The organism is Candidatus Roseilinea sp. NK_OTU-006 (genome assembly GCF_012931985.1).
GTDB lineage: Bacteria > Chloroflexota > Anaerolineae > J036 > Brachytrichaceae > JAAFGM01.
On the sequence record NZ_JAAFGM010000010.1, the window covers coordinates 1 to 95088 of the forward strand.

The 95088-nt window shown below is 63.2% G+C and carries 81 protein-coding genes, 2 tRNA genes and 1 pseudogene; 48 read left to right on the top strand and 36 right to left on the bottom strand.

Annotated elements, in window-relative coordinates; translation table 11 throughout:
- The 8 genes from GXH28_RS07420 to GXH28_RS07455 form a co-directional block, all read left to right on the top strand.
- Positions 1–206 (top strand): transposase (locus GXH28_RS07420; RefSeq protein WP_169237924.1); only part of this gene is annotated, 206 nt, incomplete at its 5' end.
- Between the two features lie 55 nt (positions 207–261).
- Entirely contained in the window at positions 262–2235 is a 1974-nt protein-coding gene (locus GXH28_RS07425; protein ID WP_169238389.1) for an ArnT family glycosyltransferase, read from the top strand.
- Positions 2236–2274: 39 nt separating this feature from the next.
- On the top strand, positions 2275–4593 hold the full coding sequence (locus GXH28_RS07430) for a hypothetical protein (protein ID WP_169238390.1): 2319 nt from the start codon (positions 2275–2277) through the stop codon (positions 4591–4593).
- Positions 4594–4712: 119 nt separating this feature from the next.
- Entirely contained in the window at positions 4713–5123 is a 411-nt protein-coding gene (locus tag GXH28_RS07435; protein WP_169238391.1) for a hypothetical protein, read from the top strand.
- Positions 5124–5193: 70 nt separating this feature from the next.
- The gene (locus GXH28_RS07440) at positions 5194–5658 is read left to right on the top strand and encodes a hypothetical protein (protein WP_169238392.1); all 465 of its coding nucleotides are present in this window, start codon (positions 5194–5196) and stop codon (positions 5656–5658) included.
- Positions 5659–5695: 37 nt separating this feature from the next.
- A complete protein-coding gene (locus GXH28_RS07445; RefSeq protein WP_169238393.1) occupies positions 5696–7804 on the top strand; it encodes a hypothetical protein in 2109 nt (702 codons plus the stop codon).
- A 40-nt stretch (positions 7805–7844) separates the two neighbouring features.
- Complete coding sequence (sdhA, locus tag GXH28_RS07450) at positions 7845–9620, top strand: succinate dehydrogenase flavoprotein subunit (RefSeq protein ID WP_169238394.1); 1776 nt, start codon at positions 7845–7847, stop codon at positions 9618–9620.
- Positions 9621–9648: 28 nt separating this feature from the next.
- Positions 9649–10365, top strand: a complete 717-nt coding sequence (locus tag GXH28_RS07455) for a succinate dehydrogenase iron-sulfur subunit (protein WP_169238395.1) — start codon at positions 9649–9651, stop codon at positions 10363–10365.
- A 77-nt stretch (positions 10366–10442) separates the two neighbouring features.
- Here the strand turns inward: GXH28_RS07455 and GXH28_RS07460 are convergent, their stop codons facing one another.
- Positions 10443–10871, bottom strand: coding sequence for a CBS domain-containing protein (locus GXH28_RS07460; RefSeq protein WP_169238396.1), 429 nt, complete (start codon positions 10869–10871; stop codon positions 10443–10445).
- A 98-nt stretch (positions 10872–10969) separates the two neighbouring features.
- On the opposite strand from GXH28_RS07460, the gene GXH28_RS07465 reads away from it, so the two are divergent.
- The 3 genes from GXH28_RS07465 to GXH28_RS07475 all read left to right on the top strand — a co-directional run bounded on the left by GXH28_RS07465 (position 10970) and on the right by GXH28_RS07475 (position 14846).
- Entirely contained in the window at positions 10970–11983 is a 1014-nt protein-coding gene (locus GXH28_RS07465; RefSeq protein WP_169238397.1) for an isocitrate/isopropylmalate dehydrogenase family protein, read from the top strand.
- 62 nt (positions 11984–12045) lie between these two features.
- Positions 12046–12963: a DUF58 domain-containing protein gene (locus tag GXH28_RS07470; protein ID WP_169238398.1), complete on the top strand. Its 918-nt coding sequence runs from the start codon at positions 12046–12048 to the stop codon at positions 12961–12963.
- 56 nt (positions 12964–13019) lie between these two features.
- Positions 13020–14846 carry a vWA domain-containing protein gene (locus GXH28_RS07475; protein WP_169238399.1) on the top strand — a complete coding sequence of 609 codons (1827 nt, stop codon included), beginning with the start codon at positions 13020–13022 and terminating at the stop codon, positions 14844–14846.
- A 4-nt stretch (positions 14847–14850) separates the two neighbouring features.
- Here GXH28_RS07475 and GXH28_RS07480 read toward each other — a convergent pair whose 3' ends face one another.
- The 3 genes from GXH28_RS07480 to GXH28_RS07490 are packed head-to-tail and all read right to left on the bottom strand — an operon-like array spanning position 14851 to position 17972.
- Positions 14851–15150, bottom strand: coding sequence for a GIY-YIG nuclease family protein (locus GXH28_RS07480; RefSeq protein WP_169238400.1), 300 nt, complete (start codon positions 15148–15150; stop codon positions 14851–14853).
- Position 15151: 1 nt separating this feature from the next.
- The gene (locus tag GXH28_RS07485; protein ID WP_169238401.1) at positions 15152–15916 is read right to left on the bottom strand and encodes a 3-hydroxybutyrate dehydrogenase; all 765 of its coding nucleotides are present in this window, start codon (positions 15914–15916) and stop codon (positions 15152–15154) included.
- Positions 15917–15959: 43 nt separating this feature from the next.
- Positions 15960–17972: an acetoacetate--CoA ligase gene (locus GXH28_RS07490; RefSeq protein ID WP_169238402.1), complete on the bottom strand. Its 2013-nt coding sequence runs from the start codon at positions 17970–17972 to the stop codon at positions 15960–15962.
- A gap of 285 nt (positions 17973–18257) precedes the next feature.
- Here GXH28_RS07490 and GXH28_RS07495 point away from each other — a divergent pair, with 285 nt between their 5' ends.
- Entirely contained in the window at positions 18258–18965 is a 708-nt protein-coding gene (locus GXH28_RS07495) for a cysteine hydrolase family protein (protein ID WP_169238403.1), read from the top strand.
- A 3-nt stretch (positions 18966–18968) separates the two neighbouring features.
- On the opposite strand, the gene GXH28_RS07500 is transcribed toward GXH28_RS07495, so the two are convergent.
- Positions 18969–19949, bottom strand: a complete 981-nt coding sequence (locus GXH28_RS07500) for a 2-hydroxyacid dehydrogenase (RefSeq protein ID WP_169238404.1) — start codon at positions 19947–19949, stop codon at positions 18969–18971.
- A 229-nt stretch (positions 19950–20178) separates the two neighbouring features.
- Between GXH28_RS07500 and GXH28_RS07505 the strand changes: the two genes are divergently transcribed.
- From GXH28_RS07505 to GXH28_RS07550, 10 genes are all read left to right on the top strand, one after another.
- The gene (locus GXH28_RS07505) at positions 20179–22119 is read left to right on the top strand and encodes a DUF2207 domain-containing protein (RefSeq protein ID WP_169238405.1); all 1941 of its coding nucleotides are present in this window, start codon (positions 20179–20181) and stop codon (positions 22117–22119) included.
- An 84-nt stretch (positions 22120–22203) separates the two neighbouring features.
- Positions 22204–22713, top strand: a complete 510-nt coding sequence (locus GXH28_RS07510; RefSeq protein WP_169238406.1) for a hypothetical protein — start codon at positions 22204–22206, stop codon at positions 22711–22713.
- A gap of 135 nt (positions 22714–22848) precedes the next feature.
- Positions 22849–23367: a hypothetical protein gene (locus GXH28_RS07515; protein ID WP_169238407.1), complete on the top strand. Its 519-nt coding sequence runs from the start codon at positions 22849–22851 to the stop codon at positions 23365–23367.
- A gap of 93 nt (positions 23368–23460) precedes the next feature.
- Entirely contained in the window at positions 23461–24507 is a 1047-nt protein-coding gene (locus GXH28_RS07520; protein ID WP_169238408.1) for an SPFH domain-containing protein, read from the top strand.
- A gap of 76 nt (positions 24508–24583) precedes the next feature.
- Positions 24584–25660, top strand: coding sequence for a branched-chain amino acid aminotransferase (locus GXH28_RS07525; protein ID WP_169238409.1), 1077 nt, complete (start codon positions 24584–24586; stop codon positions 25658–25660).
- 27 nt (positions 25661–25687) lie between these two features.
- A complete protein-coding gene (gene coaE / locus GXH28_RS07530; RefSeq protein WP_169238410.1) occupies positions 25688–26281 on the top strand; it encodes a dephospho-CoA kinase in 594 nt (197 codons plus the stop codon).
- A 12-nt stretch (positions 26282–26293) separates the two neighbouring features.
- On the top strand, positions 26294–27526 hold the full coding sequence (locus GXH28_RS07535) for a CPBP family intramembrane glutamic endopeptidase (RefSeq protein ID WP_169238411.1): 1233 nt from the start codon (positions 26294–26296) through the stop codon (positions 27524–27526).
- Between the two features lie 121 nt (positions 27527–27647).
- A complete protein-coding gene (locus tag GXH28_RS07540; protein ID WP_169238412.1) occupies positions 27648–29477 on the top strand; it encodes a serine/threonine protein kinase in 1830 nt (609 codons plus the stop codon).
- Positions 29478–29547: 70 nt separating this feature from the next.
- A complete protein-coding gene (locus GXH28_RS07545) occupies positions 29548–31692 on the top strand; it encodes an ATP-dependent helicase (RefSeq protein WP_169238413.1) in 2145 nt (714 codons plus the stop codon).
- 115 nt (positions 31693–31807) lie between these two features.
- Positions 31808–34561: a bifunctional acetate--CoA ligase family protein/GNAT family N-acetyltransferase gene (locus tag GXH28_RS07550; RefSeq protein WP_169238414.1), complete on the top strand. Its 2754-nt coding sequence runs from the start codon at positions 31808–31810 to the stop codon at positions 34559–34561.
- Between the two features lie 16 nt (positions 34562–34577).
- On the opposite strand, the gene GXH28_RS07555 is transcribed toward GXH28_RS07550, so the two are convergent.
- Positions 34578–34823 (bottom strand): DUF2905 domain-containing protein, encoded by a 246-nt coding sequence (locus GXH28_RS07555; protein WP_169238415.1) that lies wholly within the window; start codon positions 34821–34823, stop codon positions 34578–34580.
- 96 nt (positions 34824–34919) lie between these two features.
- Between GXH28_RS07555 and glk the strand changes: the two genes are divergently transcribed.
- Complete coding sequence (gene glk / locus GXH28_RS07560) at positions 34920–35909, top strand: glucokinase (protein WP_169238416.1); 990 nt, start codon at positions 34920–34922, stop codon at positions 35907–35909.
- Positions 35910–35932: 23 nt separating this feature from the next.
- Here the strand turns inward: glk and rpe are convergent, their stop codons facing one another.
- Positions 35933–36595 carry a ribulose-phosphate 3-epimerase gene (gene rpe / locus GXH28_RS07565; protein ID WP_169238417.1) on the bottom strand — a complete coding sequence of 221 codons (663 nt, stop codon included), beginning with the start codon at positions 36593–36595 and terminating at the stop codon, positions 35933–35935.
- A gap of 69 nt (positions 36596–36664) precedes the next feature.
- Between rpe and GXH28_RS07570 the strand changes: the two genes are divergently transcribed.
- The 7 genes from GXH28_RS07570 to GXH28_RS07600 all read left to right on the top strand — a co-directional run bounded on the left by GXH28_RS07570 (position 36665) and on the right by GXH28_RS07600 (position 42211).
- Positions 36665–37672: a TIM barrel protein gene (locus GXH28_RS07570; protein ID WP_169238418.1), complete on the top strand. Its 1008-nt coding sequence runs from the start codon at positions 36665–36667 to the stop codon at positions 37670–37672.
- A 219-nt stretch (positions 37673–37891) separates the two neighbouring features.
- Complete coding sequence (locus GXH28_RS07575) at positions 37892–38041, top strand: hypothetical protein (RefSeq protein ID WP_169238419.1); 150 nt, start codon at positions 37892–37894, stop codon at positions 38039–38041.
- Between the two features lie 174 nt (positions 38042–38215).
- Complete coding sequence (locus tag GXH28_RS07580; protein WP_169238420.1) at positions 38216–39241, top strand: zinc-dependent alcohol dehydrogenase; 1026 nt, start codon at positions 38216–38218, stop codon at positions 39239–39241.
- 33 nt (positions 39242–39274) lie between these two features.
- On the top strand, positions 39275–39721 hold the full coding sequence (gene mntA / locus GXH28_RS07585; RefSeq protein WP_169238421.1) for a type VII toxin-antitoxin system MntA family adenylyltransferase antitoxin: 447 nt from the start codon (positions 39275–39277) through the stop codon (positions 39719–39721).
- Positions 39705–40151 (top strand): type VII toxin-antitoxin system HepT family RNase toxin, encoded by a 447-nt coding sequence (gene hepT, locus GXH28_RS07590; protein ID WP_169238422.1) that lies wholly within the window; start codon positions 39705–39707, stop codon positions 40149–40151. Before mntA ends, hepT begins: the two co-directional genes overlap by 17 nt.
- 21 nt (positions 40152–40172) lie before the next feature.
- Complete coding sequence (locus tag GXH28_RS07595) at positions 40173–40952, top strand: SDR family NAD(P)-dependent oxidoreductase (protein ID WP_169238423.1); 780 nt, start codon at positions 40173–40175, stop codon at positions 40950–40952.
- Between the two features lie 8 nt (positions 40953–40960).
- A complete protein-coding gene (locus GXH28_RS07600; RefSeq protein ID WP_169238424.1) occupies positions 40961–42211 on the top strand; it encodes a DUF362 domain-containing protein in 1251 nt (416 codons plus the stop codon).
- On the opposite strand, the gene GXH28_RS16960 is transcribed toward GXH28_RS07600, so the two are convergent.
- From GXH28_RS16960 to GXH28_RS07615, 3 genes are all read right to left on the bottom strand, one after another.
- Positions 42197–42391, bottom strand: coding sequence for an alpha/beta fold hydrolase (locus GXH28_RS16960; protein WP_169238464.1), 195 nt, complete (start codon positions 42389–42391; stop codon positions 42197–42199). The two genes, GXH28_RS07600 and GXH28_RS16960, sit on opposite strands and share 15 nt — an antisense overlap.
- Positions 42392–42395: 4 nt before the next feature.
- A complete protein-coding gene (locus tag GXH28_RS07610) occupies positions 42396–43202 on the bottom strand; it encodes a hypothetical protein (protein ID WP_169238425.1) in 807 nt (268 codons plus the stop codon).
- A 163-nt stretch (positions 43203–43365) separates the two neighbouring features.
- Complete coding sequence (locus GXH28_RS07615; RefSeq protein WP_169238426.1) at positions 43366–44052, bottom strand: phosphoribosylanthranilate isomerase; 687 nt, start codon at positions 44050–44052, stop codon at positions 43366–43368.
- A gap of 63 nt (positions 44053–44115) precedes the next feature.
- Between GXH28_RS07615 and uvrC the strand changes: the two genes are divergently transcribed.
- The 4 genes from uvrC to GXH28_RS07635 all read left to right on the top strand — a co-directional run bounded on the left by uvrC (position 44116) and on the right by GXH28_RS07635 (position 47764).
- Positions 44116–46041: an excinuclease ABC subunit UvrC gene (gene uvrC / locus GXH28_RS07620; RefSeq protein WP_169238427.1), complete on the top strand. Its 1926-nt coding sequence runs from the start codon at positions 44116–44118 to the stop codon at positions 46039–46041.
- Between the two features lie 42 nt (positions 46042–46083).
- Positions 46084–46156, top strand: a tRNA-Ile gene (locus GXH28_RS07625).
- A gap of 56 nt (positions 46157–46212) precedes the next feature.
- The gene (locus tag GXH28_RS07630) at positions 46213–47151 is read left to right on the top strand and encodes an alpha/beta hydrolase (protein WP_169238428.1); all 939 of its coding nucleotides are present in this window, start codon (positions 46213–46215) and stop codon (positions 47149–47151) included.
- Between the two features lie 259 nt (positions 47152–47410).
- A complete protein-coding gene (locus GXH28_RS07635) occupies positions 47411–47764 on the top strand; it encodes a hypothetical protein (protein WP_169238429.1) in 354 nt (117 codons plus the stop codon).
- Positions 47765–47842: 78 nt separating this feature from the next.
- Here the strand turns inward: GXH28_RS07635 and menC are convergent, their stop codons facing one another.
- A complete protein-coding gene (menC, locus tag GXH28_RS07640) occupies positions 47843–48967 on the bottom strand; it encodes an o-succinylbenzoate synthase (protein WP_169238430.1) in 1125 nt (374 codons plus the stop codon).
- Between the two features lie 65 nt (positions 48968–49032).
- On the bottom strand, positions 49033–49998 hold the full coding sequence (locus GXH28_RS07645; RefSeq protein WP_169238431.1) for a C-terminal binding protein: 966 nt from the start codon (positions 49996–49998) through the stop codon (positions 49033–49035).
- A gap of 291 nt (positions 49999–50289) precedes the next feature.
- Here GXH28_RS07645 and greA point away from each other — a divergent pair, with 291 nt between their 5' ends.
- From greA to GXH28_RS07675, 6 genes are all read left to right on the top strand, one after another.
- A complete protein-coding gene (greA, locus tag GXH28_RS07650) occupies positions 50290–50763 on the top strand; it encodes a transcription elongation factor GreA (RefSeq protein WP_169238432.1) in 474 nt (157 codons plus the stop codon).
- 104 nt (positions 50764–50867) lie between these two features.
- Positions 50868–53027, top strand: a complete 2160-nt coding sequence (locus tag GXH28_RS07655; RefSeq protein ID WP_169238433.1) for an ATP-dependent helicase — start codon at positions 50868–50870, stop codon at positions 53025–53027.
- Positions 53024–55246: an ATP-dependent helicase gene (locus GXH28_RS07660; RefSeq protein ID WP_169238434.1), complete on the top strand. Its 2223-nt coding sequence runs from the start codon at positions 53024–53026 to the stop codon at positions 55244–55246. Before GXH28_RS07655 ends, GXH28_RS07660 begins: the two co-directional genes overlap by 4 nt.
- An 86-nt stretch (positions 55247–55332) precedes the next feature.
- Positions 55333–56403: a glucose-1-phosphate thymidylyltransferase gene (locus GXH28_RS07665; protein WP_169238435.1), complete on the top strand. Its 1071-nt coding sequence runs from the start codon at positions 55333–55335 to the stop codon at positions 56401–56403.
- Between the two features lie 71 nt (positions 56404–56474).
- Entirely contained in the window at positions 56475–57626 is a 1152-nt protein-coding gene (locus tag GXH28_RS07670) for an acyl-CoA dehydrogenase family protein (protein ID WP_169238436.1), read from the top strand.
- 31 nt (positions 57627–57657) lie between these two features.
- Entirely contained in the window at positions 57658–58485 is an 828-nt protein-coding gene (locus GXH28_RS07675; RefSeq protein WP_169238437.1) for a pentapeptide repeat-containing protein, read from the top strand.
- Positions 58486–58536: 51 nt separating this feature from the next.
- On the opposite strand, the gene GXH28_RS07680 is transcribed toward GXH28_RS07675, so the two are convergent.
- Positions 58537–58609: transfer RNA gene (locus tag GXH28_RS07680), tRNA-Glu, on the bottom strand.
- A gap of 74 nt (positions 58610–58683) precedes the next feature.
- Between GXH28_RS07680 and GXH28_RS07685 the strand changes: the two genes are divergently transcribed.
- Entirely contained in the window at positions 58684–59871 is a 1188-nt protein-coding gene (locus GXH28_RS07685; RefSeq protein ID WP_169238438.1) for a DUF3048 domain-containing protein, read from the top strand.
- A gap of 36 nt (positions 59872–59907) precedes the next feature.
- Here GXH28_RS07685 and GXH28_RS07690 read toward each other — a convergent pair whose 3' ends face one another.
- A complete protein-coding gene (locus GXH28_RS07690) occupies positions 59908–60528 on the bottom strand; it encodes a LysM peptidoglycan-binding domain-containing protein (RefSeq protein ID WP_169238439.1) in 621 nt (206 codons plus the stop codon).
- Between the two features lie 44 nt (positions 60529–60572).
- On the opposite strand from GXH28_RS07690, the gene GXH28_RS07695 reads away from it, so the two are divergent.
- The 3 genes from GXH28_RS07695 to GXH28_RS07705 all read left to right on the top strand — a co-directional run bounded on the left by GXH28_RS07695 (position 60573) and on the right by GXH28_RS07705 (position 64416).
- Positions 60573–61085 carry a phosphoribosyltransferase gene (locus GXH28_RS07695; RefSeq protein ID WP_169238440.1) on the top strand — a complete coding sequence of 171 codons (513 nt, stop codon included), beginning with the start codon at positions 60573–60575 and terminating at the stop codon, positions 61083–61085.
- Positions 61086–61310: 225 nt separating this feature from the next.
- Positions 61311–62423, top strand: a complete 1113-nt coding sequence (locus GXH28_RS16820; protein ID WP_169238441.1) for a lamin tail domain-containing protein — start codon at positions 61311–61313, stop codon at positions 62421–62423.
- A gap of 577 nt (positions 62424–63000) precedes the next feature.
- Entirely contained in the window at positions 63001–64416 is a 1416-nt protein-coding gene (locus GXH28_RS07705) for an ammonium transporter (RefSeq protein WP_169238465.1), read from the top strand.
- 141 nt (positions 64417–64557) lie between these two features.
- On the opposite strand, the gene GXH28_RS07710 is transcribed toward GXH28_RS07705, so the two are convergent.
- The 4 genes from GXH28_RS07710 to GXH28_RS07725 form a co-directional block, all read right to left on the bottom strand.
- Positions 64558–65547, bottom strand: a complete 990-nt coding sequence (locus GXH28_RS07710) for a glycoside hydrolase family 5 protein (RefSeq protein ID WP_320447931.1) — start codon at positions 65545–65547, stop codon at positions 64558–64560.
- A 229-nt stretch (positions 65548–65776) separates the two neighbouring features.
- The gene (locus tag GXH28_RS07715) at positions 65777–69844 is read right to left on the bottom strand and encodes a DUF11 domain-containing protein (RefSeq protein ID WP_169238442.1); all 4068 of its coding nucleotides are present in this window, start codon (positions 69842–69844) and stop codon (positions 65777–65779) included.
- A 233-nt stretch (positions 69845–70077) separates the two neighbouring features.
- A complete protein-coding gene (locus GXH28_RS07720) occupies positions 70078–71406 on the bottom strand; it encodes a family 4 glycosyl hydrolase (protein ID WP_169238443.1) in 1329 nt (442 codons plus the stop codon).
- Positions 71403–72128 carry a Uma2 family endonuclease gene (locus tag GXH28_RS07725; protein ID WP_206156761.1) on the bottom strand — a complete coding sequence of 242 codons (726 nt, stop codon included), beginning with the start codon at positions 72126–72128 and terminating at the stop codon, positions 71403–71405. The genes GXH28_RS07720 and GXH28_RS07725 overlap by 4 nt, the downstream gene beginning before the upstream one ends.
- A gap of 23 nt (positions 72129–72151) precedes the next feature.
- Between GXH28_RS07725 and GXH28_RS07730 the strand changes: the two genes are divergently transcribed.
- From GXH28_RS07730 to GXH28_RS07740, 3 genes are all read left to right on the top strand, one after another.
- Positions 72152–73189 (top strand): 2-hydroxyacid dehydrogenase, encoded by a 1038-nt coding sequence (locus tag GXH28_RS07730; protein WP_169238445.1) that lies wholly within the window; start codon positions 72152–72154, stop codon positions 73187–73189.
- A 147-nt stretch (positions 73190–73336) separates the two neighbouring features.
- Positions 73337–74044, top strand: coding sequence for a DUF4013 domain-containing protein (locus tag GXH28_RS07735; protein WP_169238446.1), 708 nt, complete (start codon positions 73337–73339; stop codon positions 74042–74044).
- 106 nt (positions 74045–74150) lie between these two features.
- Entirely contained in the window at positions 74151–74663 is a 513-nt protein-coding gene (locus tag GXH28_RS07740) for a YIP1 family protein (protein WP_169238447.1), read from the top strand.
- 46 nt (positions 74664–74709) lie between these two features.
- Here GXH28_RS07740 and GXH28_RS07745 read toward each other — a convergent pair whose 3' ends face one another.
- The 14 genes from GXH28_RS07745 to GXH28_RS07810 all read right to left on the bottom strand — a co-directional run bounded on the left by GXH28_RS07745 (position 74710) and on the right by GXH28_RS07810 (position 89657).
- Positions 74710–75450: an SDR family oxidoreductase gene (locus GXH28_RS07745; RefSeq protein WP_240550267.1), complete on the bottom strand. Its 741-nt coding sequence runs from the start codon at positions 75448–75450 to the stop codon at positions 74710–74712.
- Complete coding sequence (locus GXH28_RS07750; protein ID WP_169238448.1) at positions 75447–75950, bottom strand: SRPBCC family protein; 504 nt, start codon at positions 75948–75950, stop codon at positions 75447–75449. The genes GXH28_RS07745 and GXH28_RS07750 overlap by 4 nt, the downstream gene beginning before the upstream one ends.
- Positions 75951–75976: 26 nt before the next feature.
- Positions 75977–76936 (bottom strand): SDR family oxidoreductase, encoded by a 960-nt coding sequence (locus GXH28_RS07755; RefSeq protein WP_169238449.1) that lies wholly within the window; start codon positions 76934–76936, stop codon positions 75977–75979.
- A 204-nt stretch (positions 76937–77140) separates the two neighbouring features.
- Positions 77141–78481 (bottom strand): MerR family transcriptional regulator, encoded by a 1341-nt coding sequence (locus GXH28_RS07760; RefSeq protein ID WP_169238450.1) that lies wholly within the window; start codon positions 78479–78481, stop codon positions 77141–77143.
- Between the two features lie 84 nt (positions 78482–78565).
- Positions 78566–79780: a DNA replication/repair protein RecF gene (gene recF / locus GXH28_RS07765; RefSeq protein WP_169238451.1), complete on the bottom strand. Its 1215-nt coding sequence runs from the start codon at positions 79778–79780 to the stop codon at positions 78566–78568.
- Entirely contained in the window at positions 79781–80533 is a 753-nt protein-coding gene (locus tag GXH28_RS07770) for an FAD synthetase family protein (protein ID WP_169238452.1), read from the bottom strand. It abuts the gene before it with no gap.
- Entirely contained in the window at positions 80508–81425 is a 918-nt protein-coding gene (gene truB / locus GXH28_RS07775; RefSeq protein WP_169238453.1) for a tRNA pseudouridine(55) synthase TruB, read from the bottom strand. The genes GXH28_RS07770 and truB overlap by 26 nt, the downstream gene beginning before the upstream one ends.
- 30 nt (positions 81426–81455) lie before the next feature.
- Positions 81456–82427 (bottom strand): DHH family phosphoesterase, encoded by a 972-nt coding sequence (locus GXH28_RS07780; RefSeq protein WP_169238454.1) that lies wholly within the window; start codon positions 82425–82427, stop codon positions 81456–81458.
- A gap of 2 nt (positions 82428–82429) precedes the next feature.
- Positions 82430–82798 (bottom strand): 30S ribosome-binding factor RbfA, encoded by a 369-nt coding sequence (gene rbfA / locus GXH28_RS07785; protein ID WP_169238455.1) that lies wholly within the window; start codon positions 82796–82798, stop codon positions 82430–82432.
- 285 nt (positions 82799–83083) lie between these two features.
- Positions 83084–84172, bottom strand: a complete 1089-nt coding sequence (locus GXH28_RS07790) for an ABC transporter ATP-binding protein (protein WP_206156765.1) — start codon at positions 84170–84172, stop codon at positions 83084–83086.
- Positions 84173–84195: 23 nt separating this feature from the next.
- The gene (locus GXH28_RS07795) at positions 84196–85233 is read right to left on the bottom strand and encodes an ABC transporter ATP-binding protein (RefSeq protein WP_169238456.1); all 1038 of its coding nucleotides are present in this window, start codon (positions 85231–85233) and stop codon (positions 84196–84198) included.
- 10 nt (positions 85234–85243) lie between these two features.
- Positions 85244–86383 carry an ABC transporter permease gene (locus tag GXH28_RS07800; protein WP_169238457.1) on the bottom strand — a complete coding sequence of 380 codons (1140 nt, stop codon included), beginning with the start codon at positions 86381–86383 and terminating at the stop codon, positions 85244–85246.
- A gap of 9 nt (positions 86384–86392) precedes the next feature.
- Complete coding sequence (locus GXH28_RS07805; protein ID WP_169238458.1) at positions 86393–87379, bottom strand: ABC transporter permease; 987 nt, start codon at positions 87377–87379, stop codon at positions 86393–86395.
- Positions 87380–87572: 193 nt separating this feature from the next.
- Positions 87573–89657: an ABC transporter substrate-binding protein gene (locus GXH28_RS07810; RefSeq protein WP_169238459.1), complete on the bottom strand. Its 2085-nt coding sequence runs from the start codon at positions 89655–89657 to the stop codon at positions 87573–87575.
- A 328-nt stretch (positions 89658–89985) separates the two neighbouring features.
- Between GXH28_RS07810 and GXH28_RS07815 the strand changes: the two genes are divergently transcribed.
- On the top strand, positions 89986–90258 hold the full coding sequence (locus tag GXH28_RS07815; protein WP_169238460.1) for a hypothetical protein: 273 nt from the start codon (positions 89986–89988) through the stop codon (positions 90256–90258).
- An 89-nt stretch (positions 90259–90347) separates the two neighbouring features.
- Here GXH28_RS07815 and infB read toward each other — a convergent pair whose 3' ends face one another.
- The 4 genes and pseudogenes from infB to GXH28_RS07835 all read right to left on the bottom strand — a co-directional run.
- Positions 90348–92339 (bottom strand): translation initiation factor IF-2, encoded by a 1992-nt coding sequence (gene infB / locus GXH28_RS07820; protein WP_169238461.1) that lies wholly within the window; start codon positions 92337–92339, stop codon positions 90348–90350.
- 214 nt (positions 92340–92553) lie between these two features.
- Complete coding sequence (rnpM, locus tag GXH28_RS07825) at positions 92554–92859, bottom strand: RNase P modulator RnpM (RefSeq protein WP_320447932.1); 306 nt, start codon at positions 92857–92859, stop codon at positions 92554–92556.
- Between the two features lie 2 nt (positions 92860–92861).
- On the bottom strand, positions 92862–94727 hold the full coding sequence (nusA, locus tag GXH28_RS07830) for a transcription termination factor NusA (protein WP_169238463.1): 1866 nt from the start codon (positions 94725–94727) through the stop codon (positions 92862–92864).
- A 139-nt stretch (positions 94728–94866) separates the two neighbouring features.
- Positions 94867–95088: pseudogene (locus GXH28_RS07835) on the bottom strand (ISKra4-like element ISSiac4 family transposase); the annotation flags it as partial.

The window sequence follows — 95088 nt, forward strand, 5'->3', positions numbered from 1 at the left end:
CATGTGCCGGACAAGGAGAACGCCCAAAAAAACGCCAGCGCAAGCCGGGCCGACGCAAGTCGCGCCGCTGGGTGGTCGAAGTGACTCATTCATGGCTCAATCGCTTTCGTCGGTTGCTGATTCGCTGGGAGAAGAAGGCGAGCAATTATCTGTCCCTGCTGTTTTTCGCCTGCGCCATCATCTGTTGGCGCAAATGCGAGGTTTAGAGATAGGCTCTTAGTCGTTAGACTGTTTGACACCCGCGACTTTGACGCGCAGCGGTTGCCGAACGCTTCGCCGCTCTACGATCCCTACGCTCCCGGCAACAAGAACGTGCTCATCATCACGCCGGAGAAGCGCGCCTTTGCCTATCGCGGCACTACGCTCGCCGCGGTCGCGCTGCGCCTGTTGGGCATCCTGCCCGGCTGCGTCACCGTCTGGCTCGCGTTCGGCATCGCACATCTGGCAACGGGCGATCGGCGCGTGGCGGCCGTCGCTATGGCGCTGACGGCGTTCAACCCAATGTTCCTGACCGTGACCACCGCCGTGAGCAACGACGGGTTGTTGATTACGCTGACCACGGCCGCGCTCTACGTGCTGATGCAGGCATTGGCGCAAGGCGTTACCTTGCAGCGCGCGTTCGTCTTCGGTGTGCTGGCCGGCCTGGCTAGCCTGGCCAAACTAAGCGGCGCGCTGCTGTTGCCGCTGGCCAGCGCGATGCTCGTCGCGCCCAGGCCCGAACACGGCGCAGCGACATCGCGCCCCCACTGGTCGAAGCTGATCGCTGCCGTTGCGATGCTGTGGCTACTCATCGCCGGGTGGTGGTACATCCGCAACGTCCTGCTCTACGGCGAGCCGACCGGCACGGCAATGATGGCCGCTATCGCCCACCCGCGCCGCATCTCGTTCCTCGAGGCGCTGGCGGAATTCGAGGGGCTGCGCCTGTCCTATCTGGCCGTGTTCGGCCACTTCAACGTGCCCGCGGATGGCCTGGCGTATCAGGCCTTTGATATCTTCTTGCTGGCGTGCCTCGCCGGCTTGATCCTGCACCTCGCCCGGCGACGGCGCAGCATGAGCGCGGCATACTGGCTGAGGGTCGGTGCGCTGGCTGCATATCCTATGCTCACCTACGCGGCGCTGGTGCGTTGGACGATGATGACGCCGGCGTCGCAGGGCCGGCTGCTCTTCCCTGCCATCGCTGCGCTATCCACGCTGATGGCGCTTGGCCTCGTCGAGTTGGCGCAGACGACGTTCATCATCCGCCGGCACCACGTCGCTCCCTTCGCTGCCCTGCCGGCCGCGTCGTGCATCGGGCTGTTCATCTTGGCGGCGATCTCGCCCTTTCGCTACGTCATTCCCGCCTACATGCCGCCGCTGGTGGACGATCTCCCAGAGGGTATGACGCCCGCCCGGCAGCGTTTCGACGCATTCGCGGAAGTGGTCGGATATGGGGTGCAGCCCCAAGCCGTTTACCCGGGAGACAAAGTACGTGTGAGCGTGGTCATGCGCGCGCGACAACCTACGGCGTTCGACTACTTGTTGGTAGTCAGCCTGCTGGGCCGCGACAACCGACCCCTGGCGCGGTTCGATACGTTCACCGGCGGCGGGCTGCTGCCCAGCAGCCAATGGCGCGCTGACCAAATGTGGCGCGACGACGTGGACCTCATCGTGCCGGAGGATGCTGAAGCGCCGGCCACGCTGCGCGTTCAGTTCGCGCTATACGACCGCGGCAGTGGCGACATCATCCCTAGCTACGACGACCAAGGCAACCCCGGCGCGCCGGTGTTCGACGGCGCCACCCTGCTGCCGGTCGCGTCATCCGACAAGGCCGACAACAGCGCCTGGATCGCTGCCTTAGGTGACATCGGTTTGCTTCAGGCAGCTCGTTTCGCGCCATCGGCGACCGCCGGCCAACCACTGACGGTCACGCTCACCTGGCGAACACTGCGCCCCACGCGGGATGCTTACACGACCTTCGTGCACTTGGTGGATGAACGCGGCACGCTGCGCGCGCAAGGCGACGCACCGCCGCTGGACGGCCAGTTCCCTACCACGCGCTGGCGCGCCGGCGTCACGTTCGATGACTCATACCCCGTGCTGCTGCCGGCCGAACTGCCGCCAGGGCGGTATCGCCTGTTCGTCGGCCTGTATCACGCCGCCGACCTGACGCGCTTGCCCGCATTCGACCGCGGCGGCAAGCGATTACCGGATGACTCCATCTACCTGGGCGAAGTGCGCGTCGTTCCGCCAACCTGACCGATGTCATCCAACTCAGTGTGGTAGCGTTATCTCGGCATGCCGCGCACTCAACTGACGCGCCTGCAGCGGCTCATCGTGCTCGCGCACGTTGCGCTCGCATTGGTCTATGGGGCCATGAACCCGCCCTGGGAGGCGCACGACGAGACCGGCCACTTCGCCTACGTCAATCACCTTGTCGCAACGCGCAGCCTGCCGGACGCCGCCTCGGCAGACAAGGTGCTGTTCGATCAGTCGCACCAGCCGCCGCTGTATTACCTGGTCACATCGGCGCTGACCTTTTGGGCCGACCGCGGCGACGACGTGCAGCCGGAGTTCAACCACTTCGCGCTCGACGGCACGAACCGGCGCGGCTTCCGCATCATGCTGCGGCAGCCGGAGGAAGCCTTCCCCTGGCATGGCGCGATCCTGGCCTTGCACGCGGCGCGCGTGGTCTCGGCGTTGCTCACCGGCCTGACGGTCTGCCTGATCGCCTTGAGCGCCAACCTGATTTTCGGCGCCGGCTCAACAGCGGCGCTGCTCAGCACGGCGATCGCCGCTTTCAACCCTCAGGTGATCTTTATGGGCGCAATGGTCAACAACGACGCGATGGCCGCTGCGATGGGAGCTTGGGTGGCGCATGACACCTTACGCATCGCGCAAGACGCATCGCGCCCTGCGCTCCCCGCAACGTCAAGCCGCAGCTACGCAACGCAACCAACCGAACGTCATCCGCACGATGCGACGTTCGACATACATGCCCTACGCCTTGGCTTTGCCCTCGGCCTGGCGTTCCTTGCCAAGAACAGCGCCCTGGCGTTGATCGGATTCGCGGCGCTGGCGCTGACGTTTATCGCCAGGCGCTCGGCCTGGCCGGCGCGCGACCTGCTCCGGCGAGGCGCGTTGGTCCTCGGCGCATGCGCCCTGATAGCATTGCCCTACCTCGGCTATAACCTGGTGCGCTACGGCCGGCTGCTGACCGACCGCAACCCGAACAACCCCATCCTGGTCGCGCCCACCAGCGTCATCGGCGAAGGCGTATGGGTATCTATCCGTGACGCATGGTTGCCGCAGTTGTTCGCTAACACCTTCCGCACGTTTTGGGGCAAGTTCGGTTGGGGCAACGTCGGCCTGCCAGAGTGGGCGTATCTAGCGTTTGCCGTCTTGACGCTGGTGGGCGCGGTCGGCTGTGCAATCGGCTATCGCCGCGCCGAACGCGCGACGCGCATGGCCATCGTCGTGCTGCTGATGCTCGGCCTTTCGATGATGGCGCTGCCGCTGTATCGCGCGCTGTTCTATCAAGACCCGGCGCTGATGCCGGGGCGTTACCTGATGCCGGCGCTGGCGGCCTATGCTTGTCTGCTCGGCTTCGGGTGGAGCGCCCTGCTCCGGCAGTGGACGTTTGCCGCGCGCGCATTGCCCTATGCCTTGGCGGGCGGCCTGGCCGCGTTCGCGTTGATCGTTCCATTTGCCTTTATCCAGCCGCGCTATCGGCCTGGCCTGATCGCGCCGCGCGGCGCCGGCGCGCTGCTCACCTTCGGTGACCTGGTGCAACTCGTGGACGCGACGGCACAGACGGCCCTGCTGCCCGACCGCGAGGGCATGCGCCACTACGCGCGGGTAAAGCTGACCTGGCGCGCGCTGCGCTCGACGGAGCGACATCACGCCTTTGGCGTCAGTGTGTTGGGGCGCGATAACGAGGTCCTCGGTTCGATCGCCGCCTTCCCCAACCTTGGCAACTACCCCAGCACCAACTGGCGCGCCGGCGACACGTTCGTAGATGCCTACGACATCCTGTTGGAGAAGCCTTGCCCCCGGTTGCCGGCGCTCGGCAAGTTGCACGTGACCGTCTTTCCGTTTGAGCCGCTGACCGCATCTCGGCCAATCAGCATCGCGGAAGTCTTGCCGGCGACCGATGGCGAAGGCCGACCCGTTGCGCCCATCGTCGGTCGTTTCAAGGTTGGCGCAGCGCCGCCGATGCCGGTGTTCTGGCAACCGCCGCTCGCCCGCTTCGATGGCATTTGGCTGCGCGAGGTGAAGTTGCCGGCTCGGGCGCGCCCGGGTGAGACCGTGATCGTCAACTTGACCTATGAAGTCGTGCAACCCACGCCCAAACGCGGCACCGCGTTTGTGCATGCTCTGGACGCGAACGGCCGACTCGTGGGGCAGGACGATCACGCGCCGATGAACGGCGAATATCCCACCGACCTCTGGGACGCTGGCGAGTGCGTGCGCGAGACCTTCCGGTTGACGCTGCCGAGGGACGCGCAGGGCGCACTACGCATCGCGACCGGCTTTTACACCGCCGACGGCGCTCGATTCAAAACCGGCACACCGGACGATGTGGCGTTCATCGGTGAGGTTCGGGTGGAGAAGTAGCAAGCGGCATCCTGCGTCACCCCTCGCGGCTGACGCTCGGATGGCGCGACGGGCGTCCTCCCCATCGCCGGCATATACTTCATAGCATCGAACTGATTAGGTGAGGAGAAGTTGTTGAGATGTTCACCCCCCTGATTACCACTGCGCGCGAATCGCTGCGCTACAGGGGCAGCGGCCACGTCCTTTGGCTGCTGCATCGCGTGACTGGTCTTGGCGTCGTGATCTTCCTCGGCACGCACATCTTCGGCATGAGCATGGCGACGTTCAACCCGCCGCTGCACGAGGCGATGCTCGCGGTTTATAAGACGCCGTTGTTCTCCGTCGGCGAGATCGTCTTGGCCGCCTGCTTGATCTTTCACGCTGTGAATGGCACGCGCATCGCCATCCTAGAGCTGCGACCGGCACTGTGGGATAAACAAGCAGTCGCCACCCGCTGGTCGGTCATCATCACGCTCATCCTGCTTGCGCCGACCATCGCTGTCATGGCCTTCAAGTCCATCAGCTACTACGTGACGCACGGCTTAAAGTAGAGACTTCCGACTCCTTACTTTGCTCAGGACGCACTGTCACTCGGGAGTAGGGAGTCGTTAATCGAACCCAATGGCTTCTACGACAACGGTTACCCCCGGCCGCACCGTGCGCAAGGTGCAGCCAATTCCGCAAACCCGCAATCGCCTGGAGCTCGCGCTGTGGCTGTTCATGCGCTACAGCGGCCTGGCGCTCGTCTTCCTGGCGCTGTCGCATTTTTGGATGCAGCACGTGCTCATCGGCACGCACGAGATCGAGTTCGCCGGCACGCAACTGCGCTGGGGCATCACGGGTCAGCCGGTCACGGTCGAGCAGGTGATCTGGCGCGCTTACTACGCGGTGATGCTCGTCCTGGCCGTGACGCACGGCATCAACGGCGTGCGCCAAGTGGCCTACGACTACTTCGGCCACCGGCCGGCGATCTACAAAGGGCTGATGTCCGTCATCGTGGCCGTCGCGGCGCTGATCTCGCTGGGCGGCATCGCCGCGCTGTTCATGGGCGCGGCGGCCAGCGGCGGCGAGGCTGCGCTGCGATGAGGCCGCGCCGGCCCGCTTCGGCAAGCATACGCGCACCGTGAATCGCCCCTCGCCCGGCGGCGAGCGCAGCGCAAGGCAGAGCAGATGGCGGCGAACCTGGCTGCCGGCGCTATTCGTCATCTGGATGGCGTTCGCCTTCCGGATGCACGGGCTGGAGCACGTGCGCCAGAACTACGACCGCGCCTACCCGCACGGCCTCGGCCTGTTCATCCGTCAAGCGGTTGCCGAAGGACACTTCGACCAACTGCCTGCCGTCAGCTTGCTGGCCAGCATCAACCTGCCCAACCCGGCCGGCGCCAGCTACTTCTACGCGCTGCTGACGGCCATCGAACCGAGCGCCTATGTCGCCACGGCGCTCAATGCGATGTTGGGCGCGCCGGTGGCTGCCATCGCTTTCGACTTGGCGCGGCGGCTTTTTGGCGGATGGTCTGCGTCCGTCGCCGGCTCACTCGCCGGCGTGAGCCTGTGGGCGGCCTGGGTTGCGCGCGGGGCATGGCTACAGGGGCCGCTCGAAGCGATGAGCGCACTGGCGCTGTGGCTGGCGATGAATGGCCTGGCGCGCGGCAAGCCGAAGCACCTGTTTGCGGCGTTCGCTTGGGCTGCTGCCTGCCTGCAGACATACCTGGTCGCTGCCGGCCTGCTCGCCCAACTGGTCGTCGCGACGTTCATCGGCGCGCTCAGCCTGCGCTCGCTGGGCCGATGGTCAACCGGCTTGCGCCGCGCTGCGGTAGCCGGCGCCGCTGTCGGCGTCTTGAGCGTGCTGGTTTACGCCGGCGCAGTCATCAGCGCGCGCACCGCGCTCACAGCCGTGGTCAACAATCCACACGCCTTCAACGAGGAGACCCGCGCTGGCCGGCTGAATCTCGATCCGATCAACCATGCGCTGCGCATTGTCAGCGGGCGCGACTTTGAGAACACGTTTGTCGAACCCGACACGCCGCTGTTCGAGGCGCGCGATCGCTGGAGCGACGCGCGGGCTGCGCTCATTGACGCGCTCCTTTGGATCGGGCTGGGCCTGTTGGCGATTCAGGCCGTTAGCCGATCGGGCTCTGATCCGGCTCGCACCACGTTGATAAGCCGCCTTGCGCTGGGATGGTTTGTCTTACCGGTTCTGGCGACCTTCCTGATTGCGAACGCCGTCATGCGCGATTGGAAGGTGCATGTGTTCTACCTGCTGCTCACCTCGCCGATGCCTTACGCGCTGGCCGGCGCGCCATTGGCGCTGCTCGAGCGTGCAGCGCGCCATGCGACGCGCAAGACGCGATATGCGATTCTGGCTTTGGCGTTGACTGTCGCCATGGTCGCCGTGGCCCTCCCCTGGTGGAACGCCCACGGCGAGGCCGAAGCTACGACGCGCTTCCCTTACCACCACGACGGTTTGTATAGCCTGCCGCTCTTCTGGCAGATGCGCCTGGCCGAGCGATGGCGCGCGCTTGGTTGCGTCACGCTTCACGCCCAAGAGGACGCACGCTGGCTGGCCAGTTTGCTCGGAGACGCTCGGCCAGCGCGCGCCGAAGAGATCCACATCAAGGGCGCATCCAGCATCTGGCAAGTGCGGCCGGAGGGCGGCGAATGCGCTTTGTTGATGGCCGAATCACCTGCGCCGGCGCGCGCCGAAGCATTTCCGATGCCCATCCCCGGTCAAAAGCGCACCGACCGGACGCCGGTCGTGCCAATGCTCTACCGCGCGCTGCCGCTCGAATCGGCCCTGCGCCCGTCGGAAGGCACGTTCATCGTCAACCTAGGCGAGGGCTGGCGGTTGCTGGGGCTACAAACGCCGGCTGCGGCGCATCCCGGCGAGATGATCACCGTGACGCATGACTGGCGGGTGGGGCTGCCGCCGGCCGAGCCATACGGGTCATGGTATTTCGCGCCATTCGTCAAACTATTTGCGCCCGATGGCCGAATGATCGTGCAGGTGGATGATGCGCCGGCGATCCTCGGCTATCGTTGGCGCGCCGGCCACGTGCAAACCAGCGCGGTGCGCTTTGCGCTGCCGGCCGATCTGCCGCCGGGCCAATATGCGTTGGAGATGAGCCTGTTCGATCCCAACCAGAAGAAGAACGCGGTGTATTTCGATCCTAAGCAACCAGGCACGCCCGTTGTTACAATACGGCATGTGTTGTGGGTTCGGCAAGTGCGATGACAGGAGCCGATAATTCAATCCCTTATCTTTAGGAGTGGGTATGCCTCAGTATCATCAGTTTGACGCGCTTGTGGTGGGCGCGGGCGGCGCAGGGTTGATGGCGGCCCTGTACGCCAGCAAAGGTGTGAACACCGCCGTCATCAGCAAGCTATATCCCACGCGCTCGCACACCGGCACAGCGCAGGGCGGCATCAGCGCTGCGCTGGGCAACCTGGAAGAGGACAAATGGGAATGGCACGCCTACGACACGATCAAAGGCGGCGACTTCCTGTGCGATCAGGACGCTGTGGACATCATGTGCCGCGAAGCCATTGACGCGGTGATTGACCTGGAACATATGGGGCTGCCGTTCGACCGCACGCCCGACGGCAAGATCAGCCAGCGGCGCTTTGGCGGGCACACCAACAACGAGACCAAAAAGCCGGTCATGCGCGCCTGCCACGCCGCCGACCGCACCGGCCACATGATCCTGCAAACGCTTTACCAGAACTGCATCAAGAACAACGTCAAGTTCTTCGATGAGTTCCAGGTCATTGACGTGCTGATCGAGGACGGCAAGTGCAACGGCGTGGTTGCTGTACAACTGGCCACCGGCGAGATCCACGTCTTCCACAGCAAAGCGACGCTGATCGCCACCGGCGGCTTCGGCAAGATGTGGAAGGTCACCAGCAACGCGCACTCGCTCACCGGCGACCTGCCGGCGGCGGTGCTGCGGCGTGGCTTGCCGCTGGAGGACATGGAGTTCTTCCAGTTCCACCCGACCGGTGTGTATAAGCTGGGCATCTTGCTCAGCGAGGCCGCGCGCGGCGAAGGCGCAGTGTTCATCAACGACAAGGGCGAGCGCTTCATGGAACGCTACATGCCCACCTTGAAGGACCTGGCCCCCCGTGACATCTGCAGCCGCTGCATCTATACTGAGATTCGCGAAGGTCGCGGCATCGGTGGCAAAGACTACGTGTATCTGGACTTCCGCCCCGAGCAAATCAACAAATACTTCGAGGCCGACGGCAACCCGAAGCGCATTGACGCGCACTACTTGGAGACCCGACTGCCCGACATCATCGAGTTCGCCCGCGTGTACCAGGGGATTGACCCGATCAAAGAGCCGGTGCCGATTCAGCCGACGGCGCACTATGCCATGGGCGGCATCCCTACCGACAACGATGCGCGCGTGCTGGCCGATGAAACCGGTCGGATCGTGGAAGGGCTATACGCCGCCGGCGAGGTGGCCTGCGTCAGCGTGCACGGCGCCAATCGGCTGGGCACGAACTCGCTGGTGGACCTGGTGGTGTTCGGCAAGCGCGGCGGCATCGCCATGGCCGAGTATTGCAAGCAAGCGTCGTTCCGCCCCATCCACCGCGACGCGGCGGCCAAAGCGGGCGCTGCGCAGCTTGACCGCATCCGCAACAACAACGGCAACGAACGCCCTCATGCCATCCGCAAAGAGATGCAGGCGGTCATGGATGAAAAGGTCGGCGTGTATCGCACCGGCGCCGGCCTGGAGGAGGCGATTGACAAAATCCACGAGCTACAGGCTCGCTATAAGCGCATCCGCATAGACGACAAAGGCTTCAAGTGGAACACCGACCTGATGGAAGCCTGGGAGCTGGGCGCGCTGCTCGACCTGGCCGAGGTCACCGCGTTTGCGGCCCTGGCGCGCACCGAGAGCCGCGGCGGCCATTATCGCGAGGATTATCCCAACCGCGACGACGTGAATTTCCTCAAGCACTCGATGGTCTGGAAGAACGGGACGATCACGCTGAAGTACAAGCCGGTGCGCATCACGCGTATCCCGCCGCAGGAGCGGAAGTACTGATCCCTGACCGTTGGATTTTCGATTCGCAATGAAGATCAACTTGAAGATCAAGCGCTTCAATCCGGAGACGGACAAGAAGCCGCACTGGGAAACCTACGCGGTCGAAGTTGAGCCGACCGACCGCGTGCTTGACGCGCTGCACGACGTGAAATGGAACCAGGACGGCACGCTGGCCCTGCGGCGCAGTTGCGCGCACGGTGTGTGCGGCAGCGATGCCATGCGCATCAACGGCCGCAACATGCTGGCCTGCAAAGTGCTGATTCAGAACATCGCCAAAGACGGCGACACGATTACCGTCGAGCCAATCCTTGGCCTGCCGGTGGTGAAGGACTTGATCGTGGATATGGAGCCGTTCTTTGCGCACTACCGGGCGGTGATGCCGTATCTGGTGAACAACGACCCGCTGCCGGCGAACGGCCGCGAACGCTTGCAGTCGCCGGCGGACCGTGAGCGCTATGACGACACGACCAAGTGCATCTTGTGTGCGGCTTGCACCACAAGTTGCCCGTCGTTCTGGGCGCGAGGCGAATACGTCGGGCCGGCGGCCATTGTGCAGGCGCACCGCTTCATCTTCGACAGCCGCGACCAGGCCGCGCAGCAGCGCTTGGAGATCCTGAGCGCGCAAGATGGCGTCTGGCGCTGCCGCACCGCCTTCAACTGCACCGAAGCTTGTCCGCGCGGCATCCAGGTGACTAAAGCCATCGGCGAGGTCAAAGAAGCCCTGCGCACCGGCGTCATCCGATAGGATCGCGCTAAGGCCCGGGTAGCCGGTGGCATGGCCATCACCTACTTTAGGCCGTTTGACCGCTGTTGCCCCCGCCCTTAGCTTCGATGGGGCGCCTGGCCGGCCTCTTCGCGCTCGACGCGCTCCAGATAGCGCATGATGTCACCGAGCGAAAGGATGCCGATCGGGTTGCAGATGTCGTCCGGCTCGGCCACCACGACGCGGTGGATGCGGTGGTCAATGATGATCTTGGCGGCCTCTTTCAGGGACATGTCCGGCGTCACCGTCAGCACGCGGTTGGTCATGATCTCGCCGACGGTCAGTTGATCCCATGGCTTGCTGCCCTCGTGGACCAGGCGCGCTGCGACGATGTCGGTCTCGGAGATGATGCCGGCCAGCGCACAGTCAAAATCCACCACCACCAGCGACCGCAGCCTTTTCTCGTTCATGATGCGCGCGGCATCGCGCACACTGATAGACGAATCGCAACTCACGACGCCCTTGTGCATGGCGTCTCGGACTGTCATGTGCTTCATATTGTCTGACTTCCTCCGTGGGGGCATAAGTTTAACGCGAGACTCACTCGCGGCCAACAGACGGTAAATGGACGATACAATCCCCCGTCATGACCTACCGCCTCTGCATCATCCCCGGCGATGGAGTGGGCCGCGAAGTGATCCCTTGCGCCGTTGCGGCCCTGCAACGCGCGTTGCCCGGCTTGACCACAGTCGAGGCCGAGGCTGGCTGGGATTGCTTCCGGCGCACCGGCAGCGCGTTGCCCGATGAGACCATCGCCCAGATCGCTGCTTGCGGCGCAGCCTTGTTCGGGGCCGTCTCCTCGCCGTCGCACAAGGTCGAGGGCTACCGCAGCCCGATCATCCAGATGCGCCAGCGCTTCGACCTGTATGCCAACTTGCGCCCAACGCGCATCCTGTGGTCCCAGGCGTCGCAGACGGTCGGCCGGCTGCAAGCCGTGGACCTGATCTTGGTGCGCGAGAACACCCAGGGGCTCTATTCCGGCCGCGAACGGCTGCAAGGTGAGGAAGCCATCGCCGAGCGCGTGATCACCCGCGCGGCGTCGGCGCGCATCGCGCGCGTAGCGTTCGAGCTGGCGCGCCAGCGCGAGCGCAAGCGCGTCACCATCGTGCACAAGGCCAACATCCTGCCGGTCACCGATGGCCTCTTCCGCGACACGGTGCGCGCGGTGGGCGCGAGCTATCCCGAAGTGGCCATTGACGAGATGCTGGTGGACACGGCGGCGATGATGTTGGCGTCGCAGCCGGCGCGGTTCGATGTGATCGTCACCACCAACTTGTTCGGCGACATCCTGAGCGACGTGGCCAGCGTGTGGGGCGGCGGCATGGGCGTGGCGCCCTCGCTCAACCTCGGCGAAGGCGTGGCGATCGCCGAGCCGGTGCACGGCAGCGCGCCCGACATCGCCGGCAAGGGCATTGCCAACCCCTGCGGCGCGATCCTGAGCGCCGCGTTGCTGGCTCGGCACTACTGGAAGCAAGCCGATGCTGCCGAACGCATCGAGCGCGCCGTCTATGGGGCGATCGAGAGCGGCTCGCGCACGCCCGACTTGGGGGGCCAGGCCACCACGCAGGCCGTCGCGGCGGAAATCCTGCGGCGCATCTAATCTCCAATCTCTGCTCTCTGACTTCTCGCCAAACTATAAGCTTGTGGGCGTAGAATCGCGCTATGCTGTCCGAGGCGTTCCTTCAGTCGTTGCGCACCCTTCGCCTAAACCCGCCGCGTCGGCGCGTCGGCTCGCTGACCGGCGAACGGCGCAGCGTCAAGCGTGGTCGCTCGGTCGAGTTCGCCGACTACCGCAATTACACCCCCGGCGACGACCCGCGCCGCGTGGACTGGAACATCTATGCCCGTCTGGAGCGCCCCTACATCAAACTGTTCGAGGACGAGGAAGACCTCACCACGCACATTCTGCTGGACGACAGCCCATCCATGTTTTGGCAGCCGGACGAAGAGGCCGACGGCCAGCCTCTCGCGCAAAAGTGGCTGTGCGCCGCGCAGCTCGCGGTCGTGCTGGGCTACGTCGCGCTGGCCTCCGGCGACAAAATTGTGTTGGAGACGAATTCGTCCCAGCGCTTTGGGCCAAAGCGCGGCGTGGCCTCCGCTGCGGCGCTCATCGCTTTCGTCGAGCGCGTCTCGGCAACCGCCAAGCGCGACTTGCGCGCTGCGCCGACCGGCCGGCGACCGTCCTTGAATGCCTGGCTGAAGCGTTACGCGCTCGACGCGCGCCCCGGCCTGTGCATCGTGATCAGCGACATGTTGGACGAGGACGGCTACGCTGAGGGATTCAACGCGTTGGGCAACAGCCGGCTGGATGTGAACCTGTTGCACACGCTCAGCGCCGACGAACTCGACCCGCAATTCACGGGCGACCTCCGGCTAAAGGATGTGGAGACGGCCAACCTACAGGATATGAGCCTGGACGACGCCGTGCTCGGCCAGTATCGTCGGCGGTTGACCGCATGGAGCGAGGAGATCGCCGCCCATGTCCGCCGGCGCGGCGGCCGCTACCATCTCACCGACACGTCGCTGCCGCTCGAACAAATCGTGTTGAAAGACCTGAGGCGCGCGGAATGGCTGGTTTGATGATTGCGCGGCGCGGTCACAGCCGCCGATTGCCATCGGTCAATTGAGCATCGCGAATGAACTTGCTGAATCCCGCGGCCTTCCTGTTTGCCTTGTTAGCCGCGCCGATCATTCTGCTCTACTTGCTGCGGCTGCAGCGGCGCGAGCAGACCGTGAGCAGCACGCTGCTGTGGCGACAAGTGACGATGGATCGCGAGGCCAACACGTTGTGGCAGCGCCTGCGGCGCCACCTGCTGCTCATCCTCCAACTCAGCACACTGGCCTTTCTCGTCTTCGCGCTCATCCGGCCCTACATGAACGTGCCCAGCGAGGTGAGCGGGCGATCCATCGTGCTGCTTGATGCGTCGGCCTCGATGCGCGCGACCGACGTTGCGCCTTCGCGCTTCGAAGCGGCGCGCGCGCGCGTGCGCGACGCGATCAACAGCATGGGCGCCAATGACCAGATGACGCTCATCGTCGTGGATGGCGCGCCGCGCGCGCTCAGCGCGCTGACCAGTGACAAGTTGCAACTGCTCGATGCGCTCGACGCGGCCCGGCCTTCGCTGGACGCGGCGAACTGGAGCGCAGCCATCGCCTTGGCCGTCGCCACCGGCGCGGGCGATGAGGACACCACCACCCTGGTGTTCAGCGACGGCGCGCACGCCGACGACCTGGTCCGGCTGCCCGGCAAAGCGCGCTTCATCCCGATAGGGAACAGCGGCGACAACGTCGCCATTTCCACGCTGACCTTGCGCCGCACGCTGCGCGGCCTGTCGGCTTTCGTGCGGGTGACGAACAGCGGGCCGCAGGACGACCGCGTATTGGTATCGCTGCGCGCCGACGGCGCGCTGGTGGATGCGCGCGCGCTGGATGTGCCGGCCGGCGCATCGGCCGAATGGACGATCGGCAACATCAATCCGAACGTCGCCGCCGTGCAGGCTCGCATTGACGAGGCGCAGCGCAACTTCCTGGCTGTGGACGACGCCGCCTACGCGGTCAACGCGGAGAACACGATGCGCCATGCCCTGCTGCTGACGCGCGGTAACCGCTTCCTCGAACAAGCGCTGGCGTTCCTGCCCGGCCTGCGCGTGACGCGGGCCGCCGCGATGCCGCCCGACGCCCAAACGTACGACCTCTATGTGCTGGACAACGTGACAGCCACCCTGCCGGCGCGGGCCAATGCGCTGCTGATCGGCGCGCAATCGGTGTTCACCCCCAGCGGCATCTTCAGCAACACCGACTACGTACGCACCGAGCTGCATCCGATTGCCCGCAACGTGGACTGGCGCGGCGTGAGCGTTTTGGACGCGCGGCGGGTGAACGCGCCGAGCTGGTTGCAGCCCGTGATCGAGAGCCAGGGCGGCCCGCTGGTGCTTGCCGGCGAAAGCGACGAGGACGATTCGCAGCGCGTGGTGCTCATCACTTTCGACCTGCGCCGGAGCGATCTACCGCTGCAGATCGCGTTCCCGATCCTGATCGCCAACAGCGTGGAGTGGCTGGCGCCGGCGCAAGGGCTGAATGTGCCGCTCAACGTCAAGCCGGGCGAGGTGGTGCCGATGCCGGAAGGTACGCGGGTGACGCTGCCGTCTGGGGAGGAAGTCGTGACCGGCCGGCGCGGCTTCGCGCAGACGGATGGGCCGGGCGTCTACACCTTCGACGCGGGCCGGGCGCAGGGCGCCTTCGCTGTGAACTTCATCAATGTGAGCGAATCGCGCATCGCGCCCAATCCCAACCTGCAAGTCGGCAGCGTGAGCGCCAACGCCGAGCAGGTCGAAAGCCGCCCTACATCGCAGCGCGAGTTTTGGCATTGGATGGCCGGCATTGCGCTGGTCTTGCTGCTGGCAGAATGGTGGGTCTATCAACGCGGACTGCCGACCCGATGGCGCGCAACGCCTAGGCCATAAGTGCCTATCGGATGAGCGCAAGGTAACGCGATCGCCTTCGGCCGGCCTCATCTGTCCCCTGCGGTGACGCAGCAATCAGCGCCAGCTTCTTCGCGCGCGGCAAGCGTTTGATGGCGCGTTCGAACTGCATCGCCTCGCGCCACGTCGCCACTTTGCAGCGCCAGACCAACGCCACTGGCCGCCGCGCCCGCGTGTAACGCCCGCCGCGCCCGGCCTGATGCGCCCTCAGCCGCGCATCGGCGTCTTTGGCGATGCCGGTGTAGAGCGAGTTGTCGCCGCAGCGCAAAATATAGACTTCCGGCATCTCAGCGCGCCGTCCACCCCAAATCGAGCATGTGCGCCGCGCCGGTGATGATGCCGCCTTTATCCGAGGCGAGATACAGCGCAAACTCGGCGACCTCGTCCGGCTCGATCAACCGCTTGATCGCCGCCGGACCGAGCATCACCTGTTCGATCACCGCGCTTTCGGGGATGTTCAGCGTGCGCGCCTGATCGGCGATCTGTTGGTCCACGATGGGCGTGCGCACATAGGCCGGGCAGATCGCGTTGACGGTGACGCCGAACGGCGCGGCTTCCAGCGCCACCGTTTTGGTCAAGCCCATCAAGCCGTGTTTGGCGCTGATGTAGGCGCTCTTGAACGGGCTGGCGACCACGCCATGCAGGCTGCTGATGTTGATGATGCGCCCCCAGCGGTTGGCCTTCATGGCCGGCAGCAAATACTTGATCAACTGGAACGGCGCGGTCAACATCACCTGGATCATCTTGTTCCAGGTGGCTTCGGGGAACTCCTCCACCGGGTGAATTTGTTGGAAGCCGGCATTGTTGATGAGGATGTCCACGCGGCCGCCGGCAGCGCGCAACGCCGCCTGCGCGAGCGACTTGACCGCTTCCTGGTCCGACAGATCGGCCCGCAGGAAGGCCGCGCCGAGCGCATCGGCGACTTGCTGCGCCTCGGGCGTGATGTCATGCACCAGCACGCGCGCGCCCGCGCGGGCGAAGGCCTGCGCGCAGGCGCGGCCGATGCCGCTGCCGGCGCCGGTGATGAGAACAGTCTTATCTTCGAGCGACATCGTGTTTCGACCAGGACAAAGAAAGCGCCTGAGCGCGTCAACGTCACTCGGCGGCAGGGTTCGGCGCATCCGCGCGGTTCAGCGTGCGCGCGAACTCGACGAAGAACTGCAACGCTTGTGGGTTGGCCACCGAACCCAGGTTAACGGCCTTCTCCAGCGGCGCGCCCAGCAAAATCTTCTTGACCGGCACCTCCAACTTCTTGCCGTTCAGCGTGCGCGGCACTTCGGGGATGGCGATCACGTCGTCGGGCACTTGGCGCGGCGAAAGCTCGGTGCGAATGGTTTGCTTGATCCTCGCCACGAGCGCCGCGTCGAGCGCAACGCCCTCGCGCAACACGACGAATAACGGCATATAGGACGGCCGGCCTAACATCTCCAAGTCAATGACGAGCGCATCCAACACTTCGGGCACGCTTTCGACCGCGCGGTAGAGTTCACTGGTGCCGATGCGCACGCCCTGCCGGTTGATGGTGGCATCGCTGCGGCCATAGATGATCACGCCGCCGCGCGGGGTAATCCTCACCCAGTCGCCATGCCGCCATACGCCCGGAAACATCGCGAAGTAACTCTCGCGATAGCGGCACAGCTCTGGATCGTTCCAGAAGTAGATCGGCATCGAAGGCATCGGCGCGGTGACGACCAGCTCGCCCACTTCGTCCACGAGCGGCCGGCCTTGCTCGTCGAAGGCTTGCACATGCGCGCCCAAATAGCGACATTGCATCTCGCCCAGGTGCACGGGCAGCAGCGGACAACCGCCCACAAAGGCCGTGCACACGTCGGTGCCGCCGCTCATCGGGGCCAGCCACAGGTCAGGCTTGACGTGCGCATAGACCCAGCGGAAGCCGTCTTCGGACAGCGGCGAACCGGTTGAGCCGATGTGCCGCAGGGCGCCAAGGTCGTAGCGTTGGCGCGGCGAGATGCCGGCCTTCATGCATCCGGTGATGTACGCCGCGCTGGTGCCGAAGATGGTCATGCCCGTCTCTTCGGCGAAGCGCCACAAGGCCCCCATCTCATCGCGCGCCGGGCTGCCGTCGTAGAGCAGCACGGTGCTGCCGATCAGCAAGCCGCCGATCACAAAGTTCCACATCATCCAGCCGGTCGTGGTGAACCAAAAGAAGCGGTCGCTCGGCTTGAGGTCGAGGTGAAAGGAGAGCGCTTTGAGGTGCTCGATCAAAATGCCGCCGTGCGAGTGCACGATGGGCTTGGGCAGGCCGGTCGTGCCGCTGGAATACAACACCCACAACGGATGGTCAAAGGGGACCGGCGCGAAGCGCAGGTCGTCCTGCGCGTGTCGCATCGCGCCGAGGGCGTCCTCCCAGGCCACTTCCCTGACCGAATCGGTGAAAGGCCGGGCGTCGCCTTCCAAGTAGGGGATGCGAAACACGCATCGCAACGTCGGCAGCGAACGGATCAGCTCGGCGACAGCGCCGCGCCGGTCGTTGGGTTTGCCGTTGTACACGTAGCCGTCCACGGCGAACAGCGCCTTGGGTTCGATCTGCTTGAAGCGGTCTAAAGCTGCCGACGCGCCGATGTCCGGCGAACAACTCGACCAGATCGCGCCCAGGCTGGCGCAGGCCAGAAAGGCGATGACTGCCTCGGGCATATTGGGGATGTAGGCGACGACGCGGTCGCCGGCGCCGACGCCCTGCTCGCGCAGCGCCGCTGCCACCGCCGCCACTGCGCGGCGCAGTTCGTCCCACGAGAGTGCGCTGGTCTCAGGCCGCAGGCGCGTCGTCTCGGTGCGGAAGATCACCGCCGGCCGGTCGCCGGCGGCGTTGCGGAAGGCATGCTCGGCATAGTTCAGCTCGGCGCCGGGGAACCACTGCGCGCCGGGCATGTCGCGCCGGGCGAGGACTTGGCGGGCCGGCTGCGACGCGCGTACGCTAAAGTAATCCCACAGCGTGCCCCAGAACGACTCCAAATCGTTCACCGACCAACGCCACAAGCCGTCGTAGTCCGCAAAGGTCAGCGTGCGCTGCTGCGCCAGCCAGTCCATGTAATGCTGCAGGTTGCTGTCGCGCCGAAGCGCATCCGAGGGCTGCCAGAGCACGGTCATTGTGATGGGATTGTACGCGTGGCCCGAGACCACACCTCCTCACCATTGACGCGCCGTGACCAACGAAAGCAGAAACGGAAGGAGTGGCAGCATCGCGCCGTATTGGCAATGGCTTAGCCCTGCGCTGCCTCTACAGAAGACTATCCTTTGACCGCGCCGCCGAGGTTGCGCACAAGGTGTCGCTCTGAAAAGCGCAGCACGAATGATGGTAGCCGACGAAAGCGGCGCCCGACGGTCGTTAGAATTGCGCGCATCGGAAGATCTTCAACGCCTTGGAGGGCAACCATGTCTCTAGCAGCGCGATCCCGACCGTTCATTTCCTACGTCGAAGACTGGCTGAGTCGTCTGCCGACGGCAAAGCTGTCGAAGTTAATCGGCGATCCAGCGCGGGTCGCTGTGGCCTCGGTGGACATCATCAACGGCTTCTGCACCGTCGGCCCGCTGGCCAGCCCGCGCGTGCAGGGGATCGTCAAGCCCATTGTCAAGCTCTTCCGCGATTGCTACGACGCTGGCGTGCGCCATTTCATCCTGACGCAGGACGCGCACGAGCCGGACGCCGTGGAGTTCAAGCAGTATCCGCCGCACTGCGTGCGCGGCCACGTCGAAGCACAAACTGCGCCGGAGTTGCGCAAACTGCCTTTCGCCGGTGAATTCGTCGTATTCGAGAAGAACTCGATTTCTTCGGCGGAGAACACCGGCCTCGATCGCTGGCTGGACGCGCATCCCGACGTGACGACGTTCATCGTCGTCGGCGACTGCACCGACCTGTGCACGTATCAGCTCGCCATGCATCTGCGCCTGCGCGCCAACGCATATCAGCAGCGGGAGACGCGCGTGATCGTGCCGGAGAACTGCGTGCAGACTTACGACACGCCGGTGAAGACGGCGCAGAAGCTTGGCGTCCCGGCGCACGACGGCGATCTGCTGCATGCGATCTTCCTCTACAACATGTGGACGAACGGCGTGGAGGTGGTGAAGAAGATCACGCGATAAACTTCAAACCCGATTCGGCAGCGCGTTGATGGGCGTGAGCGGCGGCTTGCCGGTGAGCACGTTGACCAGGTTCTGCGCGGCCAGCATGGCCATCGCCGTGCGCGTGCGTAATGTGGCGCTGCCGATGTGCGGCGTGCCGACGAAGTTGGGCAGCTCGAAGAGCGGGTTGTCCTTGGGCGTCGGCTCTACCTCGAACACGTCCAGGCCGGCCGCCCACGGCCGGCCGCGCTTCAGCGCCTCCACCAAATCGGCTTCCTTCACCACGCCGCCGCGCGCGACGTTGACGAACACGGCGGTGTCTTTCATCAACGCAAACTCGCGCGCGCCGAACAGGCCGCGCGTCTCGTCGGTGAGCGGCGCCGTCATGACTACGAAGTCGCTCTCTCGCAACAGGTCGTCGAAGGCGCGGTACTCGGCGCCCAGCGCCACTTCCAAATGCGGCGCGCGCCGGCGGTTGTGATACAGCACGCGCATGTTGAACGCTTTCGCCCGCCGAGCTACGGCTGCGCCGATCCGTCCTGCGCCGACGATGCCGAGGGTCGCGCCATATACATCTTGGCCGAGCATGTAGAAGGGGTGCCACGCGCCCCATTGGCCGGCCTCTATCGTCTTGTGTCCCTCGACCACGCGACGCGCAGCAGCCATGAGCAGCGCCCACGCGATGTCGGCAGTGGTCTCGGTCAGCACGTCGGGCGTGTTCGTCGCCAGCACGCCGCGCCGGGTGAGCGCCGGCACGTCAATGTTGTCGTAGCCGACGGCCATGTTGGCGACGATCTTGACGCGCGGCGCTGCGTCGAGGAACTCCTCGTTGATCTGCTCGCTCGGCATCACCAGCACGCCATCCGACTGCGCTGCCTCGCGCAGGAAGACATCGCGTGGAGCGGCCATCCAGTCGTCCCAGATGCCGTAGTCGCAGGCGGCGGCGATGAGGTCAATCGCAGGCTGGGGAATGCGCCTGGAGATGAACGCACGGGGTTTGGACATAGCGGATGACTCAAAGCGAGATTCCCATTCGAGTGTAGCCGCGACGCGGGGGGTGTCAAGAATCACCCCGTCGTTCCGTCGTCGCCTGAAGCATCACGAGGATGCTCGGCTGGATGCCGGAGATCGCGCGCTGCCACACAGTCCGGAGGGACGTTTTGCGCTAAACTAGGCCATGCTGACGCAGCAGCCACGCAAGAAAAGTGGCGGCCTCTCATCAGTGAATTATCCTATGCCAGCTTCCCAGTCCCGCCCCGTGCTGCGCTTCGCTCTTGCCGGCCTCCTCGGCATGGCTGTGGTTCTCACCCCCATCGCCGTCTATGCTGAGACCAAATCGCTGGTGTGGACGCGGCTGGATACCGAGATAGCGGTGCAGCTCAACGGCGATCTGAAGATCACCGAGACCAACGTCATTGATTTCACCAGCGGCGTCTTCTCGTGGGGCTTTCGCGATATTGAGTTGGCGCGCCTCACCGAGGTGCGCGACATCGTCGTAACCGAGCGTGGCCAACCGCTGGAGACGGAAATCGTCTATACCGACGATAACAAACTGCGCATCAAATACTACTTTCTGACGCCGGCGCGTGGTGAGCAGCGCACGTTCGTGCTGAACTACACCGTCGTCGGCGCAACTCGCTACTACAACGAGGGCGATCAGGTGTTCTGGGCCGCGGTATATCCGAGTCGCGGCGGCTTCGCTGTGCAAAACGCGCGGGCGGTCGTCCGGCTACCTGCCGGCGCGACGGCGACCAACGCCGAGGTATACGGCGTGCGCGCCAACGTCAAAGGCCTTGGCGAAAGTGTGGTGGTGGCCGAGGCGCTGGAGCCGATCCCCAGCGGCGACCAGATGGAGGTGCGGGTGCAGTTTCCGCATGGCATCCTCACCGGCGAGCCGGCGCCATGGCAACAGGCCTACGATGCGCGTCGGCGTTTTGAGGAGGCCGAGAAGCCGCGCTACGACTTCTTCACCTTGCTTGCTTCGCTGCTGATTTTCCTGGGCGGGCCGGCGCTGGCCGCCGTCTTGTACTACACACGGGGGCGAGATCCCGACGTCGGCCTTGTGGCGCAGTATCTGACCGAGCCGCCCGATGCCCCCCCCGGTGTGCTCGGCGCATTGATTGATGAGACGGCCGACATACAGGATCTCGTCGCCACGCTTGTGGATCTGGCGCGGCGCGGCGTGCTGACGATGAAGGAGAAACCGGTAGAGGCGCTGGGCGGCGCGCTCACCATCACAGACTGGATATTCGAGCCAGGGGAGAACTTCGGCAAGCTGGAGCTGAGGCCGTTTGAGCAGAAGCTGGTGGACGCGCTCCAACTCAGCCAGGGCGAGCGCGCGCTATCCAGCTTGCGCAACCGGTTCTACGCCAAGCTGCCCGCGCTGCAACACGCGCTGTATGAAGAGATGGTGCGTGAGGGCTATTACAACCATGCGCCGAACGCCACGCGCGCCGCGTATCAGTCGCTGGCAATGGCGCTTGCGCTGATCGCGGCGTTGGCTTTTTGCGCCGCAATTGCTTTGCTGGGCGAGTTGACGGATTATGCGATCTGCCTGCCGATGGCGTTCGGCGTCACCGCGCTGGCCTTCTTCCTCATCGCCAAGAACATGCCGGTGCGCACACGCAAAGGCGCGGATATGCGCATGCGCGCCGAGGCCTTCAAGCGCTATTTGCAGAACATCGAGAAATACACCGATGTTCGGGAGTCCAAGGACTTGTTCGAGAAGTATCTGCCCTACGCCATCGCCTTCGGCCTAGAGCACAGTTGGACGAAGAAGTTCGCCGCGGTGGATGCGCCGATGCCGCCCTGGTATGTGCCGATGGGGCCGCGGCCATACTACGATCCTGCCTATGGCGGCCGACGCGGGCCGGTGGCCGGCGCGCCGGCCACCGGCGAAGCGCTCGGTCGATTGGAGCCGCGCGGCGACATCAGCGGCCGGGCGCGCGCCGGCGGCAGCCTCGAAGGCTTGGAGCAAGCGATGGGGCGTGGCATCACCTCGATCGAGGGTGGGTTGGCCTCGATGTTCGAATCCATGTCCGCCACGTTCGGCAGTCGGCCGGTTTCCAGCCCAAGCACGGGCAGATGGAGCAGCGGTCGCTCCGGCGGCGGCTGGAGCGGTGGCGGCGGCTTCGGTGGCGGGAGCTCAGGCAGAGGGGGCGGTGGCTTTGGCTAGGCCGCGCAAGGTGTGCAGAGAAAGAATCGGTCGCGCCTATCCTTCGGGTTGTCGATCAAGGAGGCAAGGAGGCAAATAGGCATCATGAATCAAGGCAAAATGCTCGGCTACATCCTGCTCGGCATCGGCGCGGGCATTTTTCTCCTTGGCGCGTTGTGGGCGCTGGGCGGCTCGATCGAGACGCAGGGCGCGCGCATCCTGGCGATCGCCTTTGCGTTCATCATCGCCGCGCCGCTGGTTGGGCTGGGCATGTACACATTGAGCAAAGGCCGGCTCGAAGCGGTTGAGATGGCGCAGATCAGGCAGCAGCAGAAGCTGCTCGGCCTGGTGCAAACGCAAGGCAAAGTGGACATTTCGATGGCAGCGATCGAGTTGGGCCTCAACCGCGATCAGATGAAGCAGCTCATCTACGACTTGATCGGCAAGCAATTGTTCAGCGGCTATGTGGACTGGGACGACGGCGTGTTGTATTCGTCCGATGCGTCGAAGCTGAAGAGCGGCACCTGCCCGAAGTGCGGCGGTCAGTTGACCCTCGCCGGCAAGGGGCTGGTGAAGTGTCCCTACTGCGGCAGCGAGATCTTCACGACGTCGTGAGGTGGTAAGTAGTAAGTAGTAAGTGGTAAGTGGTGAGTGATAAGTAGGAATCTGCAAGCGAGCGCAAGACACTGGAAATTGCTGCTTGCTATTTACTAAGTTTCTGCTTGCCGCTCACCGGCCTTAGGAGGCAGCATGAGTGCAAATTACGAGAACATCCGCAGGGAAAGGGGGACGCTGGAGAGCGTCATCGGCAAGCTTCCCGGCTACACGGGCTACAAGGAGAAGGAGATGCGTCGTGAGGCCGATCGGCTCTTGCGCGAATCGCTGGTGCGTGACTTCACCATGCAACTGGACCGCATCACACCGGTTCAGACTGCTGTGCTGAATCACATCGGCGTCGAGTGGATGGACGCCATCGGCGCGTTGAAGACCGCGCTGCAAACGCTGATTGACCGTATCCGCCATGCACCGCAGGGCTACGCCGGCTTCTTCGACGCCGTGCGCGTGAAAGAGGACGACCTCGATCGGCTTGAGGAATTCGACCGTCAGCTCCTCGACGAACTGGACAAAATTCGGGTGGCGATTGACGATTTGGAACGTGCGACGGATGATGCGACATCACTCCAGACGGCGCTGACGCGCGCCAACAGGGCGGTGAAGGCAGCCGCCGATTTGTTCGCGCAGCGCAGCAAGGTGATCACGGGGATTTAAGGATTCCAACATCCCACTTCCGACTTCCACTTCACGGAACACAAATCGTGATTGGGGAGTCAGGAGCGGTGAGTGGGGACAAAAGGAGAGAAAATGGCTCGAATCATTGATGTAATTGAATGGCCGGATCAGGGGCCCAACGACATCGTCAAGCGCGTGCCGGAGCAGGGCAGCGGCGACATTCGCCTGGGCTCGCAGGTGATTGTGCGCGGGGCGCAGGTCGCAGTCTTCTACCGCGATGGCAAAGCGCTGGACATGTTCACCGAAGGGCGTCACACGCTGACGACGATGAACTTGCCGTTGTTGTCCGGCCTGATCGGCCTGGCGACGAATTCGCGCACGCCCTTCCCGGCCGAGGTGTACTTCGTCACCACGAAGGAATTCGTGGACATGAAGTGGGGCACCCCCGGGGAGATTACGACGCCGGATGCGGTGCTCGGCATGGTGCAGTTGCGCGCTTTTGGCACCTATTCCATGCAGATCCAAGATCCGCAGCGCTTCGTCAATCAGATCGTCGGCGTGCAGGGCATCTACACCACCTCGCAAATCCAGGATTATCTGCGCAGCATCCTGGTCAGCGAGATCGCCAGCGTGATGGGCGCGACGATGAAGACCAAGTCGCTGCTGGACTTAGCGGCGCTCCAGGCCGACCTTGGGGCAGCCATCCAGGCCAAGGCCGCGGACGACTTCGCAGCCATCGGCATTGCGCTGAAGAAGGTGTATGTCGTCAGCATTCAGCCTGGCGAGGAGACGGCGAAGGCCATTGCCACCCGCAGCGCGATGGGCGCAGTCGGCGCGACCTATACGCAGTATCAAGCCGGCCAGGCGATGCGCGAAGCGGCGCAGAACCCCGGCGGCGGCGCGGGGGTTGGCGTCGGCCTGGGCGCCGGCATTGGCATCGGCCAGGCCATGGCCGATGCCATCCGGCAGGGGATGCAACAGCCGCCGCAGCCCCCTGCACAGCCAGCAGGGCAGCAGCCCCCTGCCGGCGGCGCGGCGGCTGCCCCAGCCACGAAGGCGCAAATCGAGCAGGCATTGATTCACCTCGACTTGCGCCTGGCGAACGGCGAGATCAGCGAAGCGACCTACCACAAACTGCGCGAGAATCTAGAGCAAGCCCTGCAGAAAGCGATGCGCTAGTGGGCAATCCGCATCCAGGCGCCCCGCCGGAAGCCTGGAATGTCGTCGAGGAGTTTTGATCAGGTGTGGAATGATCATGAACATCACGATTGAGCCATTGGGGCCGAACGCGCGGCCGCCGCTTGTCGAGAAGCCGGTTTTCGGCAAGACGTTTACCAATCGCATGTTCAGCCAGTGGTGGACCGAGGAGAAAGGCTGGCACGATGCCAAGATCGGCCCCTATCAGCCGCTGTCGCTCGATCCGGCCACGGCCGTGCTGCACTACGCCCAGGAGATCTTCGAAGGCACAAAAGCCTATCGCCGTCCTGATGGGCATATCAACCTGTTCCGTCCTTGGGAGAACGTCGCGCGCTTCAACCGCTCCGCCGATCGCATGGCGATGCCGCAAGTGGATCCCGAGGCGCATCTAGAAGCGATCGTCGCGCTGGTGCGGCTGGAGCACGCGTGGGTGCCCAGCGGCGAGGGCGAGTCGCTCTACATCCGCCCGGTGATGATAGCCACGGACGTGGGCTTGGGCGTATATGCCAGCAAAAGCTATCTGCATTACATCATCGTCGGCCCTGCCGGAGCCTACTTCTCCACAGGCTTCAAGCCGGTTTCTGTGTTCGTGTCGGATCAGTATGTGCGCGCCGTGCGCGGCGGCACCGGCGCAGCCAAGACCGGCGGCAACTATGCCGCCAGCCTGCGCGAGAGCGAACGGGTGAAGCGCCTGGGCTATCAGCAGGTGCTTTGGCTGGATGCGATCGAGCGCAAATATATCGAGGAAGTGGGCGCGATGAACATCGCGTTCGTCTATGGCGGCAAACACATCGTCACGCCTGAGCTGTCGGGCAGCATCTTGGAAGGGGTGACGCGCGATTCGGTGCTCAAGCTGGCGCCCGATCTGGGCTACACGGCGTCGGAAGCGCGCCTGGCGTTGAGTGATGTGCTGCGCGACATCGAATCCGGCGAGATCACCGAGGTGTTCGGCATGGGCACGGCCGCGGTGATTGCGCCGGTGGACAAGATGGGCTACTGCGGCAAGGACTACCGGGTGCGCCATGCGCCGGGCCCGGTCGCCGATCATCTCTTCAAGAGCCTGACCGACATCCAGTACGGTCGCGTCACCGATCCCTATCGCTGGACGCACAAGATCGAAGTGGATGGTCGGTGAGGGCCGGCCAGGCCTGCCGCTCGCGCTATGCCGCGCTTGCTCATCGGCCTCACCGGCAACATTGCAACGGGCAAAAGCACCGTCGCTCGTATGCTGCGCGAACTCGGCGCGGTCGTCATTGACGCCGATCAGGTTGCGCGCGAGGTCGTGCGCCCGGGTCAGCCGACGTTGGATCAGATCGTGCGCACCTTTGGGTCGGACGTGCTCCTGCCCAACGGGGCGCTTGACCGTTCCAAGATGGCGCGTCTCGTGTTCGGCGATGCGGATCGGCTCAAACAGCTCGAGGCGATCATCCACCCAGCCGTGCGTGAAGCGATGTGGCGCGCCATCCGCGCGCAGCCGGACGATGCGGTGGTGGTTATTGAAGTCATCAAACTCTTCGAGAGTGGCTGGGCGCGCGAGTGCGACCAGGTGTGGGTAACGCATTGTCCGCCGGAGATGCAAGTGGCGCGGCTGGTGAGCGACCGCGGCCTTTCCCTCACGGAGGCGCGCATGCGCGTCGAGGCGCAAAATCCACAAGCCGATAAGCTCGCACGAGCCGATGTGGTGATTGACACATCGGGCAGCTTGGAAGACACTCGTCAGCAAGTAGAGACCGCTTGGATGGCCGCGCGATGCTAGAATCGTCGGCGTATGGACTCGCTCGGCCGGTCGAGCGTAACGGCGGCATCTGCTGAGGGTGAGGGGACGCCGTTGGCCGGATCTTTCGCAGGAAGCCTCACCGTTCTGGAATGGGGCATCCGCGCGGTCTTGTTTGTGTTGCTCATTGGCGTCTTGATTCGGCAGCTTAACGTGCTGTCGCTTGAACAGGCGCTGTATCCGTTGCTGCTCTACGGTTTGCCGGCAGCAGCCTATTTGTTAGCAAGCGTGCCGACTGTGGCTGCAGCCATCCGCCGTCAAGCCGAAAGCCAGCCGTTGGGCATGGCACTATTGGCATTGGCCCCGTTGGCGCCCGTGATGTTATACGCGCACGTGGCGCTCAACGTTGAGCTGACGGGATTGTTGCTGATCGGCGCGCTCATCTTTCTGCCAGTCGCATGCGCCATCCTGAATGTGCCGCGGTTACGTCGCGCCGATATATCGCTCGGTCTGGTTACTGTGGCATTTCCCTTGCTGCTGCCGTATGCGCCAGACTCGGGCATCGGCGCTTCGCCTGAGCCTCTCACGACGTTCGATATCGCCACACGCATCGGCGCCTTCTTGTTGCCGCTCGCATTGCTACTATTCACCACGCGTCAGCAGAAGCAGCAGCTCAACTTCCTCTTCGTGTGTGCTGTGCTGTCATTGTGGTATGCCTGGCAATTCGGAGCGTTCCCCGCTTTCCCCATCGTCCACGACGTGGAGGTGACTTACTTCCAGCTTGCGGTCATTCCGCTCTTTTTATATGTGCTTGCGGTAGCCGGTCGCTTCGACCGGCTGGGGATGCTGTTTAAGCCCTCGCCACGCAGCGTGAGCGTAGCGGCCGCAAACCTCGCCCTGTTGGCGGCGCTCGGTGTGCCGACTGGGTTGGTGACGGGCGCGCTCGTGCCCGCGTTTCAAGGCCCTCCGCCGCTTGAAGCGGCGACACAGGCGCTGAACATCTTCTTGCTGGTGGCGTTGCCGCAGGAGATCCTCTTTCGCGGCACGCTGCTGCCCTATCTTCAAGATGCGTTGCGCCTGGATGCTGGCGTGGCTGCTGTCATCAGCAGCGTCCTTTTTGGCGCGGCACACGCACACAACTCAGCCGGCATCAGTTGGACGTTCATCCTGGCAACGTTAGCAGGCATCTTGTGCGCACGCGCCTTCCTAGCCACGCGGAACATTGTGGCTGCCGGCGTCGTCCATGCTTGTGCGCGCTGGGTGAGATGGTTATTGTTCAGCGGCTGAGCGTTCGAGCGCTTCGATCCGGACCGGCTTGAGAGGTCTCGCGGAAGTGCATCTCTTCCGGCCCATTACGAGCGCTCGGGGTGAGGTAAGCATAGAGGGCAACGGGAAAGCATGCCGAGTCATGAAGCTGCGGAATATCGGTCGCTACCAGATCAAAGCTGAGCTGAACTGCGGCGGTATGTCGGTCGTCTATCTCGCCTATGACCCGAGCATCGGTCGGGATGTCGCCGTCAAAGTGCTGCCGCGCAGCCTGGCCGACCAGGTTGTGGCGCGCGCGCGCTTCGTGCGCGAAGTGCGCGCCGTCGCGCAGCTCGACCATCCGGCCATTGTGCCGATCTACGATTTCGGCGAGGAAGACGACCAACCTTACATCGTGATGCGCTATATGCCCGGCGGCTCGCTGGCCGATATGCTGACCTACGGCCGGCTGAACTTGGCCGATGCCAAACGCATCCTGGAGCGCGTTGCGCATGCGCTTGACGCTGCGCATGCACAGCACATCATCCATCGCGATCTGAAGCCGGGCAATATCCTGTTCGACAACTACGGCGAAGCCTTTCTCAGCGATTTCGGCATCGTCAAGAAAGTGCACGAAGGCAGCGCGGAGGCACCGACGCTGACCGGCAGCGTGGTGTTGGGCACGCCGGCCTACATGAGCCCAGAGCAAGCCCTGGGCAGGCTGCTCGATGAGCGCAGCGATGTGTACTCGCTAGGCGCGGTGCTGTATGAGATGTTGACCGGTGCGCCGCCTTATAAGGGGCCAACGGGCATCAGCGTAGCGATGAAGCACGTGACGGAGCCGGTGCCGAATCTGCGCCAACATCGCCCTGATCTGCCAGACGCATGTATTGCCGTTGTGGAGAAGGCGATGGCGAAGGAGCCGGGCGCCCGCTTTGCCACTGCCGGTGAGATGGCGGCCGCCTTCGCCGAGGCGGTGACAGGGGCGCTGTCTGCGGAGCGGACGATGCCCCCATTGATCGTGCGCAAGAAGCCCCACACGACCTCGCGCGCTGCAGTGCTCCAGTTGAGCGATTCAGCCCTTGAGCCGGCCGTAACGACAGAGTGGATGCCGCGCGTGGCGCCTGAGCCGGAAGGCGGCTTCCAGCGCGTCCTTATTGCCGGCGCAGCAGCCGTAGCTACGCTCTTGCTTGTCGGGTTGGGGGTGTTGTTGTTGGCTCTATTTCAGCGCAGCGGCGGCGCGGCCCGCTCGCCCGGGGGCGTGATGCCCAGCCCAACCGCTTCTGCAACCATGTCGCTCCTGCCGACGCGGGTCGCGCCGGCGCCGGTTGTGCCGACGCCCACCCAAAGCCCTGCGTCCACCATGGAACCGGCTCCAAAGCTGACCGATACATCCGCGCCCAAACTCGTGCGCCTGCGTGTCATTCAGTTCGCCAATGTGCGCGCCGGCCCGAGCACTCAGTTTCCCATCCTGGCTCAGTTGCCGGCGGACACGGAAATCATCCCAAGCGCTGTCTCTGTTCAACGCGATGGGGATTGGTATCTGATGCGGCTAGCGGATGACCGCGTCGGTTACATCTTTGCCGGAGTCGTGCAAGTCCTCAACCCGGATGGGCTGTCGGCCTTGCCGACGGTGATCGTAATCGTGCCGCCCACGGCTACCCCCGAACCAACGCCGACCCCAGCGCCCACTGAGACGCCGACGCCTACATCCACACACACCCGAACGCCGACGCCGACCGCCACGGCAACGCCAACCCCTACCCGAACGCCGACGCCGACCGCCACGGCAACGCCAACCCCTACCCGAACGCCGACGCCGACCGCCACGGCAACGCCAACCCCTACCCGAACGCCGACGCCGACTGCCACGGCAACGCCAACCCCTACCAGCACGCCGACGCCTACTGAGACGCCGACACCCACGCCGACCCCGACGCCGACAGACACAGCGACGCCAACCCCGACGCCTACCGAGACGCCAACCCCTTAGATGATGGCTACGGCTCGCTCGCGGGACGACATACGGCGCTGCTCGGCAAAGCCCGTGAGAAAATCACGCTATGGTTTCGATCCTCGATGGCCTGAATCCGCAGCAGCGCAGAGCGGTTGAAGCGCCGGATGGGCCGACGCTCATCTTGGCCGGGCCCGGCAGCGGCAAGACGCGCGTGTTGACCAGCCGTGTGGCCTATCTCATCGGCGCGCGGAACGTCTACCCGTATCGCATCATGGCGGTGACGTTCACCAACAAGGCCGCGCGCGAGATGCGCGACCGGTTGACCCGTATGGCCGGCCCGGGCCCGACCGCTGACCTCACGCTCGGCACGTTCCACAGCATCTGCACGCGCCTGCTGCGACGCGAGGCGCAACAGGCCGGCCTCGATCGCGATTTCACCATCTACGACAGCGACGACCAGATCAATGTGGTGAAGGCGGCGTTGGCCGAGCTAAATCTGGACGAGAAGAAGTACAAGCCCGCGTCCATCCACGCCGCCATCAGCGCAGCCAAGAATGAACTGGTGACGCCGGAGCGCTACAAGCCAGATTCCTACTTTGGCGAGATCGTCGGTCGCGTCTATGCGCGCTACAACGCCATGCTGCGCGCCAACAACGCGCTGGATTTCGATGACCTGCTGATGGAGGCCGTGTTGCTGTTGCAGCGCAGCGCGACCATTCGCGACAAGGTGCAGGATCGCTACCTGCACGTGTTGGTGGATGAGTTTCAGGATACCAACATCGCGCAATACGAGCTGATCAAGCTGATCGCTGGCAAACATCGCAGCGTGTTCTGCGTGGGCGATGCAGATCAGAGCATCTATGCCTGGCGCGGCGCCGACCATCGCAACGTGCTGCGCTTGCGCGAGGATTATCCCGACCTCAACATCATCGCGCTGGAGCAGAACTATCGCTCAACGCAGACGATCCTGGATGCGGCCATGGCCGTGATCAAGAAGAACCCGAATCGCTTGCACGTCAACTTGTTCACTCAGCGGGGCTATGGGCCAAAGATCGCCGTGCGTGAGATGTTCAACGAAGAGGAAGAGGCGCAGTATGTGGTGGATACCATCGCCGAGCTGGTGCGGCTCAAGGCGGCTGAGCCGGGTGAGATCGCCGTGATGTATCGCACCAACGCGCAGTCGCGCGCCATTGAAGATGCCTTCGTGCGCGCCGGCATGCCCTATCGCCTGGTCGGCGCAACGCGCTTCTACGCGCGCAAAGAGGTCAAGGACGTGCTGGCTTATCTGCGCATTGTGAATAACCCATCCGATTGGGTAAGCCTCAAGCGCATCATCAACGTACCCCCGCGCGGCATAGGCGATAAGACCTTCGCACAACTCGAAGCCGCGTCTCGCACCGCCGGCCTGACGTGCCTGGACGTTATCCAGCAAGGGAGCGGGTCGGGCCGCGGCGCGCGCGCGCTCGGGGAATTCGGCGCGCTGTGGGCGCAGTGGGTGCGTCTGCGCAGCGAGCTGAGCGTCGGCCAGTTGTTCGACCACATCATCCAGACCAGCGGTTATAAGGACTATCTGAAAGATGGGACGGCGGAGGGCGAGGAACGCTGGGCCAACGTGATGGAGCTGCGCAATGTGGCTGCCGAAGCCGGCGACCTGCCGCTGAGCGAATTCCTCAGCGAAGTTGCCCTGGTGAGCGATGTGGATAACTACGACGAGAACGCGAACGCCCCCACGCTGCTGACACTCCACGCAGCCAAGGGCCTGGAGTTCAAAGTGGTGTTCATCGTCGGCCTGGTGGAAGGGGTGTTGCCGCACAGCCGCAACATGGACAACCCCGAACACTTGGCCGAGGAGCGTCGGCTGCTGTATGTCGGCATCACACGGGCGAAAGAGCGTCTGTACTTGCTGCGGCCTTTTCGCCGCTCGCAGTGGGGCGCGAGTGATGTGGCCGAGCCTTCGCGCTTTCTCGCTGACCTGCCCGACGAAGTGGTGGACGGCAAGCCGCGTTCGAATCGCGAGGTTCTGCGTGATGCGACGACGTGGCGCAGCGATCGCCCGCCGGAGCCGCCGGCCGCGCTCGCCGATACGCAATTCAAGCCAGGCGACCGCGTGGTACATCCGCGCTTTGGCCATGGCCTGGTGCTGCGTAGCACCCGCGTGCGCGACGATGAAGAGGTGGAAGTGTTCTTCGAGCATGCCGGCGGCAAGCGGCTTTCGGCGGTGCTGAGCGGGCTGAAGAAGCAGCGACGCTGACCGGTCGCGCAGGCCCGCACTGGCTGGATGGCTATACCCGGCCTCGGCGATTTCGCTTAAAACCGGGCAGCGACGCTTGGCATATCAAGCCCGAGGTGGGGCACGCGACAAAACGATGACTACGACAGACCCTGCGCCGACGGCGCAAACTCCTACCGGAAAGGTCATCACCTCAATTGAGGCGCTACAACGCGAGCGCGAGTCGTTTGATGCGTTGTTCAAGCCCAGGACGATTGCCGTGATCGGCGCAACGGACAAAGCCGGCAGCGTCGGCCTGGCGATCATGCAGAATTTGAAAACCTTCCGCGGTCCGGTTTTCCCCGTCAATCCCAAACGCGACGCGGTGCTCGGCTTGCCGGCCTATCCCCACATCGCCGCTGTGCCGGCCAAAGTGGATCTAGCCGTGATCGTCACGCCGGCGACGACCGTGCCTGCCATCATCGGCGAGTGCGTTGCCGCCGGCGTGAAATCGGCGCTGATCATCTCGGCCGGCTTTAAGGAGGTCGGCCCCCAGGGCGCAGAGCTGGAGCGTCAGATCCTGGCGCAGGCGCGCAAGGCGCACATGCGCATCGTCGGCCCGAACTGCTTGGGCATCATGAACACCCGCATCGGCCTCAACGCCACTTTCGCTGATGCCATCGCCAACCCTGGCCGCGTGGCCTTCATCAGCCAGAGCGGCGCGTTGTGCACGGCCGTGCTCGACTGGAGCTTCCGCGAGAAGGTCGGCTTCAGCTACTTCATCTCAGTAGGTTCGATGCTGGATGTGGGGTGGGGCGATTTGATTGATTATCTGGGCGATGACCCCAACACGGACAGCATCGTGATGTATATGGAGACGATCGGTGACGCGCGCTCGTTCATCTCGGCCGCGCGTGAGGTGGCCCTGAACAAGCCGATCATCGTTATCAAGGCGGGGCGCACGGCGGCGGCGGCTCAGGCGGCCGCATCCCACACCGGCTCGCTGGCTGGCAGCGACGACGCGCTCGACGCCGCCTTTCGGCGCTGCGGCGTGTTGCGCGTGAATACCATTGCCGACCTTTTCTACATGGCTGAGGTGCTGGCCAAGCAGCCGCGCCCCAAAGGCCCGCGCTTGACCGTGGTGACGAACGCCGGCGGCCCCGGGGTGTTGACGACCGACGCCCTGATCCAAAACGGCGGTGAGCTGGCGCCGCTCTCGCCGGAGACGATGGAGAAACTGAACGCCCTGCTGCCGCCGCACTGGAGCCACAATAACCCGATTGATGTGCTGGGCGACGCCACGCCGGAGCGCTACGCCCAGACGCTCGAAATTGCTGCCGCCGATCCGAACAGTGATGGCCTGCTGGTCATCCTCACGCCGCAGGCGATGACCGACCCGACGGCGACGGCGGAATTACTGCGCCCGTATGCGCGGCTGCGTGACAAGCCGGTGCTGGCAAGCTGGATGGGCGGCGATTCGGTCGAAGCGGGTGAGCACATCTTGAACGAGGCCGGCATCCCGACGTTCGGCTATCCCGACACGGCTGCCCGCATGTTCACCTACATGTGGCGCTACAGCGACAACCTGCGCGCGCTCTACGAGACGCCCGTTCCGGCCGACGATCGCGCGATACACCGCGATCAAGCGGCGGCGATCATCGCGCAGGTGCGCGCTTCCGGGCGCACGCTGTTGACCGAGCATGAGTCCAAGCAGTTGCTGGCGGCTTACGGCATCCCTACCGTGCCGACGTTCATCGCCGAGAGCGAGGATCAGGCCGTCGCGCAGGCCGAGCGAATCGGCTACCCGGTCGTGCTCAAGCTGCACTCGGAGACGGTGACGCACAAGACCGATGTGGGCGGCGTGCGTCTGAACCTGCACAGCGCATCCGATGTGCGCGATGCGTACCGGCTGATCAACGCGTCGGTATCGGCGCGGGCGAAGGCGGCGGATTTCCTCGGCGTGACCGTGCAGCCGATGATCAATCTGGACGGCTACGAACTGATCCTGGGTAGCACAACCGATATGCAACTCGGGCCGGTGCTGCTGTTCGGCGCCGGCGGCCAATTGGTGGAAGTGTTCAAGGATCGCACGCTCGGTTTGCCGCCGTTGAACACGACGCTAGCGCGGCGCATGATGGAGCAGACGAAGATCTACACTGCGTTGAAGGGCGTGCGCGGACGTGATCCAGTGCCGCTGGACGAGTTGGAGCAACTGATGGTGCGCTTCAGCTACCTGGTGGCGGAACAGCGCTGGATCAAGGAGATTGACATCAACCCGTTGCTGGCGTCGAAGGAGCGTTTGATCGCGTTGGACGCGCGCGTGGTGTTGCACGATCCGAAGCTGACCGAGGCCGATCTGCCGCGCACGGCGATCAAACCCTATCCGGTGCAGTACGTCGGCCCGTGGACGTTACACGACGGCACGCCGGTGACGATCCGGCCGATCCGCCCGGAGGACGAGCCGTTGTTGGTCGAATTCCACTGCACGCTTTCAGAGCAGACCGTCTATCAGCGTTACTTCCACTTGATCCCGCTGAGCGAGCGCATCGCCCATGAGCGGCTGACGCGCATCGCGTTTATCAACTATGAGCGTGAGATGGCGCTGGTGGCGGAGGTGCGCGACGCAGCGCTGAAACCGCACATCATCGGCGTGGGGCGGTTGATCAAACTGCGCGGCGGCGAGGAGGCCGAGTTCGCCATCTTGATCAGCGATGAGTATCAGCGTCAAGGCCTGGGTCGCGAGTTGCTCCGGCGGCTGGTGGAGATCGGCCGGCAGGAGGGTGTGAAGCGCATCGTAGCCGAGATTTTGCCGGACAACATCGGCATGATTCGCGTGAGCGAGCAGGTGGGTTTCGCGTGCAAGTATCACCCCGACGAAGGCGTGGTGAAAGCCGAGCTGCTGTTGGTCTAGCTGAGGCGAAGCAAAACTACCTGCCGCCGCCGTTGAACAGCCGCGCAATCAGGTTGAGAAGAATCGAGAGCGTGATGCTGAGCACGATCATTGTGCCCAGTGGGATATACAGCTTGAAATTGTCGCGTTCGATGACGATATCGCCGGGCAGCCGGCCGATGCCGGGCAGCAGGCTTGTGGCCAGTTGCACCAGCAACCCCAACACGATCAAGCCGACCCCGCCGAAGATCAGCAGCCGAGCCAGGGGATGAAGTTCGGGCATGTAAAGCATTGTAACGAAGATTGAATTGCGCGTTCTGCTCGTGGGCGATAAGCTATGACATCGCGGCTGTGAAGCGTGATGCATGGAGCGCAAACGATGAATATCCTGGCGAGTGACGTTGGCGGCACCAAGACGATCCTGGCGGTCTTTTCGTCCGCGCAGGGGATGCACGCCCCGCTCTTTGAGGCGACGTTCGTGAGCGCGAACTATCCCGATCTCGAATCCATCGTTAGGGAGTTCCTGGGCAAAACGAATTTGCGGGTTGAGCGGGCTGCCTTTGGCGTGGCCGGCCCGGTCTTGAACGGCGTGGCGCGCATCACCAACTTGCCCTGGGTGATGGAAGAAGCGAAGCTGGCCGAGGCCTTCGGGCTATCCAGCGTGAAGCTGATCAACGATCTGGAGGCCATCGCCAACGCCGTGCCTGTGTTGGAAGCGGACGATCTTGTGCTATTGAACGACGTGCAGCCGGCGGCCGGGGGGGCCATCGGTGTGATCGCGCCGGGCACGGGCCTGGGCGAGGCATTCCTGTTGCAAGTGGATGGCCGCTACCGCGCCTTCCCCTCCGAAGGGGGCCACAACGACTTTGCCCCCAGCAATGAACTTGAAAACGAACTGCTGCGCTACCTGCAACGCAAATTCGGCCGGGCCAGCTACGAGCGCGTATGCTCCGGCATCGGCATTCCCAACGTTTACCAATTCCTGCGCGATTGCGCCTATATCCAGGAATCGCCGTGGGTAGCCGAGCAACTGGCTGTCGCTAAGGATCCCACCCCAGTGATCGTGGCCAACGCGCTGACCGATCCGCCCGATCCGCTGTGCGCGCGCGTGATGGACATCTTCACCTCGGTGCTGGCGGCCAAGGCCGGCAACCTGGCGCTGACGGTGATTGCGACCGGCGGCATCTACCTCGGTGGCGGCATCCCTCCGCGCATCCTGCCATTGCTGCAACGCGAATCGTTCATGAACACCTTCCGCTACAAAGGGCGCCTATCGGGGTTGATGGAGCGCATCCCGGTGCGCGTGATCGTGAACAGCAAAGCCGGCTTGCTGGGTGCAGCGCGCGTGGCTGCCGGCATTGATAATTGAGGGGTCAGGCTCAACGCTCGGAGTTACAGCTCACCCCTCAGCGCCCTGCGCAGCGCAGCGATGCCTTCGGCCACGCTGTGATTGGGCGAATACACCGCCGAGCCAACCACGGCGATGCTGGCGCCGGCATCACGCACATCGCGAATGGTGTGCACGTTCACGCCGCCGTCCACTTCCAGTTCGGCGTTCGGGTTGACCGCGTTCAACATCTCGCGCATGCGCTGGAGGCGCTGGGTCGCGCTAGGGATGTAGGCCTGTCCGCCGAAGCCGGGCTCAACCGACATGATCAGCACCAGGTCCACCAGCGGCAGCGCATCCTCAACTGCGTTGAGCGGGGTGAGCGGGTTGAGCGCGACGCCCACTTGTAGATCGAGCTTGCGCAACGCTTGGATGGTCGAGTATAGATGTGGGCAAGCCTCCACATGCACGGTGATGCGCTGCATGCCGGCCGCTTTGTAATCTTGAAAGAAGCGTTCCGGCGCTTGCACCATCAGGTGGGCCTCGCAAGGCAGCAAGGTGCTCCGTCTCACGGCTTCGCAGACGGCCGGGCCAAACGTGATGTTAGGCACCAGTGCGCCGTCCATCACATCGAGATGCATCCAATCGGCGCCGGCCTCCTCAGCCGCCCGAACTTGTTCGCCCAGCCGGGCGAAGTCCGCTGTGTAGATCGAAGGGGCAAGTTTCATCGGCGCGAATTGTAGGCAAAAGCGCGTATTTTGACTTTCGCTCGCCCCGGGCTAATAATGGCCCTTGTTGTGAACTCCCGGGTCGCTTTTGGACTCTCTTGTTACACCTTCCCGTTCACGTGTGGATTTTTGAGACGCGACGGCCATCCCGCCTGCCCGCACCCGATGAACGGCCTCGATCTGGTCGAGCTGGCGGCGCAGCACGGCATGGCCGGCGTCGAGTTCCCGCTCAGCATCCTCCCGGATCATACGGAGGCCGGCATGGATCGCTTTGGCGCGCTGTTGCGGGCAAACGGCATGACCTATGTGCTCGATCTGCCGGTGTTGGACGTGGAGCAGGCGCGCGCCTGGCTGCCGCTCGCCAAGCGCGCCGGCGCGCGTGTGGTGCGCTGCATGGTCAGCGATTTTCTCGAGGGCGCGCGCGCCATGTATGCGCCGGATTGGAATGCCCACATGCGCGAGATGATCGCGAAACTGCTCGCCGTGCGCCCGCTGCTTGATGAGTTGGACATGGTGCTGGCCATCGAGAATCATCAAGACGTGAACTCGGATGATTTGCTGGCGTTGTGTCAAGCCGGGGGATCGCGCGTCGGCGTAACGCTCGATGGGGTGAACGCGCTGGCGGTAGCCGAGGAACCATACGAGTTCGCGCGCCGATTGGGCGCGCGCATCTTCAACGTCCACATCAAGGATTACACCATCCATCCCACGCCCAGCGGTTACAACCTGGTGCGCGCCAGCATCGGTGAGGGGTGTATTGACTGGCGCGCGATGCTGACGCTGCTGCGCGAGATCGCCCCGGGCGCGACATGGCACATTGAGCTGGCGGCGTTGAATGCGCGTCATATCCGGCTGTATGAGGATCAATGGTGGCGGGGCTATCCGCCGCGTGATATTCGCGCTATGCTGCCGTTGTTCCGCTTTCTCGCCCGGCATATGCAGCCGGCCGACGCGCCCTGGCAGACGCCTTGGGAGCGCGGCGCATCCGCCGAAGAATGCGAGCGCTATGAGCGCGACCAGCTTGAACGCACGGTGCGCTATCTCAAGACGGAGCTTGCCGATCTAGTCGGTGTATGACCGGTCACGGGTCATCGGCAACCGGTCAGTGTGAGGGCTGGCGAATGGCCATTACCAAGTTGCCGATTACCTGATGACCGACGAACGTTTCACCGTTGTCCACAATGCCTGTCTCAACAATCTACGGAGCATGGTCGCTCGATCACGTTGATCGGCGCGCACGGCAGCGCTATCGGCTGGTAGCCACGCGAGCAGTTCTCTTACACTGTGCCGCGCGCCATGCGTCTGCTGATCGCGCTGTTGGAAAATGGGCGGCTGAAGCTCGATGAGATCCTCTCTCGTTTCGCGCGTGCGCGCGAGGCCAAGACAATGTACGACGGCCTGCTCAACGACAAAGAGCAGTATCACGCTGTGGCGTTGCGCTGGTAATTTGAAGATTAGAGATTAGAGATTAGAGATTAGAGATTAGAGATTAGAGATTAGAGATTAGAGATTAGAGATTAGAGATTAGAGATTAGAGATTAGAGATTAGAGATTAGAGATTAGAGATTAGAGATTAGAGATACGTTCTGCTCTCTTCTGACTTTCAAGCGACCGAAAAGTATGAAATGTCTGCTCTACCCTGCCTGGGATACACTGGAGATCGCCGAGCAACCGAGGCCGGTTCTGGCCGAGGGCGAGGCGTTGGTCAAAGTCGCTGCGGTGGGCGTGTGTGGCAGCGAGCTGGAGGCTTTTCGCCATCGCAATCCGCGTCGCACGCCGCCGCTCGTCATGGGGCACGAGTTCTGCGGCGAGATCGTCGCGCTTCATCCGAGCGCGTCGAACGTTGGCTGGCGCGTTGGCGATCGGGTCGTCTGCAACGCGCTTGTGCCGTGTGGCCAGTGCGTCCGCTGCAAACGCGGCGATCCGCATCTGTGCGCTCGGCGCCAAATCTTCGGCATGCACCGTCCAGGCGCTTTCGCCGAATACGTCAACGTGCCGCTGCGCGTGCTTATCCCGTGGCCCGACGGTATGCCGGCCGAACATGCCGCGCTCGCTGAGCCGCTGGGCAACGGCGTGCACATGGTCAATTTGGTTAAAGATCTCCGACCTCGCACGGTGCTCGTCATCGGCGCAGGGCCGATCGGCCTGTTGGCGCAGCAGGCATTTCAAGCGCTGCTGGGCGTCACAACGTATGCCGCCGATCTGAGCGACGTGCGCCTGACCGTGGCGCGTCGCGTCGGTGCGGCGCAGGTCTTCAACCCGCGCGAGGTGGACGTGGTTCAGGCGGTGCGCGACCTGACCGATGGCGAAGGCGTGGATGTGGTGATTGATGCAGTCGGCGCCGCTGTGACCAAGAAGCAATCAGTGCAGGCCGCCCAGCCGGGCGGCGCAGCAGTGTGGATTGGCCTGCACGAGAATACCCTCACTTCGTTCGATACCTATGATGTGACCTTATCGGAGAGGCGGGTGCTCGGCACCTACGCCGCCAGGCTCGAAGAGATGCAAACCGCGCTCGAACTGATGGCTGCCGGCAAAGTGGACGTGAGCAGTTGGCCGGAGGTCTTTCCGCTCGAGCGCGGCGTCGAGGCCTTCCGACGCATGCTGGCTGCCCAGGGCAACGATATCAAGGCGATCATCAAGCCGTGAGCGACGGCTTGGCGAAGCCGATAAAATCTTCGTATGTCTCCACGGGCGCGTGCCGCATCCGATTCAGCGCTGGACGATCTGAAGCGCGCGCTGGCTGATCATCTCTCCAGCCGGCCTGAGATCGTGTTTGCGATGCTCTACGGCTCGGCTGCCGAAGGTCGGCCTTTTCGCGACGTGGATGTGGCCGTGTATGTGGACGAATCACAACTGGCCGGCCGGGATCGCTATGCGTATATTTTCATGCTGGCAGATGTGCTAGAGCAGTGCATCCCTTACCCAGTGGACGTGCGATTGATCAATGACGCGCCGCTGCCTTTTCGTTACAACATCAGTCGGGGGCAGCCGATCTTCGCACGAGATCCGGCAGCGCTTGCCGACTTTCTCAGCCGGACCTGGGATGAGTATCTCGACTTCCAACCGGTCGCGATGAAGTATCTGGAGTATCTTCGCACTGCCCCACGCTATGCCGATCGAGGTTGATCCCATCCGTGTGCGCGAACTGGTTGGTGCAATAACCGATGCCATCCATCGGCTGCGCGAACTGGGCGCCATGCCAGAGGCAGAGTTCCTAGCCGACTTTCGCAATACGGAAAGCGCTAAGTATCTGTTCATCGTTGCGACGGAGGCGGCCATTGATTTGTGCAATCACATCGTGTCGCGACAAGGTGGCCGTGCGCCCGAAAGTTACGCCGATTGCTTCACCGCCCTGGCCGATCTTGGGTTGATTGATGACGACTTGTCGTTGCGATTGCGTCGGATGGCGCGCTTCCGCAATTTGCTCGTTCATCTCTACTGGCGCGTAGATAACTCGCGGGTGTATGAAGCGATTCACACGTCGTTGAGCGACATTGAAGGCTATATTCGCGCCCTGCTCGACCGCTTGCCACTCGGGTCGGCCGGCGCAGCTTGAACGAAGGACGACATCATGGATATGCTAACGAACAAACGCATCATCGTCACCGGCGCGACGATGGGCATCGGACAGGCCGTCGCGATGCGCGCGGCTCGCGAAGGCGCCGATGTGGCGTTCTGCGGATTGACCGAGCAGGGCGCCGATGAGACGATTCGCGCGATCGAGTCTGCTGGCCGGCGGGCATTCTTCAAGGTCGTGGACCTGCGCGACCTAGACGCCGCGCGGCAGTTCGCGCGCGAAGCGATTGCCTTTCTCGGTGGGCTGGACGGCCTGGTCAACAACGCCGGCGCAAACACTTGGCACGGCGTACTGACTTCGACGTTCGAGGACCTGGACAACTGCTTCCGGGTCAACTTCTATCACGCTTGGGCGTTGAGCCAAGAAGCATACCCGCACCTCAAGGCAGCCGGCGGCGGCGTCATCGTCAACCTATCTTCGATCAATGCTGAGCGCACGCTGCCAGGCGTGTTCCCCTATAACGTCGCCAAAGCCATGCTCGTCGCGCTCACCAAGTCCATCGCGTTGGAATGGGGCAAGGACAACATTCGGTCGGTGGCCATCCAGCCCGGCTTGATCTTGACCAACCTGGCCATCGAGTACTTCAACACGTTCCCCGATCCGGCGGCGGCGCGCTATCGCAGCGAGGGCGTGTATCCGCTCAAACGCGGCGGCCGGCCCGAGGAGATCGCTGCCACCATCGTTCACATCCTGGGCGGCGAGAATGGCTTCCTCAACGGCGTGCCGATCTTGATTGACGGCGGCATCAGCGCGCTCTACGAGACGCGCCTGGATGAGTGACTGTGGCTATGGCGACTTCCCTGAAACCCGTCGTGCGAGCTGTGCACTGCGACTGGCGCGCCGACGATGAGACGGTCTATCAGGCGCTCAAGCGCGCTACGCAGCCGCTGACGCGCGCTTGGGATAAGCTGCGCAACGCCCGGCGTATTGCCATCAAGTTCAACCAGGACAAAGAGGCGCGCCATCACATCACCTTCCACCACCATCGCGTGCAACTCGTGAGCGACTGCGTGGCGCGAGCCACACTGCGCCTGTTGCGAGAGAACACTTCCGCCCAGTTGTATTGCGTGGATGTGAGCTTCTACCGCAAGTATGTGCCGCAGGCGAAGGATGAGGACACCACGCAACTGCGCCATGTGCTGCGCGAGTTCGACGTGACCTACATTGACGGCAACGTGGATGTGGTCTGGGCATCCGTGCCCGGCGGCGGCCTGATGTTTGATCGCTACCCGGTGACGCGCGAATTCGCCGACATGGACGCTTGGGTGAGCGTGCAAAAGCTGAAGAATCACGCCTTCATGGGCGTGACGCTGTGCATGAAGAACCTCTTCGGCCTGATGCCGACCGAGCCGCTGGGCCGGCCGCGCACGTATTACCATCACTTGGTGCGTATGCCCTACGTGTTGGCCGACCTCGGCCGGCTCTACGACCCGGCGCTCAACATCATTGATGGTTTGGTGTGCCAAGCCGGCGAGGAATGGGGCAGGGGCGAGGAAATGCGCATCGCCAACACGCTCATCGCCGGCGATCACGTCGTGGCGACCGACGCCGTCGGCGCATACCTGATGGGGCACGATCCTGCGCGTGGTGACTGGAAGACCGAGCCGTTTCACCGCGACCGCAACGCGCTGCGCGTCGCGGCCGAAAGCGGCTTTGGCACGGTGAACCTGGACGAGATGGACTTTGTCAGCGAGGTGACGGCCCCGGTAGGCGACAAGCCGTTCTTCGCCAAGATCACCGATGCGCCGGAGATCGTGCACAGTTGGCGCAAGACGACCGCCGAGCAAGGGTTGTATTACCGTGACCACCGCGAGGATTTCATCCGGCGCTACGCCGGTGAATACATCCTGCTGCAAATGGGTGAGGTGAAGTGGCACGATCCGAGCGGCACGGTGCGTGCCTCGCGCCGAATCCTGAGCGGCGATCACCCCGAGCAAGCGATGTGGATGAAATACGTGGATCCCGACGAGGCTGAGGGCGAACACTTCGAGGTGTACGAGCGCACACTCGACGAAATCCGTGCGCTAGAGTCGGCGTAGAGAGTGTTGCGCAGCGACCGGTGTGGCGACCGCGCCACCCATCGAGTGCCCCATCACGATAGGCCGGTTCAATTCGAGCGCGCGGATGAGCGCAGCCACGTCGGCGGCGTGATCGGCGGCGGCATAGCCGCGCTCCGGCGCGTTGGAGAGGCCGTGCCCGCGCGCATCGGGTGCGACGATCGCTCTACCACTCGTAGCTCTGTGCGACGATGATGCCCTGGGCTTTGGCGCGCGCCAAAAACGCCGGCCGCGCGTAGTGGGTGATCAGCAGCGGCACCACCTCCATTTTCGGCATGGCCTTCCTGACAACCGCCACTTTGTCTGCCAGTTGCGCCAGCGCCTCCTCCTCCCGCTGCGGATTTGCCAGTTGCAGCTTGGCCTCCCCCACGATCAGCACCTCTTGGCCGTCGCGCTTTGCCCGGCCGAACAGGTTAATCTCCTCACCCCCGATCTCGGTGCGTATCAGGCGTTCGCTCACGCTCAAGCCATATTTGTCTGCCAGAAACGCCGGCAACATGCGATACGCCTCGTTCTCCAGCGCGTAGCCGAAGCTGCGCGACAGCCCGCCTAGTTCGGTGCGGGTCTCGTTCAGGCCGCGGGCCAGGATGCGGATTTCGTCAGCCGTTTGCCTTTGTGCCTCGGCCAATTCTTCCATGCGCAAGGCCAGCGTATCTACCCGTTGCTCGGTGCGCTTCTGTGCCTCGGCCAGCTCTTCGACTTGCTGCTCGGTGCGCTTCTGCGCCTCGGCCAGCTCTTCGACTTGCTGCTCGGTGCGCTTCTGTGCTTCGACCAGCTCTTCGACTTGCTGCTCGGTGCGCTTCTGCGCCTCGGCGAGTTCACGCACGATCGCCTTCAGTTCGTTGAAGTCGCTGGTCTTGACCAGGTCTTGGTAGGCGTCGGTGATGACCTGAGCCAGCACCGACGCTTGCTCCGCTGAAAAGTAAGGCTTGAGTTGACGCTCGGTCAATTCGCGCCGTGATTCCAACTGCACGCGTACATTCTACATGGTATGGCTGCAAAAGGGGCTGGCGTTCAGTTGAAGATTGCTGGGCGCATGTAAAGCGGTGATGCGTAACACCGATCCCTATGGACACACCGACCACCTATGGAACGAGCCGATTCTGAACGCGCTCATCCCGAAATAGCGCGCCATCTCATGCCGCCTCGGGGCTGAGTGCTGCTTTCGCCGCGGCGACGAACGCGCGCACTTTGGCATGGTCTTTCTTACCCGGCGATGCCTCGACGCCGCTGGCGACGTCCACGCCCCACGGTCGAACCGTACGAATAACATCGGCTACGTTGTCGGGTGTGAGGCCGCCGGCGAGCAGCAAGCGGTAGCGTCGGGCCAGGCTTAGCGCCAGCGATGCATCAGCGCGCTGGCCGCTGCCGCCGTAGAGCGTGGCGTGATTGGCGTCGAGAAGAAGGTCTGGCAGGTGAGGGTTTGCGCCCGACGATTGAGCAAATGCGGCACCGGCGTCGTCCCACTCGCGGATAGCTTTGTAGGCGCGACCGCCCATCGCCGCCAGGTCGTCGGGTGGCTCTCTGCCGCTCAACTGCGCGAAGTCCAGGCCGACTTCATCCAGCACGCGCAGCATGTCGGCCGGCGATTCGTTGACAAACACGCCGACGCATCGGACCCCCGACGCTTGACTGCCCAATCCCCCATGGCCTGTCTCTACGCCCTTGCCCCTGATGCCGGCGATGATCTCGCGCGCAATCTCCAAAGTCACCGCGCGTGGACTCTTGGAGTAGAAGATGAAGCCGAGCAGGTCTGCGCCTGCATCTATGGCGCACAGCGCGTCGTCCAGATTGGTGATGCCGCAGATTTTGACGACCGTCATTCTCGACGACTATAGCGCAAGGGCCGGGGCGACGCCGTCTGGCGATGGCTAAAATTTGCGCGTATGGCTATACCTGAGCATCTGGAGGCGACCGTCAGGAATCTGCCGGCGCTGCCCGGCTGCTATCTTTTCTACGACAGCCGGGGCGAGGTCATCTACGTCGGCAAGGCAGTGAACTTGCGCAGCCGCGTGCGCTCCTATTTTAATCCCCACACCTGGGCGTTCAACCCAAAGACGGCGCGGCTGGTGAAGGAAATCGCGCGCATTGAATTCGTCGTGCGCGGCAGTGAGCTGGAGGCGCTGATTCAGGAAGCCGAGCTGATCAAGAAACATCGCCCGCGCTACAACATCCGCCTGAAGGACGACAAGCGCTATCCATATCTCAAGGTGACATGGCAGGATGACTTCCCGACTGTGACGGTCACGCGGCGGATTGAACGCGACGGAGCGCGCTATTACGGGCCGTATTCCAGCGCCAAAGCGGTATATGCCACGCGCGACGCGCTGCGCAAGATGTTCCCCTTCTTGAACTGTGACCGCGTGATCACCGGTCACGACGCGCGCGCCTGCTTGTATTACGACATCAAACTGTGCAGCGGCCCATGCATCGGCGCCATCAGCCGGGCTGAATACCGCGCCAACATTCAGCGCCTGTGCGATTTCCTCGAGGGCAAGAGCGAGCAAGTGATCGCCGACGTGCGCGCGCGCATGGAGCGCGCATCCAGCGCTTATCAGTTCGAGAAAGCAGCCGAATACCGCGACCAGCTCAAAGCGCTGGAGCACGTGGTCGAGAAGCAACGCATCGTCAGCAGCGCCGGCACCGATCAAGATGTGATCGCCTTTGCGCGCGATGAAGGCGAGACCTGTGTGCAGGTGCTCTTCATCCGCGGCGGCAAGCTGCTGGGCCAAGAATACTTCGTGCTTGACGGCGCGGAAGGCGAAGACGATCAAAGCGTGCTCGACGCGTTCATCAAGCGCTTCTACGACGAGGCGGCCTATGTGCCGCCGGAGGTGCTGTTGCCGACAATGGTCGAAGAGGCTAACATCATCGAAAACTGGTTGAAGCAAAAGCGCGGCACAGCGGTGAAGATTCGCGCTCCGCAGGCCGGCGCCGACGCCAGCTTGGTCGAGCTGGCGCGGCAGAACGCCCAGGAACAGCTCGCGACGTTGAAGGCGCAATGGCGCGAGGACAGCGTGCGCCAAGAAGCAGTGTTAAAGGAGCTGCAGGAAGCGCTTGACTTGCCTCGCCTGCCGGCGCGCATCGAGTGCTACGACATCAGCAACACCCAGGGCGCGGCTATCGTCGGCAGCCTGGTGGTGTTTGTGCACGGCGTGCCGAAGAAGAGCGACTATCGCCGCTTCAACATTAGGGACATTGCCGGCCCGAACGACTTCGAGAGTCTGCGGCAGATGCTGCGGCGACGGTTTCAGCGATGGCAGGACGCTCACGGCGGAAACCCAGGGCAAGGGGATGGGGCACAGCCGCAAGATGCACGGCCTCTTGTCCCCCTTGCCTCGCCGTCCCCAGGTCTGAGGCAAAGGGATGACGCGAGCTGGGCCTTGCTGCCCGACCTGGTCATCATTGACGGCGGCAAAGGGCAGCTCGGCGTCGCCGTCGAAGTGCTGCGTGAGTTTGAACTGGCTCATATTGTGCCTGTCGCATCACTGGCCAAGCAGAAGGAAGAAATCTTCCGGCCTGGCAGGGCCGACCCGATCTTGTTGCCGCGCAACGCCCAGAGCTTCTTCCTCGTGCAGCGCATCCGCGACGAGGCGCATCGCTTCGGCATCACCGGCCACCGTCGGCAGCGCGAGAAGATCGGCCTGGCCTCACAGCTCGACGCGCTGGCGGGCGTTGGCCCGGCGCGCCGGAAGAAGCTGCTCACGACCTTTGGCTCGATCGAGGCGATCCGAGCGGCGAGCGTGGAAGAGCTGGCCAAAGTGGTGCCCCGACCCGTGGCCGAGGCGATCAAGGAGGGGCTGGGCGGTTAACCCGCCCGCGGAAAGCCTATGGTCTGGTATCATGCTGAAGCAGGGCCTGTAGCTCAGCGGTGAGAGCAGTCGGCTCATAACCGATTGGTCGCTGGTTCGAATCCAGCCGGGCCCATGCCGGGGCGAGCTGCCGTGGCCTTTTGAAGCCATATCGCTCGCCCCAGCGCGTCCATGCCGGTCGTTACGCTCACGCAGCGCTTTCTCGCGCCGCCGGAAGAAGCGTCCTATTCAGTTCGCACGGTTGAGATTCCACCGGCTCAGCTCGCAGTGCCGCAAACGCTCATCCGGCAGTTTGGCGTGCCGCCTGAGCGGGCTGCGCAGTGGTGTCGTCAGGCGGCGAATGCGCGCCAGCCGGGCACATGGCTGCAGCCCCATACATGGAGCGGCGCCGTCGCCCTGCTCATCTGTGGCGCCGGTGACAACCGCCACGCGTTCAAGTGGCTGCTCTTTCGTCGGTTGCTCGAGCGCAACATCGCCGTGCTCACCGTGGACCCACCCGGACACGGCGATTTTGTGTCCGTGCCTTGCACGGTGGACAACGCCCGTCGCGCGGCGCGCGCTGCGCTGGACTGGCTGTGCGCCCAGCCCGGCGTGCAGCGCGTCGGCGCTATCGGCATCAGCTTCGGCGGCAATCAAGCGCTGGACCTCGCAGCGCATGATGAGCGCGTGATGGCGTTGGTCACGATCTCTACGCCGGTGAAGCTGCCGCCGGTGACGCCCGTGACCATTGCCCGTGAGTTGCTCGGGTTGGTGTGTCTGCCGCGTAATCTGGCGTTGCTGCGCTACCAGTCGCTGCGCAAGATGTGGGCCGAATGGCGGAGCGTAAAAGGCGCGTGGTTTGGCGAGAGCTTGTATGACATGATCGCGCGCTTCGACGCCCCGCAGGCCGTCCGCGCAATCGGTCGGCGTTCTAAAATGTTCGTTCATGGCAAGTGTGATGTGGCCGTGCCGCCCATCAATGCCAAATGGCTATACGAGGCGTCTGAGCCGGAGCGCGAGTTGCTCCTCGTTGCGCAAGCCACCCATCTCAGCGTCATCCTCTTTGACAAGGAAGTGACGCAGATGGCCGACTGGCTGGCGGCCAAACTCGTGCACACCTCCTCGCCATGAACGGGTGTATTTCTCCGCAGCGGCGAGACAGGGCAGGCGCAGGCATGGTCTGCATCTGCCCGCGATATAGGTTGCCCATGCCCTTCGCTCAAAATGGGGCCTATGGCCCAACTCGAATCGGCGCTTGTAAAAATCAAATAAACGTCCGGCATGATTACCCTACTGTAAGCATGCTTTCGGTCGGGAGGTGATTTGAATGTCTGAGCAGAATACGCAACGGTCCTCAATCGCGCATGAACTCAACAAGCTGGGAGAGAATTTGAGCAATCTCTTCCGCGCGGTGTGGGAGTCGGACGAACGCAAGAGCATCGAGCGCGAGATCACGGCCAACTTGGAGCGGCTGAACGCGCGCATGAACGAGATGGTCGAGAAGGTGCGCGCCGATAAGGTGGCGACCAACCTCAAGCAGGGCGTGAAGGAGGCCTGGGAGACTGCGCACGGTCCGCAGATCCTCAACGAGATGCAGGCCGGGCTGGCGGATGTGCTTCACAAGCTGAATGAGGAGATTGCCAAGCGCGCCCAACCGGCCCAAGAGGTGAAGCCGGGTGAAGGGTCTGCCCAGCAGACGGCTAACGGCGAGCCGGTTGGCATGAGTGCAGCCAAGCCAGAGTAAGACGGCAAATCGCGCATCCCGGCTGCGCACGAAAAGCGCCGCCTGCGTCCTCCTCGCTCGGCGTCCTGCGTTTGCGCGCTACCGCTCGAAGACCTCGTGACGCAGGGTGATCTTGCGCAGACGCTCCGGCACAACGCTAACGCCGAGACCCAAGCCGGTCGGCACACTGAGCGTCCCGTCGCTGTTGATCTCGAAGGGAGGCTCGATCACATCCGGGTTGTAGTAGCGGTTGCTCGCGCTCAGGTCGCTGGGGAGCGTGAAGTTGGGCAGTGCTGCCAGCGCTAGGTTCAATGCGCGGCCGATGCCGGTCTCGAGCATGCCGCCGCACCACACCGGGACGTTGTGCGCTTCGCAGACGTCGTGCAGGGCGATCGCGTGCGTCAGCCCGCCCACGCGCCCTTGCTTGATGTTGATGATCTTGCATGCGCCCAGCTCGATGGCCATGCGGGCGTGGTCGGGTGTGTGGATGCTCTCATCCAGGCAGATCGGCGTTTTGAGCTGAGGCTGCAACTTGCTGTGCTCGTAGATATCGTCGTAGCCCAGCGGCTGCTCGATCATCAGCAGGTTCAAGTCATCCATCTGCCTGAACAGCTCGGCATCCTGCAGCGTATAGGCGCTGTTGGCGTCCACCATCAGCATCTGATCGGGGAAGGCAGCGCGGACCGCGCGCACGTCGTGTAGGTCGCGTCCCGGCTTGATCTTCATCTTGACGCGCAGATAGCCGTACTGCAGGAAGCTCTCGATTCGCTCGAGCAGCTTCTCGGTCGTCGGTTGGATGCCGATGCTCACACCGACGATGATGCGGTCTTTCATCCGTCGGCCGGTCAACTGGCCGATGTAGTCGCGCAGACTCAAGCCGGCCTGTTGCGCGGCGATGTCCCACAGCGCTGCTTCCAGCGCGGCTTTGGCCATGTTGTGGCCGCGCACGCGGCTGAAGCGCATGGGCGCCTCGCGTGGGTCGCCGATGGGCGCGTTGAACAGCGCTGGGATGAGATAGCCGGTCATCACGTGCCAGTTGGTCGTGATGGTCTCGTAGGAGTAGCCAGGGTCAGCGTCGGCCACGCTCTCGCCCCAACCGGTCACGTCATCGGCCGTGATACGCACCAGGATGCTCTCGCGGTCGGTGGTCACGCCGAAACTGGTCTCGAACGGGGCGACGAGTGGAATGCGGATGTGGAAGAGTTCGATGCGTTCGATGTTCATGGCGAGTGGGGACGCAAGTTGTGTCTGTTGTGAGTTGTCACCGTCAACGATCAATCCAGTATTCATCATAGCCTCGCCGGCGTGAGCGGATTCCTCAGCGGCTCGCCGCGCAGGGCGCGGGCCACCTCCTCGGCGGCGTTGACCTGCAGTTGGGTCAGCGCCTCTTCGGAATACCAGGCAGCGTGCGGATGAAGGATGACGTTCGGCGCGTTGCGGATGGGGTGGTCGGCGGGCAGCGGCTCCTGCTCGAACACGTCGAGCGCTGCGCCGGCAAGTTTGCCCATTTGCAATGCGTCCGCCAGCGCCAGCGTGTCCACGATTGCCCCGCGCGCTACGTTGATGAGATAGGCGCCGGGCTTCATCTTGCCGATCGCTTCAGCGTTGATGAGGTGGCGCGTCTCCGGCGTGAGCGGCGTGTGGATGGAGATGAAATCTGCTTCGTGCAGCAGCACGTCGAGGTCGGCCAATGCCGCCCCCGCCGCCTGCGCGCGCTCCGGCGAGAGATACTTGTCGTGCACGATCACGCGCATCCCGAAGCTGAGCGCGCGCCGGGCCACGGCGCTGCCGATGCGCCCCATGCCGATCAAACCGAGCGTCCGGCCCGCGATGCGATGTGCCGGCTTCGCTGTGTTCAGCGTCGCCCATTCGCCGCGCCGCACGCTTGCATCGAGCGGGATCACCCTGCGCGCCAGCGCCAGCAGCAGCGCCATGGTGTGATCGGCCACTTCAGGAATGCAATAATCCGGCACGTTGGCGACCTGAATGCCGCGCGCGGCAGCGGCCGGCACGTCTATCGTCTCGTAGCCGACGCCGTAGCGCACGACGCAGCGCAGCCGGGGCAGGGCATCCATCACGCGCGCCGTGATAGGCACGAAGCCGATGATCAGCGCATCGGCGTCGTGCGCGGCCTCGATCACATCGTCCTCCGTGCGCAGTGGGCTGCGGTCTATCACTTCTGCCAGGCCGGCCAGCACGCTGCGTTCTGGATCGAGCGAGGGAAATGTGTGATCGGTGACAACTACTTTATGCATAAAATAAACCGTTCGCGGGATTCGTAAATGCTACAACCACGAAGTCAGTCGAATCCAGACCTCAATAACCATTATTATGTGAAGCTCATCCTTGTCAACCCCCGGTGGATCGGGTATACTCCGGTTCCGCTATAATTCGCACGATGAGGGTAGGGGCGTTCATGCGGCGCCTCTATTTTAATTCTGACGTTGCCGTGTGACACTGGTTGTCCCAAGAGAGGACACATGCTTGTGAGTCGTAGCCGGTATCAACTGCGCTGACGCAGATCGGCCACAAGGTAGGGATATGCGATGATTGAACAGGAATATCTCACTCCAGAAGGTTTGAAGCGGCTCGAAGAAGAGCTGGAGTATCTGAAGACCGTTCGCCGGGCCGAGGTCGCTCAGCGATTGCATGACGCGATGGCCGAGGGTGAGGTCGAGGAGAATCCCGAGTATGAGGATGCCAAGAATGAGCAGGCCTTTGTTGAGGGGCGCATTCTGGAGATCGAGACCATCCTTGCCAATGCTGTGCTGATTGAGAACAAGGGTCCATCGAATGAGGTGCGTCTGGGGAGCAAGGTGACCATCACCGAGCTCGGCTCCGGCCACAAAGAGCACTACATCATCGTTGGTTCAGCCGAAGCCGATCCGGCCAACGGGCGAATCAGCAACGAATCGCCGTTGGGCCGCGCCTTGCTTGGCCACAAGGTGAACGACATCGTCTCTGTGCAAGCGCCTGAGGGCGAGATCAAGTTCAAAGTCACCCACATCGCGAACAGATGATCCGAATCTGAAATTGCATTCGGCTGCGCGGATCGGACGGGAGAGGAGCCATCGCAATCGCGGTGGCTTTTGTGTTTCTGTCTGTTTTAGAGTATTGGCCTGGCATGAGCAAGCGTTACCTCATCGGTCATCCGGGCGTCGGCAAAACGGCGCGGCTGACCGAGCGACTCGTCGAGCTGATCGGCGGCGGCGTTCGTCCGGACCGCATCCTCATCCTCGTCCCTCAGGAATCGCACGCGCAGCGTTTCAAGGCGGCGCTGGCCCTTGCGCGAGAGGCTGCGCTGGCATCGCGCGAAGGGCGCCGGGCGCAGCGCGCACGCCTTGGCCAGCCGGAGATCCACACGTTCTTCGGGTTGGCTCAGCAGCACGTGAGCTTGTTCTTCCCACGCATCGCGCTGCGCGCTGGCTTTGCCGATCCCTACCGCGAGCCGGTCTGGATGAACGTCGAGGCTGCGCAGTACCTCCTCGATCGCATCGTTGCGCCCCGCATCGGCGAGTTTGAGCACCTGCGTATGCCGCGCAGCCGGCTGCTCATCCAAATCCTGGACGATCTCAACCGCGCTGCGACGATGGGCTTCCCACTGGAGGAGCTGGCCGATCGGTTGGCGTCGGCCTGGCATGGCGTCGAGCCGCGCCAGCAGGCCTATCGCGCCGTGCAAGACATCGCGCTCGCTTTTCGCCGGTTTTGCCTGCAACATGCGCTGGTGGACTTTTCGCTCGGCATGGAGCTGTTCAGAGCGCATCTCCTGGCTGCCGACTTCTACCGCGAGTATGTCGCGGCGCGCTATCGCCATGTGCTGGCCGACAACGTCGAGGAAGCCGCGCCGATCATCCATGACTTTTTGCGACTGCTCCTGGAAACGTCTGAGACCGCGATGCTCGCCGAGGACACCCCGGGAGGTTTCCGGGTCAACCTGGGCGCAGCGCCGCAGTCGGCGCACGCGCTCCGGTTGGTGTGTGAAGTGACGCCGATCCCCGACCCGAGGCTGCAACCGGGCGCGCCGGATTCGCCGGCGCGCTTCGGCCAGGCCCTGATGCGCGCGATTAATGAGCGCGCAGCGCAACGCGCGCTGCGCAGCTCGGCCGTCGAGAAGCTATACGACGGCGAGGCCCCGACGCATTATTGGGCAACCATGGTGCAAGCCGTAGCCGACCGCATCGGCGCGCTTGTGCGCTCCGGCGTGGCAGCGCGCGAAATCGCCGTCGTGGCCCCCGTGGTGGAGGATGTGCTGTGTTTCGAGTTGGAAGAGCGCTTAAAGCGTTACGGCGTCGGCGCGCATGCGGTGCGTCCCTCGCGGCCGCTTCATGACCAACCGCTCGTCCGCGCCTTGGTTACCTTCGCGCGGTTAGGATATCCCGAATGGGCGCAGCCGGTTTCGCCATCGGAGCTGGCGCGCGCCCTGGCGTTGGTGATATCCGGATTGGACGTGGTGCGGGCGCAACTGATTGCCGACGCGGCGCGCCGCGCGTGTGGCCCCGGCGGCATCGTCGCGCTGCCGTCGCTCGATGAGCCAAGCTTGTGGGATCGCGTGGGGCAGCCGTTTCACGAGCGCTACGCCGCGCTGCGAGGTTGGCTGACAATCTGGGCCGGCGGGCACCCAGCTCAAGGGGCGCCTCTCGACCTGTTCTGGTACGAGCTGGCGGCTGGGCCGATGTCCCAGCCGGGCTTCGTGTTCGGTGAGGATGCGGAGGCCAGGGAGGGATGCGACAAACTGATCGCTTCGGCGCGCGCCTTCCGCGAAGCGTTCGAGCAGGCCGATCTCCAGTCGTGGCCGACCGGTGAATCAATCCATCCGCCGGAGATGTCGGTGTTGGGTCTGCCACCCAGGCCGGAGGTGGCCGAGCGGGTGGATGCGGGTCAAGCCTACGTCATCGCGCTCATGCAGAATGTCTTAGCTGCCGAATACGCCCCTGAGCGGACGCCGGATGTGCCCGAAGGCAGCATCCTGCTGGCCCCGGTTTACACGTATCTCACCGGCAACTATCGCTCCCGCTATCAATTCTGGCTCAACGTCAACGCCTTGAATTGGCATGAGCGTTTCTACCAGCCGCTCACCCATCCCTATGTCCTCTCACGCGAGTGGTCGCCGGGTATGCGCTGGACCGACGACGATGAGCAGCGCGCCAGCCGCGATCTGCTGGCGCGCCTGGTCGGCGGGTTGGCGTTTCGCTGTGGCGACAAAATCTACTTGGCGGCCAGCAGGCTGACTATGGCCGGACAAGAGGAGAGCGGTATGCTCGCCCAGGCGCTGCGAGGCTTATGAATCTGCGACCCCAGCAAGCGCGCATCGTCAATGAATACGCCGGCGGCAAGCTGGCCGTGTTGGCCGTACCTGGCAGTGGCAAGACGCACACGCTGGCTGCGCTGGCGGCGCGCTTGCTGGCGCGCGGGATGGTTGGCCCAGACGCCGAGGTGTTGGTGGTCACCTTCACCAACTCGGCGGTGGAGAATATCCGGGCGCGCATTCGTCTGGCGTTGCGCGACCTGGGCTTGAGCGATGGCGGCTTTCGCGTGTTTACCCTGCACAGCCTGGCCAACGCGATTGTGCGCGAACGTCCTGATCTCGCCGGCGTGACCTCCGACTATCGTATTGACGACGAGCTGAGCAACAGCCGCACAATGACCGAAGCTGCGCGCTGGTTTATGCAGCAAGAACGCGACTACTGGCGCAGCTTTCTGCCCTCGGATTTAACGCCACAGCAGCGCTGCCGCCTCGAGAGCGCATGGTCCGATGACACCGTGCGCCTTGGCGCGGAGGTGACCAAGCTGGCCAAGCACCGGCGGTTAACGCCGGCGGCGGTGCGCGCGCTCATTGCGGCGCGCGAAGCCCAATCGCAGGAGCAGGGGGCTGCGCCGTTCCTGCGCATCGGCGCGGCGATCTACGAGCGCTACGACCAGATGCTACGCGCCGGCGGCCGGCTGGATTTCGATGATCTGATCTGGGCGGCTATTCGCGCTCTGCACAACGACGACGACTTTCGCCGCCGGCTGGGCCGGCGCTGGCCGTTTATTCTGGAGGATGAGGCGCAGGACAGCACACCACTGCAAGAAGAGATCCTCGCGCTGCTCTCGCGCGAGCATGGCAACTGGGTGCGCGTCGGCGATCCCAACCAGGCCATCATGACCACGTTCACGGCGTCGGACGCGCGCTTCTTCCGCGCGTTCAAGGAGCGCCCCGATGTGCGGGCGATGCCGTTGACGGTGAGCGGCCGCAGCGCGCCAGAGATTATCGCTCTGGCGAATCGCCTGGTGGATTGGGCGACCCATGCCCATCCGGATCCGGATGTGCGGCGCGCGGCGCTCAGCGCCGATGGGATCATTCAGCCCACGCCCCCCGGCGATCTCCAGCCGAATCCACCCACAGGACGCATTCGGCTGCAGTCCTTCGACGACGAGGATGCCGAGGCGCAGAAGGTAGCCCAGAGCGCCGTTCGGTTTGTCCTAGACGCACTCGACCGCACCTGCGCCATCCTTTCGCCGACCCATTACTTCGGCCAGCGCATCGTGCGGGCGCTGGAAGAGATACAAACGCGCTACCCACAGCGCAAGCTGTATCAAGACCAACTGCGCAATCCGCAACCTGTGCGCGACGTGGCGCGCGTCTTGGCCCAGGCGGTGCGCTTTTGTAGCCAACCCACGAACATGAACGCGCTGGTGGACTTGCGCGCGGCGATGATCGAGGCCGGCGTCGGGCCGACCGGCGACGCGCGCGACCATCGCGTGAAAGCGCTGCTGCGAAGTGCGCGGCCCGAGCGACTGCTCTTCCCGCTGTCCGATGCAGCGCCGGCTCTGCCGGTCGGCTTGGCCCTGCGCGAAGACGAGGCGCGCGAGGTCTATGCGCTGGCGGCGCTCACGGCGCGCTGGTTGCGGGCCAGTGTGCTGCCGGTGGATCAACTCATCCTCGCCATCGCTCAACAGCTTTTCACGCGAGAGAACGACTTGGCAATCGCGCACAGCTTGGCGTTGAGCCTGCGCCGTGACACGGCGTTTCCCCCTGATGCGTCTTTGGCGGATGTCGCCCGCGAACTCGATGAGATCGCCGGCAATCGCCAGCGATACTTCAGCGGCTCACTCATCGAGGCCGGATTCCAGCCGGTGGGCGGTCAGATCACGGTGACGACCATGCACAAAGCCAAAGGGTTGGAGTGGGATCGCGTGTATCTCACCTGCGTGGACGAGGTCGAGTTTCCGCACGACGCGTCGGGCGAGTATCGCGGGCGGGCTTGGTGCCTCGCCGGGTGCGATCCGGCCCTGGAGGCGCGCCTCCAATTAGAGGCGCTTGCCGATGGCGCGGCGAGTCGGGCCGACGCTGAGCTGGTGCGCCAGGCGCGCATCGAATATGTCGCGGAGCGGCTGCGCTTGCTGTATGTCGGCGTCACGCGGGCGCGGACCGATCTGTTCATCAGCTATAGTCGCCGGCGTATGGAACGCGATCATCGCGTTGCATTGGCTGTGCGCGAAGTGTTGCGTCAGGCTGGGTAAACTACTCGTGTGTGCTTGTGGCCCGACGGGTAAGTTGCCTCGCGCCAACTGCACAACAGTTCATCTGGCAATCGAACACGAACACCATGAAAGGCCTTATTCTGAGCGGCGGCAAAGGCACGCGCCTGCGCCCACTCACCTTCACCAGTGCCAAACAACTCATCCCTCTCGCCAACAAGCCAGTTCTCTTTCGGGTCATTCAGGCGATCCGCGATGCCGGCATCAAGGAGATCGGCATCGTGATTGCGCCGGAGACCGGTGCAGAAATCAAAAGTGTCGTCGGCGATGGGTCGCGCTGGGACGCCCGAATCACCTACATCCTTCAAGACGAACCACGCGGCCTAGCGCATGCGGTGAAGATCAGCCGGGACTTTCTCGGCGACTCGCGCTTCGTCATGTTCCTCGGCGACAATTGTATCGAGGGCGGCATCCATCGCCTCATCGAGCAATACGCCGCTTCGGACTACAACAGCCAGATCGTACTGACGCGGGTGGCCGATCCACGACAGTACGGCGTCGCCGTGTTGCGCCCCGACGGCAGCATCGATCGCCTGGTCGAAAAGCCCAAAGACCCACCCAGCGATCTGGCTCTCGTCGGCGTCTATATGTTTGACCGGCACGTGTTCGAGGCGGTGGAGGCGATTCAACCCTCGTGGCGCAATGAGCTGGAAATCACCGATGCGATCCAGTGGCTGGTGACGCATGGCTATCGCGTGTATCCCTACGTGCATACCGGCTGGTGGGTGGACACCGGCAAGCGCGAAGATATGCTCGAAGCGAACGCGCTGGTGCTGGAAGAGCTGGTGCCGCGCTGCGAGGGCGAAGTGGACGCGCACTCGGTGGTGGATTCGCGGGTGACCCTGGAGCGCGGCGCGCGCATCGTCAACAGCGTCGTCCGCGGCCCGACGATCATCGGCGAAAACGCGCAAATCATCAACAGCTACGTCGGCCCGTTCACCAGCATTGATCGCGATTGCGTGATTGAGAACGCCGAAATCGAGCGCAGCATTGTGCTGGAAGGATGCCGCATCGAGCACATCCCCGCACGCATTCACGATAGCTTAATCGGCCGGCGTTCGGTGATCACCCACGCGGCGGCCAAGCCCAGCGGGTATCGCCTGCTGTTGGGCGATTACAGCCAGGCGGGGTTGTTGTGACAAACCGACGCGTGCGCGTATCCGCGCAGCCAAACCTGCCCGCACCCGTCGCCTCGCCTTACAATGGGCGCATGCGTTCATTCGACGAGGTGCTGACCTGTGTGGACCGGTTGGCGGAGGCTTTCGCTGCGCGCGCCGATCAGCACGACCGCGAAGGCTCGTTTGCCTTTGAAAACGTGGCAGACCTGCGCGCCGCCGGCTTGCCGCGTTTGCCGGTGCCGGCGACGCTGGGCGGGGACGGCTTCAACCTATTTCAATGCGTCTGCGTATTGCAGCGCCTCGCTCGCGCCGACGCCAGCACGGCGCTCGGCCTGGCCATGCACTTCCACGTGGTAGGTTCGCTGGCTGAACGCTGCGCTTGGCCCGAGGCCGCCTATGCGCGATTGTGCGAGGAGATCGTGCGCGACGGCGCGCTGGTCAACAGCGCAGCAAGCGAGCCGGAGATGGGTAGCCCATCGCGCGGCGGCTTGCCCGCTACCCGCGCGACGCGCGTCGCCGGCGGTTACCGGCTGAACGGGCGCAAAAGTTGGGTGACTTACGCGCCGGCTTTGCGCTACTTCCTCGTCACGGCGACGCTCGAGGATGCGATCGGTGTGTTCGCCGTAGCCGGCGATTCGCCCGGCCTGACGCTCATAGACAACTGGGGGACGAGCCTCAGCCTGCGCGCGAGCGGTTCGTTCGACGTCGTTCTGGACGATGTGTTTGTGCCGGAGTGTTGGCATGTCGAACAGCGCGCACCCGGCCAGGCGCGGCGCGGCGGCCCGCCGGCGGGTTGGGCCACGTGCGCATTTGCGGCGGTGTATCTGGGGGTGGGCGAGGGGGCGCTATACGCCTTGGCGCGCTATGCGCAGCAGCGCGTGCCGACGGCACTGGGCAAGCCGATTGCCGAATTGCCCCACGTCCAGCGCGGCATCGGCCAGATGGATGTTGCGCTGCGTGCCGCGCGCGCGGTGCTATACACAGCGGCGCAGACATGGGCGGAACAGCCGGCGCGGCGCGCCGAGATGGAAGCCGACCTGGCAGCGGCCAAGTATCTATGCACCAACGCGGCCATCGCGGCGACCGACACGGCGCTGCGCATCGCCGGCGCCGGCGGGTTGGACCGTCGCTTGTCCCTTGAACGTCACTTTCGCGACGCCCGCGCCGGCTTGATGCATCCACCGCAGGATGATCGCGCCCTGGAGTTGATTGGCAAAGCGGTGATTGCAGCCATCGGGGCGTGAGCGCGCTGCGCTTGCTCCCCACCTCTGACTTGTGGCTGAACTGACACGCAAAGAGGTGATCCAGATTCTGGCGGCTGTGCCTCGATTGAAGGAGGGCGAATCGGGCGCGCGATTGACCGGTGTAGACCTGAGCGGGCTGGACCTGCGCGGCTTGAACTTCACCTTTGCCGACTTGCGCAGCGCGAATCTGACCGGCGCATCGCTGAGCCGCGCAATCCTAGCGCGCGCGTGGCTGGCCGGAGCACAACTGACCGATGTGGACGCTGCATGTTGCGACTTTACCGGCGCCGACTTGACCTCGGCGCAGCTTGCCCAAGCGCGCCTGAGCGATGCAAACCTGACCGAGGCCAACCTCGAGGCGGCCAACTGCATCGGCGCGGATATGCGCGGCGCCCAACTTCATCGCGCGCGGCTACCCACGGCAGACCTGCGTTCCGCCGACCTGACGCGCGCCGACCTCAGCCGCGCGCGCATGGCCGGCGCGCATCTGTGCCATGCCGACTTGACTGCCGCCGTCATGGAAGAGGCGGAGCTAAACGAGGCCAATCTGGATGAGGCACTGTGCGAGCGGGTCGTCTTGCGCCATGCTCACCTGCATCGCGCCAGCTTGATCGAGTCGCGGTTGTGCTTCGCCGATTTACGCGGTGCCAATCTGAGCGATGCCTTGCTGTTGCGCGCCGATCTTACCGAAGCGGATTGCAGCCGAACGATATTCCGCGGCGCAAATTTGAACGGCGCCCGCCTCGATCATGCGAATTTGAGCGGCGCGACCTTGCGCGGCGCGCAACTGTCGGGCGAGGCGTTAAAGAACGCGATCGTCAATCAGACGGTTTTGCCGGATGGCACTTTGGCGCCTTGAGGGCGCGGTACGAAGCGCAGCGCTACTGGCGAGCGCTGCCGTGTTGGAACATGCCCCCAACGGGACTCGAACCCGTGTTTCGGCCTTGAAAGGGCCGCGTCCTGGACCGCTAGACGATGGGGGCGCGCACGTCGGCGGTCATTGTAACATACGATGCGTTGTCTCTATAATTGCTTTACGTTGCTTGACAAAATCGCCATGAGTATTGTTCACGGTCATCGCGCCATTGCCGCGCTCGGGCCGCTCTTCGCCTTCCTCCTGGCCGCCTGCGGCTCGGGCGAGCGAACCCCGACGCCGGAGAACTTTCAACCGATTGTGACCATTTACGCGCCGACTGCCGCGCCTTCGCCGACGCCCGAGCCGCCCACACCGCTGCCTCAGCCTGAGTCAACGGCAGCGTTAGAAGCCGCCGGCGCGGTGACCGACGCGGCGACCTCGGCAGCCAGCCCAATCGGCGAGAACGTCAATCCCTTCACCGGCCTTGTTGTGGCCGACCCCGCCGTCCTGCGGCGCCGGCCGTTGCTCGTCAAAGTAGCCAACACCTCTGATGTGCGGCCGCAGTCCGGCCTGAACAGCGCCGACATCGTCGTCGAGCACTACTCCGAAGGCAGCATCACACGCTTCACGGCGCTGTTTCTGACGAACGCGCCTGCCAAAGTCGGCTCAGTGCGCAGTTGTCGCCTCATTGACATCGAGCTGCCGATGATCTTCGACGCGGCCCTGCTGTGCTCCGGCACCAGCCCCGGCGTCAAGCCGCTGATGCGCGCCTCGTGGGCGTATCGCAACAACCTAACGATGATTAGCGACATGGGGGGCACGGAATGCGCCACATGCCCCGCCTTCCGCACCTCAGATCGTCTGCCCCCCCACAACCTGTTCGCCAACACGGTCCGCGCGTGGGAAGAGCTGGACAGGCGTGGCAACAATACTCCCTCCAGTTTCCGCGCCTGGACGTTTGATCCGAATCCGCCTCAGGGCAAGCCGACTACGTTGGTTGAGGTCGGCTATAAGTCCGGCAGCGTGATCTGGACCTACGATCCGCCATCCGGCCGATGGCTCAAGTCGCTGCGGAAGGAGAAGCAGATTGATGCGCTCACGCGCGAGCAGCTCTTCGCAGCGAATGTATTAGTGGTGCATGCGCCCCATGTGACGACGTTGATCCAGGAGGATGTCAGCGGCGCGCGTTCTATCGAGATTCAACTGTGGGGTGAAGGCCCGTTGCGCGTGTTCCGCGATGGCATCGAGATCGGCGGTCGTTGGCGGCGCGGGCCGGAAATCGGCATGTTCGATCTGCTCGATGTGAACGGCAACAAGATCCCGCTGAAGCCCGGCAACACCTGGATTCAGCTTGTGCCGATGAGCGACATCGCTGTGAACACGCAGTAAGCCCAAACCCGGAAAGGCCGGGTGGGACGGGCCGGTTCAGCGACAGGTGATGATCGTCAACCTCTGGCCCGCGCGGATTGTGCGCGCGTCGGCGATGCTGTTACGTCGTGCGATGGACACGATGGTGGTGTGGTAGCGCAAGGCGATACGAAAGAGATTTTCACCCGGCTGGACGACGTGGACGACGCGCACACCACAAGCTATGCGCGCCCCACCGCTGCTTCCTCGGCTCGCGCTTGAGCCGGTCTGCGCAGGCGATGGCCCATCGCTGCCGTCATCCGCTTCTCCTTCTCCTTCCGCCGGCACCGGTTCGACATCGCTGGGGAAGACCGGCGGGCTGATCGGAGCCGGGATTGCAGTCGGTTGCGGCGTGGGCTGAGCGGGCGGCTGCGGCGTTTCGGGCGCGGCCGGCGGTTGTGTTTCAAACTCGGCCGGCGGTTGGGGTTGAGCCGGTTCGGGCGGTGCCGCGGTGGGGACCAGCCGCGATTCGACCGGGAACGCCTCGGGCAGGCCCACACTGGCGGATAGTGGGTTAAACCCCCGGCCGCTCCTGATGAGCAATGCGATCAACAGCGCAAGCACGAGCAGTAGCGAAGCCGCAACGCTTGCGATGATGATAACGTTCAGCGGCGCGCTGCTTGCCTTTCCTCTGCTCATGGGGCTAAGGTACACTATGCGGACCGAAATTGCAAAGGATTGTCATGATGCGCAGAGCAGAGTCACCGCGCCAGGAAGTCTTGACATGGGCAGATGTGGACGCGCTCATCGATCAACTGCTACCACAAATGGTCGGGGCGTTTGATTCGTTGGTCATGATCACCCGTGGGGGGATCATACCAGGTGGATTAATCGCTGAAGCGCTAGACATCAAACATATCTTAACGGCGGCTGTTGAATTTCCGGCCGAAGATGCGCCGCGTTTGTTGGCGTGGCCAACCTTTTTACAATTCCCAGAAGAAGAATTGACGCGTGGGCGACGCGTGCTGGTCGTGGATGATGTGTGGACGCATGGCCGTCACATCATGACGGTGCGAGGGCGCGTGGAAGCGAGCGGCGCGCGAGTCGAAACAGCGGTGTTGCACTATAAGCCGACGGCGTCCCTCTTCCCGCATCACAAACCGACTTACTTTGCGGCTGTCACGGATGCCTACATTGTTTACCCCTGGGAGATGGACCGGCGCCTGCGTCCCTCGCGCATGATGGCCCCCGTCTAGGATGAATCCGGCCAGTCGAAACGCAGGTCGCGTTGCTATGGAAAGGGAAGCGTGGCTTTCGGCCACAGCGTCTCAATAGAGCGAATCGTGGATCTGAGCGGCATTCCGAAAGATACATGCCCGCTGTGTGGATGCGTCGCCCTGCGACGCTCCGGCACGCTCTGGCAGTGCCGCGCGTGCGGGTGCAAACTGGAGTTTGACCCTCGGACGCGATGCTCGCGCATCGTGTATTTCCCGGACGAGTATGCGGCCTTTGAGAGCGTTATCGGGCCGACCTGGCTCAGCCGACGCGAAATGTTCGAGCGGGCCGAAGAAGCGCGTCGAGTGCAGAGCGCGGCGGAGCAGCCTGCTACAACGCGTTTGCTCGGCCTGACCGTTGTCGTCGCCTCGGCGCTCATGGCGGCTTGTGTCATCTTGGCCGCTATTGCGGCAGCGCTCATCCTCAGCCCCAGCCTGGCGCGCACGCGCAGGGCAATCTCGGCGGCCTACCAGGCGACGCCGGCGCCGATCGCTGCGCCGGTCTTGACGGCGACCGACAGCCTGTTCACGCCGGCACCAACAGGCGCATCGGAATCTCCTCAGCCTCAGCCGACGGAGCCTATCGAAGAGACGACAGAGACAACAGAGAATGATGCCACCGGACTAACAGACCTCAGCCGAGAGAACGGCCCATCGGTTCCAACGCCCATGGCCGGGGCAATACCCGAGCCGCCACGGCTCGACCCGGTTCCCGAACTGCCGCCAACGCCCATGCCGGCGCTGGAATCACCGCTGCCGAGGCCTGAATTGACGCCTCCGCCCACTTTTACGCCGCTTCCATCACCCCAACCTGTGCTGAATACGCTACAGCCGGCGCCGGAGGTCACGGCAACGCTCACGCCGTCACCCCCGGCGCCTCCTGCGTCGTCAGCGCCTACCGTTACGCCGGTTGACTCGGCGCCCCCGCCTACGCCCACTCCACTTGAGAAAGGGGCGTTCATCTTCAGAGGCACGGTGCGCATCCTGTCCATTCGGGCGGTGGGCAGCGGGCCTAATCAGGCCGATGAATACGTCGCGTTATACAACGAAGGAGCGCAGCAGGTGGACTTGAGTGGCTGGACGCTGAAAGCTATCCGTACAGCCGACAACACCATCATAGATACCTTTCAATTCGGCAACGGCGCGATTATCGCTGCCGGACAGATCTGCCTCATTTATACCAACGAGCTCGTCGCGCCTGACAATTGCGGCTTCTCCGGCGGGTTTGCCAGCGCCGAGCCTATTTGGCCAGATAACGGCGGCGCGCGGGCATCGCTGTTCAATCCAGAGAATGTCGAATATGCTCGCTTCACATATTGAAGTTCGGACATGCGTTGGGACAGGGCACGCGCGATCGCCGGGAAAGATGCTCAGGCGCGTTTGAGAATGGTTGCCAATCTCGCAACGACGCCAACCTTTTTGTCCTGCAACCCCTTGACACTGTGCAGGCGACCGGTAAAATTTAAGTCTGTCAATCGAGCACAGTGCCGTGAAGCCCTCGCCTGGATCAAGCGTGGGCTTTATACAACGAGGCCTGCGACGCCCTCGACCGTTGTTTAACCTGCGGTCGAGGGCGTCGCCGTTTTCGGCGCTGGCTGATTGCTTTGATCCATGAGCGATACGTGAATCACGGGAGGTGAGGTTCGCAGCGCGATCTAGATTTGAACAGCGCCTCGACGCGCGGCCATCCTGAGCAGGATGGCCCCCCATATCCGCCCGCCCATCCTGGGCGAATTTTGACCTACCCTGTCGTCGGTCACGATTTCCATCCACCAAACTCGAAGAATCGTTCATTTACTGAAGGAGGGACTTTGCAATCATGCATACGATGACCGCAACGACCAAGCGGCTTTCGATGCGACCTGTGAACAGTCGGCTAAAGTATTTTGGCCTGCGCATGATCGGCCCTGTGGCGGCCGCGCTCACCTTTCTCATCGGCAGCCGACTTGTCTGGGCGCAGGATGCCAACCCCACCGCCGAAGTGCTGCGCGGTGTGGACACAATGTGGGTGCTCGTCGCGGCGTTCCTCGTCTTCTTCATGCAGGCGGGCTTTGCCTTGGTCGAGGCCGGCCTCACCCGCGCCAAGAATGCCAGCAACATCATGATGAAAAACTTAATGGACTTCGTGATGGGCAGCCTGGCTTACTGGGCCATCGGCTACGGCCTGATGTTCGGCGCGGTGAGCAGTGGCCTCTTCGGCACGAGCAATTTCCTCCTGGGCGCGACCGGCGACGACGTCGGCAACGTGCCGATGCTGGCTTTCTGGTTGTTCCAGCTCGTCTTCGCCGGGACGGCGGCCACCATCGTCTCCGGCGCGATGGCCGAGCGCACCAAGTTCAGCGCCTACCTGATCTACAGCATCGTGATCTCGGCCATCATCTATCCGATCTTCGGCCATTGGGTATGGGGCACCGGTTGGCTGTGGACGCTGGGTGATACGACCGGCTTGGTGCCAGGCGGCGGCTTCCGCGACTTCGCTGGCTCGACGGTGGTGCACAGCGTGGGCGGTTGGGCGGCCCTGATGGGCACGTTGGCGCTGGGGCCACGGCTGGGCCGCTTCAACCGCGATGGTTCACCCAACGCCATCCCCGGCCACTCGGTCACGCTGTTCGGCCTGGGCGTGTTCATCCTCTGGCTTGGCTGGTTCGGCTTCAACCCCGGCAGCCAGCTCGCCATAGCCGGCAGCAACGCGGACGCGGTCGCCCTGGTAGCCGCGAACACCAACCTGGCTGCGGCAGCCGGCGCAGCGGCAGCAGTGATTTACGGCTACATCACCTCGAAGAAGGCTAACGTGGGCGCGGCGTTCAACGGTGTATTGGCCGGCTTGGTGGCCATTACTGCGCCATGCGCCTTCGTCACCCCGCTCGACGCAATCGTCATCGGCGCGGTGGGCGGCGTCCTGGTGATGGTCTTCGGCCGCGTGTTGGAGATGCTGAAGATTGACGACCCCGTGGGCGCCATCCCTGTGCACCTCGTGTGCGGCGCATGGGGCACACTGGCAATCGGGTTGTTCGCCTCGCTTGGCGGCGTGACCGGCCTATTCCACGGCGGCGGGCTGGGCCAGCTCATCATTCAGCTCATCGGCGTGATCGCCTGTGGCGTCTGGACGGCTGCGACGACCGGCGTGCTGTTCTTCGCCATCAAGAAGACCATCGGCCTGCGCGTCAGCGCTGAGGAGGAGGTCCAAGGCCTGGACGCGATGGAGCACGGCGCCATTGCCTATCCGCAGGACGTGGACTTCACACCCGGCGCACCCAGCCCGGCAACGAGCATTTACCGCTCGGGCGCGGCCCCGGCGACGACGGGCAAGTGAACACGGCGCCGAGTTCCAGAAACATATACCCGCCTGTAGGCCACGCGCCTACAGGCGGGTGCGTTTCCCTTCTGGTTTACCGCAAGCAAAAGGAAGAGTGACGCGCACAGGCTCGCTGAGCGCAGCACAAGACACGGGTTTTTAAGGAAGCAGCGCCTTGATCAACGGTTCCGACCATTGTCGGTTGGCGATGTCGTAAAAGCCGAAACCGCTGCCGAATTCCCAGTATGCCCAGCTAATGCCACGCGCCTCGGCCGTGCGGGCAACGTGCTCCGTCCAGCGGACGCGCGACTCGAGGTCAGCATAGCGGCCATAGGCACCAAACTCGCCCATCCAAAGGGGAACCTTGTTGGCTTTGGCCCAGCGCACCACCCGGTCGAAGTCGAACTCGATCTGGGCTCTTTGGGTCCCGTTGCCCACCCACGTCGTGCCGATCCAGGCGTTGCTGCCCTCCGTCCACTCTGCGCCCTGGTGGGTGAATGCTACCGGCTCGTAATAATGGAATGTGGCGATCAGGTGCGGGTCAGCCGGCGGCTTCGAACCGATCAAGGCGTTGAGGGTGCCCCAATTGGCGCCGGTGAAGACGACGTTGCGCTGCGGGTTAGTGCTACGAATGACGGTCAACGCTTCTTCAAAGAGGCGTTGCCATAGTCCGGGGGTCAGTTTGCCATGGGGCTCGTTCAACACCTCAAACACCACTTCCGCCGGCAACTTGCGATAGCGCCGCGCGATCTGGTTCCACAGGGCTAGAAACCGCTCGCGCTCCCCTTGTACGTCCTCGAAAAGCTCTTCGTAGTGATGGACGTTGATGACCACATTCAGATCTTGCGCCAATGCATTTTTGATCACCCAGTCCACGCGCTCAAAAAATTTGGGGGAGATGGAATAGGGCGGCTCGCGCAAGGCGTGCGCCGACCAGCGGATGGGCACGCGCACGGTGTCGAAGCCGAGCTCGCGAACAAAAGCAAAGTATTCTTCGCGCAACACAACGCCCCAGTCGCCTTCGTTAGGGGCGTCAAGCGCATTGCCGAAGTTCACGCCACGGCCCAAGCGCTTGGCCTGTTCAAAAGGGTCTATGGGCACAAACTTGCGGCCTGGCACAACAAACGCAGGAAACTGGTCGTCAGGCACGGCAGGAACTGCGGTCGGCGCTGTCCTAACGGGCACCGGGGTCGGCGTGGCTGCTCGCGGGGACGGAGAAGGGGACGGCGTCGGCGACGACAGGCTGCACGCGCTAAGCGCAACAACGCACAACAAAGCCCACCAGCGTTTCATCATACTGTTTGTTTTTATCATAGAAACACCCCAAGCGTAAAAGGGCTGTGCCTGGCCTAGGGGCCAAGCACAACCCTTCTCTACCTCACGGTTTGCGCACGATCGGCATCCAGACGCGATACTCCACCTGCGCAGACACTGAGTTGCTGGTGGCTGGCGTCGCATTATCCGCGCTGGCCACAGCGCTGTTGGTGATCACCGCCCCTGGCGTCGTAGCCCGCGCGACAATGATCACCTGCGTCGTGGCTCCAGGCGCCAGATCGCTGAGGCTGCACAGTACGTTTGGCGACGTGAACGAGCAGCCGGAGACATAGCTCAGGTGGGCGCTCAGCGTATCGGTCAGCACGACGTTGGTTGCCGTCACGTTCCCGCTGTTGGTGATGGTGATCGTGTAGGTCACCAAGCCATGCTGCCGCACGCGCCCACCCACGCCCAGCGTGTAGGTCTGCACCTTAGAGACAGCCAGCGCGGCTTGGCCGACCAGAGTGCTGGTCCCACCGCCGGGCGGTGTGTTGTTGCCTGGGTTGCCATCATACGTCGCCGACGCCACGGTCGCCATGTTCGTCACCACGCCCGTCGTCGTCGGCGCCGTCGCTGTATACACCATCGTCACCACTCCGCCCGCGTTCAGGGACGACACTGTGAACGTCAGCATGTTCCCGCTGATGACGGAACTCACGCCGCTGCTCGTCGCCACCAGGCCACCCAGCGTGCCGCCGCTGATCTGGTCTGTTACCGTCACAGCCTGCGCCACACTTGGCCCGTTGTTCGTCACCACCAGCGTGTAGGTGATCACCCCGCCGGGCAACACGGTTGCTGGATCGGCCACCTTGCTGATCTCCAAGTCTGCATTCGCGCTTGCCGTTACATCTCCGCCGCCCGCCGTTGGGTTGCTGCTGGTCTGTTGTTGGTCCACAGCCGCAATGCTGGCCGTGTTGCTGAACACCCCGCCGTTCACCGGCGGCTGCACCGTGTAAGTGATCACGAACGCGCTGTTCGTTGGGATCACGCTTACTGTGAACGTCGCGCTTGCGCCGGCCAAGCTGAACGTCAAGCTGGTTGGATTGCTCGAACCGACCACGCTGCCAAAAGTCGCCCCGCCGCTCAGCGTGTCCGTCACCACTATGTTAGTGGCGAAGTCGGGGCCATTGTTTGTGATGATCAGCGTGTAGGTGAATGGCACACCCGCCGTTGCTATGCTCCCGACGCCTATCTTGCCCAGGCTCAGGCTCACCGTCTCTAAGCGCTCGAACGCGCCGATGTCGCACGGCGCCGGACGGCTCACGCTGCGCTGGTCGTCGCTTGCGCCGCAGGGGCTCACCTTGCTCAGCGCCGGGCTGCCGATTGGCAGCTCATGGTTCCACGTGCTGCCACCATTCAGCGCAAGCGGCTGCAGCAGCGGATCGGTGTTTGTGTAGGTGAAACCGAATGTTCCAGTTCCACACGTGGCATCGCTGGACATCGAGAATTGCGACGTGGCAGACCCGCCATCCCAGTTCGCGCAGTCGGCGGTGGTGTTGTAAGCTGCCAGCACGGCGAAGAAGCCGGCTGTGCCCTGATTCACCAGCCCGATGCCGGTGTTCGACGCGACTGTGGTGTGGGTGAGATAGGCCGTGCCGGTGACTACGATACCCTGTGCGGTCGTTGAGTTGCTCGGCCCGTTGCTGCTTATTGTGGTGTTGACGATGTGCACCGTCGGCGTGTGCGTCGCCGGCACCCAGTAGTTATTGACGCCTGACGCATAGCCGGCGACGTTGCTATAAATAGACGAGTGGCTGATTCGCAGGTCGCCACCGTTGATTACACCTGCGCCGGCGCCCGTGGGCTGCAGCGTAGTGTAGAGAATCACTCGGTTGTTGTGGATGTTCGCACGGGTGATGCGCGCGGTGCCGTGACCGTTAATGCCAATCCCGCCGCCGCCAGAATTGTTATCACCCCGCGCTTCGTTGAAAGCTATCTCGGAATCCGTTGCATACAGCGCTGCTCCTCCCCCAACGTTGATGCCGCCCATGTAGGCTGGGCCTGAAGATGCCTGGGAGGTATTGGAAAGCACCTGCGTGTTGGTGAGCCACATCGCGCCGCCCGTCATGACCGCTCCTCCGCCGCTGGCAAACGACTGAGCGAACACCCCGTTATCTCGGATGGTGCTGCTCAGCACATGGAACGTGCCGGCGTAGTTGACAATTGCGCCGCCTTGGCCGCTGTGTTGCGGTCGAGAGACCACATTGCTGGCGATCAGGCTGTCCTCCACAAATACCGTCCCGCTGTTTGCCCAGGCGCCGCCCTGAGCGAACTCATCCGTCCAGTCGGGGTCTGTGGCCACATTGTTTGTCACGGTGATTCGCTTGGCGTGCACCAGACCTGCGCCTGCAAAGCCGCCACCGCTCCGGGCCGTGTTGGACGTTACTATGGTGTCGGTGATGAAGAGCGTGCCATCTACCCCAAGGCCGCCACCCGCTGCGAAGCCGAACAGAGCGCTACTGTGACGCTGGCCGGTCACCACGTTGGAGCTGAACAACGAATCGGACAACGTCACTACTGCGCCGCTATCTACATAAATGCCGCCGCCGAGGCTGCCGGCACCCGTCCCTAACGAGGACGAGCCGATGTTGTCGCTCGCGCCCATGCGCACCACATTTGCTGTCCCTTTCAGATGTGCGCCTACGCCGCCGACGAAGCGAAAGTTGCGCAGTTGGTTGGCCAGAAATTGGGTGTTTGTGATTGAGCCGTTGTGAAGCGCGCTCAGGCCACCGCCAACGCCGATCGTGTTGGTGACGGAGCTGCCCACGTAGCGCCCGACATTGCCGTTCACGTTCGCGTCCGACACATTGAACACCACACCCTCGCCGAAGAACGCGCCGGCGCCCAGTATTACCGGGGTGATTTGGCCGGATACCGAAACCGCGTTGACCTCCGCGCTGTTGCTGAGCACATCTGCGTTACTGAGCGTCACGAAGGGCGGCGTGTAGCCGCTGAAGGTGCCAGGCCAGCCAATCGCAAGGCCGCCGCCAGACACCAATTGGACGGTGTTCGCAGTGTTCCTGACGATTGTCGTCCCCCCGATTTGCACGTCGGCGCCGCTGAAGATCGCTGCGCCAGCGCCGGCGGATACCTTCCCCCCCACGAGCCGATTCTCTCGGATGGTCACGCCGCGCAGCAACACGCTGCTTTTCGGAGAACCCAGGCGGATGAAGAGCGCACCGCCGCCGTGCGCTTCGTGCTCGCCAACCTGCGTCTGTGTGACCACATTATCGGCGATGACGCCGCCGAACACCGACAAACTGCCGGTGATCACCCCCACACCACCGCCGCCGGCAAAGCCAAAGTCCGCCAAACTGAAGCCGTTGCTCAACACCACGCGGTTGGTCAGCACACTGGTGTTGGTCAGCGCCAGCGCTCCGCCGCTCCAAACGCCGCCGCCGCCCAGCGCGTAATCCACCTGTTGCGTGCCGCTCAGCCCGACTGCATTCGAGATTAACTGCGAGTTGACGATGGCCACGTTGGTGTTCTCCTGCGCACACAAGCCGCCGCCCGCGTAGCCCGCCGCGTTCTGGCGCAGCGCCACGCCGTCTAGCGTCGCCTGCACCCCGGAAATCACGCGCACTGCCCCGCCGCCGTGAACGCATTCCAATTGCGCGTTGGAATAGGACAGGTTATCGTTCGTCACCCACGGCCGCGCGTCACCGCCGGTGATTTCCACATCCTCCAGCCTAAACGATGCGTTGTTCCCGCTGGCGTCGGGATGCACATCAACGGCGCGGTCGAGTATGCCTTGCACCTGAACGGTGATCGGCCCGCGAATCGTCAGTGTGCCGCTGACGTTGCCCACGAACACGTCCAGGTCGCCGTCAACGTTGTCGTTGTTGCCGCCTGAAACGGTCTGGGAGATGGTCACAGTGGTCAGCGACGGGTCGAACACAATCGTATCGTCGCCCAGCAGGCCAAACGAATTACAGCCAGCGAAGGTCGCGTTGGTGTTCGCCGTCTGGACCGCTTCGCGCAACGAGCAATCGGTTGTCGCGGTGCTGTCGAAGCGGTCGAAGGGAAGAGTAACGGTGATTGTCCCGGCATGCGCAGCGCCGGCAAACAACGCCGACGCGCTGAGTGCTATGGCTATGCAAGCAAGCCGACGAAGTAGGGATGTAGTAAACAACGTGGTTCCTCCTTGCCTTCTGCTCAGCAATTTGGTGGATTATATAGTGAGTGGCGCGTGACCATCAAGAAGCGCAGCGGTGCGCGTCGGTGCGAACGGCCAAGCGCAGCGAAGCCATGGTCTACATACATGGCAAGCCCCCGTCGCATGCTCAGGCTGCTCGATACGGTTCGGTTTTAAGATGCTCTCTGCACAAACGTCATCCAAGGCGCACGTGACACCATCCACGTCGTTTAGGCGAACTGGGGCAAGTGTTCAGCATGCGCCTTGAGCAAATCGTCGAGCAAGTGCGTAGCCTGTGCATAGCTATGGATGTGCGGGTCGAGCAGCAATGCCTGGAGCGCTGCGTTGCGGTCGCCTTTCACGCCAGCCTCCACCACCAGCTCCTGGATCTCGATTTCGCGACGCATGATGGCGGCCAGCCCTTTCGGCAGCGGGCCGACCTGGATGCCGTGGACGCCGCGCGCGTTCACAATCGCCGGCACTTCGACGATGGCATCGCCTGGCAAGTTACTGATGCAGCCGTCGTTGCGGATGTTGGCCGAAAGCTCATACTGGTTCAGGTCGCGCAGCATGGCATGGATGATCGGCACGGCGCGTTCTCCGGAAGGACGAACAGCCTTCCGCAGCGCGCCGAGGTCAGCTTCGGTTGAGTCGGCGATGCGTTGGATCTGCTCCCACTGCTTGCGTCCGTGTTGCTCATAGCGGTGGAAGTCATAGCCGGTCAATGCGATTGTCTCCGCCGCAAAACCGACGTATTCGCCGGCGTGGATGTCACCGGAGGCACAGAACAGGCCGAAGACATCCATCAGCCGGCGTGACATCAACTCAAAGTCCGCCGGCATCTGAGCCAGTTGCGCACGCAACAGCGGATACAGGTCTTCGCCCGTCTGAGCGTCGCGCAAATCGAGGATGAACGTGAAGTGATTGAGGCCGGCAGCCGTGATATGAATGCGCTGCTGGATCGTGTGCATGTCGGCCCACCGATCGCCGGTCTCCGGCACGAGGCCGAGGGCGCGGTTGACGATGCGATATCCCTCGCCGATCTGATGGCACAGCCCTACAAAGCGCACGCGCGTATATCGGTCGAGCGCCATACACAGCCGGCTCATCGGGTTGGTAAAGTTGAGCAGCATCGCCTGCGGCGCAAGCTGCTCTGCGTCGCGGGCGATGTCCAGCAGCAACGGGATGTGGCGCAGCGCATGGCTGAGCCCGCCGGGGCCGCCGTTCTCGCCCAGGACATGGCGCACGCCATGTTGGAGCGGAATCTGCCAGTCCAGCTTCCACGTCGCCAAGCGGTCCACAGCGACCGAAACGATGACGAAGTGGGCGCCGGGCAGCGCTTCGCGACGATCGGTTGTGGCGTGCAACGTGAAGGGCTGATCGAAGGCGGCATTCAACTTGTCCGCATAGCGCGCCATCACGTCGAGCGCTTCGGCGTTGATGTCCACCAGCCAGATCTCGCTGCCGCGCAGGTCGCCGGCAAAAGCGAAGAGGTCTCTGAGGATGGCCGGGCCGAAGCTCACGCTGCCTGCGCCGATGACGACGATCTTCGTGCTCATACGCTTGATGGCGCTCCGCCCCCGCGCCGGCGAAGCTGCTCGACGAAACCTGCGTGCAGGTCGCTACGCAGACCGTCCTGCAGCACGGCCAGCACATGCGCCAGGTCGTTGCGCAGCAGCGCGTCCACATCCAAGGCCAAGCCGGGGAAGACGCGGCTGCCGATCACGCCGCCTGCACGGGACAAGGGCGCATAGTCGCCCTCGCGCATCTCCCACCAATCTATCGCGGCATCGCGTGTGCGCCAGACCAGGAACTCCTGCACGCCGCTGCGCCGGTAGACCTTCAACTTGTCGTGCACGTCTATCGAAGCGCTGCTGGCGGCGATCTCGACGATCAGTTCCGGCGCGCCGGCGATGTAGTCGTCGTCCGTGATGCGCGCCCGGCCGCCCAACGCCGGGTCAACAAACAGCATGACATCGGGCTGGAACTCGTTGTCCATGTCCAACTGCAACGTGGCGTTGTCGGCGAGGCGCACGCCAGGCGTATTGACTGCGTAGGTCCATAGCCAGCCTACAATGGTGGCGTGCGGTTCAGCGTGTGCGCTGACGTGGAGAGGGGAGGGCATGTATACGACTCCTTCGATCAGCTCTGCCTTTTTGACGTTGGGCATGGCAGCATAACGCCGCTCGAACTCCCGGCGCGTCAGCCGGTCGCCGTTTTCGAGCGGGGGAACGCGTTCCCCTGCTTGCGTCACCCTGGAGACGGCCACAACCTCGCTCATGCCGTACATTGTAAACTCGCCGCATGGCCCGATACACCGTCCTCTACCTCTGCCCGCTGGGCAAGCAGCATCAAGCATGGCGACTGGCCGCTGCCCCCGCTGAGTTCGAGGTCGTCATGCGCCGCAGCGCCGAGGTTTCGCGCGATGAAGTACTTCGGTTGCTGCGCGACGCCGATGCGTTGATCACCGAGCGCGCCGGCGGCGTAGATCGCGCGATGCTTGAAGCAAGTCCACGCCTGAAGATCATCCAGCGCATCGGCTCGCTCTACCACGACATAGACCTGGATGCCGCCCGCGAGTTTCATGTGCCGGTGTGCGTACGCCCCATTCGGGGCGCCATCGCCGTGGCCGAGAACCTGATGCTGCAAATGCTGGCCGTGCTGCGCCGGGCCATGCCCCTGCAAAAGGTGTTGCACATGCCGCCGGAAGCTTTCCTTTTCTCCGGCCCGCGTCGCACCACGGAGGACGTATTCGCCTTCAACTGGAGCGGGCAAACGCGCGTGAGCTTGATCTACGGCAAGACCATCGGCATCCTCGGCTTCGGCGAGATCGGCGCGGAGCTGGCGCGTCGCCTGAAGCCATGGGGCTGCCGGCTGCTCTACGCCAAGCGGCATCCGCTGCCGCGCTTCGTGGAGGAGGAGCTAGGCATTGTCCATCGTGACGCGGAGCAGGTGTTGCGCGAGAGCGATATCGTCGTGTGCCTGCTCCCCTACTTTCAGGAGACTGATCTTTGGCTGAATGCGGCGCGAATCGCCATGATGAAGCCCGGCGCCTGGTTGGTGGAGGCCGGCAGCGGCAGCGTGGTGGACGAGCAGGCCGTCGCCGACGCCGTCCGATCCGGCCATCTGGCCGGCGCGTCGTTCGACACCTATGAGTGGGAGCCGATTCGGCCCGACAACCCGTTGCTCAGGCTGGCCGAGGGCGACCCCGAGGCAAACATCTTTCTGCTGCCGCACATCGGCAGTTGCAACGACAGCGGGTTCGCCAATGAGTTCGCTGAGTTCTACGCCAACGTGCGGCGCGCCCTCAACGATGAACCACTTGAAGGTCGCGTGGCCTAAGCGTGGCTCAACTTGTGAATTTGCGGAAGTCCACTACACTTCGGCCACAGTTCAATTGATCCATCACGGGATGCGCTTGAAACGGGCCGAGAGGCGGTTTGCCGTCCGTTGCGCGTCCGTGCCTTTATTTCTCAAAGGAGCTACGCAATGATTGACATCGGACGGGCCGCGCAACATCCCACCGAAGACCAAAACTGGCTCAGTAAACTCGGCATCGGCGCGCTGATCGCATTGGTGCCCATCCTTAACTTCGCGCTGAGCGGCTACACGATCGAACACCTCAAGAACACATTGAACGGCATGGACGTCCCGCTGCCGGCATGGGATAACCTGGGTGAGAAACTCGTAAACGGCTTGAAGGTGTTCGTTGTGACGTTCGTCTTCGCATTGCCCATTGTTCTACTCACCTGCATTATTACGGTTGCCAGCGGCGGCTTAGCGGCGCTGTCAGGGGGGACGGATCAACTCGGGGATGCGGCCTTAGTCGGCGTTGGCGTGCTGACGATCGCCGTGTCTTGCCTCGCGGCGCTCTACGGGCTATTTCTGGCCTACCTCTCGCCGGCGATCTATATTCAATACGCTAAAACGAAGGAAATCAGCGCTTGTCTGCGCGTCGGTGAATTGTTCAGCATCGCTCGCGCCAATACTGTTGATTACCTGACGATCTTCGCCATCTTTATTGGCTTTGCCTTCGTCCTGGGCCTTGTCGTTGGCGTGTTAAATATCATCCCTTGCCTGGGCCAGATTCTCTCCTTGCTCATCGCCTTTCTAGCTGCGCCCTATCTTGCCGTGTTGCTGGGGCATATGTGCGGCCAATACGCGCGCAACAACAGCACCATCAAGTCGGCAGTTTGAGTGAGCATCGTCGGCGCTGGGAGCCGCGTTGAAGGAGTACCCCAGGTGATGCAACTCATTCTTAACACAGACCGGCTATCTTTGATCCATTAGGAGGTAATAAACAATGACATCTTCCTCTTCTCTGTTTCAACGCCTGCAGGGCATCGTGACATTCAAAGCGCCCGTGTATCGCGAGGTGGCCCATGATCCGAACGCGCTCCCGCCGGCGGCGATCATCGTCGTCGTCACCACTCTGTTGATCGGCGCCGTGAGCGGTCTGCTGATCGGACCACTCGGTTTTGTCGGCGCAATCCCAGGCGCGCTAATCGGCTGGTTGCTGGGAAGCTGGCTGGCCGCCTTCGTCGCATCCAGGCTCTTCCAGGGACAGACGAATACGGCGGAGATGCTGCGCATCTTAGGACACACCTACGTCTTCCAGATCCCGGTCATTATCCCGTTCGTCGGTTCCATTATCACGCTGGTGTTGAGCATCGTTGCCACGGTGTTGGCCATCCGCGAAGCCGCCGGCCTAGACACGCAGAAGGCTATTTTGACCGCGATCATCGTCAACATCATCATCTTCGTGCTCTCGTTGATTTTGGGCGGGGTCATTGCCGGCGTGTTCGTCGGCAGGTAAATCTTTACGGGTTCAGACCGCGCGAAGCGGTCTGAACCCGTTGCAGCTAGATGAACTGGTGGCTCTCCGGTTGCAGCACGAGTTCGTTCAACACGCCATTGGATGGCGCTTGTAGTGCATAGAGGATGGCTTGCGCGGCGTCGTCCACGCTCAGCATCTTGTCGCGCTGCACCTTCAAGTCAATGCCGTCCCAAAACGGGGAGTTCACGCCGCCGAGGTAAAGCAGGGTGATGCCGATGCCGCTGCGTTGCCACTCGGTCGCCATCGCCTTGAGCGCGCCCACTGCCCCCCATTTGCTTGCGCTGTAGGCGGCGCTGCCGCGCATCACGTAGCGCCCCATTGTGCCCACCGGCGTGACGATCCGGCCGCCGCCGGTCCTGAGCATGGCTGCCCCGACCGCCTGCGAGACCAGAATCACCCCTTTGGTGTTTACGGCGTAGGTGCGGTCAATGTCCTCTTCGGTCAGTTGTTCGATCGGCCGGATGACGCCTACGCCGGCGCAATTCACCAGCCCATCAATGCGTCCGAAGGTGGCGAGCGCCTCGCTCACCATGTCGGCTACCTGGTCTTTTTGCGTGACGTCGGTCGGGATGGCCATCGCCTGCGCTCCGAGCTGACGGGCAGCATCGGCGACTTCCAACAGCGCGTGGTAGTTGCGCGCGACCAATCCCAACCGAGCGCCGGCGTTGGCCAGCAGCAGCGCAGCCGCGCGGCCGATGCCGCTGCTGGCGCCGGTAATCACGATCACCTTATCCTTCACCATCTCAGCCTGCTCCTGGAAGTTCATTGCGCCGATTGCTCTGCGCCTGCCGGCGATGCGCCCCGCGAGGCTTGCGACTCCAACCAGCGGCGGGTGGCTTTGGCGCGTGAGGCGAACAGGCTGCGCATGAGGATGCCGCCAATCAGTGCATCGCCGATTTTGCCCAGCCAACCGAGCGGCGGCTCATACTCCAAGCGGTCAATCACGCGGGTGCGATGAGCATCAATGGCCTCAAATGCGTGCGTGTGGCGCCACGCGCGAAAGGGGCCTTCGCCTTCGATCTGTTCGTCGGCGAAGAAGCGCGGCGCTTCTCTGGCGCGCAGCCGGACGTTCCAGCGGCGACGAACTGGCCCAATCTGCATCGTCATCAAAATGCGGCTGCCCGGCTGGAGCGGACGATCCACATGATGGACGTGCATCTTCACTGCGCCGGTCATGACCTTCGGCAACGCCGTCGGGTCGTCGTGAAAGGCCCACACCTGGTCAAGCGGGGCATTCACGACAAAGGCATACTCGAAGTGGCGCATGGATGTATTCGGTCTCGCTCCGCTGTCTAACGATATTCGGCCCGGCCGAAGGTGCGCGCCATCAACTTGCCGAAGGACATCTCACGCACGAAGCTGATGCCCGCGCGCAGCTTGATCGGTTCGATGCCAAAGACTTTGGTGGTGGCGTTGTCCGTGGCCACGTTGTCCACGCCCAGTTGCGCGAGCAAGCTGGGCGTCACCGGCGGCTTGGGCAAAAGCGCGTCCATGAGGGCGACGGCCGGCTTCAATAGGAAGACCGGCATGTGCAGCTTGATGCGCTTCACACCCATCTCGGCCAGGATCGCGTCAATGATGCCTTCGAGCGTGATGACTTCGCTGCCACAAATCTGCAAGCGGCGATTGATCACTTCTGGTCTGGACAGCGACTGCACCAGGCAGACCGCCACATCTTGCACAGCGATCGGCTGGAACTTGGTCTGGCCATCGCCGGGCACAATCATGAACGGTGGAAGGCGCGCCAAGCCGGCCAGCGTGTTGAGAAATTCGTCGCCCGGGCCGAAGATCACCGAGGCTTCCAAAATGGTGTATGGAATGCCGCTCGAGATGATCGCTTCCACGCCGCGCCCCTGCGTGTAGGCCAGGGGGTAAGGCCGCTTCGGATCCGCGCCCAACCCCACCAGGTTGATGATGTGTTTCACGCCGGCTTGCTTTGCCGCCTCGACCACGTTGATCGTGCCCTGAGCGTTTACACGTTCCATGGTCACCTCGCCCCGATCGCGATTGACGGCGGCCAGGTGGATCACCTTCTCCACGCCGGCCATAGCCTGAACGAGCGAAGCCAGGTTGGTCACATCGCCGATGATCGGTTCTGCGCCGAGCGCGCGCACCTTATCAGCGCGTGCAGGATTGCGAACGAGGCCGCGCACGTGAAGATTTGCTCCCGCATCTTGCTGAGCGAGCGCTCGCAATTGCCGAAGCGTATGCTCGGCGACGTAACCATTTGCGCCAGTGATCAGAATCGTCATGTCGGTTCCCATCCCGTGATGTATCCATGTATGAGAGGCTGTGCCGCAGTCTCGAATCCAGAGCTGTAAATTTACCGGATATGCTTAAACGTCCGTGAACTGCGCTTGATAAGTCGCGCAAAAAGTTTGCGGCGGCCGATCGGCCCCGGCCGGCGCGCAACATTCAAATCGAGCGGACGAAATATGCCATTCCACAGGTGTGGGCTAGTCGAAAGCCCCTTGCAATGCTTGGAAGTAGGGCTGAAGCCGATCCAGTTGCGGTGAGTATAAGACCGTTTCAGCCCCTTCGGCTAAGGCCTGCGCGACGCGCTGCAGTTGTACGCTTGAGATTCCGTCGGGAGGCAGCGCATCCCACAACCAGTTTGCCCGGTCACCCAGGATGGCTGGTTCGCCGAAGCGCAACGCCGACTCCACAATCTGTAGCAGGGTTTCGTTGGCGTCTAGCAGTGGCGGTTCCAACTCCTGCTCGACATCGTTCTGAATCACACGCGTGGCCACGGCGATGATTTCCGCGCGATGGCGGCGCAAGACGGCCAAAGCCTCCAGCGTCTCGGCGTCTACCGGCGTATAGTTCGTCGGCAGCGCCATCGCCGCGGATGGATCGGCGATCAATTCGACAGCCCGGCGCGTGGCCACTTGGGCGTCTTTGCCGACGTACACGCCAGGGACGCGTCGTCGCAACGGAGGCACCTGATTGAACAGCCGCCCGCCGAACGCAATTGTCGTGCCAAATTGAGCGGAGTGGTGGCGCAGCCCCTCGACGACCTCCAGTAGGTTGGCTGCCGCGATCAGCCCGCTGGCCGAGAGCATCAACAGGTTGGGTTGCACTTTCATCAGCATCTCCTGAAAGCGCGCTGCGGCGATGTTCTGCCCTAAGTAAACGACCTCATAACCGCGACGGCGCAAGAAGAGCGAAATCATCAAGATGCCCAACTCGTGATACTCCCCCGGCGCGCATCCACTCACGATGCGCCCTGCACGGCTGGCCGGCGGCGATGCGGACATCAGCGCCGACAGCTTGCGGCGCATGATGTTGGTCACAAAATGCTCGACGCTGATGTTGATTTCCCCCCGATGCCACTGCTCGCCTAAAGTCACCAGCGTCGGCTGGATCAGGTGCAGGCACACGTCCTCCACTGGAAAGAGCGAAAATGCCTCTGCCAACACAGACTCGACGCGCGCTTCGTCGAATTCAGCGGCGCCGGCAAGGATTTCATCCTGCAGGCGCTGGTACGAAGCGGGCGCATCCGGCGAGGGGAGCCGGGTCATCGGTTCGCCGGCGCGCCCATCGGTGGACTGCGCCTCGAGCGAATGTAGCAGATGCACCGCTTGGCTGATGCTCATGCCATTTTCAATCTGCGACTTCAGCCAGCGGATGATGGCTATATCGCGGGCGGAGTACAGCCGATAGCCGCTATCGGTGCGTGGCGGCGAGGGCACGCCGTAACGCCGTTCCCAGGCGCGCAGGGTCGCGGCGCCAACGCCGGTCTGGTGCGAAACAGCTTTGACGTTGTAAACAGGCTCGTCACTGTATTGCGCGAACATCAGATGAACTCTTAATGTAATCCTGTGTCCGGTGTTTGTCAACAAATATTGCGATGCTTGTACAAAGCGGACGGGTGAATAGTGTCACGACCCGTTCAGGCTGTAGGGGGATACCACGCCGGCGCAGACCTGCAGCGTCGTGGCATGGCGCACAAAGTCGCGATCGAGGCGCTGGATGTCGGTTGTCGTGACGATGGTCTGCTGTGCGCTGCCAATCCGCTGCAACAGGCATCGGCGCCGGTGAGGATCGAGTTCGGCCAGTACTTCGTCCAGCAGCAACACCGGTTCCTCGCGGGTGCGCTCGCGCATCCATGCCACCTGCGCCAGCTTAAGCGCCAGCACGGCGGTGCGCTGCTGCCCCCGCGAGCCGAAATCGCCCAAGTCCACGCCGTTTGCGATGAAGCGCACCTCGTCGCGGTGTGGGCCGACCAGCGTCATGCCGCGAGCGATCTCTTCTCGCCGACGCTCGGCCAGCGCCCGGCGAAAGGCTGTTTGCAAGTCGCGCGGATCTATGCCGGCCGGCGGTTGCGAATCGTCAATGCCCACCTGATACGGCGTGTCAAGCATGCTGGGCCGGGCGGGGTCGAAGTTCGGCTGGTAGGTGATCTGCAGGTACTCCGAGCCGTTGGATAGCTCGCGGTGGATCGGCACGGCCAGGCGGGTCAAATCGGCGATCGCCCGGCGCCGCCGCACGGCGATCTCCACACCCGCCGGCACCAGTTGATCATCCCAGATCGCCAATTCGTCCGGATCGAGCCTGCGTTCCTGGGCTTGTCTGAGCAGCGCGTTGCGCTGGGCGAGCGCGCGCATGTAGCGGTCGAGCGCGCGCACGTAGTCCGCGTCCACCTGCGACAGCGCCGCATCGAGGAAATCGCGGCGCAATGCCGGCGCACCGCTCACCAGCTCCACATCACCAGGCAAAAAGAGCACCACGTTAAGCTGGCCGACCAGATCTATCCCGCGTCGCCCGACGCGGTCAATGCGGATTTCTTTGCGCAACCGGTTGGACTCGCCCCGTTGGATCGCGATCTCGATCACACGCAAGCCGTCGTTGCGCTCGATGGTGGCTTTAAGCACGGCGTAGGGATACGGGCTTTCTTCCTCTGCCCCCCAGCGGATCAATTGTCGGTCGGCGCGCGTGTGGGGGGAGTGGGCCGTGGCCAGGAAGTAGATCGCTTCGAGCAGCGACGTTTTGCCCTGGGCGTTATCGCCTTGCACGATCACCAGCCCGCGGGGCAAGTCGAGTTCCAGCCGCGCATACAGCCGAAAGTTGGTGAGCGAGAGGTGACGCACGCGCATCTACACAAATTCCACCTTCACCAGGCGCCGGCCGTCCTTGAGCGGATGCTCGATGGTGATGCTGTTGGGCTGGTCGCTCGTCAGGATTGCCTGGTTGATGCGCCCCTCGATCAACACTGGATAGACGCCGGGCGCGGGCAGCCACTGCCGCTCGTCTACACAGAGCGCGCGGCCGCCGTCGTAGCTTCCGGTCACCCGGAATGGGCGCCCTAAGCACAGGTTGACGTCGCTTACGTCGCCACGGGCCAGCGAATCGCGAATGCGCGTGCTGGAGATGATGCCGGCCCCGATGTTCAGCTCCGGCAGCACGTTCACCGTGAATCCGAATTGGCGGCCGAGTTCAGCCAGGAGGGTTGCATTCCCTTGTCGTCCGCGGCCTAGCGCGAAATCTGGGCCGATCCACAGGCCGACCGGCGCGAGCGCGGCGACCATGTGCGCGATGAACTCCTGCGCCGTCAGTTGGGCCATCTGCTGCGTGAATTCCAGGATGACCAACACGTCCACGCCGAGCGCAGCGATTTGTTCGGTTTTATCATCCGGCAAGGTGAGATAGCGATTCGGCGCCCGGCCGAGCACGACGCGCGGATGAGGGAAGAACGTGACCACGGCCGATTGCGCGCCTCGCTTGCGCGCATCGTTCACCATGGTGCGGATCAACTGCTGGTGGCCCAGGTGTACGCCGTCGAATGCGCCAATGGTGCAGGTGGATGGAACGGCGGTGGAGATTTCATCGAACGAGTGGAGGAGCCGCATTGAAGACCTTCGCCGGTTTGAGTTTCATTCCATCCCAGTGGGCGATGGCAATGAACGCGCGGCGGGAATCATACACGCGCACCCTTGGCGCATGAGTCGCGTACGGTATCGTCGCCGCAATCACCTGTCCCCTCTGCAAGCGCCGGGCATCCTCGTCGCTGAGGTATGCTGCCGGCCAATCAGCCACTGCGCGATCCATCGGCAGCAGCAGTGCAGCGGCTGAGCCTTCACTGGCCGCTGCTTCGATGCGATCGAGCGTGACAGCATCGGCCAGTGTGAAGCGGCCCACCTGCGTGCGGCGCAGCGCGATGAGATGGCCTCCGCAACCGAGCGCCTCGCCGATGTCGCGCGCCAGGGCGCGAATGTAGGTGCCGGCGGAACAGCGAACCACGATGCGCAGGTGGCCGATTTCCGCTGTTCCCTCTCCGTCGTGCGGCGTGAGCTGCAGCGCATACACCGTGACTGGCCGGGGCGCAAGCTCAATCGGGCGGCCCTGCCGGGCTAGGGCGTAGGCGCGTTGGCCGCCCTTTTGAATGGCGGAGAACTGAGGCGGGATCTGCGCGATTGCGCCGGTGAATTGTGCTTCGAGCTGCCTCAGCCGCTCCGGGGTTATCGGCGGCACCGGACGCGCTTCGACGACCTCGCCGGCGGCGTCGTCGGTCGTCGTGCGTTGGCCCAGCCGGATCACGCCTTCGTAGGACTTCTCTTCGCCGAGCAGATACTCGCTCAGGCGGGTGGCCTGGCCGACGCACAACACCAGCACGCCGGTCGCCAACGGATCCAGCGTCCCGGTGTGGCCGATGCGCTTCTCGCGCAACAGCCGGCGCGCGCGCGCCACCACGTCGTGCGACGACATGCCGCGCGGCTTGTCCACGATCAGCAAACCATCCATCGTCCGATCGCGCGATGCCGATAGGTGCCGCTACGCTTCGCGGATGACCTGCTTGAGTCGCGGCAAGACCCGATTGACGGCATCGCGCATCGGGCCGGGCAGCGTGCATCCGGCGGCGGCCGGGTGCCCGCCTCCGCCCAACTCAAGCGCCACCTGGGATACATCAAAGCCCGGCTGCGCGCGAAGGCCGATCTCGATGTCGCCGTTTTGTAATTCCACGAACACCGCGGCCACGTCCACCTCGTAAGCGGTGATTAAAGTGCTCACCAGGCCGGCGTCGCCGCGCTCCTCCTTCACGTCCAGCTCCTTGCGCAGCTTGCGCGGGATTGTTGCGTAAGCCAGGCGGCCTTCCAACTTGGCGTTCATCAATCCGGCGCCCAACAAGCGCAGCGAGTCGAATGAGCGCATAATCAGCGCCTGGCGCGTGACTTCCTGTAGGTTGCCCCCGCTGCGCATGAGCGCCATCGCCACAGCCAGCGTGTCGGGCGTCGTGTTCGACGTGCGGAAGGCCAACGTGTCGGTGATCACGCCGGTCAGCAGCGCATTGGCAATGTCGGGGGTGATCGTCACGCCCATCCGCTGGAGCAGCGCGTAGATGATCTCGGATGTCGAAGATGCGCCCGGCTCGACGACGTTGACCACGCCGAAGTTCAGGTTGGTGATGTGGTGGTCGAACACCACGACGGGCAGGCGACTGTGCTGCGCCGGGATGAAGATGGATCCCAGGCGGGCTAGGTCGCTTGAGTCGAGCGAAACGATCAAGTCGAACTCACCCTCGCCCGATTGGCGAATGTCGCGCACGCCCTTGAGGTAATCGAAGCGCGGGTGCGGCGGGTCCTGGCAGGTCGGCGTGACCAGCTTGCCCAGGCTGCGCATCGCATGCGTGAACCCCAGCAAACTGCCGATGGCGTCGCCGTCCGGTGAGACGTGGGTGATGGCCAAGATCGCCTGCGCCCGGCGCAAGTAACCCTCGGCGTCCGCCCAAGCGCGAGGATCGGTCACTATCAAGATGCGGTTAACTCCTCGCCGCCTTTCAGCTCGTCCAGCAGCCGCGATAGGCGGTCGCCACGTTCGAACGATTCGTCGAACTCAAACGTCAATTGGGGGGTGTGGCGTGTGCGAAGGCGCTTGCCTAACTCGCGGCTGAGCCAGCCGGCGGCGCTCGCTAAACCACGCGCGACCTCGGCCTTCTGCGCATCATCGCCGATGATGCTGTAAAACACCCGCGCGTGCCGCACATCGGGCGTGATTTCCACGTCGCTAATGGTCACCTGGGCGCTGTTCACACGCGGATCGTGCAGCTCGCGCTCCAGTAGATCGGTCAAATGCATACGAATCAGTTCGTTGACGCGCTTGGCGTACTTCTTACTCATGGTCCGACATAGGGCAGAAGCGAGTGCCTTAAACGATCGGGCAGGCCAACGGGTTGGTTTATGTCCAACCGACTCGCACAACCGAACCTGAAGTATAACGAATGACGCATGTATGATTGTGCCGCTGCTGGAGGTTCGCGCATCGGTCGGCGCCGGCGCAGTCGGCTGCATGAGCAAGCCGAAGTGGGGAGCGACTCCGCAATAGATCAATGGCCGAAATCTCCCCCAAAACCGGGCAGGGGAGAGCGGCGTGAATCTAGCTTGTTCGTCTCGCGCAAGCAGTGGCTAGGGCTGAGGACGAGGATCTGCCAGCACGGCGCCGCGCAATTGTAGCTCCTCGGCGAAATGACAGGCTACCTGTCGGCCATTGCCGATATTGCGCAGGACCGGCGTCTCGCGCCGGCAGCGCTCCTGGACGTAAGGGCAGCGCGGATGAAAATAGCAACCGCTCGGTGGGTTGGACGGATCGGGCACCTCGCCCTCCAGCCGAACGCGCGCTATGCGGTTGCGGTGGCGCGGGTTTTGGATCGGCACGGCGGACATCAGCGCCTCGGTGTAGGGATGTTTGGGTTGGCGAAACAGCTCGTTCACCGGCGCAATCTCCACCACGCGACCGACATACATCACCGCGACGCGGTCGCAGATGTAACGCACCACGCTCAGGTCGTGCGAGATGAACAAATAGGTCAAGCCCATTTCCTGGCGAAGCTGCTCCAGTAAATTGAGCACTTGGGCGCGGATGGACACATCGAGCGCGGCGACAGCCTCGTCGCAGATCACCAGGCGTGGGTTGGTGACCAGCGCGCGCGCGATCACGATACGTTGGCGCTCGCCGCCGGAGAAGGCGTGTGGGTAGCGGCGAATGTATTCCGGGCGCAGGCCGACCCGCACTAGCGTTTCTTTGATGCGATCTTCCAGCTCGCTGCCGCGTATGTTCGTGAGGTTGAGCAGCGCCTCACCCACGTTCTGGAACACCGGCATGCGCGGGTTCAGCGATGAATAGGGGTCTTGGAAGATCATCCGAATGTCGCGTCGGTAGGGCTTGAGCTGGTCTTCGTTGAGGGCGGCCAGGTCTACCGCTGGCCCACCGGTATTGCCGTAGTACAGCATCTGACCGGCGGTGGGCTTGTAGGCGCGCACGATGCATCGCCCGACGGTGGTCTTGCCGCAACCGCTCTCACCTACCAAGCCGAGCGTCTCGCCGGCGGCCACACCGAACGTCACCTCGTCCACCGCCTTCACGTACCCTTTGACGCTGCCAAACGTGCCTTTGGTGATGGGGAAGTGCATCTTCAGGTCGTGCACCTGAAGCAGCACCCCAGCAGCGGATGTGGCCGGCGAAGCGGCCGGGGGAAGTTGTCCGTTGTCGGTCATCATGTTGGAGTAGTCGGGCGTGCTCACTGCGCTGCCAACGCTGCCGCCGGGGGGGCTATCTGATGCGCGGCATCGTCGTACAGCAGGCAGCGCACGCGATGGTCGTGGTCCAGCGGGATCATGCTCGGCTCCACTGCCTGGCAGATCGGCATGGCGTGCGAGCAGCGCGGATGGAAAGTGCAACCCGAAGGACGACGGAACGGGCTGGGCACCATGCCCTGGATCGGCGCTAGCGGCTGGCGCGTGACGCTGATCTTCGGCACAGAGCTGAGCAGCGCCTGTGTGTAGGGGTGTTTCGGGTTGTTGAAAATGGTGTCGACATCGCTGCTTTCGACCACGCGCCCCAAGTACATCACTGCCACGGAGTCGGCGATCTCGGCCACCACGCCGAGGTCGTGGGTGATGAAGAGGATGCTCATGTTGTATTCCCGTTGTAGGTCGAGCATCAGGTCGAGAATTTGCGCTTGGGTGGTCACATCGAGCGCGGTGGTCGGCTCGTCGGCGATCAACAGGCTGGGGTTGCACGAGAGGGCCATGGCGATCATGGCCCGCTGGCGCATGCCTCCGCTGAGGCGGAAGGGATACTCGTCCACCAAACGCTCCGGGCGCGGGATGCGCACTTTGCGAAGCATTTCAATCGTGCGCGCGCGCGCCTCTTGCTTGGAGACGCCTTGATGCAGCCGGATAGCCTCGCCGATTTGGTTGCCGATGGTGTAAAGCGGACTGAGGCTGGTCATCGGCTCCTGGAAGATCATCGCGATCTCGGCGCCGCGGATGTGGCGGATTTCGCGCCCCTTGGGGTTGAGTTTAGCCAGGTCAATCACATCGCCGCTTTTGCTGTGCCACAGGATTTGGCCGCTGACGATGCGCCCCGGCTTCTGCACGATGCGCAGCGCGGTGAGCGACATCACGCTCTTGCCGCAGCCGCTTTCGCCCACAATGCAGGTGGTCTTGCCGCGCGGGATCACCAAGTCCACGCCGTCCACCGCCTTCACGACGCCCTCGTCGGTGAAGAAATGCACGCGCAGGTCTTTGAACTCCAGTTGAATTGCGTCGGTCATAGTGCGCGCCTCAGTTCGCGTAGGGGTCGGCGGCGTCGCGCAGACCGTTGCCGAGGAAGTTCATGGCCAACACAAAAGCGACCACGGCCACTGCCGGCAGCAGCAGCCATGGATAGTTGGCCACGTTGGCGATCTGCTGCGCATCGCGCAACATCACTCCCCAACTGACCACTGGCGGGCGCAGGCCGATGCCCAGGAAGCTCAAGCCGGTCTCGTTCAGGATCATGTAGGGGATGGAGATGGTGATCGAGGCGATGATGTGGCTGAGGAATGAGGGCAGCATGTGGCGGAAGATCAGGCGGCTGCGGCTGGCGCCGTCCAGCCGTGCTGCGAGGATGAAGTCCTCCTCACGGAGGGCCAAGAAGCGCCCACGCACCACGCGGGCCATGCCGGTCCAGCTCAGCAGCGCGAGGATCAGGGTGACGATGAAGTACACCTGGACGATGGGCGTGCCGGGCGGCACCATCGCGGCAAAGGCCATCATCAGCGGCAGGCTGGGCACCGAGTTGACGATCTCGATCACGCGCTGAATAAGCACGTCCACTAGGCCACCCATCAGACCGGAGATGCCACCGATCACGACGCCGATGACGAGCGAGACAAACACCCCGGCCAGGCCTACGGTGAGCGAGATGCGCGAAGCGTAGATGATGCGGCTGAGCACGTCGCGGCCGCTCTTATCGGCGCCGAGCAGGTAAAAGGGGTCGCCGGGATTCTTGGGGCCGATGAGGTGAACGTCGGCGGAGATCAGGCCGAGCAGCTTGTAAGGCTCACCTTTCACGAAGAAGGCCCAACGAATGCGGGTGTTGTAGTCCACGCTCCATTGCTTCTTTAAGGAAATAGGGTCGCGTTCGAACTTGAGGCCATACACAAACGGATCCCATCGTCCGTCCAGGAAGAAATACAGGGGTTGAGGCGGGGCATAGACGTATTGCGCGTTGAAACTCTCCGGCAGATGTGGGGCGAAGAACTCCGCAAAGATCGCCATGAGGTAGAAGCCGATGACCACAATGCCGCCTGTGATCGCCAGCTTGTCCTTGCGGAACTTCCACCACATCAGCCGCCACTGCGAGGCGACTTCGACGCTGCGCTGGGCTTCCTGCACCTCGCTCGGCGGGGGAGCGTTGAGGCTGCGGGTAATGGTAGCCATATCCAACAACTAAGAGAGACGAATGCGCGGGTCCAACAACGCCAACAACAGGTCCGAGATCAGTGTGCCGATCACCGTAAGCGAGCTGAGCAGCAGGATGAAGCCGGCCGCGACGTACTGATCTTGTTGCAGCAGCGCTGCATACAGCATCGAGCCGGCGGTGGGCAAGTTCAGCACGATGGAGATCACCACATCGCCGGCCACCAGCGCCGGCAGCAGCCAGCCGATGGTGCTGACGAAGGGGTTGAGCGCATGGCGCACGGGGTACTTCCACAGCAAGCGCCATTCGGGCAGCCCTTTGGCGCGCGCCGTGTTCACATAGGGCTTGTTCAGCTCATCCAAGAGGTTAGCGCGCATGGTCTGCGTCAGCGCGCCGATGCCAGTCACAGCGGTGATCAGCGCCGGCAGCCACATGTTCTTCAGTAAGTCCAGCAGCCGGTTGACGCTCCACGGCGCTGCCACATACTCCGGCGAGAACAGCCCAATCGTTGCACGCCCAAAAGTGCGATACACCACAAAGAGCACCACGATCGCCAGCATGAAGCTGGGCACGGCCAGGCCGACAAAGCCGATGAAAATGGCGCTGTAATCGATCACGGTGCGCTTGTAGACCGCCGCCATCACGCCGAGCGGCAAGGCGATGAGCCACGTCAGCAGCACAGCGCCGAACACCATGACCGCAGTGGTGGGCAGGCGTTCCATGATCATCTCGCCGGCGTCGCGCTTGTAGATGAACGAATAGCCGAACTCCCCTCGCGTGAGGATATTGGTCAGCCACTTGGCGTACTGTACGATCATCGGCTGGTTGAAACCGTATACCTCGCGCATGCGCTGCTCGAACTCGGGGTCCACCTTGCCGCCGGTCGCGCGCACGCGGTTGATCATGTCGGTCACGTAGTCGCCCGGCGGCAACTGGATCACCGCGAATGAGACCAGCGAGATGACGAACACTGCCAGCAAAGCGTATGACAAGCGACGGAGCATGAATTGCCACATCTCAGTCTATCCCTCCTGCTGCATGGGCGGCAAGGCGAGATTTAGTTTATGCGATCTGCGTGTTTGTGTGGACTGGCGTGTGAGCGGCGGTGCGTCGCGCTCAAGGTGGGCGTGGGCGCCGGCAGACTTGCCGCCGGCGCCCATACAACGTTGATCGAGCCGCGATACGCCAGAGCCAAGCTCAAGTGCGCTTTCAGCCCTCGATGAACCACTGCTCGGGCCGCATGATCTTGTGCGTGCCGGGCAGCCAGCCATCCACCGAACCTTCCGGCAGACCTTGCAGGCGCTTGCTCATCGGCTGATAGCTGAGGCCGGGCCGCGAGATGCCGATCACCCAGAAGTAATCCGCCGACGCCTCAAGCACCTTGCGCATGGCGGCCACCTGCGCTTCGTAAGTGGTCTGCTCCGTCGCCTGCTCGTACAAGCGGCGATGCTGGATCACCCAATCTGGCGGCTCGACGAAGTTGGACTTCTCCTCTTCGCTGAGGTCCGTTGGGACAACGTACGGGGCCCAACCGTGGCCGAAGAAGCTCCAATACTCGCCGGGCACGTGCCAGCGCGGGTCAATGATGGCCGTGACGCCTGCGCCACCCTCGGAGCCATGGAAGATGAACATATCCACGTCGTTGGTGCGTCGGCGCTCGTTAAGCACTTGCTCGGAGATCACATCCAGCTTCACGTCTACGCCAACCGCCTTGAAGTAACCCACCATGATCTCCGCCGCCTGCAACCAGGCGCGCGCGTCGCCGCCGGTGTAGGTCTGGTCCAGACACGTCCAGATGATGGAGAACGGCTTGCCATCCGGCCCAAGGCGCATGCCGTTGGCGTCCTTGTTGGGCAGCACCTTGTCGAGGTATTCGTTGGCCTTGGCCACGTCGTACTCCAGGTACTGGTTTGCCAAGCGCTCAATATAGAGTGGCGAGTTCTCCAACGGTGCCACCTGCGCCGGCTTCCCTTGTCCCTTGAAGACCACTTCGATCAGCTCTTCGCGGTTGATGGCGTGCGACATACCGATGCGGAAGTTCTTGTCTTGGAAGACCTGGCGCAGCACCGGGTTCTTGGAGCCTTGATTGAAGTGGATCGAGATGGTGTTGCCGCCCTCCGGGACGCGCTGGATAATCTTGAGCGACTTGCCGGCATTCATCGCGTCGTAGTACAGCTCGCGGTTTTGCTCGCCGGGGTCTTTGATGAAGTCCAGATCGCCGTTGAGCATCGCCAAGGCGCGCGCTTCGGGGTCCTGATAGGCGGTGATGATGACCTCATCAATGTAGGGAAGCTGGTTGCCCTGATCGTCCACTTTCCAGTAGTAGGGGTTCCGGACGAAGCGCGCCGTCGAGCCAGAGCCGATCGGCTGCACTACCACCCATGGGCCGAGCGAGGGATATTCCGGCACGTCCATGAAGCGATCGGGGTTGCCCCAGTTGTCCGGCCCTTTGCGGAAGAAGAGCTGCACCCAGTTCTCCATCCCTTCCTGCTTGACCAGCTTATCCACCTCCGGGTTGTATTTGGCGTGGAATTGCTGGAGGTAATGCTTGGGATACTGGGCGAAGTAGCGGCCCACCCACGTCGCCAGGTTGTAGAGGAACGAGCCGAACGGTCGCGGGAAGATCAACTTGAAGGTGTAATCGTCCACCTTCTCGGCGCGGAAGCCCTCGCGCTGATTGGCCGGCAGCCAGTCCGCTGAGGGGCCGCCAGGGTTGATCTCCGTGTTGAACAGCACGTCGTCAATGTAGAACATGATGTCGTCGGCGGTAAACGGTTGGCCGTCCGACCACTTGACGCCCTTGCGCAGGGTGAAGGTGTATTCCCTGCCGTCAGGGCTGATGTCAATTTTCTCGGCCAGGCTGGGTTCAGGCGCGGAGAAGTCCGGCTTCCATTGCACCAAGTTCTCCCACTGAAAGGTGTAAAGGCCGCCGCCCCAGGTGACGCTGTTGCCGACGATGCCCTGGCGCAACGTGCCGCCATACTTGCCCGGTGCGACCAGCGGCTTGACCACTTGCGGGTTCTCCGGCAGGCGCTGATCCACCGGCGGCAGCTTGCCGGCCTTGACCATCTCGGCCAGCATCGGTGCCTCGTTGAACTTGCCCGGCAGCGTCACAGGCTCGGTGGCCTTGGTCGGCTCGGCCGGCGCAGGCGCCGCGGGCTTGGGGGCTTCCGTCGGCGGCGCTGCCGGCGCTTCCGTGGGTGCCGGCGTGGACGTCGCACAAGCAGCCAGACCTGCCGCGCCAGCCGCGAACGCTGCGGCTTTCAAGAACTTGCGTCGCGAAACGGTTTTCATGGTTCTTCTCTCCTTTTAATCAGCAAGGATCGGAACATATACATTTTCTCTGCTTTCATGCGCTGGGTGAAGCCGTCTCACAAGGGTTCGCTGCGCCCTCATTCTCCGAAGGGTTGCGCGCTGTGGATTTAGCTCAACTGAATACGCAGCGATGGCGACCTATATCGTCGGCTGCTCAGACATCGGCGTAGGCTCCAGCAAACGTCGTACGCCAAGTGCGCCCAGCCCAACTTTGTGAACGGGCATTATAGTCAAAGTGCGGCTTGCTGTTGCATGATAACCGGCTGCGGGGCTTACGCATCACATCAGGGGATCATCACCGCGATGAGTGATTAGCCGTCACGTTGCCGGCCGAGCCGACCTGAAGCAGGATGTGCAGCGCTCTGCGCGTGCGGTGCGCGCTTATTGGCAGATTGAGAACGGCACGCACGGGGTGCTGGATGTAGCGTTCGGCGAAGGACTCAGCCCCATGCGCGCCGGGCGCAGCGCGGCGCACTTCAATTGGGGCGACCTGACGAGGAGGGCGCGTAGGATCAAGGCCGAACGGCTGCGCGCTGCGCGCAGCGGTGACTTCCCGCCCATGGGGCCGCGCACCCCCTGAAAATTTCTGATGCGTAAATTCTGCCGCTCGTCGGCTGGTGCTTTCGATGGCGCGCGCCGCGTATGATGCCATCCTACCGGGATGGGCGCCTAAGACTGCGCTTCTTGCACGATGAATTCAATCACGTCGCCCGGCTTGAATCCTTCGAAGCCCTCGATGCCAATGCCGCACTCGAAGCCCTGGCGCACCTCCTTCACATCTTCGGTCAACCGCTTGAGCGAGGCCACCGCCCCGGTGTGCAACACTTGCTCGCCGCGCAGTATGCGCACCTTGGCGTTGCGCATGGCCACGCCGTTCGTCACACGTACGCCGGCGATGATGCCCACTTTGGGAATCTTGAAGGTTTGCTTGACTTCGGCGACGCCGACCACCTTCTCGACGATCTTCGGCGCGAGCATGCCCTTCAGGGCCAACTCTACGTCTTCGAGCAGGTTGTAGATTACATTGTAGAGGCGGATGTCCACATGATTGCTCTCGGCTTTGCGACGCGCAGCCGTGTCCACCTGCACCTCGTATCCGAGGATCACGGCGCCGGACGCGATCGCCAGGTTAACATCGCTTTCGGTCACATCGCCGGTGCCTTGATGGATCACTTCGAGCCGTATTTCCTCACCTGGCTCGCCGCCGAGGGTGCTGTTGAGTTTGTGCAACTGCTCAACGATCGGCTGGAGCGACCCTTGGCTGTCGGCCTTGACGATGAAGAACATCTTCTTGGCCTTGCTGGCCTTAGCCATGGCGAAGTATTGCTCGAGGCTGGTCACGCGTTGGATGTTGCCCTCGCGCGCGCGTTTGGCCTGATTCTGCGCCGCGAGCGCGCGCGCCGCGCGTTCGTCCTCGACGACCTCGAAGATGTCGCCGGCGATCGGGACTTCTGACATGCCGGTGATGCTGACCGGCACGGAAGGCCCGGCCTTCTTCACACTTTGGCCACGAAAGTCAAACATGGCGCGCACGCGGCCGTACACGCTGCCGGCCACAAACGCATCACCGACGTTGAGCGTGCCGTTCTGCACGAGCACCGTCGCCATCGCCCCTCGCGACTTGCTCAAGTGGCTTTCGATGATCGTGCCGACGGCCCTGCGATTGGGGTTCGCTTTGATTGTATCGAGCGATTCCGCCACCAGCAGGATGCCTTCGATCAGATCCTCGATGCCTTTGCGTTGCTTGGCCGAGACCGGGATGAACAACGTCTGACCGCCCCATTCGTCGGGCACGAGGCCCAGTTCGCTCAACTCTTTCTTCACTAACTCCGGGTTGGCGTTCGGTTTGTCGATCTTGTTGATGGCGACGATGATCGGCACTTGGGCCGCGCGGGCATGGGCGATCGCCTCGCGCGTTTGCGGCATCACGCCGTCGTCAGCAGCGACCACCAGCACTGCGATGTCGGTCACTTGCGCGCCGCGCGCGCGCATGGCAGTGAAGGCTTCGTGGCCCGGCGTGTCAATGAAGGTGACCTTTTTGCCCTGATGTTCCACCATGTAGGCGCCGATGTGCTGGGTGATCCCACCTGCCTCGGCGCTGGCGACATCCGTCTTGCGGATGGCGTCCAGCAACGACGTCTTGCCATGATCCACGTGTCCCATCACGGTCACGATAGGCGGACGTGGCTTGAGCGCGCTTTCGTTTTCGGCCTGCTCCTTGGCCAGCAAGCGCTGCCTGAGCGTCATGATCTTGCCGGTTGGCGCAGGTGTGCCGTCAGGCGTCACCGCGACTTCGGCCGGGGGCTGCGATTCGACCACGATCGGGATCGGCCGCGCCTCCCAGCCAAACGCGCTCGCGACGATGGCGGCTGTGTCAAAGTCAAGCGGCTGGTTGATGGTCGCCATCACGCCGTTTTGCATCAACTCGCGGATGACGTTGATCGGGCTGACGTTGATCTTGGTCGCCAAATCGCGCAGCGAAATGGACTCCGGCAGTTCGATCACCTTGGGTTCGGCCGGCTTGGGCTCCACCGGCCGAGGCGGCCGGGGTTGCGATGGGCCGCTCGACCGTGGTGTGTCGCGGCGCGGCTCGCCGCTGCGACCGCCGTTGCGGTTGCCTTGTGCTGAATTCTTCGCAGGAGTTTTCGTCTCTGCCGCCATATGCATCACCTCTCTTCGCCGCGCTGCGCAGTGCGTTGGCGCGGAGATTTGACCCCGCCGTCTGCGGACGATCGGCTTAGGCCTCTGCTCCGAGCATCACGGGCGCACTGCCAGGCGCCGGCAACAACAACGCAGGCCGATGGGAAGCCTGCGTTGCTCCGAGTCTTGCTGAAAGCTTCAGCGTTCAACGCGCACCGGTCATACTGCGTTGACCTTAGTCGAACTGACTGAAGAACGCCAAGATGGCTTCCTCATCTTCCTTTGAAACGGGTTGGCCGAACTCGGCCTCCAAACGCTTGTGTTTAATGGCTTGTTCGGCGGCGACGCGACTCTTCGACAGATACGCGCCCCGACTCCCTGAACGCTTGCCGGTCAGATCGATCACGATGTGACCGTCTTCCGTGCGTATTAAGCGAATCATATCGCGCTTGGGGTGCTGCGTGCGTGTGCCGATGCACGTGCGCATGGGCACATGCCTGACGCCCGAACGCGCATGCTTAGCCTTGCTCGCCCGCCCCATGTTCAGATTTCGAGATCGTCCAGGTCGCCATAGCGGCCCGGCTTACGCAAGTGCTGAGTCACGACGCGGCCCAACTCTTCATCGTAGACGAGCAAGCGGTCTTTGGGCGGCTTCTTGCCCTTGGCGTCTTTCTGCTTCGGCTTGGCCGGCTTGGCGCCGGCGGCCTCACCTTCGTCCTCGTCCTCATCCTCGTCCGCCCCTTCGCTCATGGCTTCGATGAAGTATTGTTGAGCTTCCTCCGTCGTCTCCTCGACCTTAGGCGCTGCTGCTTCCGTCACCGGTTGTGCGGCCGGTGCGTGGGCGCCAGCGCCAGCATTAGTCTGCGTGGACTCAGGCGCTACCTTCCATTGGCCAACCGCCTTATCCAACGCCTGTTTGATCTCATTCAGCGCCTTTGGGCCAATGCCCTCGATAGCCAGAAGGCCCTCATCGCCGCGCACGCTATGTTCGAGCAGTTGCCCCACCGAGACGATGCCGGCAGCGATGATGTGTTGCGCTACGCGAGGGGAAAGTCCCAGCTCCTCCAGCGGCATGGCGTAGGCGGCCTGCGGGATGGCCGAAAGGGCGGCCTGACGCGCCTGACGGCGCTCCTCGGCTTGTGCCTTTTGGATCACGGGCTTGAGGTGATCGGCGTTCGAGCGGCGCGCGACCTCGTAGGCGTATACGCTATCCACCACGCGCTTGACGAGCGTGAATTCCTCCGGCGTCAGCGCCGTTGGCAGGGCGCGCTGACGCACGAGCAGCTCGCGCAGTGTTGGCAGCGCCTGCAAGATTTCGTCCCCCACCCAAACTCGTAGATCGGGATCTTCCGAAATTTTGTTCAGCGCCTCGCCCAGCGCCTCGCTGCTGCTCTTGATGTCAATCCGCCAACCGGTCAGCCGCGCGGCCAAGCGTGCGTTCTGCCCCTCGCGGCCGATGGCCAGTGAGAGCTGGTCGTTTGGCACGATGACCGACGCGCTCTTGTCTTCAGTGGGATGTACGGCCATCACTTTGGCCGGGCCGAGCGCCTTGGCAATATAGACCGTTGGATCAGCGCTCCATTCGATGACATCAATTTTCTCGCCGCGCAGTTCGTTGATGATATTCTGGATGCGCGTCCCACGCTGGCCGACGCACGCGCCGACCGGGTCAATATTAGGCTGCAACGCGGCCACGGCAACTTTTGATCGCGAACCCGGCTCTCGGACGATGGACTTAATCTCCACGAGGCCATTGCTGACTTCAGGCACCTCTCTTTCCAGCAACCGACGCAAGAAATTCTTATGCGCGCGCGACAGCGTCACTTGGGGGCCGCGGTTGGTGCGTTTGACCTCGATGACGTAGGCGCACAGGTGCTGCTGAACCTCATACTTCTCATTTGGAATCTGCTCTTTGCGCGGCAATGTGGCCTCGCTGCGGCCTAGATTGACGATGACGGCCGCGCTGTTGACGCTTTGCACTGTGCCCGTGACAATTTCGCCCTCGCGATCAACCAGATGGCTATATTGAGAGTCACGCTCGGCTTCGCGTAGCTTTTGCACGATGAGCTGTTTGGCGTTCTGCGCGGCGATGCGCCCAAAGTCCTTCGGCGTGACGTCAACCATGATGCAGTCGCCCAGGACGGCATCCGGCTTTTGCTTCAAGGCGTCTTCCAGAGAAATTTCAGTGCGGTCATCCATCACCGCCTCGACGACCTCCTTCTCGACGAAGATGCGCACATCGCCGCTGTCCATGTCCACCTGGGCGGCCACGTTCTGGCTGTTCATCACGTTGGCATATTTGCGATAGGATTGCACCAACGCGCTTTCGATCACCTTGGTGATGATTTCGCGCGGCAGACTGCGCTCGGCGCCGATCTGATTGAGAGCAAGTGCAAATTCGCTTTTCATAGCCCATTACACCTCATGCGTCTTAGAAAAGAGAAAGTGGGCTGCTTGACCCACTTTCATCCCGTGTCGCGCGAAGTTGCAACCGTAAGTCTACTCCTTTTTTTAAGGTTGTCAACTTGCTTAAACGGGCGGGTCTATTTCAGTTTGGGGGCGAAGAATAGGCAGCAGACCACATCGCGTCAAAGGCGTGACCCATGACGGCCGCCCGAATCGGGAGCAGACGCTCGATGCCGGGACGGCTCCAGCGCATCCCGCTACCGGCGAAGCGATGACGGAATTGCTTACAGGCGCTCTCGACCACGCCGCTGCCGATCGGCCAGCCATCTTCGCGCAGGCTCTGGTATTGCATGCGTCGCCGGTT

What these genes read in the sequence shown, in the direction of transcription:
- GXH28_RS07430 (WP_169238390.1), top strand. Translation starts at nt 2,275, where the DNA reads ATGCCGCGCACTCAACTGACGCGCCTGCAGCGGCTCATCGTGCTCGCG.
- GXH28_RS07435 (WP_169238391.1), top strand. Translation starts at nt 4,713, where the DNA reads ATGTTCACCCCCCTGATTACCACTGCGCGCGAATCGCTGCGCTACAGG.
- GXH28_RS07440 (WP_169238392.1), top strand. Translation starts at nt 5,194, where the DNA reads ATGGCTTCTACGACAACGGTTACCCCCGGCCGCACCGTGCGCAAGGTG.
- sdhA (WP_169238394.1), top strand. Translation starts at nt 7,845, where the DNA reads ATGCCTCAGTATCATCAGTTTGACGCGCTTGTGGTGGGCGCGGGCGGC.
- GXH28_RS07455 (WP_169238395.1), top strand. Translation starts at nt 9,649, where the DNA reads ATGAAGATCAACTTGAAGATCAAGCGCTTCAATCCGGAGACGGACAAG.
- GXH28_RS07460 (WP_169238396.1), bottom strand. Translation starts at nt 10,871, where the DNA reads ATGACAGTCCGAGACGCCATGCACAAGGGCGTCGTGAGTTGCGATTCG.
- GXH28_RS07465 (WP_169238397.1), top strand. Translation starts at nt 10,970, where the DNA reads ATGACCTACCGCCTCTGCATCATCCCCGGCGATGGAGTGGGCCGCGAA.
- GXH28_RS07470 (WP_169238398.1), top strand. Translation starts at nt 12,046, where the DNA reads ATGCTGTCCGAGGCGTTCCTTCAGTCGTTGCGCACCCTTCGCCTAAAC.
- GXH28_RS07475 (WP_169238399.1), top strand. Translation starts at nt 13,020, where the DNA reads ATGAACTTGCTGAATCCCGCGGCCTTCCTGTTTGCCTTGTTAGCCGCG.
- GXH28_RS07480 (WP_169238400.1), bottom strand. Translation starts at nt 15,150, where the DNA reads ATGCCGGAAGTCTATATTTTGCGCTGCGGCGACAACTCGCTCTACACC.
- GXH28_RS07485 (WP_169238401.1), bottom strand. Translation starts at nt 15,916, where the DNA reads ATGTCGCTCGAAGATAAGACTGTTCTCATCACCGGCGCCGGCAGCGGC.
- GXH28_RS07490 (WP_169238402.1), bottom strand. Translation starts at nt 17,972, where the DNA reads ATGACCGTGCTCTGGCAGCCCTCGGATGCGCTTCGGCGCGACAGCAAC.
- GXH28_RS07495 (WP_169238403.1), top strand. Translation starts at nt 18,258, where the DNA reads ATGTCTCTAGCAGCGCGATCCCGACCGTTCATTTCCTACGTCGAAGAC.
- GXH28_RS07500 (WP_169238404.1), bottom strand. Translation starts at nt 19,949, where the DNA reads ATGTCCAAACCCCGTGCGTTCATCTCCAGGCGCATTCCCCAGCCTGCG.
- GXH28_RS07505 (WP_169238405.1), top strand. Translation starts at nt 20,179, where the DNA reads ATGCCAGCTTCCCAGTCCCGCCCCGTGCTGCGCTTCGCTCTTGCCGGC.
- GXH28_RS07510 (WP_169238406.1), top strand. Translation starts at nt 22,204, where the DNA reads ATGAATCAAGGCAAAATGCTCGGCTACATCCTGCTCGGCATCGGCGCG.
- GXH28_RS07515 (WP_169238407.1), top strand. Translation starts at nt 22,849, where the DNA reads ATGAGTGCAAATTACGAGAACATCCGCAGGGAAAGGGGGACGCTGGAG.
- GXH28_RS07520 (WP_169238408.1), top strand. Translation starts at nt 23,461, where the DNA reads ATGGCTCGAATCATTGATGTAATTGAATGGCCGGATCAGGGGCCCAAC.
- GXH28_RS07525 (WP_169238409.1), top strand. Translation starts at nt 24,584, where the DNA reads ATGAACATCACGATTGAGCCATTGGGGCCGAACGCGCGGCCGCCGCTT.
- coaE (WP_169238410.1), top strand. Translation starts at nt 25,688, where the DNA reads ATGCCGCGCTTGCTCATCGGCCTCACCGGCAACATTGCAACGGGCAAA.
- GXH28_RS07535 (WP_169238411.1), top strand. Translation starts at nt 26,294, where the DNA reads ATGGACTCGCTCGGCCGGTCGAGCGTAACGGCGGCATCTGCTGAGGGT.
- GXH28_RS07540 (WP_169238412.1), top strand. Translation starts at nt 27,648, where the DNA reads ATGAAGCTGCGGAATATCGGTCGCTACCAGATCAAAGCTGAGCTGAAC.
- GXH28_RS07545 (WP_169238413.1), top strand. Translation starts at nt 29,548, where the DNA reads ATGGTTTCGATCCTCGATGGCCTGAATCCGCAGCAGCGCAGAGCGGTT.
- GXH28_RS07550 (WP_169238414.1), top strand. Translation starts at nt 31,808, where the DNA reads ATGACTACGACAGACCCTGCGCCGACGGCGCAAACTCCTACCGGAAAG.
- GXH28_RS07555 (WP_169238415.1), bottom strand. Translation starts at nt 34,823, where the DNA reads ATGCCCGAACTTCATCCCCTGGCTCGGCTGCTGATCTTCGGCGGGGTC.
- glk (WP_169238416.1), top strand. Translation starts at nt 34,920, where the DNA reads ATGAATATCCTGGCGAGTGACGTTGGCGGCACCAAGACGATCCTGGCG.
- rpe (WP_169238417.1), bottom strand. Translation starts at nt 36,595, where the DNA reads ATGAAACTTGCCCCTTCGATCTACACAGCGGACTTCGCCCGGCTGGGC.
- GXH28_RS07575 (WP_169238419.1), top strand. Translation starts at nt 37,892, where the DNA reads ATGCGTCTGCTGATCGCGCTGTTGGAAAATGGGCGGCTGAAGCTCGAT.
- GXH28_RS07580 (WP_169238420.1), top strand. Translation starts at nt 38,216, where the DNA reads ATGAAATGTCTGCTCTACCCTGCCTGGGATACACTGGAGATCGCCGAG.
- mntA (WP_169238421.1), top strand. Translation starts at nt 39,275, where the DNA reads ATGTCTCCACGGGCGCGTGCCGCATCCGATTCAGCGCTGGACGATCTG.
- hepT (WP_169238422.1), top strand. Translation starts at nt 39,705, where the DNA reads ATGCCGATCGAGGTTGATCCCATCCGTGTGCGCGAACTGGTTGGTGCA.
- GXH28_RS07595 (WP_169238423.1), top strand. Translation starts at nt 40,173, where the DNA reads ATGCTAACGAACAAACGCATCATCGTCACCGGCGCGACGATGGGCATC.
- GXH28_RS07600 (WP_169238424.1), top strand. Translation starts at nt 40,961, where the DNA reads ATGGCGACTTCCCTGAAACCCGTCGTGCGAGCTGTGCACTGCGACTGG.
- GXH28_RS07615 (WP_169238426.1), bottom strand. Translation starts at nt 44,052, where the DNA reads ATGACGGTCGTCAAAATCTGCGGCATCACCAATCTGGACGACGCGCTG.
- uvrC (WP_169238427.1), top strand. Translation starts at nt 44,116, where the DNA reads ATGGCTATACCTGAGCATCTGGAGGCGACCGTCAGGAATCTGCCGGCG.
- GXH28_RS07630 (WP_169238428.1), top strand. Translation starts at nt 46,213, where the DNA reads ATGCCGGTCGTTACGCTCACGCAGCGCTTTCTCGCGCCGCCGGAAGAA.
- menC (WP_169238430.1), bottom strand. Translation starts at nt 48,967, where the DNA reads ATGAACATCGAACGCATCGAACTCTTCCACATCCGCATTCCACTCGTC.
- GXH28_RS07645 (WP_169238431.1), bottom strand. Translation starts at nt 49,998, where the DNA reads ATGCATAAAGTAGTTGTCACCGATCACACATTTCCCTCGCTCGATCCA.
- greA (WP_169238432.1), top strand. Translation starts at nt 50,290, where the DNA reads ATGATTGAACAGGAATATCTCACTCCAGAAGGTTTGAAGCGGCTCGAA.
- GXH28_RS07655 (WP_169238433.1), top strand. Translation starts at nt 50,868, where the DNA reads ATGAGCAAGCGTTACCTCATCGGTCATCCGGGCGTCGGCAAAACGGCG.
- GXH28_RS07660 (WP_169238434.1), top strand. Translation starts at nt 53,024, where the DNA reads ATGAATCTGCGACCCCAGCAAGCGCGCATCGTCAATGAATACGCCGGC.
- GXH28_RS07665 (WP_169238435.1), top strand. Translation starts at nt 55,333, where the DNA reads ATGAAAGGCCTTATTCTGAGCGGCGGCAAAGGCACGCGCCTGCGCCCA.
- GXH28_RS07670 (WP_169238436.1), top strand. Translation starts at nt 56,475, where the DNA reads ATGCGTTCATTCGACGAGGTGCTGACCTGTGTGGACCGGTTGGCGGAG.
- GXH28_RS07685 (WP_169238438.1), top strand. Translation starts at nt 58,684, where the DNA reads ATGAGTATTGTTCACGGTCATCGCGCCATTGCCGCGCTCGGGCCGCTC.
- GXH28_RS07690 (WP_169238439.1), bottom strand. Translation starts at nt 60,528, where the DNA reads ATGAGCAGAGGAAAGGCAAGCAGCGCGCCGCTGAACGTTATCATCATC.
- GXH28_RS07695 (WP_169238440.1), top strand. Translation starts at nt 60,573, where the DNA reads ATGATGCGCAGAGCAGAGTCACCGCGCCAGGAAGTCTTGACATGGGCA.
- GXH28_RS07705 (WP_169238465.1), top strand. Translation starts at nt 63,001, where the DNA reads ATGATCGGCCCTGTGGCGGCCGCGCTCACCTTTCTCATCGGCAGCCGA.
- GXH28_RS07720 (WP_169238443.1), bottom strand. Translation starts at nt 71,406, where the DNA reads ATGAGCACGAAGATCGTCGTCATCGGCGCAGGCAGCGTGAGCTTCGGC.
- GXH28_RS07725 (WP_206156761.1), bottom strand. Translation starts at nt 72,128, where the DNA reads ATGAGCGAGGTTGTGGCCGTCTCCAGGGTGACGCAAGCAGGGGAACGC.
- GXH28_RS07730 (WP_169238445.1), top strand. Translation starts at nt 72,152, where the DNA reads ATGGCCCGATACACCGTCCTCTACCTCTGCCCGCTGGGCAAGCAGCAT.
- GXH28_RS07735 (WP_169238446.1), top strand. Translation starts at nt 73,337, where the DNA reads ATGATTGACATCGGACGGGCCGCGCAACATCCCACCGAAGACCAAAAC.
- GXH28_RS07740 (WP_169238447.1), top strand. Translation starts at nt 74,151, where the DNA reads ATGACATCTTCCTCTTCTCTGTTTCAACGCCTGCAGGGCATCGTGACA.
- GXH28_RS07745 (WP_240550267.1), bottom strand. Translation starts at nt 75,450, where the DNA reads ATGAACTTCCAGGAGCAGGCTGAGATGGTGAAGGATAAGGTGATCGTG.
- GXH28_RS07750 (WP_169238448.1), bottom strand. Translation starts at nt 75,950, where the DNA reads ATGCGCCACTTCGAGTATGCCTTTGTCGTGAATGCCCCGCTTGACCAG.
- GXH28_RS07755 (WP_169238449.1), bottom strand. Translation starts at nt 76,936, where the DNA reads ATGACGATTCTGATCACTGGCGCAAATGGTTACGTCGCCGAGCATACG.
- GXH28_RS07760 (WP_169238450.1), bottom strand. Translation starts at nt 78,481, where the DNA reads ATGTTCGCGCAATACAGTGACGAGCCTGTTTACAACGTCAAAGCTGTT.
- recF (WP_169238451.1), bottom strand. Translation starts at nt 79,780, where the DNA reads ATGCGCGTGCGTCACCTCTCGCTCACCAACTTTCGGCTGTATGCGCGG.
- GXH28_RS07770 (WP_169238452.1), bottom strand. Translation starts at nt 80,533, where the DNA reads ATGCGGCTCCTCCACTCGTTCGATGAAATCTCCACCGCCGTTCCATCC.
- truB (WP_169238453.1), bottom strand. Translation starts at nt 81,425, where the DNA reads ATGGATGGTTTGCTGATCGTGGACAAGCCGCGCGGCATGTCGTCGCAC.
- rbfA (WP_169238455.1), bottom strand. Translation starts at nt 82,798, where the DNA reads ATGAGTAAGAAGTACGCCAAGCGCGTCAACGAACTGATTCGTATGCAT.
- GXH28_RS07790 (WP_206156765.1), bottom strand. Translation starts at nt 84,172, where the DNA reads ATGACCGACAACGGACAACTTCCCCCGGCCGCTTCGCCGGCCACATCC.
- GXH28_RS07795 (WP_169238456.1), bottom strand. Translation starts at nt 85,233, where the DNA reads ATGACCGACGCAATTCAACTGGAGTTCAAAGACCTGCGCGTGCATTTC.
- GXH28_RS07800 (WP_169238457.1), bottom strand. Translation starts at nt 86,383, where the DNA reads ATGGCTACCATTACCCGCAGCCTCAACGCTCCCCCGCCGAGCGAGGTG.
- GXH28_RS07805 (WP_169238458.1), bottom strand. Translation starts at nt 87,379, where the DNA reads ATGTGGCAATTCATGCTCCGTCGCTTGTCATACGCTTTGCTGGCAGTG.
- GXH28_RS07810 (WP_169238459.1), bottom strand. Translation starts at nt 89,657, where the DNA reads ATGAAAACCGTTTCGCGACGCAAGTTCTTGAAAGCCGCAGCGTTCGCG.
- infB (WP_169238461.1), bottom strand. Translation starts at nt 92,339, where the DNA reads ATGGCGGCAGAGACGAAAACTCCTGCGAAGAATTCAGCACAAGGCAAC.
- rnpM (WP_320447932.1), bottom strand. Translation starts at nt 92,859, where the DNA reads ATGGGGCGGGCGAGCAAGGCTAAGCATGCGCGTTCGGGCGTCAGGCAT.
- nusA (WP_169238463.1), bottom strand. Translation starts at nt 94,727, where the DNA reads ATGAAAAGCGAATTTGCACTTGCTCTCAATCAGATCGGCGCCGAGCGC.